Consider the following 115,343-nt stretch of genomic DNA (forward strand, 5'->3'; position numbering starts at 1 on the left):
AAACAAGTAAATAGCGCGGTTATGCTATATCCGGCAATGCGTTGCCATAATTAAGCTATCGATTTTTAGAGGCACAACAACAGGCTACAGGCGGCGCTGCGGGCAATTGATGAGTATTAAAAATTGGCGAGTTATTCTTAAGATCAAATAACGCTATTGAATATTAAAAACCGCATATAGTCATTTGTAGGGTCGCCATTAATGGCGACCTTACGAAAGCCAGAGCTTATTCTATACGGTCGCCATTAATGGCGACCGTACGATGACAATACGACCGAATATCCTTTTATTATATTTGTGCAGCAAACTGTGCAGCAGCGAAACTGCGGGTGAATTCGCTTTTCGCGCTATGCGGAATCTGCACACTATCAATCAACTTCGCCAGCTGATAGGTTTTCACCGTCTCATTTTGCGTTAGCTGCTGCGCATAATTTGCAGTCAAATCCCCTTTCTTATTCTGCGTCACCGAGGTCTGGCTGCGCGCTTCATCATCGATCAAATGATACTTATAGTTTTGCGACGACTTCTGTTCGGTCAGTTTCGCCGCTGAGGCAGAATCCAGCGCGGTATGGAAGCTGGCCTTCAGTTTAAACAGCGTTTGCTGGGTCAAATCCTGCGTATCGCCATGGTTCTGCGACGCGGTTTTTTGCGCCACGTTCAGTGAGAACGTGTCTTTCTCTTCCGGCTTGTACGGATTGCCCGAAACTGGCGTCTGCTGATACGTGGCCGAGAAGTCCGCCAGCCCGCTAATCGCGCCGTTCTTCGCCGCATTGGCATCAACCGACTTCACGCGCTGCGTATTAATACTTTCAGCCGCTTTGCCTTCGGTGGTATTGAGCGCGCGGAAGCTGTCTTTAAACAGCATCAGCATATCGCGATCGCCGTTACCGCGCGAAGCTGCCTGATCGAACTTACTGCTCCACTGATCCAGCGCCGCCGCCTGCTGCGCCGCGCTGCCCGCCTGCGTCAGTTTCGAAACATCCGTATCAAGTTTAATGCTGACATCGCCGTTGTGGAATCCAAGCCAGCGCTCCTGATCGTCGGCATGCAGATTAAGCGACTGCGTGACGTTATTGCCATTACGCAGATCGGTCTTCAAATCGATACTTTTTAACACTGAACTATCAAACTTCATCAGATCGCTGATATCGAGTTTGGTGGTGCTGCCATCGAGACCATCCAGCGCTTTCTGCAAGCCCGCTGACAGCTGGCCCATCGCCGCCGCCTCAACATTGCTCAGCTGGCCGCCGCTGGTTTTCAATTCCACCACCATGCCGCCCTGCTGCCGTGTCATTTGCAAACTCACCTGCACGCCGGATTGAGTAGTGATGGTCAGTGCCAGCGCACTTTGGCTGCTGCTCTGCGCGCCGTTTACCGCTTCGGTCGCCGGAACGCTTAAGGTCACGTCGCCGCGATGACTGGCCAGATTACTCAGCAACGTGCTGCCCAAGCCGTTCATATCGATACCGCGGGCATGCGCGGCACCGTTCAACTGCGCTTGCAGGCTGCTGGTCACCTCGACGGAACTTTTGACCTGAGCGGGCTCAATTTTATAGATAGCGGCGATGGCATCACTCGCCTCGCTGAAGGTCACTTTGGTGGATGCTTCCACCATCAGGGCGTTCTGCGCGGATGTGTTGTTCACCGACGGCGTTACCACCGCATTCGCCGCGATTAAATTTCTCAGTACGCTGCTGCCAATCCCATGTAGCATGAAAATAATCCTCGTTATGTACTATTCCTTAGCGTTATCGGCGTATTAATGAGCAGCTTTAGGAAGGTTTACATTATTCGGTCGCCATTCATGGCGTAATGCTTGTCAGTTAAGAGATAAAAACCCCAACTACCTGGCGCACACATTGTAGCGGCGCAATTTATTGCGCGATAAATCGCGCCGCTACGGAATGTACGCTAATGAATACGGGGCTTAACTGATCGGCATTACGCCATTCATGGCGACCTTCTCACAACTCCCCCCCAACATGTCATTTCAGACATAACATCTGTCCGCCTAAACACAGCCGCACTTCACGGAGTGACTTACGTTATTCATCAACACATCTCTCCCTCACGAGGTAAGGTCACGATGAATAACCTGCATTACAAAAGCTTGCTGGAAATTGGCCGCTTGATTCAGTCGGGCGAAATCTCTTCGGTGGAAGTCACGCAAACGCTGCTAACGCGTATCGATGCGCTTGATCGCGACTTACACAGTTACTTCTACGTGATGCACGACAGCGCATTGAAACAGGCGGCCGAAGCCGATTCTGAAATTGCTGCGGGTAAATTGCGCGGGCCGCTGCATGGCGTACCGATTGCGCTTAAAGACCTGATTTGGACCAAAGACGCGCCCACCAGCCACGGCATGATCATCCACAAAGATCGTTACCCAACCGAAGACTCCACCGTGGTGGAGCGCTTCCGCGCGGCGGGTGCGGTGATTCTCGGCAAACTGACGCAAACCGAAAGCGCCTTCGCCGATCACCATCCTGATATCACCCGTCCAAATAATCCGTGGGGCAGCGCGCTATGGACTGGCGTTTCCTCCAGCGGCTCCGGCGTCGCCACTGCCGCCGGTTTATGCTTCGGCTCAATTGGCACCGATACCGGCGGATCGATTCGTTTTCCCTCCAACGCCAACGGCCTGACCGGCATCAAACCCACGTGGGGCCGCGTCACACGTCACGGTGCCTGTGAACTGGCGGCATCACTCGATCATATCGGCCCGATGGCACGTAACGCCGCCGATGCCGCCGCCATGTTGCAGGCAATTGCCGGTCGCGATGACAAAGATCCCACCTCCAGCAGCGAGCCGGTGCCGGATTATCTGGCGCTGATGACGCGCGGCATCAGCAAGATGCGCATCGGCGTAGATAAGAGCTGGGCGCTGGAGAAAGTCGACGAGGAGACGCGTGCCGCGCTGCAATCGGCGATCGCCACCCTGAGTTCGCTCGGCGCAACGCTGGTGGACATTACCTTGCCCGATACCGAAAAAGCCGCCGCCGAGTGGAGCGCACTCTGCGCCGTGGAAACCGCGCTGGCGCATGAAGAAACTTATCCGGCGCAGAAAGATCACTATGGCCCCGGTCTGGCTGGCCTGTTGGATCTCGGTCACCGCGTCAGCGCGCTGGAGTATCAGCGTTTGCTGCTCAGCCGGGCGGCGCTGCGCGGCGATATCTCCGCCCTGTTCACGCAGGTTGATCTGATTCTGGCTCCGGCCACCGCCTATGCCGGATTGACCTGGGACACCATGACCCGTTTTGGTACCGATCAGGCACTGTTTAACGGCGTACTGCGCTATACCAGTGCATTCGACGCCAGCGGGCATCCCACCATCACCTTGCCATGCGGCATGACCGCGAACGGCGCGCCGATTGGCTTCCAGTTGGTGGCGGCCCACTTCGCGGAGGCCACCATGATTCAGGGCGCGTGGGCGTTCCAGCAGGTCACCGACTGGCATAAACAGCATCCCGCATTATAACGCCGTCATCTTTGCCACCTCAGCAGGCCTGAGGTGGCAATTCCCCGTTCATGGCCTGAAATTTGCTTTATCTCCTCGACTTCCGCCCTTTTTCGCCATGTTTAGGGGATGCTGATATGAAAGAGCTTTTCACTACCGATGATCTCGATAATCGTCATCGCTTCGATGCCTGGCGGGATGCGGTGTGCTCGCGTCTGATTAAAGCCGAAGCGCGCCAGATGCATACGGGCACTTTTTCCGGCAGTTTCGCGTATTCGATGCTAGGACACATGGATATTGCTCATCATGTATCGCACACCGCGCTGATGTGGCAACGCACGCCGGAGTGCATTCGCCGCCATCCCAATCACGACTTCTATCTGGGCTACGTTTGCGCCGGCAGCGGTACGCTGCGGCAGAATGGCCATCAATCGCGCGTGAGCGCCGGTGATGTGGTGATTTATGATGCTGCCACGCCGTTTGATTTTGCGATGGAAAATGTGGCGATCAATATCGTGCATCTGCCACGTCACATCATGGAGAAGGAAGCGCCCGCCACGACCACACTGGCGGGCAAAACGCTGGATGTTACGCGACCTGGCATGGCATCGCTCAAGCTGCTCCTACAGGAAGCGTTCGTCTTTAATTCCGATCGCGAGAACCCGTTTTTGGCCGAGCAGTTTGCCAACACCTTGCTGAATATGATTTCAGTGAGCGTCAATTTGCAGCATAACGAAGAGGCGCTGAAGCCGGATCTTTATTCGCGCGTGGTACGTTTTCTGCGCCATAACCTGCAGGAGCCGGAGTTATCGGTGACGCAGATTGCCAATGCGCATCATGTCTCGCCGCGCACCATCAGCCGGGTGTTTGCTGCACATGGGACCACACCGATGAACTTCCTCTGGCAGGAGCGTTTGCAGGCGTGTCACCGTTTATTGGCGGAAGGTAAAGCGCGCAATATTACGCAGGTGGCGCTGGATCATGGCTTTAGCGATATGTCGCACTTCAGCCTGGCGTTTCGTAAAGCCTTTGGCTATACGCCCAGCAGCCTGTTACGGCTGCCAGACGCCCAAACATCATGACTTTTCTAATGTGGTGATCACGCGTTCGGCGGTGTATTCCAGGCTGCTGCGCGTGTTCATCGCTTCACTCCGCATTAAGCGATAGGCACCCGATTCATCCAGCCCGAAGGTTTGCATCAGCACGCCTTTGGCCTGCGCCAACCTTTCTCCGCGCGCTTTTCGCGCCTGCTGCACCGCACGCACTCGCTGATGATGACGCACGGTGTGTAACGTGCCCATCATCTGCACAATCAAAGCAAAAGGGTTGAGCTCACGTTGGGCAATGGCACTCGGCTGGAGTTGCAGCAGCAGCGGAAACAGCCGCGCGTTGTGGCAATCCGCCAGCGCGATGACAGGAATATCCATTTCGCGCGCGCGATTAAACAGAGGGGATAAAAATTGCTGCTGATGCACATCGATTGCCACCAGCAGCAGTTGCGTATCGGCGGGTATTGACGCCGCCGGCGGCCAGTTGTGCTGCGCGTGACAGCCCAACTGTGCCAGCGAGGCGCAAAACGCACGCACGCTCTGTGAATCAGGATGGAAAATATGCAGCCGGACACCAGAAAGCGTTGCCAGTAATGATTGTTCAGTCATGGTTCACCCTATGCACATCCCGAATGAGGAGGCTTCACAGTAAGCGAGCGGGTGAATCAACGCTTTGCTGTCGCTGCCGGATGCTGTGTCAGGGCGGACAACGATCCTGTGCCGTGATGCGTAAGGTCACCATAAATGGTGTAATGCTTGTCAGTTAAGGGATGAAAACCCCAACGACCTGGCGCACACATTGTAGCGGCGCAATTTATTGCGCGATAAATCGCGCCGCTACGGAATGTACGGTAATTAATACGGGGCTTAACTGATCGGCTTACACCATAAATGGTGACCTTGCGTGTAGGGTCGTCATTTATGGCGACCGTTTTTATCACCTCACACATGAAACCCCAAAAACTGCTCCGCCACGCTGGCACTCGACTGGGTTTTCGGATCGAACTTCTGCACTATCTGCCCTTTTTCAATCACATGAATTTGGTCAGACAGGGCGTATAGAAATTCAATATCCTGCTCCACCAGAATGATCGAAATATCCATCTCATGCCGTAGCCGCCGCAACGTCTCGATGATCTCCTCGCAGATATTCGGTTGAATTCCTTCCGTGGGTTCATCCAGCAGCACCAGCTGCGGTTGACCGCACAGGCAACGCGCCAATGCCAGCAGCTGCTGCTCCCCGCCCGATAGCGCACCGCCTGGCTGAGCCAGCAGGCGTTTCAGGCGCGGAAAATACTCCAGCATTTGCTCGATAATCTGTCCGGCACGGGAGAAGTGCTTCACGCAGCCCATGCGCAGATTCTCCTCCACCGTCAGCTGCGGGAATATCTGCCGCCCTTGAGGTACAAAACCGATACCCGCCACCGCACGCTGGTGCGCCTGATAACGGGTAATATCGATGCCGTTCAGTGCGATGCTGCCTTGCCATGCCGGCAGTTCGCCCATAATGGTGCGCAGCAGCGTGGTTTTACCCATGCCGTTGCGGCCCAGTACGCCAGTGAACGACTTGGCGCCGACAAACAGTTCAGATAAATTCAGCACCGGAATCTTGTTGTAGCCCGAGACCATCTCTTTTATTTCAAGCATGTTTAATCTCCAGATTGCCGAGATACGCCTCTTTCACCAGCGGATTTTGCGTCACCGCGCGGAAGCTGCCTTCGGCCAACACCGCGCCCTGGTTAAACACCGTCACCTGCTGCGCAATCATGCTGATGAACTCCATGTCATGTTCCACCACCACCACCGTGCTCTGCTGATTAATCGCTCTGATCAACTGCGCCGTTTTACGCACTTCCTGATGCGTCATGCCCGCCGCCGGTTCATCCAGCAGCACCAGTTGCGGCTTAGAGATCAGGATCATCCCCAGTTCCACCCACTGCCGCTGGCCATGTGCCAGTTCGGAGAGCACCGCATGTTGCAGATCAACGAGGCCGATATCCTCCAGCACCTGTTCAATTGCCGCCGGCAGCGCCGCTTTCGCCAGCTTATTCGCCGCCGCTTGCCAAAGATTTTCTCGCACGCTTAAGCCTTCAAATACGCTCGGCACCTGCGTTTTAATGCCAATCCCCAAACGCGCAATCTCCCACGGCCGCTTGCCGGAGATCACCTGTTCACGATAGCGACACTCGCCGCGCGTGGGCGTCACCTGGCCACTTAGCATCTTGAAGAAGGTACTTTTGCCTGCGCCGTTGGGGCCAATCAGGCAGCGTAACTCACCTTCATGTAGCGTGAAGTCCACCTCTTTTACCGCGTGCACGCCGCCGAAACTGACGCCCATCTTGCGGGTTTCCAGTAACACGTTGGTCGTCATTGTTTCACCTCACTGACCTGCGCACGGCTGGCGGGCGCGGCGGCGGGACGCTTGCGCCGCCATAAACGCTGTAACGTCGGCAGAATGCCGCCGGGGATCAGCAACACAAACACGGCCAGTATTACGCCGAGCACTAAATTGACATCCACGGTTTGCTGCGCGCCCAGCCGTGTCACCATCCACTGTAACAGCACGCAGCTGATCACCGGCCCTAGCAGCGTGCCGCGTCCACCGACAATCACCCAGATAATGATCTGCGCTGACTGGCTAATGCTGAACACGCCGGGACTGACAAACGCGCCCCAGTTGACGTACAAACAGCCCGCCAGTCCGGCAATCGCCGCGCCGATGGCAAAGGTCGCCAGCTTATGCGCCGGCACGTTGTAGCCGAGCAATCCGGCGCGCTGCTCGTTCTCACGAATCGCCACCACGGTTTTGCCAAAGCGGCTCAGCAGCACGAATTTCAGCAAGGCGTAACAGAGCGCCAGACAACCGGCGGTGACCATAAAGATCGCCTCGGGCGATAAAATGGCCTCCGGCTGGAACGGCAGGTTGAGTGTCGGCACCGAGGGAATGCCGTTAAAGCCGCCGAGCAGCGCCTCGCCAATGTGATATTCGCTCCCGGAGGTGGAATTGACCCAGTTAAACAGCACCAGACTGACCGCCAGGGTGATTGCGCCAAGATAGACATCGCTGACGCCGCCATAAAAAATCACATAGCCGAGCAGCAGCGAGAACAGCGTTGGCAGCAGCACCGCCATCACCACCGCCCAGGTCGAATCACCCCAGTTGATGGCGCAAATCGCATAGGTATAGGCGCCTAAACCGAAAAACGCCGCCTGACCGAAGCACAGAATGCCGCCGTAGCCCCAGATAAACGCCAGGCTGAGCGACAACAAGCCCATCACCAGAAATACCGTCAGTGACAGCAAGGTGTAGAGCTCAATTGCACCTGAGAGCCACAGCGCCACCAGCACCATCGCCAGTGAGGTGACGACAATCTGCATCTTTTCCGATAGTAATTTCATTACAGCGATCTCCTGAAGAAGCGACCGGTGATGCCCTGCGGCAGCAAGCGCAGCAGCACAATGGCGCTCAGCAAGAGCGCGACTGCACCAAACACCGGCGTGGAGAAGTAAGTCACCAACTGCGAAAGGGTGCCGAACAGTGTGGAAGCAGAGAGCGTACCGGCAATAATCGCGCTGCCACCGCCAATCACCGTGATAAAGGCTTTAGCAATAAAGCTGACGCCAATCGTTGGGATCACGCCGGTTATCGGCGCCAACAGCGCGCCGCCTAAACCCGACAGCGCTGCGCCCAGGCCAAACGTCAGGCTGTAGATCTTGCCGGGATTGCTGCCGAGCGCTGCTGCCATGCGCGCATTCTGCATAGTGGCGCGCGCGCACAACCCTAAGGTGGTAAAGCGCAGCAGCAGCCACAGCGCGCCCAGCAGGCCCATCGCAAATACAATCATGAACAGCGAATAGCCGCTTGTGCTGTAGCTGCCGATATTGACGCTGGGCAGCGGCGAACTGATGCCTAAGGTGGTGTTGCCGAACAGCATGGTGGCGGCACCGATCAGCGCCAGACTCAGCCCCCATGTCGCCAGCATGGTGTCGATCATCCGCCCGTACAGGTGACGGATAATCACACGCTCAATCACCGCACCAAACACACCAACGGTAAGTGGCGCGATCACCAACATCGAGATCCACATCGGCACACCCCACTGATTGGTCGCCAGAATGGCGCTGTAGCCGCCCAGCATCATGAATTCGCCGTGCGCCATATTGACGATTTTCATCATGCCGAACACGACCGCGAGCCCGACACTCATGATCACCAGCACGGCGATGGCATTGAGCACTTCAATGGCGTAGATAATGAACAGATCCATAGCGGCTCCTGTTACAGCTCAATTTGATACTGTTTGGTATCGCGCGGATTTTTCTTCAGATCGCACACCATCGCGGTATCCACCGGCGCTTGATCGGTGAAAGTTTCCAGAATTTTCATCTGATGGTTTTCCACTTCGGCGATGTGCACATCCAGCGAACAGTGATGGGTAGCCGGATCAACGCTCAGCTTGCCGCTCGGCGAGGTCAGCGTAACGCCCGACTCCAGCGCTTCGATCACCTTCATGCGATCAATATCACCCGCTTTGCGTACCCCTTCTGCCCAGATCAACATACCCTGATACGCGCCCATCGCGAGGTCGCTGATGTAAGGCGTGTTGGCGCCGTAGCGCGCATGGAATCGCTCGACAAAGGCGGTGTTTTCCGGTGAAGGGATTTCCTGCATATAGTTAGCGGCCACCAAAATGCCGTTGCTCTCTTCCGGCGACAGAATGATATGTTCGTTGCCACCGCCAAAGACCGTGGAGGCAATCGGGATCTTGCCGCTCATACCGGCCGCATGCCACTGGCGATAGAAGGAGATGTGCGCGCCACCGACCAGCGCTGACCATACCATGTCGGGTTTAGCGCTCTGAATTTTAGAGATCGCCGCACCGAAATCAGTGACATCCAGCGGGAAGAACTCAACCGTCATCACTTCGCCGCCGTTATCGTGCACCGACTTTTTCACCCACGCTGAGACGATTTGCCCGTAGTTGTAATCCGCCGCCAGCACGTAGACTTTTTTGCCCCACTTCTTCACCGCATAAGGCACCAGCTTTTCCACGGTTTGTGCCGGCGTAGAACCGGAAGAGAAGTAATTGCGATCGCACACGCCGCCTTCATATTGCGCCGGATAAAAATAGAGCGAACGAAAACGATCCAATACCGGACGAATAACTTCACGCGAAGCGGACGTAATGCCGCCGTGTACCACCGCCACTTTATCTTTCAGCGCCGCCTGCTGCGCGTATTGCGCATAAAGCTGCATATTGGACTGCGCATCGTAATTAATCACCTGCAACGGGCGACCTAATAAACCCCCCGCCGCATTGATCTCTTCCGCCGCCAGATTAATCGCGTTCGACATCGGCTTACCGTAGATATCGAGCCCGCCGGATAAGTCGAGAATACTGGCGACTTTAATGGCGTCTTTTCTGTCTGCCGCAAAAGAAAATTTAGGTGCAACGCCCGCGGCCAAGCCTAATGCCGAAACGGCTGAACCCTGGATGAATGAACGACGACTAATAGCCATAGCAACCTCTTGAAAAGAGTAGAATAAAATAGGAGTGTTCCGGGAGGCCGGAGAGAATATAAGCGATCGGCAGACGGCGCTGTCTGCATTTACAAGAGGGTTGCCACATCGTTGGGGCGTTATTTTTATTAAGCAATAACTGGGCCAAATAAATTAAACACCGCACATTCACGTAGCGGCGCGATTAATCGCGCAATAAATTGCGCCGCTACGACAACGTGCGCACTGTTAAATAGCAATTGGCACCAATAAGGTGCGCGGTCGCCAAAAATGGCGACCCTACAAAACCGATAAGGTCGCCATTTATGGCGACCAAAATAAACCACTCAATTAAAAAACTTAATATCCGTCGGCGTCGCTATCCTGGCGACTTCACCCGCCGCTTTTAGCGCACCGCTCTGCGCATCGAAATGAAACAGGGTGATGTTGTTGGTGAAGACATTCGTCACATACAAATGTTTGCCGCTGGCATCAAAAGCCAAAGCGCGTGGTTCGATACCCTCCGCTTTGTAGCGCACCGGCGATCCCAACGCACCATCCTGTTCTATCCGGAACACCACTAAGCTGTTATCTGAACCACGATTGGCCGCAATTACAAACTTGCCGTTTGGGCTGAGGATAATGCCGCCACCGCTTTTATAGTCGGCGCTGCTGTTTTCGCTGTTGAGTTTGACCTTTGCCTGTTGCTCCAGCCGATCGTCCTTTACTGCAAACACCACCACTTCACCGGCCATTTCAGTGATGACATAAGCATGTTTACCGTCGGGTGAAAACACCATGTGACGCGGACCCGATCCCGCAGGGAAAGTGACATCACGCGCAGGATCTGCCTGCAGCGGTTGTGACTTGTTGGCGTGATAAGCAAAGGCATGCAGTTTGTCACCGCCGAGATCCGCCGCGTACAGGTATTTGCCATCGGGAGTGAAGGTGGTGGAGTGCGCGTGCCCGCTATCCTGGCGGTCTTTCACCGCACCGGTTCCGCTGACAAACGGGAAAGTCTGTACCTGCTCGCCGAGTGATCCATCGTGATGGATCGGGAACACCGCCACGCTGGCACCGCCTTTTGCCACCGAATAGTTGGCGACAAACAGGAATTTTCCATCCGGGCTGAGGGTGGCATGCGTCGGCTGCTGGCCGTGGCTATCCACCGCGTTAATCACGCGCACGTTGCCCTTGTGATCAATGGCCAGCGCAGTGACGGCACCGGCATTTTCTTCATTGGTGGTGTAGGCAAAACGACCATCGTGTGATTTCACAATCCACGAAGGACTTTTCATTTTGATGAAATCGAGCGGCGTCAGCGTGCCGTCGCTATTGACCTTCATACGGTACAACCCTTCGCTGGGATGACCCGGATTTTGCACTAACGGCGCGTCTGGGATGCTGGTCCATGTGCCCACTAAAGCCGTTTGGTTGTGATGTTCCGCTGCAGTTGCCATTGCACTTCCCGCTATGATGAAAAGAACAGCAGATAATGCCACGGTTATGTTGGATGCTAAACCCTGCCTTTTGAAATCATTAGATTTAATCAATTTATCACTCCACGCTAATGAGGAAACTGCCATGACTGCTAGGGGAATATAGCGTGCGAGGCGTAATAGAGCGGCCACCAAAGGTGACCGTATTCACATAACTGATTTAATATTCAATTTATGCGTTCATTATCGCCACGAAAAACAATCGGCATGGAACCGTTGAACAGTGATTGCCTGTTGTTTCATCGCAGAAGTAACGCCTTTCTTGAGTCCATCCGGACCGCAAAACCAAATGTCCAGCGCCGTGCTAGTGTGGTTTTTTTTCATTTCAGCAACGCGTTTCTGCAGATTCTTCGCGCTATTAACCGTGAAATATTTTAATTCCACATTTGCCTGCTGACACAAAGCCAATAAATTATCTGGATAAGTCATTCCCTGATCGGGCCGGGTGAAATACCATAATTCAACGCCAGCGAGCTGCTCACCTTTTCTGACAACCTGGCTAAGTTTTGCCATAAAGGGCGTGATGCCAATTCCACCAGCAATCCATAACTGTTGGTTGCCGGAATTAGCAAGATTGAAATTTCCATAAGGCCCTTCAATTTTCACTTTCTGTTCCGGCGAAATATGGTTTTCAAGTTGCTGGGTATAATCCCCTAATTTCTTAATCGAAAAGGTCAGTGATTGATCGGCAGGATTAATATCAGAAAGTGTAAATGGATGTCGTTCAGCTGAGTGTGCAAACTGCACAAAAGCAAACTGCCCCGGCAACATCGCGACATTAGCACTATTGCGTACCCTCACTTCTATGATGTTTTGTGGTGCCGCCTTAACCTGCAGAATAAAGCCTTCCGTAGTATTGTGGCTGCCGGTACGCTGCAACAGCACCCGCAATGCGCACCAGATGGCCGCCAGCGTCACCGCCGCCAGCAGGTATGCAGCAGGCGTTTGCCACCATTCTGTCTTAAACAATGAAGTCATAACATGGTAAGCACAGGCAATATAGACAACCGGGAAAGCCTTATGCAGGTAATAAAAAATATGATAAGGAATTTTTTTAGTAATAGATACCGCTGAAAGCCCCATCAAAATATAGAGTCCATACTCGGCCAATATTAGTCCAAAATTCAACAGGCTCTCCTGCCATACAGCCATCTGTATATGACCTAATTCTCCCGGATGTGAAATAATAGCGGCGTCCACTAACCAATGTGGTATTTTCTCTGCCAGCCAGTGAACTAAAGCCAGCACCACGGCTGAAATTGCACACCATTTATGGAGCTTGTACGATTTATCAAGACCACCACACCAGCGGGAAATAACACGATGGCGAATGCTAAGCATCATGGCAAATGACATAGCAAACCATGCCATAGTACCCGATAAGAAAACCAGGTTTTGACGTAAACCCCATAATATAGAGTGTGAAAATATATGCTTATATTCTGCTGATAAAAGGTAAGTCAGTATTGCAGCAAGAAAAATGACCACATAGAGACGCTTGATATTTTTCATTAACAAGCCCCCTCTTTAACCATCGAAACTCTGTTCAAGTAAAACTTATTCATCCTTAAAAGATTCCTATTTATCCCTCATCATGTTGGCGGATAAATTATCACGCTCAACATCAAGATTTATGAGCAAGCTAAAAGGAGATTAAACATTGTGATGAGAGCGTGAAGTTTCTTACGGCAGAATTAGCACAATTAGCATGAAATATGTGGGTGATAGCACGGGTTATGGCGCCTGGCCACCGTCATGCGACGAATCGTGCGACTTGTGGCAACACGTTGTGATTTAATAACACTCCATTTACATGCCAGGGATGCTGACGTTGCTATGCTGCAGTTTTCAAATGGTTTTCTGCTGAGTTTGTCGTTATGTCTTGATATCGGTCTCGCCAATATCGCCATGATTACGCTGGCGATGCAACGCGGCTATTTTCACGGGTTTTGCTTGGGGATTGGCACCTGCATTGGTGACTTAATCTATGCGCTGCTGGCGCTGGCGGGGATGGCGGTGGTGCTGCAATTTACTGCCGTGCGTTGGGTGCTGTGGATTGGGGGCGGCGTGCTGTTGCTGTGGTTTGCCGGGAAAATGCTGTATGCGGCGCTGCAAAAACAGGCAGAACTGCCGGAAACGGAACAGCAGCCGTATCGATCGCTGCTGCGCGAGTTCAGTCGTGGCGTAATGTTGGCGATGTCATCGCCCACGGCCATCTTGTGGTTTGCCAGCGTGGGCGGTGCCTTGATTTCACGGATGGGACACGGCAGCGCGACAGCAACCTCCTCTTTCCTTGGCGGCTTTTTTATCGCCGGCGTGGTGTGGACCTGTGTGTTGTGTTTGGTTGGCAGCATGGGCGGAAAATTACTGGGCGCGCGCTTACTCAAGTACTCCTATCTCGCTTCGGCGCTGATTTTTGTTTATTTCGCCATCTACGTGATTTGGTCGGGTTATCGGGAATTTATTCTGGTTTGATGGGCGGTCGCCATTACAGAAGACGCAGATCGTAGCGGCGCAATTTATTGCGCGATAAATCGCGCCGCTACGGGATGTACGAGGATTAAACGTAGTGCTTATCTGATTGGCACTACGCCATTAATGGCGACCACAATCATGATTACAAACCGGCAATCCGTTTCAAATCCGCTTCCGCGCCAGGCGCAACAGCCAGCACCTGCGCCCCCTTCAGCAAGCGTTCTCCTTCGGTGTTAAACGGGTGATACCAGCCGCCGGCTTCTTTCACCAGGCAATAACCGGCCAGACAATCCCACGCATGCATATAAGGTTCGTAATAGCCGACCACACGTCCAGCTGCGACCCACGCCAGCATCAAAGCGCCCGATCCAATGCGGATAAAGTTCCCGCCCGCCGCCAGCAGCGAAGCGAGGATTTTGCCCACCTCTTCCGGGCTGACGTGGCTGTTGGCGCCGAAACCGGTGACGTGGTTTTGCAGCGTGCGTGCGGCATCCACCTGCAAGCGCTTGCCGTTGAGCGTTGCGCCCTGGCCGATGGCCGCCACGTAGCACTCCTGATAATACGGCGCGAAAATCACGCCAATCACCGGCACACCATCGTGGAGCACCGCGACCGACACACACCAGTTCGGCATGCCGTTGAGGAACGGGCTGGTACCGTCAATAGGATCAACCACCCACGTATAACCGGATGTCCCCTGTTGCAAACCGTACTCTTCGCCCAGGAAACCGTCGTCGGTAAACTGCGCGCGAATCTGCTGGTCGATCATCTGTTCCACTTCGCGGTCAGCGCGTGACACCACATCCTGCAAATCGTATTTGGTCTCCACCACCAAGGTGTCGCGCTGATGAAAATACTCCAGCGCCTTCGCGCCGCCTGCTCGTGCCACTTTCTCCGCCAGAATCAGGCGTGATAACAGCGGGTCAATCTCTAATTCACTCATCATCCATCCTTAAATTAACCGGCAATCAGGGCCAAACCCTGAGGTTTAAAATCGATGGCGACGTTCGATGCCAGCGGCAATTGCTGCTCCATCTCCGCATCCACAATGAACAGCGAACCCAGTTCCGTTGCGACCTCATATTCAATATGGTCGCCGAGCCATGTACTGTGTGTCACTTCACCGCGCAGTGCGCCCGCACCTTCGCCGCGCAGCGTGATGAACTGCGGTCGCACCGAAAGCTGCGCCGCGCCGGTTTTTAGCCCATTACCGCGCACGCGATAGCGCTGGCTGCCAAGCCGCACCAGCGCTTCGCTGCCATCCAGCTGTTCCACTTCGCACGGCAGAATATTCGCTTCGCCCATAAAGTCGGCAATAAACACCGAATTTGGCGCGTGGTAGAGGCTCTCCGGCGCACCCTGCTGGGCAATATCCCCCTCTTTCATGACAATAATCTTATCGGACACCGCCAGCGCCTCTTCCTGATCGTGCGTGACGTAGACCGCAGTGAAGCCAAGCCGCTGCTGCAGATCGCGAATGTCGGTGCGCACGCGGCGACGCAAACGTTCATCAAGATTGGAAAGCGGCTCATCGAGCAAGAGAACCTGCGGCTCCAGCACCAGCGCACGCGCCACCGCGATACGCTGTTGCTGCCCGCCGGATAGCTCCGACGGCAAGCGCTGGCCCTGATGTTCCAGGCCAACCAGCTTCAGCCCTTCGCGCGCCCGATCTTGCGCTTCACGCTTATTCATACCCGACGATTGCAAGCCATACATGATGTTGTCGAGCGCACTCATGTGCGGAAACAGCGCGTAAGACTGAAACACCATTGCCACGTCGCGCTCGTTGGCGGGCAAGTTGGTGACATCTTTGCCACCGATCAAAATGCGTCCAGCGGTGGGATGCTCCAGACCGGCCAGCAGGCGCAGCGTGGTGGTTTTTCCGCAGCCGGACGGGCCGAGCAGCGTTACCAACGTGCCGGGCTCAACGGTCAGCGAGAGATCGGGAATGGCATCAAAACCGGCAAAGCGTTTCGAGACGTGTTCGAACACCACAGATCCAGCGGTTACGCGTGTCATACGGTTCTCTCCTGAGTGAATGAGGTTGTTGCAGGCGGTGCAACCATATCGACCGGGCGGGCCACGCGGCGCAGACGCCGTTCACCCACCAGCCACTGGAACATGCCGATGATCAGCAGCATTACTACAATCAAGACGGTTGAGTAAGCAATTGCCACACCGTATTCGCCGTTTTCCACCAGCCCAACGATGTAAGACGTTGCCATGTTGTACTGCGCGCTCACGAGGAAGATCACTGCACTGATCGAGGTAATGGCGCGCACGAAGGCGTAAACCAGTGCGGCGCTGATGGCCGGTTTCAGCAGCGGCAGCACCACTTTACGCAGCGTGCGGAAGCTGTTTGCGCCCAGCGTCATTGACGCTTCATCAAGACTTTTATCCAGCTGGCTCATCGCCGCGATACCGCCGCGCACGCCGACCGGCATGTTACGGAACACAAAGCAGGCCACGAGGATCATCGCGGTGCCGGTGATCTCCAGCGGTGGCAGGTTATACGCCATCACATAGCTCACACCGATAACCGTGCCGGGAATAGCGAAGCTCAGCATCAGCAGGAACTCGAAGGTCTGACGACCGGCAAACTTCTGTCGCACAATCAGCCATGCGGTGAGCAGGCCGACAATCGCCGTCAGCGGTGCGGCAATCAGCGCGATTTCTAGTGTGGTCCAGAACGAATTCCAGGCCACGCCACTCCACAGCAGATGCCCGTCGCTGAAGCTAACGCCGAAGGCGCGAACGTAATGCTCGATGGTCAGCGCATCATTCAATCCCCACGACTGCACAAAGCCACCGACCACAATCATGCCGTAGATCACCAGCGTGAACAGGCCCCACGGAATCACCATGCCGTACACGCCAAAGCGCAGCACGCGCGGTAACTGCACATGTTTGCCGCCGTCGCCTTTACCGGTGACGGTGGCGAAGTTCTTGCCGCCAAGCCACCAGCGCTGCAGCACAAAGGCGGTCAGCGTGAAGCACAGCAGAATCATCGCCAGCACCGCCGCGCGGCTCGGGTCGTTCTGCGCGCCGACCACCGAGAAGAAAATCTCAGTGGAGAGCACGCCGTGACTGCCGCCCAGCACCATCGGGTTACCGAAATCAGCCATGCTTTCGATAAAGCTAATCAGAAAAGCGTTGGCTAAACCCGGCGCCATCAGCGGCAGCGAGACGCGTGTAAAGGTGCGCCAGCGATTGGCGCGCAGCGTTTGTGACGCCTCTTCCAGCGACGGGCTGACGCCTTCCACCACGCCAATCAGCACCAGAAACGCAATCGGCGTAAACGACAGCACCTGGGCGATCCAGATACCGGTTAAACCGTATAGCCAGCGCCCCGGTTCGATGCCAAACAGCGCCGCCAGTTGTTCCGTCACCACACCGGAACGGCCAAACAGCAGAATCAGCGCCAGGCCAATGACAAACGGCGGCGTGATGATCGGCAGAATGGTCAGCATACGCAGCGCCTTTTTAAACGGCAGCGGCGTGCGTGTGGCGGCCAGCGCAAACGCCAGGCCCAGCAGCGTGGAGCCAGCGGCGGTCATCAGCGCCAACCACAGCGTGCGCCATGCGGTGCCGCAGGTGCCGCCCGACAAACATGACAAGCTCCAGATCGATGGATCCTGAATGTTGCTGATCAAACCATCCGGCTTGAAGCTGCCGTCAACGTCCTGTACCGACACCACAAACATGCTTAGCACCGGATAAAGTACGAATATGCTGACCAGCGCTGTGAGCAGCACCAACGAGGCCACCACAAAGGCGTCGCCTTTCATCACGCCGCGTTCGGCTAGCGCGAAGGAAAACAGCAGCAGGAAGGTGGTCAGCATTAGCAGCGCACCCGCGCCCATTGCCGGTTGGCCGGATTCCAGCGCACCGAAGCGGTTCTCCAGCCACAGCCAGCTCCAGCCGCTGTAGCCAATCGCGTGGCCTTCAATCACCAGGAATAGCACGCCAAGCGCGCTGAACAGCAGCAGCAAACGGCTGCGCGCTGCGCCGGGCAGCAGGCCGCAACCGGCGCACAGCACAAACAGCACGATGGCAACCGCAAGCCACGGATGTGCGCCCACTTGCCACAGCGCCGGCGCATTAGCACTATCACTCCACAGACTGGTTAACCAGCCGCTGCTAAAGAAACCGGCTTCCAGGCTGAACCACGGCAGCAGCAGTAACGCCACTGCGCCGATGAGCAGCGCGCCTGTCAGACGGCGATTATTTGCATTCATCACATACCTCGACTTCGGGTTTCGTGCGGTGCTTAACCAGGTCGCCATAAATGGCGACCCTACGGGTGCGGTTTTGTAGGGGCGTCATTTATGACGACCTTCCCACCGTCCGCGCGGATCATCACTGCGCGCTAGCACCAATCTCTTTATCCCAACGTCCCAGCAACGCTTTACGCTTGGCAGAATCGCCGTAGGTTTTGAAGTCGTAATCGATCAGCTTGATGTTCTCGAAGCGCGGCGCGTATTCAGAAATCTCGGCGTTACGGTTTGACGGCAGCTGGAAGGATTTGGCCTCTTTCATGTGCGACTGCGCTTCAGCGCTCAGCGCCCAGTCGTACCAGACTTTAGCGTTGGCGAGGTTGCGCGCACCTTTAACAATCGACATCGAACCAATCTCATAACCGGTGCCTTCGCACGGTGCAACGGTCTTGATCGGGAAACCATCCACCTCCATCGCCACCGCATCATGCATAAACACGATGCCGACGGTCGTTTCACCCCGCGCGGCCGACTTCACCGGCGCGGAACCGGATTTGGTGTATTGCGAAATATTGGCATTGAGCTTTTTCAGGTAATCAAAGGCTTGGTCTTCACCCATGATCTGCACCAGCGTCGCCAGCGTGTTATACGCGGTGCCCGACGAGTTTGGGTTGGCAATCTGAATTTCCCCTTTGAAGCTTGGGTCCAGCAGATCGGCCCAGCATTTCGGTTCTTTCAGCTTTTTAGATGCCAGCAATTTGGTGTTATAGCCCCAACCCAGCGCGCCAGCGTAAATGCCGACCGTGCGGAAATGGGAGTTTTCCGCCTGCTTCTGCGCCCAATCTTGCTGCTGATCGAGCAGCGGCGATTTATACGGCTGCGTCAGTCCCTCTTCCGCCGCCTGCATATGCGGATCACCGGTGCCCGCCCACCAGATATCGGTGCGCGGATTGCGTGCCTCACTGCGCAAACGTGCATAGGCTTCTCCCGCAGAGAGTCGCACCATACTCACTTTGATATCCGGGTGCGCCTTGCTGAAGATGTTGGTCATGTGCTCGCACACCACCACGTCGGCGGAGCAGACCATATTTAAATTCCCCGCAGCCGAGGCGGCGAACGGCAGTGCAGTGCAACAGAGGGATAGCGCGATGGCCATTGAGGTGACTCGCATAGTGTTCTCCTGGATTGTAGGGTTGGTGCTTCATTGGCACCTTTTCTTGCACGTGTGTGCAAAGTAGTAATGAACAAGAAATGTCCTGTCAAACACCACGCTGCGCAATTGTTAGGCGATGTCACAAAAATGCAACAAATGAGATCTAAAGCAGTTTGCACACCTTTGCAATCTGAGGCAGACTCAGTTCAGCCAGAATGTGAAGAGGTGTTGAGCATGCAGCATGAGAAAGCGGTGGTAAGCGCGCAGGATGTCGCTGAACGCGCGGGCGTTTCGCGCTCGGCGGTGTCACGCGCGTTCACGCCGGGCGCCAGCGTGTCACCGGCAACGCGTGAACGGGTGATGAAAGCGGCAGAAGAGTTGGGGTATCACGTTAATCATCTGGCGCGCGGGCTGGTACGCAACCGCAGCAGCATTGTGTGCCTCATCGTGTCGGAAATCGCCACGCCCTATCGCGCCAGTCTGGTGCGCTGGCTGACGCAATTTTTGCAGGAAGCGGGAAAAGTGGCGATGCTGATCAACACCGATCGCTCGGACAACAGCGTTTCAGCGGCCTTACAGCAGGCGATTAATTTCCGTGCCGATGCTTCAATCATTCTCTCCGGCATGCCCGATCGCACCATCACACGCCAGTGTTACAAGCACGGCCAGCGCATCATTTTGATCAACCGCGACGAAGCGCTGCCGGGATCGCTCAGCATCAATCTCGATGCCGAAAGTGCTGCGCAAACTGCGGTAATGGCGTTCCAGCGCGCCGGTTGTCAGCATCTGGCGTTTGCCAATTCGCTGGCGGGCACGCCGAGCCTAAAAAAGCGTGAAGATACTTTTGTTTTGGCAGCAGAACGCGCGGGATTAACGGTGACGATTGAACGCTTTGGTACCACATCGTATGAAAGCGGACAGATCCTGGCGCATCGCTTATTGACACGTCATCAGCGACCGGACGGCGTGTTTTGCGTCACCGATTTGGTCGCCTGCGGCTTTATGGATGAAGCGCGGCACCGTTTTGCGCTGCGCGTGCCGGACGATCTCTGCTTGATCGGCTACGACAACATCGCGCAAGCCGGATGGTCATCCTACAATCTCACCACCTTTTCTCAGCCGGTGGAACAGTTCGCCCAGGACGCGGTGAAGTGGCTGATGCAAACCGAGCAGGATGAAACCGGCTTCACGCCACAAGTTGAGCAGCAGCATGATAGCCTGCTGTATCAGGCCGACGTGGTGTGGCGTGGCTCAGTGCGCGGCGGCTAAGCGCATCCACTGGCACAAATTGCTGAGCATCTGCAAGCACTTTTCCAGTTGATCGATGGCGATAAACTCATCCGGTTTATGACCCTGTTCCATGCTGCCTGGCCCACAAACCAGCGTGGCGATGCCCGCTTCATCAAACAATCCCCCTTCCGTGCCAAACGCCACCGTGGAGAAACTCTCGCTGCCGCTCCACTGCGCCAGCCAGTGGGCAAACTGCGAATATGGGTCGGTGAGCAATCCCGGATAGGCGCTAAGGGTTTCGAAACGTATTGCGCTTTCCTCCGCCACTTTTTGCATGCTCGATAACAGCTGCCGGTTAGCGTAGGCCTTGGCATCGTCAACAACGCCTTGCACATCCGCATTCGGTAAGTAGCGGATCTCGAAATCAAACTGGCAATCCTGCGGCACGATATTCAGCGCGCTGCCGCCCTGAATCACGCCGGTTTGCAGCGTGCTGAAAGGTGGATCAAAACGCGCATCCCGCTGTGCGGCCAACTGCACGGCGGAGGCGCTGAGATGATTAATCAGCTTCGCTGCATACTCGATGGCGTTGACGCCATCAGGCGCATAAGCGGAGTGGCAAGCGCGCCCCTGTACATAGCAGCGCATGCCAATTTTTCCTTTATGACCATAAACCGGCTGCATCTGCGTCGGCTCGCCAATAATACACATGGCGGGTTTTTCGTGGGACGCTTTTAGCCAGTCGATCATGCTGCGCACGCCCAAACAACCCACCTCTTCATCATACGAAAAGGCCAGATGCAGCGGCATCCGCAGCGGCGCGGCGAGAAAAGCATCCAGCGATGCCAGCACGCAGGCGAGATAACCTTTCATGTCGGCGCTGCCGCGCCCGTAATATCGACCGTCACGTTCCGTCAGCGCGAACGGCGGCAGCGACCAGTTTTGTCCATCCACCGGTACCACATCGGTGTGGCCAGAGAGCATCACGCCGCCCTCACCGGATGGCCCGATGCGCGCATAAAGATTGGCTTTACTGCCATCGGCATTGACGATGCGCTGCGCCGTCATGCCGCGCGCCGCAAGAAAATCCTCAACCCAGCCAATCAGCGCCAGGTTGGATTCACGGCTGGTGGTATCAAAAGCCAGCAACGTCGAGAGGATCTCACGCACGGCACTATTCATCGCCCGGTACGCCATAGCTGGGTGCTTCGCGCGGATCGAGCGCGCGCGTCACGTAGGCCTGCATTTGCGGTTCGTACGCCAGCCACAAAGTATTGAGTGCCGCAACCGGGTCGGCTTCCGCCCAGTCAATACGCAGATCCACCAGCGGCCAGGTGTAATCATCCACCACTTTCACCGCCGCCGAATGCACCGGGCCGGCTTCGCCTCCGGCATCAATCCCCGCCTGCAACGCACCAATCAGGCGACTGGTCAATTCACCACTGGAAGCCTCGAAGGCAGTAACCATTGCGGCAATCACCGATTTATCCTTCAGCATGTTACCCGCCGCCACGCACTCGTTGCCCTGTACCACGGCATAAATGCCTAACGTGTGTTCCCCGCTGAAGGCGGCGCTGCTGCCGCTGGCATCAATCACCGTCACCTGGCGATACTCGCTGAAACGATCCTCCGCCAGCGCACTTTTCAGTGCCTGTTGCGGCGTGAGGCCCGCTTCCAGCTGTGCCAGAATCTGCTGCCCCAGCGCCGGTAACGTGATGTTCTGGCTGGAAACCGCACCAATCCCCGCCACCAGCCACGGACAACGTGCGCCGACAGCGATGCTGGAGGAGCTGATGGCAATGCCTAGCTGCCCGGATTCCGGGCAACGTGCTGCAATGGATACTGTCATGAAGCCGCCCTATTTTTTCCAGTCGTCGGGGATCACCGCGATGACGTCAATTTCCATCAGCCATTGCGGCTGGCCCAGCGCGGACACCACCAATCCGGTTGAAATCGGGAATACCCCTTTTAGCCATTTGCCCACTTCCTGATACACCGGTTCGCGATAGCGGGGATCAATAATATAAGTGGTGGTTTTCACAATATGGCTGAGATCGCTGCCCGCCTCTTCCAGCAGCTGCTTCAGGTTTTTCATCGCCTGCGCGGTCTGCGCTTGCGGATCCCCCAGCCCCACCAAATTGCCGGCAAAGTCCGTGCCGACCTGGCCGCGCACGTATACGGTGTTCCCCGCGCGAACCGCCTGACAGAGATCGTTATCCAGCGTTTGATTTGGATAGGTTTCTTTGGTGTTAAACATCCGAATGCGTTGATGCGTTGGCATAATCGTTCCTGTAGGTTAAATGTCGGCGCTGTAGTGCTGATATTGGCGCTGAATGGCGATCTGATCGGCGATAAATTTCGCGTCGTGCCACACGCCCCAGATAAAGGTGGAACCGCGACGCGACAGCCACGGCAAGCCGAGGAAATAGACGCCCGGTTCGCTGGAAACGCCGCGATGATGCTGTGGTTTGCCCTGTTGATTAAACGCACCCACCTTCAACCAGCTGTAATCCGCTACGTAGCCGGTGGCCCAGATAATGCTGGTGATACCTACTTCCTTGAGGTTCAGATCCAGTGTGGGAGCGCTGATGCATGATGGGTCGGGCAGGAATTCACGCGCCTGCGGTTCGGGCGGAAGGTCGAGGCCATTACGTTCGATATAGGCATCGGCGGCATCCAGCAATGAGAGATAGTTGGCATCGCCATTGGCAATGTTTTGCGCTAAATCAGGCTGGAACTGCACACGATCGTCGGCGAAACTACGGGTTAACCCGACAAGATTGATGCCCTGAGCCGCTAAACGACGGAAATCCACGGTGTGACCGCCGCGCGCGCCGCTCACAGCAATGGTGACGTGCTCTTTACCCGGCTGATTGGCGGCGGCATCCCATAATCCCAGCACCCCTAACCACCAGCAAAAATCTCGGCCACGATAGGCGCGCGGTGGACGATCGTGCGCGCCTACCGATAGCCACACCTCTTTGCCCGCACGCTGCAACTCATCCGCAATCTGCACGCCCGATGAGCCCGCGCCCACCACCAGCACGCCGCCCTGCGGCAACTGCTGCGGATTTTTGTACTCGGCTGAGTGGATTTGATACCGCCCGCTGTTCTGCGGAGCAATCGCCGGGATCAGCGGACGATGGAACGGCCCCGTTGCCGCCACGATGCGCTGCGCATTGATTGTGCCCTGAGTTGTCTGCACGGTGAAACCGGCGCGGCCCAGGTTACGTTCTGCGTTGAGGACTTCTACGCCGGTGCGAATCGGTGCCTGATACTGTTCGGCGTAGCTGACAAAGTAGTCCGCCACCTGTTCTTTGGCGACAAAACTGTCCGGCGAGCAGTTCGGGAAAGCCATGCCTGGGAAGCGGTCGTGCCAGGCCGGACCGTTGGCGACCAGCGAATCCCAGCGCCGAGTGCGCCAGGATTCGGCAATGCGATTCTTTTCTAATACCAGATGCGGAATACCGAGGCGAGTCAGATGTTCGCTCATCGCGATCCCCGCCTGACCCGCGCCAATAATTAGCGTATCTGTTTCAGTGATTGGTGATGTCATTTCAACGTCCTTCGTCCCGCCTTGCGCGAGGTATGGCAACTTAAGAAGTTTCCAAGACTATTTGAGCCAACGAAGACGGTAAAATATTATAAATCGAGCGTCTGAATAGAAAATAATTAGCCAATAAATGTTGGATCCCAATATCACAGAGCACACACATTGTAGCGGCGCAATTTATTGCGCGATAAATCGCGCCGCAACGTAAGGCGTACTAAGTTTAGCCAGCGATGCGCGGCGGGGTTAATTCCATACTGCGACAGTAATCCATAAATAATCGTGTAGGCCGGGTAGGTTCGTTATTTTGCAAATAGGCCATGATTAATGTCGATGCGGCCATATCATCAATAATATCCAGCTGCACTAACCGCTCACCGTCATAAGTAATATCGGAACACGGGCGCGTCACCAGCACCGAAAAACCTAATCCTTGCCCCACCATGCAGCGCACCATTTCAATTGACGGCGAACTGTAAGCCACTTCCGGGTGATAGCCATTCTCTTTAAAAATACTGATGAAATAATTTTTGCTTGGCACCACATCGAGCAAAATCATGGGCAAACGCGCCAACTCTTGCAGGGTGACGGCACTTTTTTTCGCCAGCGGATGCGCGGCGGGTAGCAGCGCATAAGGTTTATGCGGCGCATTCAGCGGCTCCTTTTTAATGACGTTATCCAGCTCTAAATCGTAGAGAAAGGCCACATCAAAACGCCCACGATGCAGACCATGCGTCAGTTCATGCTGCTCTCCGTCATAAAGCTGGATGTTGATTTCCGGGTAAAGTTTTTTGAATCCGGCAATCAATTTAGGCATATACAACGGTGCGGCAGATTCAAAGCAACCGACCGCCACCGTGCCGCACACCAGTTCATTGTCAGCCCGCGAGCTCTGCTCAAACTCATGCGAAAGCCGCAATAACTCGCTGGCTTTCTCATAAAAACGTCGGCCGCTGGAGGTCAGTGAAACGCCCTGCGCGTGATGGCGAATAAACAGTTGCTGCTCAAAGGCATCCTCAAGATTTTTGATTGCCACCGAGATCGAAGGCTGCGCGATATGCAGCTGGCGCGAAGCCTCAGCGATACTTTCCGTTTCCACGACGGTGACGAAATATTTGAGTTGCTTGAGGGTAAAATGAGTCATGATTGCGCCATTAACAGAATATTGTCTAAAGGATGGATTAGCGAGTTTTACGCTAAGCAATTTTAATAAAGCAAGCGACATGCCAGCTTTTAGTGAAGCAAGCTGCAATAAACACCTCAATTAATCCGTTATTCGCCCAAGCTAACGCACCAAAATAATCCACCCCGCGCCAATATGCAGCAGGCGCTGCACAGTAAAAGTGCGGGATATTTTCATTCAACAGACAATAACGCTGCGCAATTTATTACCCACCCGCAATAAATAAATCAGTCGTGTTGGCTGGATAGTTTTTTTTAATTTAAAGGCCACAAATTTAATAATTGCCTCACGCCTAATCCTGCCGCCATAGTGTCTGACATCTTGATAACAGGCGGTCACCCTCCTCTAACTTCGGAATAACACTCATGTCTGCAAACCCGTTCGAAAACGGAGAATTTCTCTCTCTGGCAAAAGCCATGTCGCCCGCCGAACTGAGCGATATTCTCAGCGGTCATGGCATGTGGAAAACAGAGTCAAATGAACGTTTAGGCATTCCCCGGATGGTGATGACCGATGGCACTTATGGCGTGCGCTACTCTATCCAGCAAATTGACGGCGATGAAAAAGGTGGGCAGGACTTCGCAGGCTTTTTAAATGTGGTTAATCAGCGAGCTAAAGATGTCGAAGTCGCATGGGGCACGATGAAACCGGCCACCTGCTTCCCCAATGGATCAAGCTTTGCCTGCAGCTGGGACAATGACCTGGCGCTAACGCTGGGCGATGCGCTGGGCAGAGAGTGCCAGCAAATGGGTGTGCATATGCTGCTCGGCCCGGGCATCAACATTCGCCGTACCCCGCTCGGTGGCCGCAGTTACGAATACTACTCTGAAGATCCGCTGATCTCCGGCGAAATCGCCAGCGGCGTGATCAATGGCTTACAGCAGCAGAACGTCGGCGCTTCGCTGAAGCATTTCGCTTGCAACAACTCCGAAATCGAACGCACCAGCATGAATTCGATTGTTGATGAGCGCGCACTACGTGAAATCTACCTGCGTGGCTTCGAGCGTGCGATTAAGCAATCTAATCCGTGGACGGTAATGAGCTCCTATAACCGTCTGAACGGCACGCAAACCGCTGAGCACAGCTGGCTGCTGACGGATGTTCTGCGCCACGACTGGGGATTCGACGGCGTGGTGATCGCCGACTGGCATGGCATCAAAGATCGTCCGCAGTCGCTGCTGGCCGGTAACGACCTAGACATGCCTGAAAGCGAAACGCGTAAAGCCGCGCTGGCGGCAGCGATTGAACACGGTGAGGTGTCGCGTGAACACGCCGAGATTTCCGCCGTTCGTGTGATGGAGATGGTGCACCGCGCCATTCACGGTGAGAAGCGCGCCACGGTGGTGGATCACGCTGAGCATCACGCATTAGCACGCCGCATGGTCGCCGAATCGATTGTGCTGCTCAAGAACGACAACCAAATGTTGCCGCTTGATGCGGCGCGCTGCCAGCGCGTGTTAGTGGTGGGTGAAGGCGCAAAAACGCCGGTGATTCAGGGTTCCGGCTGCGCCACTACGCTGCCGACTCAGGTGGATATTCCGTGGGATGAAATGGCAAAACTCGCCAACGGCATCACGCTGAACTGGTGCCGTGGCGATGCCAACGAAGCTGAAAGTGCGCAAACGCTGCGAGATGAAGCCTGCGCGGCGGCGCGTGAAGCCGATCGCGTGGTGGTGTTTGCCAACAGTGAAGACGGTTATGACGGCGAAGGTTCCGATCGTCGCACCCTGAATCTACAGGCGGGTCAGGATGCGCTGATTGCCGCGCTGGCGGCGGTCAATCCCAACGTTATTGTGGTGCTGGCTAACCCGGACGCGGTAGTGATGCCGTGGCTGGAAAACGTTGCGGCGGTGGTGGAAACCTTCTACGCCGGGCAAGCGATGGGCGGCGGACTGGCCGATGTGTTGTTTGGCGTGGTCAACCCAAGCGGCAAACTCACCGTCACCTTCCCGCAGCAGATTCAGGACATCCCCGGCTGGCACAGCTATCCGGGCGAAAATGGCCAGCATCGGTATAGCGAAGGCGTTTTCGTTGGTTATCGTTGGTATGACGTGCGCCAGCTCGCGCCCCTGTTCCCGTTCGGTTATGGCCTTAGCTACACCACGTTCGCCTACAGCGATATCACGGTAGATCGCCACACCCTCAAAACCGGCGAAACGCTGGCCGTCAGCTTCACGCTCACCAACACCGGTCACCGCGCCGGAAAAGAGGTGAGCCAGCTGTATAGCCGCTATTGCGATTCGCGCCAGAAGCGTCCATTGCAGGATCTGCGGGCTTTCAGCAAAACCGAATTGCAGCCGGGCGAACAGCGTCGTATCAGCCTGACGCTGCCGGTGGACGACCTGCGCTATTACGATACGGGCCGCCAGCAGTGGGTTCTGGAGGAAGGTGACATTGCGCTGTGCATTGGCGGTCATTCCCGCGATCTGCCATTGCAAATAAAGGTTAAGGCGCTCAATAAGGTGGCGCGGTATCGCCTGATCGCGCGCGACACGCAGCCGATTTTCATTTTGGAAAACCCGATTGCACGCAGCCACTTTAATGCCTTCCTGCAGCAGCAACTGGTCATCTCTGAACAGGATGCCGATCGCCTGCTGGAACACTGCACCAACTCCTTCGTCGGTTTCGTCACCACCTTTGATCGTCGTTTTCGCCAACGCTTCGATCAGCAGGCGATCGATACGCTAATCACTAATGTGAACGCCGCCATTCTTCAGGCAGAAAAAGAGTAAGGCACCAACACCAGGCATTCATCTAATAACAACAAGCTATGCAGAGGGTAATAATGGACAAAAAGAAAGGCTACTCCCGCCGTGACGCGTTGAAACTGGGCTTCAGTGCCGCTGCGGTGGCTTCGGTCGCGCCAATGATCATCTCACGCCCGGCGCGTGCCGCTGAGGTCACGACGCTGACCGTCGCCGATGTTGGCGGACCTTACGGCACCGGTTTCAGCAAAGCGTTTTACAAACCGTTTGAACAAGCCACCGGCATCAAGATTATTAACACCGTGCTCGGCCCCGATCCGGTGCCGCAATTCCAGATGATGGTGGATACCAAAAATTATCTGTTTGATGTGGCGTTGCTCAACCCCGAGCATCTGGTGCGCCTTAACAAGCTGAACAAGCCGTATCTGGAAGACATCAATGTGACGGTGGCGGACCCGGAAAACTACGTGAAGGGATCGATTACCAAACAGTTTGGCGGCGTCAGCATCTTCGCGCTGGCGCTCGGTTACCGTCTGGATGCCTTCTCGGGCGATAAGGCACCGAAAAACTGGGTCGACTTCTGGAACACCGAGAAATTCAAAGGCCGTCGCGGTCTGTGGCGCAGCCCCATTTGTACGCTGGAAGTGGCGCTGATGGCCGATGGCGTTGACCCGAAAAATCTCTATCCGCTGGATGTCGATCGTGCCTTCCGCAGCCTCGACAAAATCCGCAAGAGCATTGATGTGTGGTGGACCGGCGGCGCGCAGGCGACGCAGCTGCTGCAAAGCGGCGAGTTGGATATGCTGAGTATCTGGAGCACTCGCGCGCAAACCGCGATTGATGCCGGTACGCCTGCCGCCATCGCCTGGGATCAGGGCCTGTACAACATCGACGGCTGGACCATTCCGCACGGCAGCCCAAAACTCGACGCCGCACGCAAGTTCATCCAGTTCTGTATGGATGCCAAACGCCAGTCGCTGTTTACCGAAGATCTGGCCTGCGGCCCTACCAACATCAAAGCCTACGACTTCATTGATAAGAAGAAAGCCACGCTGCTGCCCACCGCGCCAGACCATATCGGGCAACTGGCGCTGCTCGGCGCAGATTACTGGGGTGAAAACCAGCTGGCTCTGACCGAACGCTTCGAAAAATGGGTAATGAGTTGATCCGCAAGAGGGCTGCGGCCCTCTTACGCTGGAGGATTTCTTCTTGACTGAATTTGCTACATCGCCTGCCAACAAACAGCGTGCGCGTAAAACCTGGCGTCTGCATCCGTTATGGTTGACGGCTCCGGGGCTGCTGTTCTTAGCGGTATTCCTAGCCTGGCCAACCCTTAAACTGATGCTGTTGAGTTTTCAGGACAGCGACGGCCACTTCTCGCTGGATGTCTGGAGCCAGATGTTCGGTGCCGGTATTTACGTCAAAGTGACGCTCAATACCTTTGTTATCGCGCTGCAAACCACGCTGGCTTGCTTACTGATCGCTTATCCCGTCGCCTACTGGCTGGCGCAGCTCAGCGAAAACACCCGCCGCCGCCTGATGTGGTTGATTTTGCTGCCGTTCTGGACCAGCGCCTTGTTGAAAAACTTCGCGTGGATGGTGTTGCTGTCACGACGCGGGATTTTGTCCGAGATGTTAATGGGGCTGGGAGCCGATCAACCGCTCAACGTGCTGTATACCCGTGGCGTGGTGGTGTTTGCCATGGTGCACAGCATGCTGCCGCTGGCGATCATCACCATGTTACCGACCATGACCAGCATCGACAGCCGCCTGATGCCCGCCAGTCACACGTTGGGCGCTTCGCGTGCGCAGGCGTTCTGGCGCATTTTTTTCCCGCTGTCGATGCCCGGTTTAATCGCCTCCTGTTTGCTGATTTTCATTGGCTCGCTTGGCTTCTTTATCACACCTGCGCTGCTCGGCAGCCCGCAGGATTCGGTGATCGGCCAGCTATTGATTACCCAGGTGCAGCAGCTGCTGAACTGGCGTCTGGCGGGTGCCATCGCCATGCTGCTGTTGGTGGTGACGCTGCTGGTGTGCATCGGCTATGACAAGCTATTTGGTATGTCTTCGATTGCCGGGGGCGAAGGCCACGCCAGCAGCCCACGCATCCGCGCCGTTGGCTATGCGCTGGTGGCGGTTATGGCGCGCATTAGCGACATACTGGCATCCCTGCTGAGTCTCTTTGGTAAACCGCGTCTTGGCTGGCTGCTCACGCTGTTTAGCGTACTGGTGATCGCCGTGCTGATTCTGCCGGTAGTGTCATTCCTTCCCATGGCGTTTAGCAGTTCCAGCTTCCTGCAATTCCCGCCGCCGGGCTTCTCGCTGCGCTGGATGGAAACCTATCTGGAATCACCGATCTGGACCGGCGCTACCGCGCGCTCCTTCGGCATTGCTCTGGTCACCGGCGTGCTGGCGGTAATTATCGCGACCACCGCGGCTTTTGGTCTGGCACGCCATCAGGGCAAGAGCGGCAGCGTAGTGGTGATGACCTTTCTGTTGCCAATGATTGTGCCCAACATCGTCACCGCCGTGGCGCTGTTCTATCTGTTTGCCACGCTGGGATTGGTGGGCTCGAACCTCGGCATCATTCTGGGCCACACCGTGATGGCGATTCCGGTGGTGTTCATCATTATCCTCACCACCTTTAAGAACTACGACTGGCGACTCGATCAAGCCGCCGGCACGCTTGGTGCCAGCCGGTTGCGGGTGATTTGGGACGTCACGCTGCCGCTGATCAAAGGCAGCATGGTGGCCGCCTTTATCTTCGGCTTCCTTAACTCGTTTGAAGAGCTGACGGTAGCGCTGTTTGTCGGCGGCGGGGTGAAACAGACGCTGCCAAAACAGATGTGGGACGATGTGTTGCTGTCCGTGACGCCCACGCTAGCGGCCGCTTCGGTGATTATCCTCACCATCGTGACGCTGTTATTTATTGTGGCTGAGCGTTCGCGCCGTAAAGCTGAAGCCTTGTAAGGAAAAAACCATGTCATCAACAATTAAATTGCAGGCTGAGCAGATTGGCAAAACCTATGGCCAAACCACGGTGCTGCAAAACCTGGATTTAGCGGTTAATAGCGGGGAACTGTTAACGCTGCTCGGGCCTTCCGGCTCAGGTAAAACCACCCTGCTCCAGATCATCAGCGGCCTTACCGATCCCACGGCTGGCCGCCTGCTGATCGATGGCCGCGACGAGACGCATACGCCGGTACATCAACGTGATATCGGCGTGGTGTTTCAGAACTATGCGTTGTTCCCGCACCTGACGCTGGAAGAGAACGTCGGTTTCCCGCTGCGCATGCGTCGCCTGCCCGCCGCCGAGATTGCACGGAAAGTTAAAGAGGCGCTGGAAATGGTGGAACTAGGGCACGCGGCAAAACGCTTTCCGCGCGCCTTGTCAGGTGGACAGCAGCAGCGCGTGGCGCTGGCGCGCTGTCTGGTGTATCAGCCGAGCGTGATTCTGATGGATGAACCGCTGGGTGCGCTGGATCGTAAGCTGCGCGAAAGCATGCAGATGGAGATCAAACGCATTCACCGCGAATCCGGCGCAACCATTATCTTCGTGACGCACGACCAGGAAGAGGCGCTGGCGCTCTCCGATCGTATCTGCCTGATGAACGAGGGCAAAATCGCGCAGATTGATACACCCGAAAACATTTACCAGCAGCCACAATCGACCTTTGTTGCCGAATTTATTGGCCTCTCTAATATTCTGCGCGGGGAAGTCCGCAACGGTACGCTGGTCAATCCGCAAGGCCTTTTTGCCCTGCCGGCAGCCAGCGCGTTAGCGGGGCTAGGTGCGTTAGTTATCCGTCCTGAGCACGTTCGTTTATGCGCAGCCGACGATGCGTTGGTGCACGGTAAAATCAGCGAACGCATTTATGCCGGTTCGGAAACGCGCCTGGTGGTGACGCTGGATAAGGGTGAACGTTTTATTGTGCGCAGCAGCCAGGCGTCGGTGGGGGCGATTGGCGATACGGTTTCGCTGAACTGGGATGTGGCGAATGCGCGTTTGTTAACGGCGTAAATTCTCGTATCGCACATTCCGTAGCGGCGCGATTTATCGCGCAATGAATTGCGCCGCTACGGTGCGCGCGATCTGTATTACCGATTTAAACCCCACCACACACATCACGCACCACGCCGCGCAGCCAAAGGTGCGCGGCGTCATTGTCCCATCTGGGATGCCACAGTTGTGACACTGTCATGTCTGGCGTGGCGAACGGCAGTTCAAACATCGCTAGCGTCTGGCTGTTTTTAATCAGCGGATGATGCAGATACACCGAACGCGGCACTAACGCGACGAAATCCGAATCCTGTGCCAGCGCTACGGCGGTTGAAAATGCTGGCACCACCGCGGCGATCTTGCGGGTCAATCCCGCCTGCACCAGCGCATCATGAATCGGCCCACCCAGTTCACCGCGACGTGACGCCACGATATGACCAAAGGCCGCGAATTGTGCGATATCCAGCTGGTGAGATAGCGGATGTCCGGCGCGCACCACGCCGACAAAGCCATCGCGAAACAGCGCCTGCAAGCGAATTTCCGGTCCCATATTGCCCAGCACACCAATCTCCAGATCGATATAGCCTTCGCGTAATTCGCGCGCGCTTTTCTCCGGCTTCGGCATAAAATTGAGCCAGGCATGCGGCGCTTGCTCAGCCACGGCGGCGATCAACGCGCTGCCAAAGGCTTCGACGAATCCCTCATTGGTGCGCAAGGTGAAGCAACGCTCTAACTGGTGCAGATCCAGCGATTGCGCAGTCGGGCTTAACACCGCACGCGCCTCGCGCACCGTATTATGGGTGCGCTCCCGAATCGCGTCGGCATAAGGTGTCAGCACCATCTGGCGTCCGGCACGCACTAATAGCGCATCACCGGTGGTGGCGCGTAAGCGTCCGAGCGTGCGACTCATCGCGGATTCACTCAGGCCCAGACGACGCGCAGCGCCAATCACGCTGCCTTCAATCAGCAGCGCATCCAGGGCAATTAACAGGTTCAGATCGGCATCATTCATGCGGTTTATCCTCGCTGATTCGACGTCATGAGACAAGGCGTTTGCTGCAGGTTATCAATGCAGATGCTGCGCGTTCCGCCTGCTGTCACCCGGCGCTACACTGTTTTCATCGTATTAACACCGAGGAGAGAACAATGATCAAATCAACGCGAGTATTACTGATTGGCGCGTCGCGCGGCCTGGGATTAGCACTGGCGGAAACCATGCTGCAGCGCGGTTATCAGGTGGTCGCCACCGGACGCGAGAACTCGACCGCTAACCTGCAACCGTTGGCGCGCCGCTTTCCCCAACAGCTGACAGTGGAGAGCGTGGATATCACTGAACCTGACCAGCTGAAGGCGCTGCATGGGCGGCTGGCGGATCGGCAATTCGATATGCTGTTCGTCAACGCCGGTGTGAAAAATGATGATCGCGAAACCATCGCCGATGTTTCTAACGAAGAGTTTACCCGCGTGATGGTGACTAACGCGCTGAGCCCGCTACGGGTGCTCGAGACGTTTAAAGATCGTGTCACCGCCAGCGGCACCCTTGCGGTGATGTCATCCGGCCAGGGCAGTTTAACCAACAATACTAATGGCCATTACGAAGTGTATCGCGGCAGCAAAGCGGCACTGAATATGTTTATGCGCAGCTTCGCCGCGCGTAGCGCCGACGATCGCACGCTGCTGCTGATGGCGCCAGGCTGGGTGCGCACCGATATGGGTGGACCGGAAGCGCGCCTGACGATTGAGGAGAGCATTCCCAATCTGCTGAATACCATGGAACGTTACACCGAGCGGCGCGGGCTTCATTATCTGGATTATTTAGGGCGCGTGGTGCCGTGGTGATTACGCATCACATCAATGCAGCTATTTGTAGCGGCGCGATTTATCGCGCTGTTTTAAAAGGCGCGCAATAAATTGCGCCGCTACGGTAGGTGCGTTGTTTTACGCTGCATCAACCTGCGCAGCGTGTCCCGCAGCCAGCGGTTGGCGGCATCTTCGCTGCGCGCGTTGTGCCACAGCAGCGAAACCTCATAATCCGGCATGCTGACCGGCACCGGCGCAGCGCTCAGGTCATACAGCTCACGCCAGGATTCCATCAAACCTTGCGGCACCGTGGCAAACAACGGCAGACGTTGCAACAGCAGCGGTAACGAGGAAAAATTTGGCGTGACATAGCGCACGTATCGCGTCAAACCCTGCTGCTGTAATTGACGATCCAGCGCGCTTTCGCTCACGCCGCGATACGACACCAGCGCATGCTCATAACGGATAAACTGCGCCAACGTCAGCGGCGCATCGAGCGCGATTTGCTGGCGATGCCACACCGTGCTGAAACCGGCGCGCAGGATTTTCTCCCGCGTGAGATCGCGACTGGTTTCATTGCCGACGGTGATCACCACGTCCGCCTGCTGCTGCTCCATCAACGGAATCGCCTGCCAGGGATCGGCCGCTACCACTTTCACATCAATCTTTGGCGCCACGCGGGCGAGTTCCGCCAATAAATCCGGCATCAACCAATGTTCCAGCCAGTCGCTCATGCCGAGGCGAAAACTGTAGCTATCCTGCGCAGCGTTAAAGGGTTGCTGGGTGAAGATCACGCGGTGCAGATCCTGCATCAGCGGCGCGAACTGTTGCACCAACTGTTCGGCACGCGGCGTAGGCGTCATGCCGTTTGAAGCGCGGACAAACAGCGGATCGTCGAACATCTCACGCAGCCGTTTTAACGCCGCGCTTACCGCCGGTTGGCCGAGGTAGAGACGATTCGCCGCCTGGGTGACGCTGCGCACTTCATACATCACCAGCAACACCACCAGCAGATTAAGGTCGATACGGGAGAAATCATTTTCATTGATGCTTTGCATGATTTTAATCGATTTAAACAATGATCATGGCGCCAGTATAGTAAGGCTTCTTCGCTGCAATTAAGCAATAAGGAGCATCCTATGACGATTCGTGTCGGCGATTGCCTGATAACCAAAGTGAGCGAGCAAACTGCCGCCTTCCCGATGGGCGTACTGTTTACGCCGCATCGCGCGGAAATGAGTGATGAAATGGCTCAGCAGCCCGCAGAGATGTCGATTCATAGCTGGGTGGTGCGCAGCGACGAACACACCATCATTATCGATACTGCCACCGGTAACGGCCGCAACCGCGATAATAAGCCGCTGTTTCATCAGCTGAATTCGCCCTATGCCGAAAATCTGGCGCGGGCAGGCGTTGATCCGGCCGAAGTGACGCTGGTACTGATGACGCACATTCATACCGATCACGTCGGCTGGAACACGCATCAGCGCGACGGTGAATGGCAGCCGATGTTTCCCCATGCGCGCTATATCTGCTCGGCGCGGGAACTGGTGCACTGCCAGAATAATCCGGCGGCGCAGGAGCTCTATCGTGACAGCATTCTGCCGCTGATTGAGCGTGGCCAGCTTGAGGCCATCAACGTGCAGGATTCTCCTCTGTTTGCTGGCGTACTGCGCTATCGCTCCTCGCCGGGCCACAGCCACGATCATGCTTCGATCGTGCTGGAAAGTGCCGGTGAATCGGCCATCTTTGCCGGTGACGTGATGCATAATCCGATTCAATTTCGCTATCCGCACTGGAACTCACTGTTTTGCGAAGATAAAGTCCTTGCCGTCGCGTCGCGTCAACGTGTGATGGACTGGTGCGTACAACATCAGGCAATCTGGTTCAGCACCCACTTTACTGGCAGCTCGTGTGGACGCGTCTCGCGCGACGGGCAATGGATTCCGCTGGAGGTTTAACCTAATGCAATATCATGATTATCTCACCGCTTCGATTACTGATTTACAGCAGGCGCTAACCCAGCAGGCGGTGAGCGCGCGCCAGTTAGCCGCCTTCGCGCTGCAGCGCATTGCCGAGGTCGATCAACCTCGCTATAACGCCATTACCTGGCTGTTTGCCGACGAAGCCCTGGCGGCGGCGGACGCCAGTGACCTGCGTCGCCAGCGCGGCGAAGTGGCGGGACGACTGGAAGGCATTCCGGTGCTAATAAAAGACAATATCGAAGTCAAAGGCTGGCCAACCAGCGCCGGTTCGGTGCTGCTGCGTGAAGTGATTGCCCAACAAGATGCACCACTGGTCACACAGCTGCGCAATGAAGGTGCGATTTTAATCGGTAAAACCGCGATGCATGAGCTGGCCGCAGGCATCACCGGCGCGTCATCGTTGAGCGGTTTTACCCACAATGCGTGGGTTGAGGGCCGATCGCCGGGCGGATCAAGTAGCGGCTCCGCCGTGGCGGTGGCGGCGGGTTATGTACCGCTGGCGATTGGCAGCGATACCGCCGGTTCAGTGCGTATTCCGGCGGCGTTTAATCGTCTGTTTGGCTTGCGCATGACGCGCGGGGCAATCAGTACCGATGGCGTTGTGCCGCTGTCGCCAACTCAGGATATTCCCGGCCCGCTGGTGCGGTCAGCGGCGGATTTACGGTTAGCCTCTGAAATTTTGAGTGGACAACAGTTTGCTGTGAGCGATGAGCCGCTGCTCATCGGCCTCTGGCAGGAAGGTTTTGCTACCGATGAAGACGAGATTAATCAGGCGGTGCGCGCAGCGCTGGCGGATTTCGCGCCGCGAGATGTTAGTTTTCCGCAGTTAGAAACGTGGGCAACTGACGCCAATATCATCGGTTATGAGTTTGCCGAAGCGCTGGCAACGTATCTGGCCGACAAACCCCAGGCCGAATGCCGCACGCTGGCGGAGGTGGTGGCTTCAAAGCGCTATCATCCACAACTGGAAACGGTGTTCACCTCGCGTGCGCAGCATGCGGGAACCAACAGCGATGCGTATCGTGTGGTGCAGCAGCGACAGCGCGATCTTTATCAGCAACTGGAAGCCTTCTTCAACCAGCAGCAGATCACTGTGCTGGCCTATCCGGTGGTACGTCACGCGCCGGTTAAGCATGGCGACATGCAGCAAGGCAGCAACGCGCTGGTTTCTGCGGTGACCGGCGCACCGGCGATCAGCATTCCGGCGGGATTTAGCGCCGAAGGTTTGCCGATTGGGCTGGAGCTACTGGCATTGCGTGGGCGGGAGGATTTATTGCTGAGCGCGGCGGATAAAATCAGGTGCGCATAAATGCGCACCCTACGAAAACTCAGCGCGATAAACGTAGGGGCGCCATTCATGGCGACCCTAACGTTAAACGTGCAACGCCAATCCCTTGATCGCCTTATCCACCGCTTTCTTCGGGCCGCGCAGCGCGATGCCGACCAGATTCAAATTATCGGCATCCTCCGCCATAAACACTTCGCGGTTCGCCGCGTCGTGACCGGTAGAAAACATCGCCTCAACGTATGGGATGATGGTTAACTCGCGTTCCAGTCCCTGACGATGCGCACGCTGCAAGCCGGCTAAGTCACCGGCAAACACCAGCATTGGCTGGCCCGCCATGTTGCCGTACTGACGCGCATTGGCATCGACATAGGGTTCGCCCATCATCTCGGGCGCGGCAGAAGCCACGCCGGTGGCGAGGAAGGCCACCACATTCAGGCGCTGCCAGGTGGCTAAATCATCACGTACGATCAGGGCGATTTTGGTATCAAACATCTGTAACAACTCTCCAATGACAACGAAAACCTCATCATCTAAGAGCAGGCGGGGAAGCGTATAGAACGTTTGTGCACTGACGTTGATAAGACGCGGGCGTCATGCGATAGGCGCGCTGAAACCAGCGGCCCAAATGGCTTTGATCGGCAAATCCTACCTGCGCCGCCACCTGCACCGGCTCAATACCTTGCGCCAGCAAAGTGCGCGCGCTGCGTAAGCGCAAACGTACCAGGTAAGCATGCGGCGATTGGCCGAATGCCTGTTTGAACTGCCGCGTCAGACGAAAACGATCGATGCCGGAAAGACGCGAAAGTTCATCTAATCCAATATCCTGCGCCATAAAATCGTGCAGATAATCGCGCAGCAGCTGCATCTGACGCATTGCTTCGCTGTGCTGCAGGCTGGGTTTAGTCTCCAGATGTCTCGACAACAGGGTGAGCAAATGATCGAGGCTCTGATCGCGTGCCAGTCGTCCTTCGCCCTGATGCATGGCAAACCAGGCTTGCTGAATGGCGCTGGCCAGCAGCGCATCGTCGGTGAGCGTATGACGAAAAGCCCCTTCAATATTCGACACATCACCCAAACCGCGATGCTGCATCATCTCCGCAACCCAACGCTGCGGCAGATACAGCATCACATAGGTGAAACCGTCAGCGTCCGGCGCATGTCCATCGTGAACCGCGCCAGGTTCAATCAGGATCGCCCGGCCCGGCGAGCTGGTGTGCAGCGAACGATGGCAGTTGAAACGTTGTAATCCTTGCTGGGTCACGCCCACCAAGAGTTCGTCGTGATCGTGCGGGTCGTAAGCGTGGCCGCGAAAATGCGCGTTGACGCTTTCTATTCCGGTCTCATCATCACGACGAAAATCAACCCAATCGTTATTAGCGGGCATACGCACTCTCAAACAAAGGTATCAGGCATAGCCTAGCAGTCGGAACCATAGATAATCCAGCGGCAACAGCAGCAGCACGCTGAACAGGAAGATCATTGCACAGAGCTGCAAACCGGCTCTCGCCGGGACATTGCCAAGCCCCATCGCCACCACCACCGGCGACGCCTGATACGGCAACAGCGGCGTGGCGTAAGCAAACACCTGCAACATAATGACGCTAAGCAGCGGAAAACCGGAAGCCTGCGCCAGCTCTTGCGCCATTGGCGTGACCAGCGCCGGCACGCCGTTGGCGGTGAGCACGAAGTTCATCAGCGAAACCAGCCCATTCAACACCGCAAAATTAGTGAATGAGGGATGATCGTGTAGCGGCAGCACACTGAGCAGCGCGTTGGCGATGGTGCGTCCCAGGCCAGAATCGACCACCAACGTGGCAACACCCAATATCCCAGCGATGTAGATGCAGGTGCGGAAATTTACCCCGCTGGCAAAATCCTCGCCGGAGATGAAACCGATGCGCGGTAGCAAACAGACGCAAGCCGCGGCCAGCCCAACCCACGCGGCGGGCAGGCCGTGCACGCTGTCGGTCATCCACAGCAGCAAGGTGATCGCCAACAGGCCAATTAAGCGCCATTCGCTGCGGCTGAGGGCTGGCAAGGTATCGCGCTGAAGAATCGGCGTCGGTTGGGCACGAAACAAACATAGCAGGCAAGCGATGAGCAGCACGCCTTTACCTATTCCCACCACCGGCATATGCAGTAACCACCACGGCAACCATTGCAGATGCAGCTGATAGGCGCTCTCCGCTGCACCGCTCAAAACCAGATTCGGCACGTTAGCGGGTAAAATGCTGGCGGAGAGCTGAAAGGTGCCAAAACCCACCGCCAGCGCCAGGCCAATGCTGCCGCGGCTGCCCGCGTTGATCCCCGCCCGTTCCCCCATCGCCAGCACCACCGGCATCAGCAGCGCGATGCGCCCCATATTGGAGGGCATGACAAACGCCAGCAAATAGGTGAGCAGCACGGTTCCCGCCACCATGCGCGGCCAGCTTTGGCTTAACGGCACCACCAAATAGTTGGCCCAACGCTGTGCCAGACCGACTTTGCGGATCGCCGCGCCCAGCACAAATCCACTCAGCACCAGCCAAAACGCAGACGAGGCAAAACCGCTGAACACGCTGCCGGCCGGTGCCAGTTGTAATAGCATGGCGGCCGCGAAGAACAGCAGCGCGGTAACGTATTCCGGCAAGCGCGCGCTGGCCCACAGCACAATGGTGATCCCCACCACCAGCGCGGTGAGCCAAAAATTGTGATCGGTGATCATTGATGAACTCCCTTTCCCTATGTTGGTCGCCATGAATGGCGTAATGCTCGTCAGTTAAGCGTGAATCGGTCACCATGAATGGCGACCCTACGTTGACAGCGCTGGGTTTTCGTAGGGTGCGCATTCATGCGCACCTGCATAACCAGGCAATTACTTGCTTAAGTGAGCGGCATTACGCCATGAATGGCGACCCTACGTTGACAGCGCTGGGTTTTCGTAGGGTGCGCATTTATGCGCACCAGGCAGACAGCGGCAAGCGCAACAGTTTACGGCAAAATCCTCCGCCGCAAGATGAAGTTGTTAACAATTTTTTAACTCGCCAACTGCGTAAGCCAGCGAATCAGCGCATCGCTACCGGGTTGGCTCAACGAGCGTTGCGGCCAGGCAAGGAAGTAAGGTTTACTGAGCGGCAGGCTGAGCGGATCGACAATCACCAACTCACCGCGCGCCAGTTCGTTGGCAATCAAACGACGCTGACCAAGCAGCACACCGGTGCCTGCCACGGCGGCATCAATCGCCAGCGAGGTAAGATTGAAACTGAACGACGGCTGTGGCCGTGGCTCGTCGATCCCTTTCGCCTGAAACCAGCTGCGCCAGTCAGGCAAGAAGCGCCCTTCGTTGCCCCAGTCGAGGTGGATTAGCGGTGCTTGCTGCAGCACATTCTGCCCGGCAGAGTGTTGTAGCAGTGCCGGGCTGGCCACCGGCAGCACCTCATCGAGGAACAGCAACTGCTTATCCAGCTGCGGATAGCGATCGTCACCAAAACAGATGACAAAATCAGCGGGCGTGGCGTTGAAATCCACCGGCGTATGGGTGCCGTGCAGCGATAAATCGATATCTGCGCACTGCTCACGCCACTGCGCAATATGGGGCAGCAGCCATTTTGAGGCCAGCGCCGGCAGTGAATAGAGCGTTAACTTCGGTGCTGACGCCGCATGGCGCAGGTTTTGCTGGCCGAGGTGCAGAATGTCGAACGCTTCGGTGACATAGCGCAGATACTCTTTGCCGATCTCCGTCAGCATCACGCCGCTTTGCGTGCGCACAAACAGCGTGCTGCCTAACTGCCCTTCCAGCTGACGAATTTGCTGACTCACCGCAGCGGGGGTTAACGCCAGCTGCGCAGCCGCTTTTGCCAGGCTGCCCAGTTCCGCCGCCACTTTAAACGAATGGATGACGCTGATTTTTGGCAAACGCGGTGATGGCGCAGGCATTAAGGTTTCCTTAGCAAGGTATTAAATTTTTATCGTTACGTAGTACCTTATCAGCGCGTTACAGTTATTACACACCTGCAACACATGAGAAGTGAAACTATGTCTGCCTTGATTCGTTTCGATCTGCATCCGCTGGCCGATGCCGACTGGCGCCGCACCTGCCGTGAACAACTTAATCAGCACGGCGCGTTGGTTTTACGTCAGTTCCTGCAGCCTGCTGCGCTGCAAGCCATCATTGCGGAAGGTACGGCGCAGCGCCATCTGGCGTATCACACCGCCAGCAAACACAACGTTTATCTAATGAAAAAAGATGAGGCTTTCAACGCCGATCATCCGCGCAATCGCGATGTCATCAGCACCAAAGGCTGCATCACCGATGATGTGATTGGCGCCGATTCACCGCTACGTCAGCTCTACAACGATGAACTGTTCAAAAGCTTCCTGTGCGATGTGCTGGGAGAAGCAGCGCTCTTTCCGTATGCCGATCCGCTCTCATCAATCAATCTGCACTACGCGCCCGCGGGGCAGGAACTCGGCTGGCACTTCGATAACTCGTCGTTCGCCATCACGCTGCTGGTGCAGAAGCCGCGCGCGGGGGCTGTGTTCCAGTATGTGAAAGATCTGCGCGATGCCGATGCCGGCGAGATGAATTTCGACGGCGTTGCCGCGGTACTGGATCAACGTCAATCAGTTGAGGCGCTGGCGATCGATGCCGGAGATTTGGTGCTGTTCCGTGGCCGTAATTCATTGCATCGCGTTACGCCAACCGAAGGTGATATCACCCGCATGCTGGCGGTACTGGCGTATAACACGGAGCCGGGCATTGCGCTGTCGGAAACTGCCCGTATGACATTTTACGGGCGGTTATAAATCGATCAGCGCTCGCCAGCCACGCACAAAGATTTGCTGGGTGCGAAAGGCCACCAGCGCGCGCCAGTCGGCGTCGGCAGGCCAGAATCCCTCCACCAGTTCCTGCTTAATGACTTGTCCTGATTCACTGGCTGGATCGCCATGCAGATGCAGCCAGTGATCGTCGCGCACGCGGCGATGCATCTCCTCGCCGGGATAAGTGCCGCACTCCACCACCAGCGGCAAAATCTGCGTATCTGCTAGCGAGGTCAACAGGAATTGCGACACATAGCCGGTGGCAGTGGCGGTCACGCCGGTTTCGCTGTCGCGTCCCGCGCCGGTAAACAGCAGCGTCAGCCACTCAGCGTAAATCTCCTGGCCCCAGTCATGCGCTGCAAAACGCTGCTCGGCAATTGACAGCAGCATCGGATGTCCCCATGCGCCTGCGCCAGTGTGCAGATCGAAGCTGATGACGGTTTTGGCCTGAGACAAATGATGGCTGATGATGTTTTTCAGCGTGCGATAGGACCAGCTTGGCTGCTGACCGCCGTAAAAGAAGCCCTCCGGCGCGTGATATTGCCCCGCTTCCACCACGCGCTTTACCGCCTGCCAACCGGTGCTGTTCAGCGTTTCGGCTAACAGCTTATCGGCACTGGCGCGATCGCCATGATAAATGCCATGCCACGCGGCATAAGCGGGATTGGCTGGCGCTGGCTGGGAGAAATCAATGAAATTGCGGTTGAGATCGATGTTGTCTTCATTGACGCGGCGTAAATGCGCTGCGCCCCACGGATTGAGCAGATGCAGCAGCACAATGGCGGTGTCAGCAGGCAGCGCCGTCAGGTTGAAGGTATCCAGCCAGGCAATCTGGCAATCGGAGCCGTAATAGCCTTCCACGCCGTGCGTGCCGGAGATCACCAGCATCACGCGTGACGCTGCCGGATCGCCGATCACCGCTACGTCGGTGGAGAGTTCTTCACCCTGCGGTCCGGGTAACGGATGGGCATAGGAGGTTAATGTGCCGTCTTGGCGGTTCACGGCGGCGATGAAACGCGCGCGCTGGCTGGTATAGTGCGGTAGTAAAATCATGATATTTCCTTCAATCGCACCCTTTGTAGCGGCGCGATTTATCGCGCATTGTTCCGGGCATGCGCGTGAGTCAGAGCAACGTCAAAACAGCGCGATGAATCGCGCCGCTACGGATTGTGCCTTCAATGGATAGATCACCGCAGACTTACGGATAGACCTTAAATTTAAAATACTTTTTCGCCAGTTGATCGTAGGTGCCGTTGCTGTGCAGTTCAGCTAGCGCGGTGTTGATCAGCTTTAGATTGGCTGCATCATCTTTACGCAGGGCAATCCCCACGCCGTCGCCAAAGATCTGTTTATCCACCAATGTGGCTTTAATCGTGAAACCTTTGCCTTCCGGTGATTGCAGGAAGCCCTGCTCAGCGGAAACCGCGTTCGTTACGCTGGCATCAAGACGCCCTGCCGCCAAATCTGGATAAACCTCCATCTGGTTCGCGTACGACACCACATTCACGCCGTGCGATGCCCATTTGGTTTTCGCGTAAGTTTCCTGAATGGTGCCCTGCGCCACACCAATGGTTTTGCCGTGCAGCGTCGCGAGGTCGGCCGTTAACGTGCTGTTTGTCGGGGTCAGCAACGCACTGGGCGTGTTGTAGAGCATGTCGCTGAACGCTACCTGCGCGCGCCGTTTCTCCGTCATCGACATCGCCGAGAGGATCGCATCAAATTTCTTCGCCTGCAGCGCCGGAATGCTGCCATCAAAGCCGATCTGCACCCATTGGCACTTCACTTTTGCCTGGACACAAATCGCATTGCCGAGATCGATATCAAAACCCTGCAGCGAACCGTCGCTGGCTTTGGATTCAAACGGCGGGAACGTCGGATCGACGCCGAAACGCAAAGTTTGCTCGGCAAGCGCCACATGGCTGAACGCGGTGAGTGAAAGCAGTATCGCGAAAGACAGATTCTTCTTCATTGTTAACTCCAGCAGGCAGGTAAATTCACAACGGCATGCAAAGTTAATAACATGGTGAACACATTGTCACCACTGAAATAGTGGATTTTGTGCAGAGGAAATTCTTATTAAACAGAAGGGGTTAAGCGATTTTATCGGCGGAAGTAAAAGATACTTAATCAGCACCCTTGTCACTCTTTTGTCATCACTCACTCATGCTGATGTCAGCGCCCATTTCATATCCTGTAGACCAACCCACTCATTCAGGCGTATTACGATGAAATTGAAAATGAAAAAACTCACCCTTGCCGCGGGTATGCTGCTGACACTGGCAGGCGGCGCAGCCCAGGCTCAGGCGCAGCCGGTCAAGAATATTGTGCTGGTACATGGCGCTTTTGTTGCCGGTGCGGGCTGGCGACCGGTATATGACCGTTTAACCCATGATGGCTACAAGGTGACGCTGGTACAAGAGCCGCTAACCGGTTTTCCGGAAGATGTGACGGCGACGCGCCGCATTATCGATCAGCAACAGGGTCCGGTGATTCTGGTTGGCCACAGCTACGGCGGCGCAATCATCAGTGAAGCCGGTAACGACAATAAAGTCGCCGGGTTGGTTTACATCGCGGCGCATGCGCTGGATAACGGCGAAACCGAAGCCAGCAACGGCAAAAAATTTCCCAATAGCGCGCATCCGTTTGCTAAGTCCAGCGACGGTTACCTGACCATCGCGCCAGAAAATTACCACAGCGATTTCGCAGCCGATTTACCCGCCGCGCAGGCCGATTTTGAAGCGCATGCACAGATGCCGACGAACTCGGCCGTCTTCACCGCCAACATTCCCGATCCGGCGTGGAAGACCAAGCCTAGCTGGTACATGGTGGCGAAAGCTGACAAAATCATCAGTCCCGATCTGGAACGCATGTACGCCAAACGCGCGCACAGCCACACGGTGGAAATTGCCGGTGCCAGCCATTCGGTGTATCAATCGCATCCTGACGATGTCGCGAAATTGATCGAACAAGCCGCGCTACACGCTCAGCCCTGACGCCCCCTCCCGCGGAGAAGCGCATGAAAATTTTGGTGATAGAAGATGAAGCCAAAGCGCGCGATTACATGCGCAAAGGATTGACCGAAGCGGGATTCATCGTTGATGTAGCGGAAAACGGTCAGGATGGCTTGTTCTATGCGCAAGAGCATCATTACGATTTGATTCTGCTCGACGTGATGATGCCCGGCATGGACGGCTGGCAAGTGATGGCGGCGCTGGATACACAGATCCACACGCCGGTGATGTTCCTCACCGCTAAAGGCACGCTGGAGGATCGCATTAAAGGGCTGGAACTGGGTGCCGATGATTATCTGGTCAAGCCCTTCTCGTTCGCCGAATTGCTGGCGCGCGTACGCACCCAGCTGCGACGCGGCGGCCAGCAGAAGTTGCCGGACCTGTTACAGCTTGCCGATTTACAGCTCGATATCCTGAAACGGCGCGTTGAGCGCGCGGGTCAGCGTATCGATCTCACCAACAAAGAGTTCAACCTGCTGCATCTCTTCCTGCTGCATCCCGGCGAAGTGCTGACGCGCACCGTGATTGCCTCACGCGTCTGGGACATGAATTTCGATAGCGACACTAATGTGGTGGATGTGGCGGTGAAACGCCTGCGGCAGAAAATTGATGGCCCATTTGCTCAGCCATTGATTCATACCGTACACGGCGTGGGTTATCGCTGCGAAGCCGAATCATGAAAATCCGTTCTCTCGCCGCGCGCCTGTCACTGCTGCTCAGCGCCACGGTGATCGTCATCTTCTCCCTCAGCGGCCTCGCACTCTTTCACTCGCTGGCGATGCAGATTGGCGTACGCGATGACGCGGCGCTGCTTACACGCATCGATCAGATCCGCACGCTGCTGCGCGATGAAGATGTGATTACGCTGATTCAGCAAAAACCGCGGTTGTTCGCCAACATGCTTGGAAATACCGAATCGCTGCTGGTGCTGCGTTTTCCCGGCCAGCCGCCGCTGATTGTGGTCAATCCCGGCCAGCGCCCGATCCCCGCGATTACGCCGGTTGCCGCCGATCAGCCGCTTGCATTGTCGTCGGTGCATCATCAAGCCACTGCAGACGGCACGCCGTTTATTGCGGCGGCAGCGCTGACGCCGACACGCGATGGCAACGGCCAAATTGAGATCATCACTGGCCGCCTGATGAGCGACCGGACGCAAACCCTCAACAGCTATCGCGATCAAATTATTCTCGCCACCGCGCTGGCCGCATTGCTGGTGGCGGCGATCAGCATCTGGCTGGTGCGGCGCGGTTTAACACCGTTACGTCATTTGGCCGCGCAGGCAGATGCCATAGATGTGCGTCATTTATCTGACCGCATGCCTGAACAAGCGGTAGCCGAATTGCAGCCGCTGGTGGCCGCCTTTAATCAGATGCTGAGTCGCCTTGAAATGGGCTATCAGCAATTGAGCCAGGTTTCTGCAGATATGGCGCACGATTTGCGCACGCCGATTAACACCCTGATCGGCCAAACCGAAGTAGCGCTGAGCCAAACGCGCCGCGTGGGCGAATATCAGGCGCTGCTCGGATCCAATTACGAAGAGCTGGAACGTCTGGCGAAGATGATCGATAACATGCTGTTTCTGGCGAAGGCTGAAGATGCCAGCCAGGTAATGGATATCCAGCGCATCGATCTGGCGCAGCTCGGTGAGAAACTCAAGGATTACTTCGACGGCATGGCGGAAGAGCAGTCGATGCGGCTGGAGATGGCGCTGCACGGCGAACTGCGTGCCGATCCTCTACTGCTGCAACGCGCGCTGGCTAATCTGATCGCCAACGCGCTGCGCTACGGCGAACCGCACTCCAGCGTGCGGATTTTCAATCACGGCAGCAGATTGGTGGTGGAGAACCACGGCCCGGCGCTGAGCGCTGCACAGCAAGCGCGCATCTTTGATCGCTTCTGGCGCGCCGATGCGTCCCGTCATCAGGGCAGCAGCGGGTTGGGATTGTCGATTGTGCGCAGCATTATGCGGCTGCATCAGGGATGTTGTGAGGTACAGAGCGAGCATGGCGTGAACCGCTTTACGCTGCGATTTCCGTAGGTTACGCGGTTGTCATGCACAGCCTAATGCCGATCACATAAACGCAGAGCATGTTTCATTGGCCTAATGCTGAGGCAGTTGCACAACGCAGCCAGCCCCACAGATGCCTTAAGGTGCATCGCAATGCGCTCCCTAAGGTATCCCGGTAAAATCGTTATTAGTACAAATGCATTTATTGATCGTATCTCCGGCAGAAAAAAATCTGAATACCCGAGAAAGACCTTAAGAAGATAACGGCCGTGAAACGTGTTCGGCGGCGGCTTGATTGGCTTTCTCCGCCGCGTCCGCCAAACTGAGGCCCGCCAACAGCGACTGGCTCAGCACACCCACGAAGCAATCACCCGCACCATGTGTACTCACCAGTTTGACCGGAATGGCGGGTATGCTGAATGCGCTCTGCCCTTGCTCACATAACGCCAGCCCATGTTCGCCCGCTGTCACAATCACCTGTGGGAAGCGCAGCGCCAGGGTTTGCGCCGCTTCACAAGCTGAGGCCAGGTCAGTGACCACACGCTGGCACATGTCACGCGCTTCGACGGCGTTGACGATCAGCAGTTGCACGCAGGCGACCAGTTCCGGTTCGATTTCACGCGCCGGTGCTGCATTAATGCATACCGCAATGCCGCGCTGTTTCGCCTGCTGTGCCAGTTGCAGATTCACGCTTGCGGGCACTTCATTTTGCAGCACCAGCAAGCCTGCATCACGCCATAATTCTGCGGATAAGGTTGCAGCTTCAATATGCAGATTAGCGTTCGACACCACTACCGCGCCGTAATCCCCTTGCGCATCGCTGATCGCTACGCTCATGCCGGATGGCACGCCTGGCAACACCGCCACAGCCTGTGTATCAACACCCGCTTCATGCAGTGCATCGATTAAAAACCGCCCCTGCGCATCATCACCCACCGCACCGACAAAACTCACTGGCACACCGGCCCGCGCTGCAGCGACGGCCTGATTACCCCCTTTACCGCCAAATTTATAATTGCAGCCACTACCGATAACCGTTTCGCCTTTTTCCGGGCGATGATGAGCCGCCAGCATCACGTCGTAATGCAAGCTGCCGGCAACAATAATTTTGTTCATGACTAAAAGTCTCGCAGGTCCTGAACCGCACGCTGGGTTTTCATCAGATTAGTTTCTGCCCGCTTAAGATCTTTTTTGGCAATCGCGACGAATAACGCATCGAGAATATTTAACTGCGCGATACGTGATGCGGCATTTTCGCCAAGCAGGTGCGATCCCTGAGAAGTTGATGTAAGAACCACATGCGCAATACGCGCAATAGGCGACTCGGCATAATTCGTAATCGCAATAATTTTTGCGCCGTTACGTGCCGCCAGCTTAATAGGATCATTTACCGCGCGCGTCGCACCGGAATGGCTGATGGCGATAACCACATCATCATCAGACAAAACCGCTGCCGACATCAGCATAATATGGGCATCATCGTAGGCCGTCGATTTAATACCGATCTTTAGCAACTTATGCGATAAATCGCGTGCTACCGTGGCAGAACCGCCCACCGCATAAAGATCGATATGACGCGCTTTAAATAAAATGTCTGCCGCGCGGTTAAACTGCGAAATATCCAGAATAGATAAAGTTTCTTCTATCGCCTGAATAGAGGTTCTGAATACTTTCGCTAGCAATTGCTCCGACGAATCGTCTGGCTCAATTTCCGCATGCAAACCCGCCACCTCAGACTGATTATAATAAATCAATCCGGTACGAAAATTACGAAAGCCAGTAAAGTTAAGCTTCTTGGTAATTTTCACAATCATCGCCTGTGAGACACCATTTTCCTCAGCGATCTCTTGCAGTGATGTTTGTTCATTAATGTCGGTTCTGGAAATAATCGCTTCTGCTACACGTCTTTCTAACGGCGTCAGTTGCGGTAATCGCATGCGAATTTGAGCGCCAATGGCTCGCGGATCTTGCTTCATTACCTGCCTCTTGTCGCCCGGTCAATCAACATCGCTATAATAATGATTAGGCCGGTAGCAAGCAATTGGTAAAAGGCCTGAATATTTAGCAGAGTCAAGCCATTACGCAGTGCGCCAAGAATAATCGCACCGATCAGGGTACCGATGATGCTGCCTTTCCCGCCCATCAACGATGCGCCGCCAATCGCCGCCGCGGCAATCGCGTCCAGCTCCCATAAATTGCCGATCGTGGGTTCAGCGGCACCTAAGCGACCAATCAGAATTAACGAAGCCAGTGACGCTAGCGTGCCAGAAATAATATACACGGTCACTTTGGTGCGTTTTACCGGCACACCGGCCACGCGCGCCGCTTCTTCGTTACCGCCCACCGCAAGGATATATTCACCCAGTGGGGTTTTATTCATGACCACCCATAATACCAGTGCGATAACCGCGACAATGACGATTGGTGTAGGTACGCCAAATACCGCACTGTTGATGATACTGCGGAATTCCATTGGAATACCAAATACTGGATTACCGCCGGTATAAATCAGTGCGATAGCACGGAAGAGTGATAATCCGCCGAGCGTGACAATAAAAGGCTGTAACCCCGCATACGCAATGAGAGATCCGCTAAATACGCCACACAGCGCGCCAATCCCTAACGTTGCCATAATGGCGACTGGCACCGGAACACCCGCCACCATCATGGTGGCACCTAATACCGCGGACAACGCTGCCGTCGGTCCAACAGAGAGGTCAATGCCGCCCGAAATAATCACCAGCGTCATACCCAACGCAATTAAGGCGTTGATTGAAGACTGCTGCAGAATATTCAGCAAGTTTGGCACGGTAAAAAACACCGGCGATAAAAATGAAAAGGTCACGACGATAATAATCAGACCGATTAACGTGCCCGCGTCGCGCAGATTAAATTTGAGCAGCGCCGACGGCACAGCTGTAGACTGAGTGGAACTTTGCGTCATCATAATTTAGCCTTGATAGAATAAGCGTTAAACGGCTTCTTTAATTTCTTTTATCGCAAAGCTAGCGATATTCTCTTCGGTAATCTCTGCGCCCTGCAGTTCGCGGGTGATTTTTCCTTCACGCATGACTAAAACGCGATCGGATACCCGCAATATCTCCGTCATTTCCGAAGAGACCACCACAATGGCTTTGCCTTGCTGTGCCAGTTTCTCAATCAGATTATAAATTTCTGATTTGGCACCGATATCAATTCCCCGGGTTGGTTCATCAAATAAAAATACTTCTGCATCCGCCGCCACCCAACGACCAATAATCACCTTTTGTTGATTACCGCCGCTCAGTGTACCGATCGGTTTTTCGATATTCAGCGGACGCAGTTTCAGGTCAGACATCACCTCTTGTGCGACGTGATTCAGCTTCGCTTTACGGATCACACCACCCAGCGTGAAGTTACGCATTGAGGGAAGCGCCATGTTCATTTTCACCGCGCGCGCCTTGATGATGCCCTCTTTCTTGCGATCTTCCGGCACCAAACCGATGCCAGCGCGAATAGCGGCACTGACATTATGATTGCGTACTGCTTTGCCGTTGACGCGGACTTCACCGGCGCTGCGTTTATCGATACCGGCAATCAACTTGAGCAATTCGGTACGACCGGCGCCGACTAATCCGGCAATGCCAAGCACTTCCCCGGCGCAGACGGTGAAACTGGCAGGTTTAATCTCGTTGCCGCGCGCCACATTTTCTACCTGCAGCACCTGACGATCGGTGGCCCACGAGTGATGTTCCAGCTTCTCGATTTTACGCCCGACCATTTTGGCGACGATACTCTCTTCGGTTTCGTCACAAATATTCACGACGCCAACCTGGCGGCCGTCGCGCATGATGGTGGCGCGATCGCATACCTGGAAAATCTCATTCATCTTGTGCGACACGTAGATCAGTGATACCCCGGTCGACTTCAAATCAGCGATCAACTCAGCCAGGCGCTCAAACTCACGTGGCGTCAGACTTGAGGTGGGTTCATCCATGGCGATGATCTTGGCTTCATCCAACAGCGCACGCGCTATTTCCACGATCTGCTGCTGCGATACCTTAAGATTCTTAATCGGCTCGGCCGGATTAATGCTGGGATCCAGCTGCTTAAGAATGTGCACCGCACGCGCCAGTTGCGCACGCTTGTCCACGAATAAGCCGTTCATGGTGGTAAGTGGACGGCCGAGAAACATATTCTGGGCTACGGAGAGCTCTGGAACATGCTGTAATTCCTGGTGAATCATCGCGATGCCGGCATGGCGTGCGCTCAACGGGTTCTTCATCTGCACCCGTTGTCCGTTGACGTGAATCTCGCCACTGTCGGCCGGGCGCACACCAGAAAGAATGTTGAGCAGCGTTGATTTGCCCGCCCCGTTCTCACCGATGAGCGCGTGTACTTCACCTGGCCGCACCATAAAATCCACCTCTTGCAGCGCCGCAGCGCTGCCGTAGGTTTTTGTGATGCCGCGCATCATTAAGCGATACTGTTCCATACGCTCTCCGCCTGTTTTACTGCTGTGCCAGCAACTGACGCAGTTTGTTATTGTCTTTGGTGGAGAAAGCCTCGGCGTTATCTTTGGTAATCAACGCCTGCGGCGTGGTCACCACGCGCGACAGTTTCTGTCCGCCGATTAAACGCAGAATCACTTCTGTCGCCACTTCGCCAGTCAGCACCGGGAAGCTATCCACCGTGCCGGTCAATTCACCGCGCTTGATTGATGCATACGCATCTGAAATGCCGTCAGTGCCAAATACCGCGGTCTGTTTGGCTTTATTCTGCGAACTCACGGCTTCCACCACGCCCAATGCCATGGTGTCATTGTTGGCGTAGAAACCGATCAAGTCAGGGTGTTGCTGGAGAATGGTGGAGGCAGCGTTGAATGCCTGCTCGCGACTCCAGTTCGCTGGCACACTCGCGACGATGTTGAATTTGCCGTTGGCCTGCAGCGTCTCTTTGAAACCAGCGGTACGCTGGCCCGCTGCGTACACGCCCGGCTGGCCTTCGATCACTGCCACTTTGCCGCCTTGTGGATGATGCTGGATGAACCATTTCGCCACGCGCACGCCATTATCTTTTTGCACATTCCCGACATAATGCTGTGCGCTCGGCACCACCGCATCGTTCACGTTTACCACCGGAATGCCTTTGCTATTGGCACTTTCCAGCGCAGGTTCGAGGTTGATGTCGGTTTGCGGCGATACCAGCAGGCCATTGAAGCCCTGCGCAATCAGCGTTTCAGCAATCGACAACTGACCAAGTTGATCGTCTTCATTCGCCGCAGCCTGGTACGCCACGGTGAAACCGTATTTCTTCGCGATGTTTTGATAGCCCTCGCCCAGTGAGCGCCAGTATTCATTGGTTAGCGTTTTTGACACGCCACCAATTTTCAGCTTGGCATCGACTTTTGGCATTGGGCCGTATTTGCTTTCCAATTGCGTCCAGTCGGTACGATCGGGCTCAGAATCGGATTTCAGCGGTGGCAAGGTTGCAGCGTAAACGCTGGAGCAGAGCAACGCGGAGGTAAGGGCAGAGAGTAAAAGCTTTTTCATGGTGTTAGCCTTTTTATAGTTGTAGCTGGACGTGGGTGTGGTTCGCTTGCTTAACGCGCAAGCATGATGTCATTCACAATTTGCTGCGAGGCGACGGCATCCTGACGGCTGATGGCTTCTTCCAGCGCTGGATTATTATTGAGTTTCTCGCACAATTTCAGCAGGCGGGTCACCGTCGCGATATTGATTTCCGCTTCACGGATAGGGTCGAGGCCGCTGGCGTCCGGGAAGGTATCGAAGTAATAAGCGCCTTTATAGCCATCACGCTGCATCTGCCAGAGGAATTCCAGCGTGGCACGTGGATTGACCGATCCCGCCATCAACCCGTCATCACGTTTGCCCCAGCCATCATTCAAATCCAGACCCAGCAGACGTGAGCGACGCGCGACCATCGCGGCGGCAAAAGCCGGAATTTCGTTGGCAAACAGCACATGCGCAAAGTCCAGCGTGATACCGAGATTTTTGCAGCCCGCCTCTTCGACCGCGAGCAGGCAGGTTGTCGCATTGGGGAAGATGCTGTAGGCACGCGGCTCGTTGGGTTTGTATTCGATGCTAACGTCGATCTCTGGCGCATATTCAGCCACTTCGCGCACTGCGCTGACCGCGTCTTCCCACATTTTTTTATAGTCAGCCTGGAAGCAGTAATCGAAACCGTCCTGCCCCATCCACAACGTCATCAGGCTTGAACCAAATTCACGACCGGCATCGATACCGCGTTTGGTCAGTTCAATGGCTTCACGACGAATTTTGGCATCCGGATTGGTAAAAGCCCCAATTTTGAACTGTGGCGCATCCCAACGCATCTGCATACCGTTGACCGCTAAACCGGCATCGGCAATCGCCTGGCGCATCGTTGTGATATCGGTGGTGATGTGCTGCGGATAGTTGAGGTCAAGATGCGTTAATCCTTGCACGTTTCCTGCACGCGCAATCATCTGTAAAACAGAGGGTTTTCCCTGCTGATCGGGCCAGTAAAGATGCGCCCCAGAGGCAAAAGAGTTCAAACGTGTAGCAAACTTTAATTCCGACATGAGGAAGGATCCTATGAGACAAGTTGTAATGTACTTTCCTTCTTCACGATTATTTGTGAAGTTATGGAATAAATTACATACAGCTGGAATTTTGGCAAGTAGTGACGCTCAGGAACTATTCGAATTGCGAGGATGTTCACGAAATTTTTAAGCTGTTGCAGCGGATAGACAGGCGTTTTCTGACACAGAGAGGGACATATCGAGGATGGCGAAACCGTTTTACGCGACGATTTCCCGGATAAACAGTGCGCGATAAATCGCGCCGCTACAAAGGCCTGTACCTATTCGTAGCGGCGCTATTTATTGCACAACGTGCTTAAATAAAAGTAAAAATTTCATCGCGCGGCAAACGTGATTTTGGCAGCGCGGCATTGAAATCTGCGTCACTGCGATAGCCGAGCGACACCAGCACCACGCTGGTAAAACCTTTCTCGCGCAGGCCCAGCGCCTGATCCAACGCGCGTTGATCAAAACCTTCCATCGGAGTGGCATCAATACCTAACATTGCCGCGCCCAGCAGCAATCCGCCCAGCGCCAGATAAACCTGTTTTTCCATCCACTGAGGCACATCACGTTGCTCGTAACGGTGCATATCAACGTAGCTGCGACGGCTGTTATCCTGGCCCGTTTTGCCTTCCGGCTTAGCGAAACGTCCGTCCGCTTCTTCCTGCGCCAACACGTTTTGCAGATGCGCTTCATCCAGATCGGTGCGCATGCACAGTGCGATGACGTGTGATGCATTCAGCACCTTCGGGCTGTTGTAGACAAATGCACCGTCGGTGGATTTAGCCATCTGCTCGCGGCCTGCGGCGGTTGACGCGACCACAAAGTGCCAGGGCTGCGAATTGACCGAGGACGGGCTGTTGCGCAGCACGTTTAATAACGTTTCGATCTCTTCCTGCGGCAAGCTTTTACCGCCCTCAAACGCTTTGACGGTGTGACGACGCGCGACTGCATCATTAAGAGTCATTGCTTATTCCTTATTGCATTAAGCGCGATAAATCGCGCCGCTACAGAAGCGTGCGGATATCCGTAGCGGCGCAATTTATTGCGCGTGTTTTGAGTTATTTATTGCACTTGTTTGCTTAAAACTCGCTCAACACGATCTTACCGCGTGCGCGACCACTCTCGATCAGCGCATGCGCCTTGCGCAAATTGGCAGCGTTAATGGTGCCGTGATGTTCGCCGGCGGTGGTTTGCAAGGTTTGGTCATCAATTAACTGGCTCACGCGCTGTAGAATCTCATGCTGGCGCTGCATATCGGCGGTTTGGAACAGCGAGCGGGTAAACATCAATTCCCAGTGCAGCGAAATCGCTTTGCGCTTCAGTGGCACCGCATCCAGCGTTTCCGGATCGTCAATCAACGCCAGCTTGCCCTGCGGCGCGAGCGCATCAATCAGCTGATCGTAATAGCTGTCGGTGTGCGTCAGCGAGGCGACATAGCGCACCTCTTTATGTCCAATCGCCGCCAGCTGTTCGCCCAGCGGTTGAGAATGATCAATCACATGGTGCGCGCCGAGTGAACGCACCCACTCCGCGGTTTCCGGACGGGAAGCGGTGCCGATCACCGTCAATTTGGTTAGCTTGCTGGCGAGTTGCGTCAACATGGAACCGACGCCGCCGCCTGCGCCAATAATCAGCAGCGCGGCGTTGTCATCGGCCTGCACCTCCAGACGATCAAACAGCAGTTCCCACGCCGTCAGCGAGGTGAGCGGCAACGCGGCGGCATCGGCGTCGTTCAGCGAACGCGGTTTATGGCCGGCGATGCGCTCATCCACCAGCCCATATTCGGCATAGCTGCCGGCGCGGGTGATATCTCCGGCGTAGAACACCTCATCGCCCGGCTGGAACAGCGTGACATCCGCGCCCACCGCTTCCACCACGCCCACCGCATCCCAACCGAGAATGCGCGGCTTATCGGTTGGCGCACCGGCGCGTACTTTGGTGTCCACTGGATTCACCGCAATGGCGTGAATTTTTACCAACAGATCGCGCGCGCCCGGCGTCGGCTTATCGACCTCGAGTTCATACAGCGCATTTTCATCGGAAATCGGTAAACCGTTTTGGCTATAGACTATAGCTTTCATCAGGCAGATCCTTATTCATCAGCAGGTTTGGTGAAGTGAATTCAGCATAGCGGGCTGCAGCGCAATGAAAAATGCCAGTTGCAGGTGAACACTTTCACTCTTAGAGTGAAAATCCCTGCTGACTACCACAATGAATAAGAAGATGATCCGACTGGAAGATGTCACCCTGTTTGTGCGTTCCGCCGCACTCGGCAGTTTTTCACGCGCGGCACGCGAAGTGAATTTGCTGCCCGGTCAGGTCAGCGCGGCCATTCAGCGGCTGGAGCGCGAACTGGATCGGCGCTTGTTCGCCCGCTCCACGCGCAGCCTGCGCTTAACCGCCGAAGGAGAAAAATATCTGCCCTATGCGCAAGAGATGCTGGCGCTGATGCATGCCGGTGCCGACAGCTTGCAGAGCGATGAAGATGCGCTGAGCGGTGAGCTGAAAATCGCGCTGCCCTCGGATATTGGCCGCAACATCCTGCTACCGCTGATCACCGATTTTTGCCGCGCGCACCCGGCGCTGGCGGTGCGACTCTCTTTTTCCGATCAGATCAGCGATGTGTTTCGCGATCCAGTGGATATCGCCATTCGTTACGGCAAGCTGGAAGACAGCAGCTACGTGGCGTTGCCGCTGGCGGAGGACAATCGCCGCGTGATGGTGGCGTCGCCGGATTATCTCAATCGTCATGGCCGCCCGCAAAAGCTTGAGGAGATCGCGCAGCACCATCATGGCCTGCTGTTTATGATGGGCGGCCACGTTTACGACAAATGGACTTTTCCACAAGATGGCATACGCCGCCAGATCACGGTGAAAAGCCGCATGCTGTGCGATGACGCCGAAGTCGCGCGGCGCTGGGCCATTGCCGGTATGGGCATCGCCTATAAATCGTGGATTGATGTGTGTGACGATGTGCTGGCCGGCAGGCTGGAACGCGTCATGCCGGAGATGCCGGGCGAAAGTACGCCGCTGCACCTTATCTGCCCGCATCGCAAACAGTTTTCCCCGGCGATCCGCGCACTGCATGAGACCTTACGCACGCCGCTGCGCGCGTTAACCGCGAAGCTTAATGCATAATGGCGCATTAGGCGGCGAACTGGCGCTGGGTATAAAAATGCCGGACGGCGAGCACATTGATTTGATTGTTTGATTTCATCCCTCACAATTTAGGGGCACCCCACGAATGCCCCAACATATTCTCACGGATACAAACCACGCTCCTTACGCGCCGTCAGAATCCGTTCGCACGCCACCGCGTAAGCGGCGGTTCTAAGCGTGGCGCCAATCTCCTGTGATTTTTGCCATACTGCCAGCAGTGCTTGTTCCATGATGCGATCCAACCGGGCGTTGATTTCATCTTCCGTCCAGAAGAAGCTGGAGAAATCCTGCACCCACTCGAAATAACTCACGGTGACGCCGCCCGCATTACAAATTACATCAGGTACTACGGTGATGTTTCGCTCCCGCAGAATGTCATCTGCCGCGGGCAAAGTGGGTCCATTCGCTCCTTCAAGCACCAAACGACTCACTAATTTTCTGGCACGCTCAGCGGTGATTTGTCCCTCCAGCGCGGCCGGTATCAAAATGTCGTAACCCTGCTCCCAAAACGCTTCATGGCTAATTGCAGTCGCGCCGCTGAAGCCGGCAATGCTGCCCTTCTGCTGCTGCCAGGCGATCAGTACAGGAATATTGATGCCGTTAGCGTTATAAAGCGTCGCACTGTGATCCTGTACGCTGACGACTTTCGATCCGGCGGCATGAAACAGTTCGGCAGCGACGCTGCCGACATTACCAAATCCCTGTACCGCTACGCGGCTGTTATCCAGTGCCAGCCCAATGCGCTGCGCCATCGCTCTGCCTGTGACGAAAACGCCGCGACCGGTGGCTTTCACACGCCCGAGCGATCCCCCCAAATGAATCGGTTTGCCGGTCACCACACCGGTGCTGGTTGCGCCGACATTCATTGACCAGGTATCCATCATCCACGCCATCACTTGTGGGTTAGTCCCGACGTCAGGCGCAGGAATATCTTGCTGCGGCCCAATGATACTGCCAATTTCACTGGTATAGCGCCGTGTCAGCCGTTCCAGCTCTTTTTGCGATAATTCACGCGGATCGACGCGAATACCGCCTTTCGCGCCACCAAACGGAAGATTAAGCGCGGCACATTTCACCGTCATCCACGCCGACAGCGCCATCACCTCTTCCAGCGTGACGTCCGGATGGTAGCGCACGCCGCCTTTGCCCGGTCCGCGTGAGAGGTTGTGCTGTACGCGATAACCTTCGAAATGACGCACGCTGCCGTCATCCATCTCCAGCGGAATATCCACAATTAGTGCGCGTTTGGGATGGCGCAAGGTGTCTGCCCAACGCGAGAGATCGCCGAGATGCGGTAACACACGCTCAACCTGCGCCAGATAAGTCGCCCACGGGGAGTTTTTATCTGCTGAAACATACGAAAGTACACTCATCATTTCACCTTTTGCCGGATGCGGGGCGCAGGAAGGCCTCACAATGTTTTGTGATTGTTAGATGTTGCAGAGAAATGGCCGCCCGAGGCGGCCTGTGTTATTTCGTGCGGCTGGCTTCGACGGTGAATTCGTTCGCGGTAGCGAAACCGCGCAAACCGCCAACCAGAACGGACATCAGCTGCGTGCCGACCTGTTTCTCCGTCAGTCCTACCGTGTCGAGCAAATCAAAAATTTCACGCGGATCGAAGAGGATATTCCACAGAAACACCGCCTTATCGCCAATATCCGGCAGTTCCATCTCCTCCATCGCTTCGCGTAAAGCCGGACGAAGTGCATCAGCCTGCACTAACAGGTATTCGGCACCTTCCCATAAACGTTCCAGATAGCCGCGGCGGTTACGCATCGGCACCATCGCCGCGCCACGCTCGCGCACCAGCTTGATCCAATAACGGCTCACTTTTTCCAGCTTCAGCAAGCCGCTGCAGGACTGCTCCACACTGTAATCCAACAGTAATTGCCCCACGTCCTGACGATAAGCATTCAGCACCTCTTCTACCGACGTAAACTGACGATAGGCGGTGGCAACGGAGACGCCAGCTTCCGCCGCAATTTCCGTCATGCTTATCGGGGTTTCGGAGCGCTCGAACAAGCGGGCGGCAGCCTGAATCAGGTTCTTGCGGTTTCTTTCGGTATCACTGCGCATCGGTTTTCCCGTCATTGTGGGTATGCTTCCTTAAACAGGCTGATGTTACTTTAAACTGGCCAGGCCGCGTTTCAAACGGCGCACACCTTCAGTGATGGCTTCACTGCTGGCAGCGTAAGAGAGGCGTAAATGCCCTTCGCCAGCCGCGCCAAATTCACTGCCGGGCCGCACCGCGATGCCTTGTTCACGCAGCAGAGACACCATATCAATCGCCGGAATCGGCAACGAATAGGCTGGGAAGCAGTAAAACGCGCCTTCGGGTTCATTCAGTTTCAGCTCTGGAATAGCGGATAATCCTTCCATCATCAGCACGCGACGCTGGCGGTAGACATCATACATACGTTTGACGTCATCTTTGCACTGTGTGAGCGCGACCAGCGCCGCACGCTGCACCGCACTGTTCACCGAACCGTTCAGCGTATTGTGCACGCGTGCCGCTGCGGCGATCATCTCCGCCGGTCCAGCCAGATAACCTACGCGCCAGCCGGTCATGGCGTAACTTTTAGAGAAAGTCTGACAGAATAGCGTGCGTCCAGCAAAAGCGGGAATGTGCAGCACCGAGGTAAAAGGACGATCGGTAAAGACCAGATCGCTATAGGCTTCATCGGCAATCACTCGCGTATTGTGCTTGTTCACCATTTGGCCGAGTGCTTCAATTTCTGCGCGGCTGTGCACAATGCCAGTCGGATTGCCGGGATTACAGAATACGAAGAGTTTGGCGCCCTCAAGCGCATTATCCAGACGCGCCAGATCCCAGTGCAAATCTGCCCGGCACGGCATCGGTACGCAGATGCCGCCGGCCATATTGACTAAATCTGCATACAGCGAATAAGTCGGATCGGGGATCACTACGCGATCGCCTGGATTCACGATGGAGAGAATCGCCGCCGCGAGACCGGCGGTGCCGCCGTGCGTGACCAGGATTTCACCGGCCTTCACCGCTTTGCCGCTCTGCGCTGACACATCGTCCGCCAGCGCACTGCACAAGGCTTTGTCACCAAGTAGCGGCGCGTAATGGGTGTAACCCGCTTGCAGCGCGTCCACGGCCGCCTGCACGATGCGCGGCGGGGTGTCGAAATCCGGTTCGCCCATCGCTAAAGAAACCATATCGCCGCTCGATGCGGGTTGCTGCACACGCAGCGAGGTGCGCTCTACACGTAATACCGCCTCGGCGGCTTTAAAAAGTTGGCTCGACATAAGGTGTCCTATGAGAGGTTTTCACGTTCGGCCTGGCACGCTGCCGGGGCATTTTTCCAGCGACTGATCTCCAGATCGCCGGAGAGATCGCGCAGAAATGTCGGCGCAACAATCAGTTCTTCCACCACCGTGCGCGCCGGTAAGCTGGCGCACAGCAGAATGGCTTCGGCCACATCTTCCGGTTGCACCATGCCATCACGAATCGCCTGATCCGGCGGACTGGCGCGGTTATCCATGATCGGCGTGTTCACTTCACCCGGTAAAATGCAGGTAGAGCGGATGCCGTCATTGCGAAAGGTGTTGTGCAGATAGGTCATAAAGTTGCGCACCGCCGCTTTCGCTGCGCCGTAGGCCGCGCCGCCCAGCAGGTTTGGTCGCAGCGCCGCCAATGAGGAGACGGTGATGATGGTGCCATTTTTACGTGCCAGCATGTCCGGCAACAGCGCCTGCGTTAGCAGAAACACCGCTTTCATGTTGACATCCTGCACCTGATCCCATTCCTCTTCGGCAATCCAGCGCGCATTGAGCGTCTTGCTGGCGCTGCCGGCGTTGTTGACCAAAATATCGACGTGCCCCCGCTCGGCAATCGCCCACGCCACCAGCGCCTCAACCTCGGTTTTTTGCGCGATATCCGCCGCATAAGCCGAGACCTTGCCGCCCTGCGCGATCAAGTTAGCCGCCACTTCCTCCAGCACCGCCTGACGACGTCCCACCAGAACAACATGCGCACCGCGTGCGGCGAAACCGGCCGCAGCCGCTTTACCAATCCCGCTGCCCGCACCGGTGATTAGCACCACTTTTCCCGTCAATCTATCCATGTTTTAGCCCCTTTTAACGTCGTGCAGGTTCACGCCATAATCACGTAACGCACCCGCTTCAGTGATGTAACCTTCCTGCACATCCCACAGGACGGCCTTGAGATCGCGCTCGGCCACCGGCATCTTGCCGCCGCCACCCGGCATTTGAATGGTGACTTCGTCGCCGGGCAACACATCATGGCGTCCAACCGGTTTCGCCAGTGATTCGCCGTTAATCGCCACAAAGTTCGGCGCCCCCGCCGCCGCACCCAATACGCCTTCTGCCGCATGTTTTTGCCGCGAATAAAACATGCTGTGCGAGAGCGGATATTTGCTGGTGTTGCGAATCACCATGCGCTGCGCCACGCCGCCACGGTAGCGCCCGGCACCGCCCGAATCGGGCACAATTGATTTCTGCAGAAAGAGCAGCGGCGTGGCGGATTCAATCAGCTCAACCGGCGTGGAGGACATATTGCCAGGGAAACCGGTAACAATGCCGTCTGCAGCGGGACGCGCGCCGGTGCCGCCGTTAACGCACAGGCTTTCGACAAAGCGGCGTCCGTCATCAAACTGGCCGGCGAATACGTCGCAAGTGACCGGTGCGCTGCCCGAGTGGCCCATCACGCGGTCCGGCATGATGCCGGCCAGCGCGGTGAAAATAGCGGCGTGAGCCATGTGACCGACGCGGTTTCGCATCTCTACCGCACAAGGCGGACGCGCATTGGCAATTGAGCCTTCCGGCGCGGTGACAGTGATAGATTTGAAGCAACCTTCGTTATTTGGCAGATGCGGCTCAAGCAGACATTTCAGTGGATAGACGCTGTAGGCATAGGTGAATGACATTGGGCAGTTGCTGCCAAACAGCGATTCCGCCGAGGAACCGGCATAGTCAATGGTGATGTTGCTGCCATCAACAATCACCGCTACGTTGAGATGGATATCTCCTTCGTAGTCGCCAATATCAACCGCCGCTTCATAGCGACCATCCGGCACCGCCTCAATCGCTTTGCGCATGGCGATTTCAGTCAGCGAATGAATTTTCTCTGCCAGCGGGGTGACGGATTCCAGTTGCAAATCATCCATTAGGCCAAGTAGCCCGTTGGCGCCAATCTGGTTTGCTGCCAGCATGGCGTGCAGATCACCTTCCACCTGATCCGGTGAACGCACGTTGGCCAGGAATAGATCCAGCAGTTGCTGATTCACCTCGCCCGCAATCATTAATTTACTTGGCGGGATAAGGAATCCCTCTTCGAACATGTCGCGCGATGAGCCCATATTCAACGAACCACCGATATCGGACATGTGTGCCGCCGCGCCGGTAAACGCCACCAGCTTGCCCGCGCGGAACACCGGCGTCACCACCGTCACGTCATTGAGGTGGCCGGTGCCGAGCCAGGGATCGTTGGTGATCAACGCATCGCCGGGTTTCAGCGTGTCCGCTGGGAATTTAGCCAGCAGATGCCGCACCGTGGCGGGCAACGTGCCGATAAACACCGGAACGCTGGTCTTAGGTTGTGCCAGCGAGCTACCGCTGGCATCCATCAGCAGGCATGAGTAATCACCGACTTCGCGGATAATGCTGGAGAACGCCATGTTAACCAGTGTGGCCGCTGCTTCTTCCGAAATGCTCACCAGGCGATCCCAGGTAATGCGCAGGCTGATCGGATCGTCGAGAAAACGCAGATGATCGGGGGTTGTCGCACTCATCAGTTCAGCTCCATCAAAATATTGCCTTGCGGGTCCAGCTGCGCGGATGCGCCGGGACCGACATAAATCGCGCACTCTTTTTCTTGCAGCAGTGCGGGACCGTGAATGGCTTCGCCAGTGATCAGCAAGCTGCGGGGGATGACGCGGCAAACGCTGAAGCCCTGTTCACGGCCCAGATATACCTGCAAACGCTTCTCGCGCGCGTCGGGTTCAGGATGGCTGATCTGATCGCTGGTATTCAGCGTAGGCGGCGTGGTCTGCACGCGACCGCGCCAGTTAACCACTTCCACGCCCTGTCCCGACAAGGTGCGACCAAAGCGCGCCAGGTGAGCGGCTTCAAAGGTATCGATCAGGGCCTGAATATCGCCTTGCGCAAGGAAGGCTTCCGGCAGCGTGACGGTGAGCTCCGAGCCCTGCCCGACATAGCGCACGCCCGCGAGTTTCTGCTGGATGGCGCTGTTGGGATCGGCATTGGCCGCCGCCAATGTGGTGATCGCTTCGTCAAAGCCTTCGGCAAATAACGCCGCGATGCGTTTGACATCGATGCCCTTCTGCAAGCGGCAACGATCGCTGCGTACGAAATCAGCGCTCGGTGGCGCGGTCAGCAAGCCGAAGGCGGAGTAAACGCCCGCCCCATTCGGGAAGTAGACGCGCTTTACACTCAACTGCTTCGCCAGCGACCACGCATGGCTCGGGCCCGCGCCACCAAACGCCAGCATGGTCATTTGCGATGGGCTGACGTTTTTCTCCACTGAATGGGTGCGCAGCGCCTCGGACATTTTGCTGTTGGCAACTTCGTGAATGCCCCATGCGGCATCTTCGATGCTCAGCCCCAACGGCTCGGCGATACGGCGAATGGCCTGACGCGCGGCTTCCACGTCGAGCGGCATGCGCCCACCGAGGAAGGCGTCGGGATCGAGCAAACCCAGCACCAGGTTGGCATCGGTGACGGTGGGCTGCTCGCCGCCGCGCGCATAACAGGCCGGACCTGGCCAGGCGCTGGCACTTTCCGGGCCGATTTCCAGCAGACCCAGTGAATCAACGCGCGCGATACTACCGCCGCCTGCACCAATCTCTATCATGTCCACTACCGGCAACTTAACCGGCAAACCGCTGCCCTTAAGCAGGCGGTCGGCGCGGCCCACTTCGTAATCAATGGTGATTGAGGGTTCACCATCGCGCACTACGCACGCCTTAGCGGTGGTACCGCCCATATCAAATGCCAGCACCTGACGCTCGGCGTTTTTACGCGCAAAAGCAGCGGTGGCGACGATGCCGCCTGCCGGGCCGGATTCAATGATGCGCGTAGGATAATCAGCCGCCACCTGCGGTGCCATCAGGCCACCGTTCGATCCCATCACCAACCAGTCGCAGGTGAAGCCGCCTTCGCGCAATTTGCTTTCCAGCCGCGCCACGTAACGGCGCGCTTTGGGTTGAACGAAAGCATTCATGGCGGTTAACACGCCGCGATCGTATTCGCGGATTTCGCGCGACACTTTGTGCGAAACCGAGATCGACACGCCGGGCAGCTCGCGGCTGAAAATCGCTTCGATCTTATTTTCATGTTCTGGCCAGGCATAGGCATGCATGCACAACACGGCAACAGCTTCATAGCCTTTATCACGCAGTTCAGCCGCCAGCCGAACCACTTCGGCTTCGTCGAGTGGCGTAATTACCTCGCCGCGCGCCGTCACGCGTTCGCCGATCTCATATGACTGCGAACGCGGCAGTAGCGGCTGGGCCGGTGCGCCATTCAGATCGTAGATGTCATAACGGTATTCGCGGCCCAGCACCAGCACGTCACGGAAGCCGCGCGTCACCACGAACGCGGTTTTCGCGCCCCGACGCTCCAGCAGCGCGTTAATCGCCAGCGTGGTGCCATGCGTAATGGTGTGAATGTCGCTGGCCTTGAGATCGGCCATCTCCACCAATTGAGTTAACCCGGTATACGCACCTTCCGAAGGATCCTCCGGCGTGGTCAGTGTTTTGTGCCGAATCGCCTCGCCAGAAATGTCATTCAGCAACACCAGATCGGTAAAGGTGCCACCAATATCAAACCCTATCCGCCAGGGTGACGCGTTTTTCATAATGACCTCGAAATCCAGAATGTGGGCTGATTGCAACGGCGGTCACTCGTCAGCGAGCGGCTTACCGGCGGTTTCTTTCAGATACAGCGTGCTGATGAGCGTCAGCGCGGCGGTGAAAATCACCATATAACTGGGAATACTGGCGATGCCGGTCAGGCCGATCAGCCACGTCATTAATAACGGTGCCGACCCGCCAAAGATCACCGTTGAGAGGTTGAACCCGATGCTGTAGGCGCTGTAACGCACGTTGGTGGGGAACATTTCGGCCAGCGTCGCCTGAATCACACCTGCATGTCCTGCAAAGGCAAAGGCCAGCAAAATTGCCGCCATACAGGCCAGTGGGAACATGCCGAGCGTCAGCAGCCAGAAACAAGGCCACGCCAGCACCGCCATGGCGATAGCAGAGGTGACCAGCAGCGGCTTGCGTCCTAAACGATCTGACAGCCACGCCATCATCGGAATCGCGCCGATAATGGTGACCAATCCACACGCGGTAACCATCAAGCTTTGGATCTGCTGAAAGTGCATCACTTTATTCAGGTAAGTTGGCATGTAGACAAACAGGATGTAATAACCCGGGCCGTTCACCGCCGGCAGCGTGATCGCCAGCCCAATCGCTTTCAGATGGCGCTTAGAGGAAAGCACTTCACGTAGTGGATTGCGCACCACGCGCTTATTGGCTTTTACCATCTGAAAATGAGGCGTGTCCTCGATGCGGGTACGAATGTAGACGCCAATCATGGCCATCGGAATAGCTAGCAGGAACGGCACGCGCCACACCCAGGCGGTCATCGCCTCGCTGCCGAACACGTTAATCAATCCACTGATCAGCAAGCTACCGAACAGCAAAGCGATAAATGAACCCATCACCAACGGCGACATCACGACCGCGCGGCGATGATCTTCTGCATATTCTGCTACAAACGACCCAGCGCCCGAGACTTCACCACCGGCTGAGAATCCCTGCACGATGCGCAGTAAAATCAGTAGCGCCGGTGCCGCCCAGCCGATGCTGGCGTAGCTGGGTAGCAAGCCAATTGCTGCTGTTGCCAGCGAGATCATCAGCAGTAAAATCGCCAGCAGCTTCTGGCGACCCATTTTGTCGCCGAGATAGCCGCAGATCACCCCGCCAAACGGTCGTACGAAGAAGCTCACCGTGAAGCCGAGGTAAGTCAGCATCAGGCCTGAGTCGGTAGTGCTCATGTCACTGGCGGAAAAAACGATGACCAGCGAACTGACTAACAGGCCGTAGATGCCGTAGTCGTACCACTCAACAAATGAACCGACGCCCCCCGCGAGAGAAGCGCGGCGCACGACGTTATTTTTGGTTGTTCCATCCTTCGGCAAAGCGTAATCCATTGTTACTGCATGTGATTTCGTCATTGGTTTGCCCTGAAAGTGTGTTTAAAACATCCCCGGAATTCGCTAAGCAAGCGGCTTATTGGTAATGACGCGTCACCTCTGCCGTCATTTCTGCTTCACGACGCGCCACTTCCTGCACCGCGGCTAGCACTGATTCGGCACGCCAGAATGGAATAATGATGATGCCGTCTTCATCGCCGACCACAATGTCACCGGCGCAGCACACCACGCCGCCAATCGCCACCGGTTCACCGATTACGCCAGGACCGTTTTTGAACGGGCCTGCAGGCGTGATACCGCGGCTGAACGTGGGTAAACCGGTAGACTCGATCACGCTGCGATCGCGTATTGCGCCGTCGATAACCTGCGCCACTGCGCCGGCATGCTGAAAACGCTGCGTCAGTTGCTCACCGACCAGCGCACGATCAATATGGCCCTGGCCGTTAATCATCATTACATCGCCAGGCTGGATATAATCCAGGGCGCGAATGACCGCAGCGTTATCACCAGCCGTGACCTGAACCGGAAAGGCAAAGCCAACAAACGCCGTGTTCGAGGAGACCGGAACAAGGCCGCCATCGCACATATTTAGCCTTTCCATTGCATCACCAATGTTGGCGACAGGAAATTCGGCAAAAGCCGCCAGCCATTTATTTTCCGGACGTTGCCATGATGTCGTAATACGCACTTCAGCCGTTTCAAGAGCCATTGTTGGTCACCTTTTAAAATGAAAAATCATTATCAAGTGAGAAACTTTTATCACTTTAAAAACTGGATGCGCAACGTATTTTTTACACGAATATGACAGATGAGAGGTTTTAAATTAACGAAGGGATGGAGGATTTGCTCGGCGGAATTACAAATAAACGCATGATTAATAACGATAGTTTTAGTAATGCATTGATTACCTGCCGCTGGCACATTTCGACATCAAGCGAATTACCCGCAGATATATTTTTTTCTTATGTCAATTTCATGAAGCGCAGCACAAATTCAGTGCATTATTTATTAATTAGAGAGATGAGCGTCACGTATTAGTGCAGGGATTAATAAATCGTCATAAGCAAATAAATAATTCCTGAAGTTTTCAGCGGTTAATTATCTGCGGGTATTGTTAAATTGCACTGTTGCGGTGCGCTGAGAGAGATAACGGGTCGCCATGAATGGCGACCCTACGAATGACTATGTCGGTTTTGCTGGATTATCTCACCTTCATCACATCAACTTACCCTGAAAAATCGGCACCGATTCGAACAGATAGCCGTCGAAGTCGGGCGCATCGGCATCGGATAACTCCAGCAGCGTGTTCTTGACGTTTTCCAGGTGCTGCCACATCGCCTGCCAGGAACCCATCACATCACGACGTCGCAGCGCCGCCAGAATGGTTTGATGATCGCCCAACCACTTCAGGCGATATGCGCGGGTTTCATATTGCGGTCGTAGTTGCTGCCACAGCGGGCTGGCTTCGTGATGACGCCAGACGCTGGTGACCGTGTCGAGCAGCATCTGATTTTGCGTCGCACCCGCCAGCAGCAAATGAAATAACTTATCGTTGTCCTGACTGCTGTCATTGAGGGCGATGGCGCGCTGCTCCTGCTCCAGCGTACGGCGCAGGTTTTCAATATCGGCTTTGGTGGCCATTTTAGCGGCGAAGGCCGCGATGTTGCTCTCCAGCAACTGACGTGCCTGTAACATCTCAAACGGGCCGACATCGCTGCGGAAAAATGCCTCTTCCGCGTCTTCGCTTGCTGAAGGAATCCGCATCACGTAAACGCCGGAGCTCTGGCGGATATCCACCGTGCCTTCCAGCTCCAGCATCAGCAACGCTTCACGCACGATGGTGCGGCTCACGCCCCAGGTTTCGGCCAACTGGCGCTCTGGCGGCAGTCGTGAGCCTACCGGATAATTGCCATCAAGGATTTGCTGACGCAGATGCTGACCAATTTCCTGATACTGCTTTTTCTCTTGTGGCGCTTCGGCTTTTTCCACGCTCTCACCCTTTTGTATCATGGTGCAACAGGTCCGACCGCGTCCTCTGCGAGCCGGAACCTTACTGCTATCTGGGCGCTAGTGTACCAAAGCCAGCGCCTGATCGAGTACCTTTGCACCATTCAACGTGCCGTAAGCCACGCTATCAATGACCGCAATCGGCAGCTGATAGCTGTCGGTCAGCTTTTTATTCTCCTCCAGCTTAAAGCGTACCTGCGGCCCCAGCAGAACCACCACCACGTCCTGACCGTAATTTTGTAACTCTTCACGTAAGTTTTGTTCGGGGATGGCGTAGATTTGATACTCAAGCCCGCGTGCTACCGCTTCTTTTTCGATGCGGGTCACTAACAGCGACGTCGACATGCCTGCCGCGCAGGCCAGAATAATGCGTTTCATAGGTCGTCCTTATTTGGCTTCATCGTCAATGTTGAGGGTCAATTGCTGAGTGTCACGCAACTGACGGAACCAGTGCGCCGATTTTTTCATCCGCCGCTGACGCTGGTTGTCGAGGTCAATCTCGATCAGTCCGTAGCGGTTTTTGAAAGCGTTCATTGGCGATACGTTGTCAGTGAATGCCCACAGCATATAGCCCTGACAGTTACTGCCCGCTTCACGCGCGCGCACAGCCTGGTAAAGATGTTCAGCAATAAAGTTGATGCGGTAGTCGTCCTGAATTTCTCCCTGCGCATCTTTGAATTGCGCTTCGTTCTCGATGCCCATACCGCTCTCTGCCACGAACCACGGTAAATTGCCGTACTCGTCTTTCATGCGCTGCGCCATGTCAAAGACGATGCGCGGCTGAATCTCCCAGCCGCGTGAACTGTTCATGCGGCGGCCCGGCAACTCAAAATGTTCGTAGTAAAAGGCGGGATGAAATGGCGTCTCCGGATGCCAGGCGCGTGACGGCGCTTTTACGCGATGCGGATAGTAAAGATTTAGCCCCACTTCATCGACGGTATTCGCCGCAATGATTGCCAGCTCATCCTCAGTGACGTCCCACTGCACGTCATGTTTAGCCAGCAGCTGCAGTAATTCAGCCGGATAGACACCTTTGATCGCCGGATCGAGAAATACCCGGTTGTAGAACAGATCGTAGCGTTGCGCGGCTTTAACATCGTGCGCGGCCGACGAGCGCGGATAAGTCACTTCCGGATTAAGAATGGTGCCAATCGTGCCGGCGTAACCTTGCTGGCGGAACAGTTTGACCACCTTCGCCGTGGCGAGATTTTTATGGTGATTCCACTGCATCCATTTATGGGTGTCCTGCTCATACGGCCAGCGTAGCGCATCAAGATAGACGCGCGTCTGCACCACAATCGGCTCGTTGAAGACAAACCAGCGCGTCACTTTTCCGGCGTAGCGGGCAAACACCTTTTCGACATAGCGGATAAACAATTCCACCACATGCTTTGACTGCCAGCCGCCATACTCCTCCAGCAGCTGCAATGGCAGTTCGTAATGTTCGAGGCACAACATCAGTTCAATGCCTTGCCGCTGCATCTCATCAATCAACTGGTCGTAATAGGCCGCGTACTCTTCATCAACCACCGCATTCTCATAATCGGTGAGAAAACGTGACCAGTTGATAGAGGTGCGATAATGCGTTAGCCCTGCTGCTTTCATTAATGCCACGTCTTCGTGGAAACGGTTGATAAAATCCGTCGCCACTGCGGGTCCGTAACCGTTATGCCAGACATGACGATCCTGCTGATACCAGGCATCCAGATAAGAATCCTGCCCGACTTTTTTGCCACTCCAGCCTTCGGTTTGCCAGGCCGACGCCGCCGCACCGAGAATGAAGCCCTCCGGTAAGGTAATGGTGTGCTTACTCATCTCTCCTCCTTATTGTTGTGCCAGTTCGGCCTGCAGATTTTTCGCTTCCGCCGCTTCGGCGCGACGCGCAGCCACTTTGACAAAAGGCAGATAAATCAATACAGAAACCACGATGCAGATAATTTGTGTCACCACCGCGCCCATCGAGCCCGCGGTTGACAGCCACGCATTAATGATCGGCGGCGTGGTCCAGGGAACCATCACGACCGCTTTACCGGCAAAACCCATCACCGTGGCGAAATAGCCAATCGAACCGGTTACCAGCGGCGTGATGATGAAAGGAATGGCGAGAATGGGGTTGAGCATGATCGGCATACCAAAAATCACCGGCTCATTAATGTTGAATATTCCGGGTCCGAACGACAGTTTGGCGATTTCCCGCATCTCTTTACGTTTGGTGGCAATCATCACCGCCGTTAACAAACCAATCGTCAGGCCGGAACCGCCAATGCTCATGTACACATCCCAGAACGGCATGGTGATGATGTTTGGTGCTTCCTTGCCCTGCTCGAAGGCGTTCATGTTAACCAGAATCGCCCCCAACAGCAGCGGCTCGCGAATCGGTTTCACCATCTGGTTGCCGTGAATACCAATCACCCAAAACAGTTGGGCAACAAACATCAGCAGCAGAATGCCCCACAGGCTTTGCACCACCGATTCCAGCGGTTGCTGCACCACTTTGTACACCGCGTCGTACAGGTACATGCCGGTAATTTGATGGAAGATAAAGCCAAAAGTGGCGACCAGCGTGACGGTGATGATTGAGGGAATCAGCGCCGAAAATGATGCGGCAACGTTTGGCGGCACGGTATCCGGCATTTTGATTTTCAGCCGTTCAACCTGCTCCAGTCGGCAGTAAATCTCCACCGACAGAATGGCGATAAACATGCCGAGAAAGAGACTTTTGGTATCCGAAAACTGTTTTGCCAAAACATCGGTGACCACATGCATCTGCCCGTCCACCAGCATTTGCAGCGTGGTGGGCGTCACAGAGATAAAACAGATGATCGCCAGTAGACCGGGGAACAGGGTTTTTATGCCATTGATGCGCCCGAGTTCGATACCAATCAGGAACACTGCGCCAATATTCAGAAAGCTCAGCGTGGCGTAGTTAATGCTACTGGTAATCGGTTTTAAATCGGCGAGAAACGACAGTGACGCGAAACTGGCGAGGCCATTTTTCGGATCCAGCACCATGTTAGAAATCAGCACCGAAAACGCGCCAACAATGATTACCGGCATCAAGGTAATAAATGAGGCTTTGATCGCCATGATATAGCGGTAGCTGTTGAATCGCGTGGCAAAGCTACCCAGTGAATCGATAAGACGTTCCTGTAGAGACATTGGTCAACCCTCAGCGGTTTTAGGTGTTATGCATCTGCTTGATGGTTCGTGGCATACCAAAATGACGATTATCGCCATTAATTTCTGTGATCATGCTCGCGGAACTCCCTTTTGGTATTCCGGTAGCATCGATAACGTCAATTTGGCATACCAATAAGTGAGGCGGATATGGATTTTGAACAAACGATGATGGAGTTGCTGATCAATGCCGGTGAGGCACGATCGCAAGCAATGATGGCGATCCAGCAAGCCCGCAAAGGTGACTGGCAAGGGGCGGATGACGCGTTAGGGGCGTCAGATGAGGCTGCAAAAGCGGCACATAAAATCCAGACCGCGTTGATTGGCGAAGATGAAGGCAGCGGCAAAGTGCCGGTTACGCTGATTTTGGTGCATGCGCAGGATCATTTGATGACCGCGATGCTGTGCCGCGATCTGGCTGGCGAGTTGGTGCTGTTACGCAAGGCGTTGCACGCTAAATGATGGCTTAGAAAATGGGATGCGCTGCTGACATGCTGCTTCGCTAACATGCGCTTGAAATGGAGGTTAAGCCGGAGTTGAAGCTGGAAGGTCGCCTTTTTATGGCGTAATGCCGATCAGTTAAGCGCCGTACTCATCACCGCACATTTCGTAGCGGCGCGATTTATCGCGCAATGCATTGCGCCGCTACACTGTGTGCACTCGGTAATGAGGGGGGTTTCATCTCATAAATGACGAGCATTACGCCATTTATGGCGACCGTATTAAACCCAATGCCGCATTCGCGCCCCAACTAAAATCAGGAATTGTTCGGTGGCGTGGCGTCGGTTTCGCTAAACGCTGGCTTCTGGCGTGTCACAGAGTAAACCACGTTTTTCGGGCTGTTCGGATCGGTGGTGACATCCACAGCTGCGATAGTCACTTTGCCAAAACCAAATAGCGTCTGTACATAACCACCAATCTGGTGTTTACCTGGCGCGACACGAATTTCTCGTTTCTCACCCTTCTTCAGCAGGCCCGCATCCTGACCATCCACCGTCACGTAGACGGAAGAACCGTCATCGGTACGCGTGACCAGATGTGAAACGTTGATCACCGTTGGGCCCGTCTCAAACGGAGAAGGTGAATCGTTGTTATCGATAGGCGCGCCAGTGGCAGGCTGAGCGGCTGAAGAATCTGCAGTTGCAGTGCTGTCAGGAGAGGTACCCGTAACGGCGGCAAGGCGTGCGCAGCCAGTAAGCATAATTGTTGCCATCAAAGTGGCCAAAGTAAAACGCGATAACATCGTGACGAAAACCCCTGCTAAATGAGAAGCGTTCATTTTAACGCGCCTTGCAGAGTGATGACAGTCACACAAATACAGTATTTTCCGAAAACCGGCGAAGATTTGTCTGGGTGCTAAGCGTGTCGCACGGAATGCGAATTGAAACGGCGGCCATAAAGGCCGCCGAGGGAGATTACCAACTGTAATTCACTGACGCGACGATGGTACGACCGCTGCCGTAGAAACAGGCGCTCTCGTTACTGCACGAAGCCACGTAGTGCTTATCCGCGATATTGTTGACGTTAAATTGCAGCGTGGTGCCGCGCAGTGAACTCACCGCGTTGCCCAGTTCATATTTCGCCATCGCGTCATACAGCGTGTAATGCGGCACTTTGTCGGTGCCGGTTTCGTCCGCCGGTGTGGTGCCGGTGTAACGCACGCCGCTGCCCAGCGTAAAGCCGCTCAGCATGCCATCGAGGAAGGTATAACTGCCCCACGCTGACGCCGCATGACGCGGAATGCTGGACGGTGAATGGCCGATGCGATCGGTGATGCTGCTCTCTTTGGTTACGGCATCCGTGTAGGTATACGCAGCCAACAGTTTGATTTCTGGGGTAATCTGCGCATGCGCTTCGGTTTCAATCCCTTTCGAACGCACTTTACCGATCTGCTCGTTGTAACCGGTTTGACTGTTGTAGGCGGTAATGTTTTTCTGCGTTATATCAAACGCCGATACGGTGAATACCGCATCCCAACCCAGCGGCTGATACTTAACACCCACTTCGGTCTGTTCACCGGTGGTCGGTTTGAACGGATCGGTGCCCGGCGCGCCGCTGCTCAGGTTAGGTTCAAAGGAGGTGCTGTAACTGACGTACGGCGAAATGCCGTTATCGAACGCATACAGCAGACCGGCGCGGCCGGTGAATTTATTGTCATTCTGCTGGGTTTCGCTGTCGTCGGTGCGATCCTGGGTGCGAATTTCGCTCCAGTCCTGACGACCCGACAGCAGCAGGTTCCATTGATTCCACTCCAGCTGATCCTGCAGATAAACGCCCACCTGATCGAGCTTTTTACGCGTGCTGGTGGTCAACGTCAGATCGCTCTCGTTGATGCTGATACGCGTCGGATTGGCCCAGTCGAGGATGTATTGATCGCCGCTGTCGCGCCACAGCTGGTTATCCACGTCGCTCCACTTGTAATCCAGGCCGCCGAGCACGGTATGCGCGATGTTGCCGGTGTCAAACGTGGCTTTTAGCTGGTTATCGAGGCCCAACTCTTTCGACTTGATTTTGTCGTGTTGCGGACGGCGGTTGATCGAGTGATCGTTATCCGCATCAAAGGTATACACCAGATATTTGTACGATTCGTCCATATTGCTGTAGCGCAGATTCTGCGTAAAGCTGACGTTGTCGCTTAAATTGTGCTCGAAGATATAGCCAATCGACGTCTGTTCGCGCTTGGCTTGGTTAAAGCTCGGATCGCTGACGTTGAAATCGTAAGGAATGAAGCCTTGGCTGCTCTCTTTCAGCGTACCGCTGGCCGGCAGGAAGTTACGGTATCCCGCTTTCGGCTCGTTTTGGTACAGGGTCAGCAGCGTAAAGCTGGTGTCGGCGTTCGGCAGCCAGGTAATCGCTGGCGCAATCGCCATGCGCTGCTGTTTGTTGTCCTTAACGAACTCATGTTTGGTGCTGGCAATCCCATTCAGACGGTAAAACAGCGTGTTGTCATCGTTCAGCTTGCCGCCGAAATCAAACGCCGCTTCACCCAAATGCTGGTTGCCCGTGCTGAGCTGCACTTTGTGAATGCTCTGCGCGGTAGGACGCTTACTGGTCATGGCAACAATGCCACCCGGATTGACCTGCCCGTACAGCACTGAAGCTGGGCCGTGGATCATCTCTACGCGTTCCAGCAACCAGGGATCGATCTGCCCCGCCGCACCCGCCTGACCAGATAAGCCATAGCTCAAACCATCCAGGAATTTCGGCGCATAGCGGAAACCGCGCGCAATGATTTCATCGTTACGATTGGAGTTACCGCGATAGTTGGTGAGCACGCCGCTGGTGTAGCTCAATGCATCCGCCACCGATGCCGCAGCTTGATCGTCCATCTGTTCGCGCGTAATCACCGAAATGGATTGCGGGGTTTTGCGCAGCGGCGTAGCGATTTTGGTGCCGGCCGCGCTCTCTTTCGCCACATAACCCTGCAGCGGCGAGGTCACGCTTTCACGCGTGTCGGCGTTGACGGTAAGGGTCTCTTCAGCGGCCACGCTGAAAGCGGCCGGCGCCATCAGCAATGTTGAGGCCAGAGAAAGAGTCAGAGGATTGAATCTGAAGTGACGTGCCACAGCAGGTATTGCTGAATTTCTTGCTTTAACGGACATAGTTGCCATCTCTATTTCAAACTGCCTTGTCGATGAAATAATCCGTGCATTCGCCCTTGCCAAACGTCAATGGCTGTAACGGATTGAAATATTACTTTCTTGCGTTATTAACGGTCCTAATCTCCCTGCGTGACATCCTTCACAAAATAATCCACTGAAAATCCGAAGGTTTATTAGGTGCGAAAAATCATATTGCAAATGTAAATCGTTATCAATAGCATTTGCATTAGCTTTGATTAAGTAAAGACAGTGAACAAAATGTGGAGATGGGTTGCAGAATGTTTCTAACAAGCGCAGACAAAACGACACAAACGTGGATGCCTGCTGGCACTGTGGCGCAGTGGTTGCAACAGGACGATGTGGGTAGCGAAGGCTGGTGGCAGCGGCTGTTTGCGGTCGGTACGCCGCTGATTGAGCGTGATGAAGCCGGTCAAACACGCATGCACTTCTTCTGGCGCGATCCCGAAGGGCATTCCGCACTTTCTTCCACCCAACGGGTTTATGTCGATATTAACGGCGTCACCGATCACCACAGCCAAGCGCCAGAAAGTCTGGTGCGCGTGGGCGACAGTAATGTCTGGCATTGGTCAACCGCCATTGAGTCTGACTGGCGCGGCAGTTACAGCCTAATCCCCGCCACCGCGCAGCAGTTACCGCCGCTCTTTTGTGGCGATGATGTCGCCTGTCGCGCCCTGCAGCGCAAGTGGTGGATCTCGCTGATGCCGCTGGCAATTCCCGACAAATTCAATCCCACGCCGCCGTTTCTCAGCAGCCGCCGTTTTGCCCTGAGCAACGCGCACATGCCGGATGCGCCGGATCAATCTGCCTGGCGCGCCCTGGATGCTGGCATGGCGGAAACCTGGCCGGATACGCTGCAAACCCTGCAATGGCACAGCGCGTTGCTCAACGTGACGCGCAACGTCTGGCTTTACAGCACCGGCAACACGGCTCGGCCTGAACAGCGTCCGCTGGCAATTCTGCTCGACGGGCAAAACTGGGTGTACGGCCAACCGATTTTCAGCGCGCTGGATCAGGTCACCGCCGATGGCGAATTGCCGCCCGCCTGTTGGCTGTTTATCGATGTTATCGACAGCCAGCATCGCGAAGCTGAATTGCCGTGCAATGAAACCTTCTGGCAAGCGGTGCAGCAGGAACTGTTACCGCTGGCACGTCAACACGCGGCATTCAGCAGCGATGCCGACCGCACGCTGGTAGCCGGGCAAAGCTACGGCGGGCTCGCCGCGCTTTATGCCGGTTTGCACTGGCCGCAGCGTTTTGGCCGCATCCTCACGCAATCGGGCTCCTTCTGGTGGCCCAATCTGCAATACATCCGCGACTACGCCAATCGTCAGCAGCACGCGCCCGGTTTGCTACTGGAGCGGCTGCAACAGGGCGACTTACCGCCGGGCAAGCTGAAGATTTTCCAGGAAGTGGGCAATCGCGAGGCGGACATGGTGTACGTCAACCAGCAGATCGTCCCGGCGCTGCAGGCCGCAGGCCATGAAGTCCATTTTCGCCGCTACGCCGGAGGGCACGATGCGTTGTGCTGGCGCGGCGGTCTGATCGACGGTTGCCGCTGGCTACTGGCCGATTTTCTCTCCCCTACATCAACCTCTGAAGGTAAACACCATGTCTGAACAACAAAATCCGTTTGATAACGACGATCTCGATTTTCTGGTGCTGCTTAATGCGCGTCAGCAGTACAGCTTGTGGCCCGCTTTTGCCCCGGTTCCGGCTGGTTGGCACAACGTGGCGGGACCGCTGACGCGTAGCGCCGCCATTACGTTTATCGAAGCAAACTGGCACGACATGCGGCCAGCGACGCAACAGACGTCGTCTACCGCAGCTTAATTTTCTTTTTCGTTTTCTTTCAATAATTTATTCCCAAAATCATTCACGCTGCAGCCAACGCGGCTGCAGCGTGCAGGATGACGGGAATTAGACAGGAATGGTCCTTTGGCATCGTCAAACAATCACTCTCCAGCCTATCCTTTAGTCGCGGCACAGCCCGGCATCTGGATCGCTGACAGCATTGCGCAGCAGCGCAATCAATTTACTGTGGCGCACTACAGCGTGCTGCACGGCAGCATCAATCGCGCGGCACTCGATAGCGCCATTCAACAGGCCATGGCTGAAGCCGATACCGTGCAGGCGCGCTTTGGCCTCGACGATCACGGCAATCCGGCGCAGTGGTTCGGTGCGCAAGCGCCGGTCGCGCCGGAATGGCACGATTTCAGCCAGCGCGCCGATGCCAGCAGCCAGGCACACAAACTGATGCAGGCGGATCTCATCGCAGAACTGCCTGCCGACGGCGACAAACCGCTCTATCGCCATGCGCTTATGCGTATCGGCGACGGCAGCTGGTTGTGGTATCAGCGCTATCACCATTTGCTGGTGGATGGCTTCAGTTTTGAAGCGCTTACACAACGCGTCGCGACGATTTACGCCGCCCTTTGCGCCGGTAAACCCCCAGCGCCCTCGCCGTTTACGCCTTTCACCACGGTCATTGAAGAGATTCAGCAGTGGCAGGATTCGCCTGCCTATACGCGCTCCGCCCGTCACTGGCAACGCTACGCGGCTACGCTGCCGGAAGCCGTGACGCTCGGCAGCGAAAACATAAGTCATCCCGGCGAGCGCCCGATCAGTTGTCAGGTGACGCTGCCGCAACTGGCTTCGCTGCGTCAGCAGCAACAGCTCGCCGACAGCAGCGAAGGCGACATCGTCAGCGCGCTGTTAGTGGCCTATCTTGCCCGCTTCAGTAACAGCCAACGATTGTCGATCGGCTTCCCATTTATGCGCCGCATGGGTTCAGCCGCGATTTCCACCCTCGGTCCGGTGGTCAACGTGTTACCGCTGATCTTCAGCGTCAGCGATGAGATGACGTTGCCTGCGCTGGTGCAGCAGGTGCAGAACGAAATTCGCCAGGCGCGTCGTCATCAGCGTTATGAAGCGGAACAGCTGCGCCGCGACCTCGGTCTGGTCGGTAGCAGCCAGTCGCTGTATGGTCCGGTAATTAACGTCAAGGTTTACCACGACGATTTGCAATTCGACGGCCATCCTGCGCCTACCCACACGCTGGCGATGGGCCCGGTGGACGATCTGGAGTTTGAAGTCGGCTTCCGCGATGGCGCATTGCAGCTAACGCTGGTGGCTAACCCGCGCCGCTACGATGCGCAAACGCTACAACGTCACGCTGAGCGTATCAGCCATCTGCTTAGCCAGTTCGCGACGGATGCGACTATCACAATGGGTGCGCTGTCGTTGCTGGCACCACAGGAACAGATTGACCTGCAACGCTGGTCAACCGGACCGACCCTCGTGCCGCCCGCCGAAACCCACACCATCGTCGATATTCTGCTGCAAGCCGCTGAGCAATACGGCGAGCAAACGGCGGTGGTGTGCGGCGATCGCAGCCTGAGTTATCGCCAGTTAGCCGATCGCGCCATGCAACTTGCACATCTGCTGCTGTCACGCGGCCTGCAGGCTGACGACGTGGTAGCGATTGGCATCCCGCGTTCGGTGGATTCACTGGTGGCGATGTTCGGCGTGCTGGCGAGCGGCGCGGCCTATATGCCGCTCGATCTCGACTACCCGCGTGAACGCTTAGCGCTGATGTGCGATGACGCCCAGCCTACGCTGCTGCTGACGCACTCCAGCACGCTGGCGCAAATGCCGGAGCTGCCGCATCTGCTGATTGACCAGATGACGTTGAAAACGCTTTCTACCGCACGACCTGACACCCTTCTGTGCGGCGACGATCTGGCCTACATGATTTACACCTCGGGATCGACCGGCCGTCCGAAAGGCGTAATGAGCACTCATCAAGGTTTGCTCAATCTGTTCCTTTCGCACCGCGAGCATCTGTTCGGCCCGGCCATTGCGCGCTTCAGCGCCAACAGCCCGCGGCGTATGCGTGCCGGTCACACCGCCTCCTTCTCGTTTGATTCCTCGTGGGAACCGCTGTTTTGCATGCTGATGGGCTGCGAGCTGAATATCTTCGACGAAGAGCTGCGCCGCGATGCGTGGGGCTTGATTCAACAGATGAATGCGGTGCCGGTCGATTTACTGGATATCACGCCGTCGTTCTTCTCGCAGATGATCGACAGCGGTCTGCTGGACGCCGATAACCATCGTCCATCATTTGTGATGATTGGCGGTGAAGCGGCCACGCCAACACTCTGGAAGCTGATGCAGCAACAGCAGCAGATGGCGATCCACAACTATTACGGCCCATCGGAATACACCATCGATACGCTCGGAGCCAGCGTCATGGCCTCACCGCAGCCGGTGATTGGTCGTCCGGTGGGTAACAGCGAAGTCTATCTGCTGGATAACCAACTGCGTCAGGTGCCGATCGGTTCTGTGGGCGAGCTGTATATCGCCGGAACTGGCATCGCGCGCGGTTATCTGCGTCGTCCCGATCTCACCAGCGCACGTTTTGTCGCCAACCCATTCCGCGACGGCGATGTGATGTACCGCAGCGGCGACCTGATGCGCTGGCGTCAGGATGGACAGCTGGCGTTTATTGGGCGTACCGATCACCAGATTAAAGTACGCGGCTTCCGTGTCGAACTGGGTGAAGTAGAAAACGCGCTGGTGGCGCTACCAGAAGTCAGCACCGCCGTGGTGATCGCCGAGGTGATAGGCGCCACGCATCGCCTGATTGGTTACTGCTCGGTGCAGGATGACGCGCTACGCGCTGATGCCGATCTCAACGCCCGTTTACTGACACAGCTTGCCACGCAACTGCCGGATTACATGGTGCCTGCGATTCTGATGGTGATGGATGAGTTGCCACTCAACGTAAACGGCAAGATTGATCGCCAGGCGCTGCCTACACCACAACAGGCGCAGCAGAGCCAGAGTCGCGCCGCCAGCACGCCGCAGGAGCAGCTGATTTGCCAGGCGATTGCCAGCCTGCTGGGGCTGGATAGCGTTGGCGCTGAAGATGATTTCTTCGCGCTTGGCGGCGACAGCATCTCAGCGATGGGACTCAGCACCGCCGCTCGTCGCGCCGGCTATCTGTTGCGTCCGCGCGACATCTTCGCCGAACGTACCGCCGCACGCATGGCGCGGGGTTTGCAACCGCTGGCGCAGCACAACACCGGCGCACGCGTGGTGCAACAGGGCGCGATTGGCGGATTGCCGATTCTGCACTGGTTCAACGCGCAGGCGGGCATCAATGCGCGCTTTGCTCACGGCGTGCTGCTGTCGGTGCCACCGCCGTTACAGCGCGCACAGTTAGAACAACTGATTGATCAGCTGGCGCAGGCACATCCGGCACTCAACGCCTTCACGCGCGGCGATCAGCTGATTGTTGGCGAAGCGCTGGCGTCGCGCCCTGCCCGCGTGCGTGTGCTTAACGTGCAGGATCGCGACAGTGCAGCGGAACAGGCGTTTACCGAAGATGCTGCGGCGCTCGATCCGGCTAACGGCGCGCTGCTTCGCGCCACGCTGCTGCAGCAGGAGGGCGCGAGCTGCGGGATGGTGTTGACGTTGCATCACCTGATTGTTGATGGCGTCTCCTGGCGTGTATTGCTGGATGAACTGCAACAGGCCGGTGATGCGTTGATCGAAAATACGCCGCGGGTGATCCCCGCTGAGGAAACCTCGCTGCACGACTGGTCAGCGGCGCTACTGGCGAACCTCTCGACGCGCGCCACCGAATTACCGTTCTGGCAGCAGATGCTGGCCGAACCGTTGCCACTTATCGGCCAACGTGCGATTCAGCACAACGATCGCCAACAGCATCAACGCACGCTGTTGGATGCATCGACCACGCACGCGCTGCTCAACACGCTGCCGCAGCACTATCGGTCCACCAGCGAAGAGCTGCTGCTGACGTTGCTGACTCTCGCTCTGCGCCACCTCAACGGCAGCGCGCGGCAACGCGTCACACTCGAGTCACACGGCCGTGCCGAACTGCATGAGCAGCAGGATCTGGCGCGCACCGTCGGCTGGCTGACGGCGGAATTCCCGGTGCTGCTGTCGTTGCCAGACAATCCACACGCGCCGCTCAATGACTGCGTACGCGCAGTGAAAGCGGCACTGCGTGCGGTGCCGGATCGCGGCATTGGCTACGGGCAACTGCGCTGGCTCGATGCGCATCGCGGCGTGACGTTAGCCAAACTGGCCGCACAACAGGCGCCGCAGGTGCTGTTTAACTATCTGGGACGCTTCTCACAACGCAGCGGTAACTGGTCGCCACAGCGTACCGCACAGCAGTTCCGCGACACCTTCGCAGTGGTACAGGATGAGGCGCTGCCGCTGCAGCACGCGCTGGAACTCAACGTCTTCGTTGAGGAGCAGCTGAACGCGGCGCAGCTGGCGCTGAACTGGAGCTGGGCGGAGGGCGTGCTGGACGCCGAGGCGATTGCGGCGTTACATCAGGCAATGGCCAGCGCCGCGCAAGCGCTGATAGCGCTGGCACAGCAACAGCCGCTGCAAGCTGCCAATACGCTGGTTGCCGCTGACGTGGCGCTGGAAGGCGTCGATGATGCCGTGCTGCAACAGCTGCATGCGCGTCACGGCATCTTTAGCCATGCGCTGCCACTGTTGCCGCTGCAGAAAGGTCTGCTGTTCCACGCGCAAACCACCGCGCAGCGTGGCAGTTATAACTCACTAACGCGGCTGACACTCAGCGGCGACATCAACGCCGCGGCGGTACAAACCGCACTAAACGCGGTGTTACAGCGTCATCCCCAGTTGGCGGCACGCTTCGACGCCGAAATCAGCCTGCAACCGCTGCAGCTGTTACCAGAGGGTGAATTACACTGGCCACTCGCGCTGCATCAACTGGGCGACGACGACGAAAATCTGGCGCTGCTGGCGCTGGAGCATCAGGCGCTGACGGAGGATCTGTTTAGCCAGCCGATCATGCTGCAAGCCACGTTAATCACTCATCGCGATGGGATGCGCTGGACGTTGCTGCTTAACGCGCATCATCTGGTGGTGGATGGCTGGTCAACGCCGGTGATCCTCAACGATCTGCTCAGGGCGCTGCGCCAGCAAACGTTGCCAGCGCACAGCAGCAGCTACGCCGACATTGTGCGTCAGCTCAGCCAGCGCGACAGCAATGAAGCGCGTCAGCAGTGGCAAGCCTATCTGAAAGGGGTTCGTCCGACCTTGCTCTATCCGCAAGCCGCTGACAGCCCGGTCCACGAAAAGCGTATTACGCTGGATGCCACGCTGGAACGTGAGCTCTTCGCGCTGTGCCGGGCGCGCGGCTTAACCCTTAACACTGTGATGCAAGGATTGTGGGGGTTGATGCTGTCCGTCGCCAGCGGCCAGCAAGACGTGGTGTTTGGTGCGCCGGTTTCGGGCCGATTCGGTCAGATTGACGGCATCGATCAGCACGTTGGCCTGTTCAGCAACACGCTGCCGGTTCGCGTGTGCTTCGATCATCAGCGTCCGTTACTGGTGCAACTCGCCGATCATCAGGCGCAGCACATCCAGCTGATTGAGCAGGATTGCCTCGGTCTCGCCGAGATTCAACAGGGGATTGGCGCCGGTACGCTGTTCGACACTTTGCTGGTGGTGGAGAACTATCCGGACAATCAAACGCTGCTGGAGGCCAACGCCCTCGTGCGCTGCGAAGCGATTCATAACCGCGGGTATACGCATTATCCCCTGACGTTACTGGTGCTGCCGGGCGAACAGCTGACGCTGCTGATGGAGTATCGCGATTGCGTTAGCGAGCCGCAACGTCTTGCCGAGCGACTGTTACTGCTGCTGCAACAGCTGGTCAGCACGCCGGATCTGCCGTTAACGCAGTGGAAGCTACAAACGCTGGCCGAGCAATCGCTGCTTGCCTGGGTCAACAACACCGGCGTGCAGCTGGAAAGCGAAACCCTGCAGCAGGCGATTGCCCAGCAGGCGGCGCGCACACCGGACGCGCTCGCGCTGATGGATAGCGAGCATCGTCTGAGTTACGGCGAAATGCAGCGTCAAGCCACGCTGCTGGCGGATCGTTTGATTGAAGCGGGCGTGATGCCGGGCGATATCGTTGCCGTGGCACTGCCGCGCTCGGTGCGTCTCAGCATCGCGCTCAGCGCCATCCTGCAGGCGGGCGCGGCGTATTTGCCGCTGGATATCGGTTATCCGGATGAGCGTCTGGCATATATGGTGGAAGACGCGCGGCCGTGGGTGCTCATCACCGAATCCTCACTGGAAACCCGCTTTGCCCCCTTCGGCACGCTGATGATGTTTGATGCCTTAGCAGGTGAACATATTCAGTCGCGCCACAGCTTGCCGAAAGCGGATGCAAACCGCCCAGCTTACGTGCTCTACACCTCGGGATCGACCGGCAAACCAAAAGGCGTGGTGGTGAATCAACACGCCATCGTCAACCGCCTGCGCTGGATGCAGGCCAGCTACCCGCTGCGCGCCGACGACGTGGTGTTGCAGAAGACGCCATGCAGCTTCGATGTCTCAGTATGGGAGTTCTTCTGGCCGCTGATGGCCGGTGCGCAGCTGATGATGGCCCCACCGGAGGCGCATCGCGATCCGCAGGCGCTGTGGCAGCTGATTGACGACTACCGCGTCACGACCCTGCACTTCGTGCCATCCATGCTGGCGGCTTTTGTCGGTCATCTATCCGCGCAAACCGAGCAGGCTTGCCCAACGTTGCGCCGCGTGTTCTGCAGCGGTGAAGCGCTGGCGTGCGACCTGGCGCGCAGCTATCAGGATGTGATCGCCGCGCCGCTGCACAACCTCTACGGCCCCACCGAAGCCGCCGTCGATGTCACCTGGCAACCGGCCAGCGGCAGCGCGCTGGAAGGCCTCAACGGGCTGGGCGTGCCGATTGGTCGTCCGGTGTGGAACACCCAGTTGCACATCCTCGATAGTCTGCTGCGTCCGGTGCCGGTTGGCGTGCCGGGCGATCTCTATCTCAGCGGCGTGCAGTTGGCCGATGGCTATTTGCATCGCGCTGACCTCACTGCGCAGCGCTTTGTCGCCGCGCCGTTTGCCGAAGGCGAGCGCATGTATCGCACCGGCGATATCGCCAGCTGGCGCGCTGACGGTGCGGTGGAGTATCTCGGCCGCAGCGACGACCAACTGAAGATGCGCGGGCAGCGTATTGAGCCCGGCGAGATCGAACAGGCTTTAGTGGCGCTACCGGGCGTTGCACAGGCGGTGGTGGCGGCTCGCACCTTGACGCAACAGTCAACGCCGGGCGTCGATAACCGTCAGCTGCTGGGCTGGCTGGTGGCCAAAGCAGGTGTCACGCTGGATATCGAAACGGTGAAGCAGCAGCTGAGCGAACGTCTGCCGGCACATATGCAGCCGGTTAGCTATCTGCTGCTCGATGATCTGCCGCTCAGCGCCAACGGGAAACTGGATCGCAAAGCGCTGCCGATGCCGCAGCTCAGTGCGCGCAGCGGCCGCCTGCCGGACAGCGCCAACGAACGTTTGCTGGCGGATCTGTTCCAGCAGTTGCTCGGTTGCGACAGCGTATTTGCCGATGACGATTTCTTCGCGCTCGGTGGTCATTCGCTGCTGGCGATGCGTCTGGCAGCGGAACTGCGTCGGCGTGAAGTGCCGCCGCTCAGCGTTGGCCAGATCATCGCCGCGCGCAGCGTGGAGAAACTGGCGGCGCTGCTTGACGGCGGTGCGAACAATGAAAGCGGTGGCAACGGCGAACTGCTGCCGCTGCGCGCCGGTCACGGCCCAACACTGTTCTGTATCCATCCGGCATCCGGTTTCGCCTGGCAGTACAGCGCCCTGCTGCACTATCTCGACGGCGATTTCCCGATTGTCGGCCTGCAATCGCCGCGTCCCAACGGCGTGATTGCCGCGTGTCATAGCGTAGAGGCGATGTGTGACCACCATCTGCAGGCGATTCGCCAGCAGCAGCCGAGCGGTCCTTATTTCCTGCTGGGCTATTCACTCGGCGGCACGCTGGCACACGGGATTGCGGCACGTTTGCAGGCACAGGGTGAAACGGTGGCATTTCTTGGCCTGCTGGATACCTATCCGGCAGAAGGTCAGGATTGGCGCACGCCAGATGCCGACGAGGCGGAACAGGAAGTGGCGCGCGAGCAGGCCGAATTTATGGCCGCCACTGAAGATGAGCGCGATCCGCTGCTGCGTGAAGAGAAGGCGGTGATGTTTAGCACCATCGTCGCCAACTACAAAGACGCCGTCGCGCGCCTCGCCGAAGCACGTACCCCGCGTTATGCCGGCAAAGCCACACTGTTCATGGCCGAGAGAACACTGCCGCAGGGTATGGATGTGCGCGCCAGTTGGGCACCGTTTGTTGATGAATTAACGATTTTCCCGCTGGATTGCGAACACGCCGATATTCTCTCGGCCGATTCGCTGAAGGTGCTGGGTCCGTTGATCAATCGTTTGTTTACCTAGATCAAATAAAGCACTCATCGTAGCGGCGCAATTCATTGCGCGCCGTTAAAACCGCGCGATAAATCGCGCCGCTACGGGTGATGCAAAGATGATTTACTGTTGGAGACTTATGGCTAAGCCCTCGATATTTTTAGATTTTAGTTTGCTGAAAAACAACGCGTCGTTCCGCGCGATATTCTGTGCGCGCATGCTATCGGTGTTCGCCCTTGGCATGTTGGCGGTTGGCGTGCCGGTGCAGATTCAGGCGATGACCGGATCCACGCTGCAAGTCGGCGTGGCGGTAATGCTCGACGGCATCGGCATGTTCATCGGACTGCTGCTCGGCGGTGTGCTGGCCGATCGCTACGATCGCCGCACGTTGATCCTGTTCGCGCGCGGCACCTGCGGCATCGGCTTTGTGTTGCTCAGCCTCAACGCCTTTAGCCCGGCGCCTTCGTTGCTGGCGCTCTACTTCCTCGCCTTCTGGGATGGCTTCTTTGGCGCACTCGGTATGACCGCGCTGATGGCAGTGATCCCGCTGATTGTCGGACGTGAGCATCTGGCAGAAGCCGGTGCGCTCAGCATGCTAACGGTGCGCCTCGGCGCGATTTTATCCCCCGCGCTCGGCGGTATGATCATCGTTGCTGCGGGTGTCGGTTGGGCATTTGCGGTCGCCGCTATCGGCACGCTGGCTACGCTGATTCCGCTGGTGCGCTTACCGGCGATGAAACCCGACCAGCAGGAACCCGAGCATCCGCTGCGCGCGCTGGCGAGCGGCATTCAGTTTGTCTGCCAGCATAAAGTGGTCGGCGCGGTGGTGCTGGTCGGTTTGCTACTCAGCATGGTCGGCGCGGTGCGTATTCTGTTCCCGGCGCTGGCGTTAACGTTTCACGCCGATGCATCCGCATTGGGATTGATGTACTCGGCGGTACCGCTGGGCGCAATGATCGGTGCCTTTACCAGCGGGTGGGTGCGGCAGTTAGCGCGTCCCGGATTGGTGCTGATTGGCTGTGCGCTGCTGGCGTTTACCTGCATCGCCTCACTTGGCCTTTACAACCATCTGCTGCCCGCGCTGCTGGCGCTGGTGTGTTACGGCTACAGCAACGCCATTGCCTCGCTGCTGCAGTTTATGCTGACGCAGCATCACACGCCGGATGCGCTGCTGGGACGCGTGAACAGTCTTGGCACCGCTCAGGATGTGACCGGCGATTCGGTTGGTGCATTGGGATTAGGGGCGCTGGCACGGGCGCTGGCACCGCTGAGCAGCGTGCTGTGGTTTGGTGGATTGGCAGCAGGATTATTGCTGCTGCTGTCGCTGGCGGCGCGCGGCCTGCGCACGGCGCGTCTCAGTGAACAACCTGACGCGCCGCAGCCCGCCACCGCAGAGGCTTAACGAGTAAACTGCCGCTCGATGCTGCTCAGCATATTGCTGGCGCTGTAGTAATCGAGGCGAAAGGTGTCATTACCTACGGCAAAGATGTGGTGCTGCTGCACCGCAGGCAGATGGGCGAGGAACGGATTCTTCGCCACTTGCGGCACGGTTTTTTCATCGGCGGCAAACAACAAGAGTGTGTTGCCGGTGATGCCATCGGCCATGTTTTCCCCATTCAGCTGAATAATGTCATTGCGTTTACCCATGCTGGTGCTGCCCTGAAAACTGGCGGGCGGCGCGGCCAGCGTGAAGCCCAAATCCTGCAACAACGCGCCCTGCGCTGATGCTGCCGTCCACAAATTCATTCCGCGTCCATCTTCGTAATAGACCAGCGCAGAGGTCGGCTGCGGCGGCAGCGTGATGGTATGACGCACCGCTGCCACCCGTTGGTCGAACGCTGCAATCACCTTTTGGGCATCGGCTTCATGGCCGGTAATCGCACCCAGTTGCAAGGCCAATGCCTGCCAGCGCTTATCGCCGTAGTCGATCACTAACACCGGTGCGATGGTTTGCAGTTGATCGTAAAGACGCAGCGCCGAATCCCCGCCGGTGGCGGCCATCACGATCAAATCTGGCGCTTCAGCGGCAATCGCTTCAGCGTTCGGCTGCGATATATAGAGCGATTTCACCTGACGCGCTTTGGCCACCGCGCTCCATTGGGTGAAAAAGCCCTGCGCATCCGACACGCTGCTGCTGCGACTGGTGGCGCCGGAAGCGACCAGCGGCGCGTTAATCGCCAGCAAGGTGCCACTCAAGGTGACGCTGGTGGAGACAATGCGCTGCGGCGGCTGTTGCAGCGTGAAAGGGCCTTTCGGTGTGGCGAGGGTGCGCGGCCAGCTAGCGTTGGCTTGTGTCGTAGTGCAGATGAAAAATAGGGTAAGCAGCAGAGTAAACGCGGGGAAACGCATCAGGTTATCCATGACTTGATAGTTGAGAATAAATATCATTATCAAAAATAAGTGTGGGTGCAAGGGATATTAGCAGGTCGCCATGAATGACGACCCTACGAATGTGTAGGGTGCGCATGAATGCGCACCGGGAGGAGATTACTGAAGGGAATAACGCCCCAGCGGCGCCACAGTTTTAATCACGCCATTGGCTTTCATATATTCGCCAAACGCCTGGTAGCGCGCCTTATCAAACTCCGCGCTGTGCGCGGCGAAGTACGGCAGCGTCGCCTGCCACGCCTGGTAATTGAGCGGCGTGTTCAGCTCGGGATAGTGCTTGATAAACGCCTGCCACACTTCCTGCGGATGCGCACGCAGCCACACCACACCGGCATCCAGTCCACGTAAAAACGCGGGAATACGCTTATCCTGTGCGGCGGTTTTTTGGTTCGCCAGAATGATCAGCTCGTCATAGGCGGGCACGCCGTAATCTTCCGGCTTGAATACCGTTGGCGTAGCACCTTTGTCTTTCAGATCCAGCAGCTCATAGTTGCGGAATATCGTCATCGCGCCATCAATCTTGTGCGTCAGCAACGCAGAGGTGCCATCCATATTCAGGTTGATGAACTTCACCGAGTCAGCATCGACGCCCTGCGATTTCAGCATATTGCGGATCGCCACATCTTCGGTGCCCGGCACCGCATAGCCGATGGTTTTGCCGGCGAAATCCTTGAGGGTGTGGATATCGCTCGACACGGTGGTCAGCGTATTCAGCGGCTGATTGATCAACGTCCCGACACGAATCACCGGCACCTCTTTTTCCACCAGCGTATAGAGCTGCGGCTGGTAGCTTATGGCGAGGTCGACTTTGCCCGCCGCCAGTAGCAGCGGAACGGAAGCTGAATCGGCGGGCGCGATCATCTCCACATCCAGCCCCTCTTTCTTAAACGCGCCGCTGTATTGAGCAGCGAAAATCGCCGCGTGGTTCGGGTTAATAAACCAGTCGAGCAGCAGGCGAACTTTCTCCGCAGCCTGGACGTTAGCGGTCGCCAGCAGCAGCAACGCGGTCAATGCGATTCGTAGGGTGTTCAAGGTGTGTCCTTATGTGGTTTGCCAGAGGATTTTATTGCGAATCAGCGCCACGCTGCCCGAAAGCAGCAGCGCCAGAATCAGTAACAGCAGCAGCGCCGCGAAGCTGGTGGCGGTTTCCAGCCGCGCGTTGGATTGCATCATCAGGTAGCCGAGCCCTTCGCTGGCGCCGACCCATTCGCCAATCACCACCCCAATGGGTGCCAGCACCACCGCCATCTGCAGGCCGGAGAAAAATTGCGGTAACGCGGCGGGCCAGCGCACGCGCCAGAAGATACGAAAGCGCGAGTGCGTGGTGGTTTGCGCCAGCTCCAGCCAGCCGCCCGGCGTGCGGCACAGTCCATCGAACAGCGATAAGCACAGCGGGAAAAAGAGAATTAATGCGGCTACCACCACTTTTGATGCGATACCAAAGCCGAGCCACAGCACCAGCAGTGGTGCCAGGGCAAACACCGGAATCGCCTGGCTGGCGGTGACCAGCGGAAACAGCACGCGGCGCAACAGCGGGCTGGCCGCCATCAGCACCGCCAGCGTGACGCCTGCGCCGACCCCCAGCAGCAGCGCCAGCACAATTTCCGCCAGCGTATAGAGCGTGTGATGCCACAGCAGTTGGCGATGCAGCCACAGCGCTTCGAGCACCGCCTGTGGCGCGGGCAGCAGGAAAGTGGGTACGCCGCTGTGACGTGCCAGCAACCAACCACCTAGCAGCACCACGATCAGGTAGATCGCGCTAAACAGTGTTTTCATGTGTATTCAATCGTGTGAAGAGTTGAGCCTGCGCCTGCAGCACCGCGGGATGGTCAAACGGACGCGGCACATCACCGGTGTGAACCGGCCAGCTTTCGATGTTCAGCGGCTGGCCTTGCAGCAGCAAAATATCATTGGCCATGCGGCACGCTTCCAGCGGATCGTGGGTGACCAGCAGCACGGTTTTGCCGCGCAGTAAATTGGCGGTCAGGGTTTGCAAACTGAGTTTGGTCATCACATCCAGCGTGGCGAAGGGTTCATCCATCAGCACCACTTCGCGCTGCGCATAGAGCGTGCGTGCCAGCGCTACGCGTTGCCGCATGCCGCCGGAGAGTTGATGCGGCGGCGCATGCGCCACGTCGCTGAGTTTCACCTGCTCCAGCAACGCCAGCGCACGCGCGCAATCCGGCTTTTCGCCGCTCAGCCTTGCCGACAGCATCACGTTGTCCAGCACCGTTAGCCACGGATAAAGCAGATCCTGCTGGCCCATCCACGCCACATTGCCGGTTAAGCCCTGCACCGCGCCCTGCTGCGGCTTGAGTAAACCGGCGACCAGCCGCAGTAGCGTACTTTTACCGATGCCGCTGCGTCCCAGCATGACGGTGGTCTTGCCGCCGCGCAGTTGCAGATTCAGCTGCTGGCACAGCGGCTTATCGCCCCAGCTAAAGCTGACATCGTTGAAAAGAATGTCCTGATTCATGGGCGATTGGCCGCCAGAATCGCAAGCTGGTGAAATCCGCGCTGCGCCAGCGCGGTCGCGGCCTGCGCGGCGCGAATGCCGCTGGCGCACACCAGCACGATGCGCTGCTGCGTGGGCGGCCGCCACGCCGCGATCTCCTGCGGCAAAATGCGCTCAACACGCTCTGCCACGCTGATCGGTGCTTCTTCACAGCTGCGCAGTTCTACAATGCAGTCGTCGGCGGCCAGCAGTGGCAGATCGATAAACGGCACCGCATGTTCCGGCTCTTCCGCGCCATCAAAGCGGAACTGGCGGAAGTGCCAGTTCACGAAGTCGCAATTCACCAGACAACCGAGCGGCGATGGCGGCAACTGCAGCAGCACGCTGAGCGCCATCTGCGCCTGCATCGCGCCGAGCGTCGCGACTGCCGGGCCCATCACCCCTGCGGTATTACAGTTCGCAGCCGATGATGGCAAGCGCGGGAACACCGCGCGATAGCTCGGCGATCCGCCACAGAATCCGCCGACGTAACCTTGCCGACCCAGCACCGAGGCGCTGATCAGCGGAATGCCTGCCAGCAGGCAAGCATCGGAAAGTTGGTAAGTCACGGCAAAATTATCTGCCGCGTCGATCACCAGATCGCATCCCACCAGTGCCTGCTGCACATTGCTGGCGCTTAGCGACTGCTGCAGCGCCTCGACCTGCACTTCAGGATTGCGCTGCTGCAAAGCCTGCTGCGCCCGCAGCACTTTGGGCTGGTCGATATCCTGCAGAGTAAAGAGTGTTTGCCGATGCAGGTTATGCAGCGCCACGACATCGTCGTCATACAGACGAATATGACCGACACCCGCGCCCACCAACTGCGGCAACAGTGTGGCGCTTAATCCACCCGCGCCCGCCACCAGCACGCGCGCGTTTAGCAGCCTCTGTTGCCCTGCCTCACCGATTTCCGGCAGCATCATCTGACGTTGATAACGTTGCATATTTAGCGGCCTCAACTTAAGTTGGCCAAGCCAAAGATCGGCGTGGACGCGCTCGCCATATCACGCTTCTCCATCAATCCGGCGCGGCGTGCGGCCTGTCCGGCTTCAATCGCCAGGCGGAAGGCGTTGGCCATGCCGATCGGGTCGCCCGCTTTGGCGACGGCGGTATTGAGCAGGATGCCATCGAAACCCATTTCCATCGCCTGCGCGGCCTGCGACGGCGCGCCAATTCCCGCATCAATAATCAGCGGAACATCGCTGAACCACGCACGCATCGCGCGCAGGCCGTCAATGTTACGCAAACCCTGGCCGGAACCGATCGGCGCGCCCCACGGCATCAACAATTCACATCCGGCCGCCAGCAGCTTTTCGCCAACGATCAGATCTTCGGTGGTATACGGGAACACCTGAAAGCCGTCTTCAGTGAGGATGCGCGCTGCTTCTACTAGCGCAAAAGGATCGGGCTGCAGCGTGTCGGCATGGCCAATGACTTCCAGTTTGATCCACGCCGTGTTGAACAGTTCCCGCGCCATATGGGCGGTGGTGACGGCTTCTTTCACCGTGTGACAACCGGCGGTATTCGGTAACACGCGGATGTTGAGGCCGGTCAATAATTCGCGGAAAGCCGCCCCCGCCGCGCCTTCGCGCCGCAAACTGACGGTAATGATGTCGGTGCCGGAGGCGGCAACCGCCTGCTGCAAAATGGCGGGCGAAGGATAGCCGGCGGTGCCGAGCAGGAAGCGAGATTGTGGATCAAAATCGTAGAACATCGCTTAACCTCCCTGCATCGGTGACAGCACTTCGAGCTGACAACCTTCGTCCAGCAGCTGTGTGTCGTACTGGCTTTTTGGCACAAAAGCCCCGTTGAAGGCAGTGGCAACGCAGGCTACATCAATTTGCTGCTCGATCAGCAATTCGCTCAGGCTCTTGGCCTGGGTGCTGATGGCGCGGCCGTTAAGCTGAATATTCATTTAAGTGCTCCCCGAAAAGGCGCTGCATTAGCTGCTCAGCCAGCATCGGTGCCAGCAGAAAACCGTGGCGATACAGGCCGTTGAGATAAAAGGTTTGGTTGTGATAATGAATTTCCGGCAGATTTGCCGGATAGGCCGGACGCAGTCCGCTGCCGCTCTCAATCACGCGCGCTTCGGCTAAGGCCGGATGGATCGCGTATGCGGCGCTGAGCAGCTCCATCATGGCGCGCGCACTGATGGCGCTGGCATCGTCGCTTTCGATCATGGTGGCGCCGAGCATGAAATGGCCGCCGCGACGCGGCACCAGATAGCAGGGAAAACGCGGATGCAGCAGACGAATCGGGCGGGAAAACTGCACTTCATCGCTGTGCAGGATCAGCATCTCGCCGCGCACCGCACGCAGGCGCGGCAGTTCAGGCGCGGCGTGGATGCCGCGACAATCGATAATCTGTCCACTCGGTGCAGTGCGGTTGAAGGGCACACCGCGCGCGATCAGCGTGTCACGCATCTCCTGCAGCGCCAGCCGCGGATCGAGGTGCGCTTCCTGGGCGAAAAACAGTCCGCGCGCAAAGCGTCCTTCCAGCGCCGGTTCGATGTCTGCAGGATCGATCCAGTGATGCTGCTCGGTCATGCAGGCGAAACGGTTGAGTTCCTGGCTATCGCGCGGTGGCGCAACCACTAACGTGCCCTGATGCTCAATGCTGCTGATGCGCGATTGCCACCATGCGGCGGCATGTTGTCCAAGGGTGATAACGTCGCGCGGCGCGCTTTCGGCTTCACACCAGGGCGCCAGCATGCCGCCAGCAAACCACGATGCCGGTTGGCGTGATTCATCGCCAATGACCTCGACGTCTTCGCCGCGTTCCGCCAGCAAGGTTGCCACGCACAAGCCCGCCACGCCGCAGCCGAGCACGCTCCAGCGGCTCACAGCGCCGGTTCCAGGATGTTCAAAAAGGGGGAATTCACATCGGCCTCTCAGTGTTAGCTGAGACCCGCAGATACAGGAGAAGGGAAATGGCGCAACCATCGAGCTTGCCTGAGCGCCAGACAGCCCGATGAAAAAGACTGTCAGTCTTCCTACGCCAGTATCAACTGGGTCAGGTTCAAAGGGTCGCTAAGCCGCGCAATGCGCAATTAGCCTCTCAGTCTCTTTGGCGAGACTCCCCCGACGCGTCTATTTGTATTGCAGGCGTTGGCCGCCGTCAAGTGCGCTATTCAGTCACCGCACATTCCGTAGCGGCGTAATTTATTGCGCGATAAATCGCGCCGCTACGGAATGTGCCAGCTGTGACAGCGGTTTTTACATCCTCACAGGCGAGCGTGAAGGCATTTATCGCTACCTGGACTTGGTGGATCACCAGCGTAACATATGGTATACAAACACATTATTTTATGCGCAAGAACAAATACAGGTGATGTCGGAATAACCATGAACAATATTAAAATTGCATTTATTAAAGCCGGCTGGCACAAAGAAATTGTCCATAACGCCCTGGTAGGTTTTGAAAAAGAATTAGCCGATCAATCCGTTGAAGCGGAATTAAAAGTGCTGGAAGTGCCTGGCGCATTTGAAATGCCATTGCTGGCTAAGCGTCTGGCCGAAACCGGCAAGTATGATGCGATTGTCTGCGCCGCGCTGGTGGTGGACGGCGGTATCTATCGCCATGATTTTGTTGCCGCTGCGGTGGTTGATGGCCTGATGAATGTGCAGCTGACCACCAACGTGCCGGTGTTTTCCGTTTCATTAACGCCACATAATTTCCAGCCGGTTGATGTTATCGAAAACTTCTATACCGAGCATTTCATTAAGAAAGGCAAAGAAGCGGCGCGCGCAGTGCTGGCTATTCACCATTTGTCGATTGACTGAATCATTAAAAAGGGAGCACCTCATCAGGCGCTCCCTTTTTATTTATGATGACTTTCTTTGGTTAATATTCAGAATAGTGCCAGCCTCGCCTCACTCAATGTTTCACACTCATCAAATGATTACGCTTCAATTGTCGGCGCGTTTCAGACGGATTGATATCGCACGCTTTAGGCAGTAACAGCGTAAAGATACCGGCAATCACCAGCGACCCCGCCAGCCAGCAAATCGCCACGTTTTGGCTGTACAGCAGCGTCATGATCCCGACTAAATACGGTCCGCAGAATCCGCCCAGATTACCCAAACCATTGATGACACCACGCGCGCTACCCGCGACTTCAGGCGCAGCAATTCGTCCGGGAATCGACCAGAACGGGCTGGTTGCCGCTTTGAGGAAGAAGCCGCACACCACCAGCGCAATATAGGCCGCCACCACATTGTCATGCAGTACCACCGAAGCCAGCAATGCCGCGGCAAAGCAGAACAGCGACACCATCACCCACAATCGGCGCTTACCGGTGCGATCGCTTAACCATGAAATGGCGTAGATGCCGAGCACGGTGGCGACAAAGGGGATCGCCGCCAGCAGACCGACGCCCGCCATATTGGTGCCGGTGAGATTTTTCAGGATACTTGGCAGCCACAGTGTGTAACCGTAATCACCGGTTTGATAAAAGAAGTTGAGCGCCACTAACTTCATCAGGCCCGAGTTGCGGAACACCGCTTTCAACGGCGCTTTGCTAACCGGTTCCTTTTGCAGGTGCAGTGCTTTTTCGCGCGCCAGTTCGCGCAACAAATATTCTTTTTCACGGGCCGGTAACCAGCGCGCCTCTTCTGGACGATCGGCGATCACCAGCCACCACACCAGCAGCACCACGGCAGAAAGCAGGCCTTCAATAATAAACAGCCAGCGCCAGTCCAGCACATTGATGATGTAACCGGAAATCGGTGCGGTGAACATGCCGCCTAACGGCGCGAACATCATGACAAAGGCGTTGGCGCGCCCCAGCTCTTTTTCCGGGAACCAGTTGCTGACCATGGTTAACACCACTGGCAGCATGCCGCCTTCGGAAATCCCCAGCACGAAACGCAGCGCCAGCAGCTGATAATGGTTAGTGACAAAACCGGTGGCGATGGAGACAACCATCCACGCGGCCAGCGACCAGGCGATAAAGCGTTTACCGCTGCCATTGACCGCGATACGTCCGCCCGGCACCTGTAAAAACAGATAGCCAATAAAGAAGATGCCGCTCACCACGCCAGCCATTTGGCTGGTGATTGCCAAATCCTGATCCATGCCGCCAGGCAGCGCAAAGCTGATATTGACGCGATCCATGAATGAGACAATGCAGGTGATAAGAATTGGGGCGATGACGCGATACCAGCGCGTTCCGGGAATTTTTTCTTGCATGCTGCCCTCTCCATGTTAAGCCGTGATGCTTAGGTTCATTGGCTAACTATTAAAGAGAGTATGGAAATAATTATTGCGATCGTAATCACTGCAATTAATGTTAAGAAAAAGTGTTACATACGCTGTGATCGCGCATAAAAAAAAGCAGCGCGATGGCTCGCACTGCTCTTTGTACTATTTTTAATCATTAACGCTGTGGATGATTCACTTCCAGTGGACGCAAATCAAACACCAGCACTTCCGCATCATTACCATTAGCGAACTGCAGCGCGCTTTCGTTGCGAACACGGGCGCCGTCACCTTCTTTGAACGCCACACCGTTGACTTCAATGCTGCCGCGTGCCACATGGATATAGGCGTAGCGATCGGCATCCAGCGTTAAGGTCTGCTGCTCCACACCGTCGAACAGTCCGGCATAAATACGAATATCCTGATGCACGCTCAGTGAACCGTTATCACCATTTGGCGAAATGATTAAACGCAGCTGGCCACGCTTGTCACTCTCTGGCACGGAAACCTGCTGATAACCCGGTTGCGTGTTACGTTCGCCGGGCACAATCCAGATCTGCAGGAAGTGGACCTTATCCGTTTTCGAGTGGTTAAACTCGCTGTGCGTGACGCCGCTACCGGCGCTCATCAACTGCACGTCGCCCGGCACAATCACCGAACCGGTGCCCATTGAATCTTTATGCTCCAGCGCGCCTTCCAGCACATAGGAGATGATTTCCATATTGTTGTGCGGGTGCGCACCAAATCCACGTCCCGCGGCAACGCGGTCATCATTGATCACCAGCAAATCAGAGAAACCGGTCTGCTTTGGGTCCCAGTAACTGGCGAAAGAGAAGGTATGATGCGAATTCAACCAACCGTGGTCACCCACTCCGCGTTGTTCTGACAGGCGTTGTTCAATCATGGTCTGCTCCTCAAATGTGCTGTGGGGGGCGATTGCCCTTCCCGTTGCAGATAAGTATACGTAAACTGATTTGCCTAACAATGCGTCATCATGACAATGACTGTCACCGATAAGTGGACAATATGCAGATTGAAGATCTCCGTATCTATGTAGCTGTAATCAAAGCGGGTAACTTCACCGCCGCCGCCGAACAGCTGCTGCTGTCGAAGCAATATGTCAGTCGCCGCATTGCCGCACTAGAGGAGTCACTCGGCGCGCGGCTGCTGAATCGCAACACGCGGAAGTTGTCGGTGACCGATAATGGCCAGCTGTTTGCGCAGCATGCTCAGCGTATTCTGGATGATGTGCAGGAAGCCGAGCTGGCAGTATCCGGTCGTCGTCAGGTGCTGCAAGGCAGCTTTCGTTTGAGCGTACCGATGTCGTTTGGCATCAGTCATTTGTCGCCGTTTGTTGCCGAGTTTCTCAGCCTGCATCCGGGCTTGCAGTTTCAGGTCGAACTGGCAGACCGTCACGTTGATATGGTGGGCGAAGGTTTTGATATGGCGATTCGCATTGGCACGCTGCCCGATTCCAGTTTGATTGCTAAGCGGTTGGGCGAGTTTCGCCGTGTCATCTGTGCCAGCCCGGCCTATTTGCAGGGTGCTGGCGCACCGCGCACGCCGGAAGAGTTAAGTGAACATTTGTGCCTGCGCTATGGACGGGAAAGCCAGACTGGTTGGGAATTGTTTAACGGCGAGCAACGCAAAGTGATCAGCGTGCAGGGACCGATGGTCAGTAATAACGGGGAAATGTTACGCGATGCGGCGATTGCCGGGCTGGGGTTGATTATGTTGCCGGAGTTTATTGTGGCGCCGGCGTTAGCCAGTGGCGAGCTGATTACCGTGCTTGAAGAGTGGCAACCCACGTCGCTCAATCTCAATGCGCTCTATCCGCAGCATCGCCAGCGCAGTGAAATTCATCGGGTATTTATGGCGTTTTTGCAGCAGAAATTGGCGTGATTTGACCAGGTGCGCATGAATGCGCACCCTACAAAACCTAAAACCACAGAATCGCCGTTTATGCGCTTTCACTATTCGTAGGGTCGCCATTAATGGCGACCACCACGGTTTAATGACTCTCGTGCGCAAAGGTAATCGATTTGCGGCGCGCATCGCGCATCGCTACGGCATGAATCAGCAGGCCAAATACCGCCAGAATCGCCCCCACCCATCCGGTGGATTGCCATCCAAGACCGGCCGATATGGTGACACCGCCCAGCCACGCGCCGAGCGCATTGGCCAGATTAAACGCTGAGTGGTTCATCGCCGCCGCCATGGTTTGCGCATCACCGGCCACATCCATCAACCGGATTTGCAACACGGCTGCCAGCGCCACCATGGTGCCCACCAGCATTATGTTGATGGCACCCGCCAGCGCATAGTGCGCGGCAAACACGAAAGCGCTGAGCACCAGGAACGACCACACCAGCAAAATGCGAATGGTCTTTTCAATGCCGCGATCGGCCAGACGTCCCCCCGCGATATTACCGATAATCATGCCCAAGCCAAACAGCGCCAGCACCGCCGGGATCCAGCTTACCGGCATATGCGCCAGTTCGGTCATGGTCGGTTTGACGTAGCTAAACACTGAGAACAATCCGCCGCTGCCCACCGCGCCAATCGCCAGCGTCAATAGCACCTGTTTACGCGTCAGGGCTGACAGCTCGCGCAGCGGACTGGCATGTTTGTCGCCCGCCACGTTCGGCACCCACAGCCAAACTAACAGCAAGGTCACCAGCGCCAGGCCGCCGACAATGGCAAAGGCATCGCGCCAGCCAAACCATTGGCCGATAGCGGTAACGGCAGGCACGCCGAGTAAGTTGGCGATGGTCAGGCCAAACAGCACCATCGACACCGCCTGCGCGCGTTTGCGGCGCTCAACCAAACCTGCCGCGACCAGCGCCGCCACACCAAAGAAGGTGCCGTGGGGGAAACCGGCAAGGAATCGCGCCAGCAGCATTGAGTAATAACCTGGCGCAATGGCGCTTAACAAATTACCGGCGGCAAACAGGCCCATCAGCGTCATCAGGAAGTTACGACGTGAGGCACGCGCGCCTAGCACCGCAAGCAGTGGCGCACCCAGTACCACACCGAGCGCGTAAATACTGATGAGATGCCCAGCGGAAGGGATTGATACGTTAAGGCCTTTGGCTGCGTCGGGCAGCAGGCCCATGATGACGAATTCGCCAGTACCGATGGCAAAGCCGCCGGTGCCGAGCGCGAACAGAGCTTTCAGCACGCTCTGACGCGGCAGCGATGCCTCATCCGGCAGCTGAGTGAGTTGGGGTTGTACTGATGACATGTGTTTTCCGAACCGCAAGTGAAGAACTCAGTCAGGATCGTGGACGCATTAAACAGCAACCATCGTCGCAACTGAGTTAAGTAAGCGGCATATGATAGCGCAATTATGTGTTAATGGCTGGGGTGACGCTGAGGCATCGGTCGCCATGAAGGGCGACCCTACGTCGTAGGGTGCGCATTTATGCGCACCGGGTAACATTATCCCTGACTTTGCCGGGCCAGCAGCGCGGCGCCCATCATGCCGCCGTGATGCGCGAACTCGCCAGGCACCACTAAACGATGTGAGGTGCGGCGTAGCACGTAGCCTTGCACCACCTCATCTAACGCATCAATCAGCGGAACAACCGAGGCCAGCCCGCCACCGACTGCCACGCGTGAAGCGCCAGTGATATTGATGCTGTACGCCAGCGGCTGACCGACAATTTGCAGCCATGCCTGAAGGGTTTGCTGCGCTTGCGCATCTTGCTGCTGCCAACGTTCGATTATTTCGAGGCTATTCGCCGGGCGGTGATGCAACGTCTGATGCAGGTTTTCCAGCCCGCGCGCACCTCCGTAGCTATCAAGACAGCCTTTTTGGCCGCACGGACACGCCTTGCGCGGCAGCCGCAGCGTGACGCCTTCGATCTCCACTTCCGTTAGCGTGATCGGCCCATGCCCCCATTCGCCGGTGAGACCGTTCTGTCCGGTGATGATACGGCCATCCGCCACCAAACCGCCGCCAACGCCCGAACCAAGAATCGCGCCAAACACCACTTTATGCCCTTTCCCCGCCCCCGCCAGCGCTTCGGCCAGCGTGAAGCAGTCTGCATCGTTATGTACAATCACCTTACGTTGCAGGATCGCACCCAGTTCTTTGGCCAGACTGCGCTGATGAAAAGCGGGAATATTGCTGGCAAACATTTCGCCGGAATCCGGGGCAACAATGCCTGCGGTGGAGATAGCCACCGGGCTGCAGGCGGCAAAATGTGACTGATGTTGGGCAATCATACTCTTCACCAGCGCGGTGAAATCGCTCCAGCTTTTCGCCGGAATTGTTTGCTGATCGAGTATCGTTAATTCGTCCTGCGCATTCATCACGCCTAACTTGATAAATGAGCCGCCCAGATCGAGGCAAATCACCGCGGATTGTTCACTCATAAACGTTTGTCCATCACATCACGTAAACCGTCGCCCAGCACATTGAAGCCCAGCACGGTAATCAAAATCGCCAATCCGGGAAAGAGTGACACATAGATATTCAGGCCGAGAAAGTTGCGCCCATCGCTCATCATGGTGCCCCACTCTGGCATCGGCGGTTGCACACCTAAACCGAGGAATGACAGACTGGCGGCAGACAGCACCACCGCGCCCGCCGTCAGCGTTGATTGCACAATCAGCGGACCAATCGAGTTGCGCAGAATGTAGTGCGTGATGATGCGCGGGTAGCGTACGCCCAGCATGTGCGCCGCTTCGATGTATTCCATATTCTTCAAGCCCAGCGTTAAGTTGCGGCTCAGGCGTGCATACACCGGAATGGAGAACAGCGAGATGGCGATCAGCATATTTATCAGCCCTTCGCCCAGTACGCTGACAATCAAAATCGCCAGTACAATGCCGGGAAAAGCGAAGATGATATCCATCACCCACATGATTAGCGCATCAATTTTACGGCCGGCTAACCCCGAAATGATGCCGAGCGGAATGCCAATCACCATCGAGATCGCTACGCTGAGACTCACTTCAAACAGCGAGATGCGCGCCCCGTAAATCACGCGCGAGAAAATGTCGCGCCCATAATCATCGGTGCCAAACCAGTGTGCGGATGACGGTGCTTGCAAGGTATTGAGTAAATCCTGCTCCACCGGATCCCAATGTGTAATCAGCGGGGCCAGCGCGGCGGCGAGCACCACCAGCATGACCAGCGCGCCGCCAATAGCAATCGACGGATTAGCGATCAGCATGCGCACGACGTGTCGGCTGCGCGAACGCGGCGGCAGCACGGAAGTTTCATTGCTGTTCATCAGTCGAACCTTATTTTTGGATTGAGCAAACCAATCAGGACTTCGCCCAGCAGATTCATCAACACCACGCCCGTAACGGCTACCAGCGTAACGCCCTGAATCACCGGATAGTCGCGGTAGCGCACAGAATCCACCAGTAAGCGCCCAATGCCCGGCCAGTTGAACACTGATTCAGTCACCACCGCGCCACCAATCAGACTGCCGAAGTTGAGCGCTACGATGGTGACAATCGGGATCAGCGCATTACGCAGCGCGTGCTTCCAGTTAATGCTGGCGGACGATAATCCCTTGGCTTTGGCGGTGCGAATATAATCCTGGCTCAATACATCCAACATGCTGGAACGCGTCATGCGCGCAATCATTGCCATCGGCAAGATCGCTAGCGTGACGGTCGGCATAATGTAATTTTTCCACGAATCCGCGCCCAGCAGCGGTAACCAGCCTAGCTCAACGGCGAAGTAATTCATTGCCAGCAGCGCCAGCCAGAAGTTGGCGATCGACGCACCGGCAATGGTCAGCACCATCACAATCTGATCCGGAATGCGCTGACGATAGATCGCCCCGGTCATGCCCGCCGGAACACCGATCGCAATCGCCAGCAGATACGCCAGCGCCGCCAGCGACAAGGTGTAGGGCAACCGCTCGCTGATCTCCGTCATCACCGGACGCTGCGACTGCAACGATAAGCCAAGATTGCCGTGCAAGGCTTCAGCCGCGAATTTGACATATTGCAGCGGCAAAGGCTGATCGAGCCCCAGCCGCACGCGCATACTGTCCACCGCTTCCTGCGGCGCTTCCGGTCCCGCCATCAAGCGCGCGGGATCGCCCGGCAGCGCGCGGATGGCGATAAACACGATGATCGACACGCCGAAAATGATTAACGGCAGCGAAAACACCTTTTTTGCGACGTACGCTTTCATATCACATCAGCCATGAGGTTATTGCTTCACCGCGTCGCGCACGACGATTTGTCCGCCCGGCTGCATAACTACGCCGCTAATATTCTTACGGGCGGCATAGAGATCGTCCTGATAGAACAGCAGCACTTGCGGCGCTAATCCGCTGATCTGCTTTTGCGCCTGGAAGTAAAGATCTTTGCGTTTAGCATCGTCGAGGGTGGATGCGGCGGTGTCGATCAGATCATCGGTTTGCTTGTCGCTAAAGAAGCCCAGATTCGCCCCGCCCGGCGCAAAGCTGCTGGTGTGATAGAGCGGGCGAAGCTGCAGATCCGAGCCATATAAACCAGAAGACCAGGAGGCCAGCACCGCATCGGTGCCCTGCGCGGCCTTCTCTTTGCCATCGGCAAACGCCGCTTTAGTCCACACGCCGCTCTCCATCTGCCGCACGTTGAGCTTCACGCCGATTTTGCTCCACATGCCCTGCAACACTTGCGCCGTACGCGCATCGGGTGCCTGTACCGCAATCGAAATCGGGAAACCGTCGGCGTAGCCCGCCGCTTTCAGCAGATCTTTGGCCTTTTGCAGATCATACGGATAGTCATGCAAACTTTTGTCGTAGTTGGGATCGACCGGTGCCAGTGCCGAATTGGCCGGTTGTGCATAACCAAACATGATGGCTTTCACCAACGCCTGCTGGTCGGTGGCGAGATTGAGCGCCTGACGCACGCGCACATCGCTCAGGGCTTTGCTTTGGGTGTTGAGATCTACCCAGAATACGGCGGCACCAGGCGATTGTTTGAGATTAACGTTGGCGTTGTTTTTTAACATACCCGCGAACTGCGGCGGCACCGGGTTAATAATATCGACCTGCCCCGATTGCAGCGCCATATTCATTACCGACGGTTCACTGCTCCACGTCCATTTAATTTCATCTGGACCGGACGATTTCCCCCAATAGTCGGGATTCTTATGTTCAAGCACATATTCGCCGGATTTGTATTGCACCAGTTTATAAGGTCCGGTGCCGTCGGCTTTATTGTTAATGCTGCCTGCCTTATCCGCTTGCGGGCTGACCATTAATCCCGGACCGGACGCTAAAACAGTTAAAAAGGCCGGATTAATTTTTTTCAGCTGAAACGTGACAGTAAGATCGTCTTTTTTCTTCACATCCTGAATAAAGGTGCGAATTTTTCCGCTGCCGGCTAAACCGCGTTGCGTATTTAAATGACGCTGGAAGTTTACCACTACTGCATCGGCATTAAAGGGCGTGCCGTCGTGGAATTTCACATTTGGCCGCAGGGTAAAAGTCCAGTTAAGTCCGCTCTCATCGGCTGTCCAGGATAATGCCAGTGCCGGAATGATTTTGCCGTCATCACCGAGGCGCGTCAGGCCTTCGTACATCGGGTCCAGCACCGTGCCAGTAAAGGTGGCGGTTTGGTTACCGGGATCCATGCTGCGCGGCGGTTCGTTCTGCATGATCACCAGCTGGCTGGCAAAAACGGAGGCGCTCGCCAGCGACGCCCATAAACAGCCAGCCAGCGTCAGTACCTTGAAATGCTTATGTTTGCTTTCCATGAAGGCCCTCAATGAATCATTGAAACGATCGGTGAATGAATGAACGTCCTTAACACCACGCAAAATCTGTAGCAGCGCAATTTATTGCGCCGCTACGAAATGTGCGGGCTACGAGACGATATCTAGCGCTTTGCTAATAAACATTGCGCTATATAAGCCACACTCACTGAACAAAAGCCAATAGGTTGGTTCATATAATTTACTTATAATTAGATCTGCATTCAGAAATTTAACTAAATATCGTTGTATTTGTTTTCCGTCCTTATTATTGTCAGCACATTAGTGCTAACGCCGTGAGAACCTAATGCTCAATGCCCATCAGCAACAAATTCTGCGTTTGCTTATTGCGTCGCATGGCATGAGCCGCACCGCCATTGCGGAAAAAATGAAATTAAGCAAAGCCGCCATTAGTACGCTGGTAAAAGAGATGCTGCAGGCCGGATTGCTGGAAGAGAGTATTCCTGAATCCAGCGGCCAGGGCCGTCCATCGGTGTTATTAAAAATGCGAGCTGACAGCGCCTATTTTCTCGGTGCCTCGCTGCTCGGCGAACGCGTGGTATTAGTGCTGATTGATATGCACGGCCATACGCTGGCTGCCACCCACATGCCGTTGAGCCTCGACCCGTCACAGCTGGCAAAAATGATAGCGGCGGCGATCCCGGACCTGATTGCACAGAAATCGATTTCGCAAGATCAGTTGATTGGCCTTGGCGTAACGCTTTCCGGGGTTGTCGATGAAAATCAAGCCATTTGCGTACAGTCCGCCCTGCTGGGCTGGAAAAACGTGCCGCTGGCAGAACTGCTGAAACAGCAAACCGGGCTGGAAGTGTCGTTAGAAAACGATGCCAAAGCGCTGGCGGTCAGCGAAAAAATTTTCGGCGTGGCCAAAAAAGCGCGCAACTTTACCCTGATTTCGCACGGTGACGGCATTGGCTCGGCGCACTTCTTTCAGGGCCAACTGCACCGTGGTGCACACGGCGCTGCCGGTGAAATCGCCCACTGCACCATCGAGTCTGGCGGACGTCCCTGTCGCTGCGGCAAGCGCGGCTGCCTCGATACGCTGGCATCGTTAACCGCTATCCGCGAAAGCATGCGCGATAAAGCGCTGAAGACTGAATCGATTGCCGAACTGGAAGCGCTGGCGGTGAAGGGTAACAGCGCAGCGATTGCCATTCTGCATCAGGCCGGTCATGCGCTGGGTTTATCGATCGCCAATATCATCCAGATGAATGACCCCGAATTAATTGTTATTGCGCATCAGCCCGATGCGTTTGATGGATTGCTGAAAACCGTGGTGATGCAGGCAATCGATAGCCATGTGCTGCCGTCGATCATCGGCAAAACGCCGATCTCCAGTATGGTCATCAACGAAGAGAGCTGGGCCAGAGCCGCAGCCAGTGTGGCGGCGTATCGTTTTATCATTCATTTACCCGACTAGCGGAGGCTGCTATGCGCATTGCTTTTGGTGGAATTCATACTGAGTGCAGTACTTACAATCCGGTGCTGAATTATGCCGACGACTTCCGCATCGTGCGCGGGGATGAACTGACCACCAATCCCTACTTTGCTTTCCTGCAGGATTATGATGCCGAGTTTCTGCCCACCTTCCACGCGCGCGCCATTGCCGGTGGTCCAGTGGCGCGCATCACTTACGACGATTTTAAGCAGGATTTCCTGACGCGCCTCGCGGCACAGTTGCCGGTGGATGGCGTTTATCTCGCCATGCACGGCGCGGTGTATGTCGAAGGCATGGAAGATGCCGAAGGCGACTGGATCAGCGCTACCCGCGCGTTAGTCGGCCCGGATTGCCCGATCAGCGTAAGCTACGATCTGCACGGCAATGTCACACAGCGCATCATTGATGCCATTGATATGTTCTCGACTTATCGCACCGCGCCGCACATTGATGTGGAAGAGACCATGCGCCGCTCGGTATCGATGCTGGTGAAAAGTCTGCAAACCGGCGTTAAACCTGGCGTGGTGTGGGCACCGATTCCGGTGGTGCTGCCCGGTGAGCGCACCAGCACCGAAGATGAACCCGCCAAAAGTTTGTATGCCCGTTTGCCCGGCATTAATGCGCTAGAACATATTTGGGATGCCTCACTGATGGTCGGTTACGTCTGGGCTGACGAACCGCGCGCCACCGCCGCCGCGATCATGACCGGCACCGATGCTGATGTACTGGCGGAACAGGCCGCAAAACTGGCACTGGCGTATTGGCAGGCGCGGGATGAATTTAGCTTTGGCTGCGTGACTGGCAGCATTGAAGAGTGCGTAGCGATGGCCATCGCCAGCGAAACCGCACCGGTGATTCTGGCCGATTCAGGAGATAACCCCACCGGTGGCGGCGTCGGCGATCGTGCAGATGTGTTGGCAGAACTGATTCGCCAGAACGCTCAGGAGGTTATCGTTGCTGGCATTACCGATAAACCGGCCACTGATGCGGCCTTTGCCGCCGGCGTTGGCGCAACCTTAACGCTAACCGTTGGCGCGTCGCTCGATCCGGCGGGCGGTAAAGTACAGGCCGAATTTGTCGTGAAGCATCTCAGCGACGATGCACGTTCCCTCGCAAAACAAGCGCTGCTGCAAACCGGCGGCATTACGCTGGTGGTCGCCGATCGTCGTCGTCCGTATCACAACCTGGCCGATTTCGCCCTGCTTGGCCTGCAACCTGCTGCGGCTAAAATTGTGGTGGTGAAGTCGGGGTATTTGTCGCCAGAACTGGCGCCGCTGGCCAATCCCAATTTGATGGCGCTGTCAGAAGGTGTGGTCGATCAATATGTGGAACGCTTAACGCGCAACCGCAAATTACAGCCTGCTTATCCATTTGATAAGGACTTCACTTTCCTGCCGGTTTGCAGCCTGTCGGCGCGCTTTGTGGTAGTGAAATGAACACGGTCGCCTCAGCAGTCGAACCGGTGCTGCGCATCGAAAATCTGACGGTGGCCTTTCGCGTTGACGATCAATGGCGCGATGTGGTGAAAAACGTCTCGTTAACCGTTAATACGGGTGAAACGCTAGCGATAGTTGGCGAATCCGGTTCGGGTAAAAGTGTCACGTCGATGGCGATCATGCGCTTACTCAACATGCGTCACGCACGCGTCAGCGGCAACGTGCTGCTGAACGGCGTCGATCTGCTAACGCTGAGCGAATCTGCCATGCGCGATATTCGCGGCAATGCGGTGGCGATGATTTTTCAGGAGCCAATGACCAGCCTGAATCCCTCCTTCACCATCGGTAATCAAATTGCTGAAGCGCTGATCAATCACCGCAAAATCAGCAAACGCGCCGCGCGTGAAGAGACCATTCGGCTGCTGGAAAAAGTGCGCATCCCCAATGCCGCTAAACGCTTCAATGATTATCCGCACCATTTTTCCGGCGGGATGCGACAGCGCGTGATGATAGCCATGGCGCTGGCGCTGCGGCCAAAACTGCTGATTGCGGATGAACCCACCACCGCGCTGGACGTCACCATTCAGGGGCAAATTCTTGATCTGATTAAGACGTTGCAGGAAGAGGAAGGCACCGCGGTGCTGTTTATCACTCACGATATGGGCGTGGTAGCCGAAGTATCGGATCGCACGCTGGTAATGTATCAAGGTGATGTGATGGAAACCGGCACCACCGCAGCGATTTTCTCCGCGCCCGCCGCCGATTATACCCGCACGCTCATTGCTACCGTGTCACAGCCAGGCGCAATGCGCGGCATTGCTGGACCGCGAAAGTTTTCTTTTAACGACGATAGCGCGGCGCCTGATTCCCCCCGCCTATTCGCACCGCGTCAGCCGCTGCTGTCGGTGAAAAATCTCAGCACCCGCTTCAGCATTCATGAAGGCCTGTTCAGCCGCAAAACGGGCGCGGTTCATGCGGTGGAAAACATCTCGTTTGATTTGATGCCGGGCGAAACCTTGTCGCTGGTTGGTGAATCCGGCTGCGGTAAATCCACCACCGGACGTTCGCTGACGCGCCTCGTCACGCCAGACGCTGGCGAAGTTGCCTTTGATGGTTACGATGTGCTGAATTTGTCTGCGCATGAGTTACGCACGTTGCGCCGCGCCATGCAGATGATTTTTCAGGACCCGTTCGCCAGCCTTAATCCGCGCATGTCGATACTGGAAGCGCTCACCGAACCCTTTCTGCAACATCGCTTAGGCAGTAAAGCCGAGGCGCGCGCGAAAGCTGCATCACTGATGGAGCGCGTCGGTTTATCTGCCAGCATGATGCAACGCTATCCGCACGAGTTTTCGGGCGGCCAGCGCCAGCGCATCTGCATCGCCCGTGCGCTGATGCTCGATCCTAAAATGATCATCGCCGATGAGTCGGTGTCAGCGCTGGACGTCACGGTAAAAGCGCAAATCATCAATCTGCTGCTCGACCTGCAACAAAGCCTTGGGCTGTCGTATCTGTTTATTTCGCACGACATGGCGGTAGTCGAACGCATCAGCCATCGCGTTGCGGTGATGCTGTTGGGAGAAATTGTCGAAATCGGCCCGCGCGCGGCAATCTTTGAAAATCCGCAGCATGATTACACGCGTAAATTACTGTCGTCGGTGCCTGTTCCCGATCCGGCGCGCCGTCATGTGAAACGCCAGCTGGACATCAGCGAGCTAAAAAGTCCGGTGCGCGCGCTGGGCTTTGTGCCCGAAACGCGACGTTATCGTGAGGTCAGTGATGGACATTGGGTGATGGAATGACTCATCTTCATAACGCGCACAATCTGTAGCGGCGCAATTTATTGCGCGATAAATCGCGCCGCTAAAGTATGTACGGTAATTAATACGGGGCTTGACTGATCGGCATTACGCGATTTATTGCCCGTCTTTGAGCAAAGCGCGCTAATCGCGCCGCCTTCGATTCAATCACCTGAAAGCAATCGGCGGGCGGTGAAATCCTGCTGAGTCATGCGCGTCGTCTGCTCAGCCTGAATGATGAAGCCTGGCGCGCGTCTTCAACCCAACGAAACGGAGATCAAGTGACACAATACAATCAGTATGGTCAGCCGGTTGGTTTTGACTTAGCTGACTGGCAGCCAGCCACTTTTCCACCTGCCGATATCCTCGCAGGGCGTTTTTGCCAGTTAGCCCCGTTGCAAGTTGCTCATAGCGAAGCGTTATTTGCCGCCTTTTCACTGGCACCCGACGCGCGTGACTGGACCTGGCTGGGCGCATCGCAGCCGCGATCGTTAGCCGCGATGACCGAGTGGATCATTAACAAACTAAGCGACAGTGGATTGGTCAGTTATGCGGTGATCAATCACGTTAACCAACAAGCAGTGGGTGCAGTCTGCTTCGCCAACATTGACGTGCAGAACGGTGCAATTGAGATTGGCCATGTCACCTGGTCGCCGCTGATGCAGCGCAACGTGTTGGGTAGCGAGGCGTTATATCTGTTGTTACAGCAGGCCTTCGCGCTAGGTTATCGCCGCGTTGCCTGGCGTTGCGATTCTCTTAATCTCGCTTCACGACGAGCGGCAGAGCGCATCGGCTTTACCTTCGAAGGCCGCTTCCGTCAGGCCATGACGCGCAAACAGCGCAATCGCGATACCGATTGGTTGTCGATCATTGATCGCGAATGGCCGCCTGTTCGCCAGGCATTCACGCATTGGCTGGCAGCGGAGAATATGGATGATCGCGGCTGCGAACAGCAAAAACTGCGTAGCTTTTTTCCAGCGGAATGACGTTGACTATACTGACAAGCTTTTAGCTTCTCTGTCCGCAATTTAAGAGGTACTTATGTCCAATGTATTTATCATTGGCGGCGCAGGCAATATTGGTCGTCGTCTGGCATCACTGCTGGTAAAAAATGGGCACACTGCGCGCCCGCTATTTCGTAAAGCAGAGCAAGAGCAGTTGTTGCGTCAACTGGGCGCTGCGCCCGTTAATGGCGATTTAACCGCGCTGGATGCAAAATCCCTTGCCGCTTTGATGGCGGGCAGCGATGTGGTGGTTTTTTCCGCTGGTGCCGGTGGTAAAGGCGGTGAAGAGATGACGAACGCCATTGATGGCGAAGGATTAAAAACCGCGGTTGCTGCGGCACAGCAGGCGGGCATCTCGCGTTTCCTGTTGGTCTCCGCATTCCCGGAAGCTGGCCGAGCGAAAAACCTCTCCACCACCTTCGAAAACTACATGCGCGTGAAAAAAGCCGCAGACGTCGCACTGGCGGAAAGCGATCTGGATTGGGTGATACTGCGCCCGGGCACCCTGACCGACGAAAAAGGCCAAGGCCAGGTACGTGCTGGTTTGGCGATCCCGTATGGCGATATCACTCGTGATGACGTGGCGGCGACGCTGGCTGAAATCATCGAACAATCCGGCGTCAGCCGCGTCATCATTGAACTGACGGGCGGAGACGTACCGGTGCAGGACGCGATAAAACAGATGGCACGTTGAAGACTGCCATCAAGCCGTTAAACGTGCCTACTCATCGAGAGATCGTAAATGATCTTTCCTGTTGAGCGTCATCAGCGCTGGAATACTTACCGCCGCGGTGACGATGATATACCAGGCCGGGATATCCAGATTTCCGGTCTGCTTAATCAGAGACGTAATGATAAGTCCTGCGCAACCGGAGAAAATGGCGTTGGATAAAGAATACGCCAGACCCAACCCGGTATAGCGTACGCGCGTGGGGAACATTTCCGATAACATTGCCGGGCCCGGCCCTGCCAGCAATCCCACAATTCCGCCGGCGACAAACACCACCAGCGCCTTAATTAATAGCGTTGAGGATTCTGCCTGAAGTACTTTCAGTAACGGTAATGCCAGCACCAGCAACAGGCATGCCGCGAAAACCATTACGCTGCGGCGGCCAATTTTGTCACTGAGAATGCCCGCCGGAATGATGGTTGCTGCAAAACCGAGGTTAGAGATCACCGCAATCAACAGCGCCTGATTAAAGCCAGTGTGCAGGGAAGATTGCAGATAGGTTGGCATGATCACCAGATAGGTATAGCCCGCAGCAGACCACACCATCACGCGGCTGATTGCCAGCAAAATAATCCTGAGCGTCGCAGCAAAACTGGCGCTGACCGCCGCAGGCTGTTGCTCTTTTTTAGCTTGCTGCTGACGCACAAAGCTGGGCGTTTCTTCCATGCTATAACGCAGCCACAGCGCCACAATCCCCATCGGCAACGCGAGGAAGAAAGGTATGCGCCAACCCCAACTGTGCATCTCCTCCACACTCAACACCGCCGATAGCAATGCAACAATCCCGGCACCAGCCAGCAGACCCAATGCGACGGTGAATGATTGCCAGGCACCATATCGTCCGCGCTGGCCTTTAGGCGCGAACTCCGTCATCAAAGACACCGCACCGCCGTATTCACCCCCGGCAAATAAGCCTTGCAGAATACGCAGCGCGGTAATGATCAGCGGTGCCGCCACGCCAATACTGGCATATGTAGGAATGACGCCGATGGCTGTCGTTACCAGCGTCATCATGATCAAGACAAAAATCAGCGTGGGCTTACGCCCAATACGATCCCCCATGCGACCGAAAAATATGGCGCCCAGCGGCCGGAAGAAAAAGGCGATGGCGAACGAGGCGTAAGTCAGAATAATGCCGGTCAGCTCGGCTTCACCCTGCAGGCGAAAGAAATTCTGCGCGATAACCGTGGCGAGAAAGCCATAAACCGCAAACTCGTACCATTCAATAAAATTGCCCACTGAGCCGGCGATTAATGCGCGCTTTTGTGCATCGTTTGTATTATGAGGCTTCGGCATTTCTTTTCCTCCTGTCGACTATTTGAAAAATGCAGTCAAAATAGCGATGAACGCCGAGCCGGTTACAAAAGCCTGTGCTGTTTTCACCTCTTCGCTGCGAATATCGGCAAATCGCGCGAGTGCGCGCTCCGCATCCACAGCATCAATCTCCTCATACTGCTTTTCAAATCCCTGCGTAATAAGCTGCAACGTGCCGCTTTTATCTGAAGATTCCAAAACAGCTATCTGCTTATCCTTCGCAAAAAAAAGGTAGTGCGGCATCAGACGCTCCTGATCAGTGATGATTAATAAAGGAATAAACTACCTTAGAAGAATGGTATCTGCACATAAATGGCGTAATGATTGTGAACTGTGGCAGCCTGAGGTGCCATCAATCCCCGCAGGCGGTAAAGAGGTTTGAGGTCGACAGGAGATGAAATGGGTGAGGTACCAGGCAGCCTAAATGGCTTACCTCCCTGATATTGAGGGTGGGTTGAGTCTTGGCAAGGAAGTCCTCACTGCTAAAAAAGTCAGTATCGGGCCTGCGCGCTTCAGTTAAAAAAACGTCTTCAGCTATTTTTTAGGCAAAAGAGTTTCCTCCACTATTCTTTCATGCATAACAGGCAAAATACCGCTCGGCTGTTGGGATGATGAGTGTGGAAATATTGCCATGCATGTTCGGGAGAATAAAACGATCCCATGAATACACGATTATCATAGGCGGGTGCCAGACGGCAGCTATCGCGATGCAAGTTGCAGCAACCTTCTGTATCCTCCTGACTAAAAACGTAAAAATCCGTTATGGTGAATTTCATCCGCTACTCCTCATGGGCCGATATAAATAACAATCAATAAAACTCTTTAAAGTCGCCCGTTGCGGATACTCTATATACATTTTTAGCAACCAGCTCAAAATGAGCCTTAAATTAATTATAGCCTGCATGGCGCTGAGCACATTAAATTAAAAGAAAACTTATTTAAGCCGAACGCAATAAGGAGATAATAAAATATTCTATTATTTAACACCCTCACACCGCTACGCTTAATAGGGCCAATAATTACTATTAATCCTTATTATAATCTATAAGCCCACCTCTAAGATTACTCTTAAAAACACACTTCCTATTTCCGATCAATTAAACTTAAGTAAACTTAAATTTTAAAACGTATCGGAGATAATATTATGCTCAGTTATACAATCCGCATTGAATTGAAAGAACCTAACGCTGGCACGCAAATTGAACTGCTGTATGCGATGCTTGAGAATGGCTTTGCGCGCAGCTTAGTGTGCGAAAAAGGGTATGCTTATGTTTTACCGACGAATGAGTATGTGTATGAAGGTAATGAAAATATAAGAAGTTTAACCGACAGAGTAGTTACATTGGTGAGTGAATTCAGCGAAGATCCTTCGGTGATGATTACCCAATCTAGCGCACGCTGCTGGTCAGGGTTGCGCGGCGTGAACCTCGCATGAACGACAGGATAAACGCCCTCTCGCGGCCGCGATGGCGTTTATGTAACAACTTAACATAACTTAATTTTTATTCGCTCATTAATCTCAAAGACGCACGCCAATAAAGCGAAGCCGAATGATGATATTTTTCGGGCATATTTATTTACAGATAAAGAACCCAGCGAAAAAGCTAAACCGGAAATGGCATCACTTCCGGTTTAGTGAGACAGAGTATCAGGCAAAATAAATCAGCCAGGATAAATACCGCGATCTTTACGCGCCAGCAAAATACGTTCGCAGGCAACGATATAGGCAGCTGTACGCAATGAGCAGCGTTTATCTGCCGCTTTGTCCCAAACGTGAACCATCGCCTCCGTCATGATGCGGTCCATACGCTTGTTAATCTCATCTTCGCTCCAGAAGAAACTCGCCATATCCTGCACCCATTCGAAGTAACTCACCGTTACCCCGCCGGCATTACAAATGACGTCCGGCACCACCTGCACGCCACGATTGGCCAGCACATCATCGGCATCCGGGTAGGTTGGGCCGTTAGCCCCTTCCAGCACCAGTTTGGCACTGATGATCTCTGCGCGCTCGCGGGTAATTTGTCCCTCAAGTGCTGCCGGGATCAGAATATCCATCTCGGTGGTCCAGAACTGTTCTCTGTCGATCTCACGCGCACCAGGGAAACCAGCAATCTGTTTATGCTCGATCTGCCATGCACTCAGCGCGGCTAAATCGATGCCGCCCTCGTTGAGTAAGGTAGCCGTGTGATCCTGAATCACCACCACGCGCGCCCCGGCTTCGGCGAAGAGACGTGCTGCCTCGCTCCCCACATTACCAAAGCCCTGCAGCGCTACGCGCGCGCCTTCAATGGTGATGTTAGAACGTTCTGCCACTTCACGACCGGTAATAAATACGCCACGGCCCGTCGCTTTCTCACGCCCTAACGAACCACCAAGATGAATCGGTTTACCGGTGACAACACCGGTAATGGTGGTGCCATGGTTCATGGAGTAGGTATCCATCATCCACGCCATGACTTTGCCGTTGGTGCCCACATCCGGCGCTGGGATATCTTTCTGTGGACCAATAATCAAACCGATTTCACTGGTGTAGCGGCGCGTTAATCGCTCCAGTTCACCTTCAGACAACGCATGTGGATCGACACGAATCCCGCCCTTCGCGCCACCGTAGGGCAGGTTGACCGCCGCACACTTAATGGTCATCCAGGCCGAGAGCGCCATCACTTCGTTCAGGTCGACTGCCGGATGGTAGCGCACGCCCCCTTTGCCCGGTCCGCGTGAGAGATTGTGCTGTACGCGGTAGCCTTCGAAGTGGCGAATCGAGCCGTCATCCATCTGCACCGGAATGTCGACAATCAGTGCTCTTTTAGGATGGCGCAGGGTTTCTATCCAGCGAGACAATTCACCAAGGTAAGGCGCAACGCGGTCAATTTGGCTCAGGTAGGTAGTCCAGGGAGATGTACTGCTTTCAGAAGCGTAAGATAACTTTTCCATGAGAAGCCTGTATGATCAGAGTTATTTATATTGAAAAGACGTGGAAAGGTAATGCATTGCACTAGACGGAAAGTAATTTAACACCTTTTCAGAAAACCGGATCACGCCAAATAAGGAGGATTTAACTTTTTCGACACAAAAATGCGTTAATGAATGAATAACTAAGCATTAAATTTACCCCACATACAGCGCATATTCATGCAAGTAATATTCACTAAATTGCATAAAATTTGATTTTATTCCTATTTTTCAGTTCTTTGATGGTCATCAAAAAGTGAATAAACTGTTATTTTTCCGCATTGACTTTGTTAACTCACGCAACCACGATAAGTAAAACTCAGCGGGAAACCTCCAACATGATGTAGGCGTTTATTAGTTTTACTTTTATTTCATCTATTTAAACGAGTCTCTTTAACGGTTAAAGAGAGACGTTGCGTTATTTCGTGCGCAGAAATAATTAAACCCTTATTTGCCATTGATGCTTGCGGGCAGGCATCACCCTGCGTCTTTTTGCCAGACTGAAGGAATCATTGTGTCTAACCAACCTACACAAGAGCAGATTCAGCCTGCTCGGGCTAACGACGCCCCGCAAAAACTGCAGCGAGGGCTCAGCGAACGCCATATTCAGATGATCGCCTTAGGCGGATCCATCGGCACCGGGCTATTCATGGGTGCCGGACGCAATATTGCGGTGGCCGGAACCTCGATTTTAATCATCTATATTCTGGTTGGCTTCTTTAGCTATATGGTGATGCGGGCGATGGGCGAAGTGCTGCTTAGCCGACTGGACTATCGCTCATTTGCCGATTTCGTCGGCGATTATCTCGGGCCTAAGGCCAGCTTTTTTCTCGGCTGGTCATATTGGCTGAGTTGGGTAGTGACCTGCATCGCGGATGTGGTGGTGTGCGGCGCCTATATGCAGTATTGGTTCCCGGAAATGTCGGCGTGGATACCCGCGTTGTTCACCCTGGGGATTTTGTGTTTGTTTAACATGTTGTCGGTGAAAGCCTTTGGCGAGGCGGAATTCTGGTTTGCACTGATCAAAGTGATTACCATTATTGCGCTGATTATTACCGGCGGATGGATGGTGTTTACCGGTTGGACCTCACCGGATGGCGTACAAGCTTCGGTGCATAACCTGACCGATCCGGCGGTGTTTATGCCGCACGGCATCACCGGTTTTCTTGCCGGTTTCCAAATCGCTATTTTCTCTTATACCGGAATTGAACTACTCGGCACGATGACCGCAGAAACCCGCGATCCCGAGAAAATTTTGCCACGCGCGATTAACGCTTTGCCGCTGCGGATTGTGATTTTCTATATGCTCTCGATGATGGTGATTATTGCGGTTACCTCATGGCAAGGTGTATCGCCAGATACCAGCCCGTTTGTCACCTTGTTTGCCAAGGCTGGACTGCCCGCGGCGGCGGCGATCATTAATTTCGTGGCGCTGACTTCCGCAATGTCGTCCGCCAATAGCGGCGTCTACTCCAGCACCCGCATGTTGTATGGCCTGTCAGTAGAGCAGCATGCCCACTGGCAGTTCCGCATTCTGTCACGCACCACACGCATTCCGCTGCGCAGTTTGCTGTTCTCCTGCTTCTGTATGCTGAGCGGTACCTTGCTGCTGTTCCTGGTGCCAAATGTATCAACGCTGTTCACCATCGTTTCCACGCTGGCCGCTATTCTGGTGATCTATTGCTGGGGAATGATTCTGGTGTCTTATCTGGTGTACCGCAGGCAACGTCCTGATTTGCATCAAAAATCAAAATTTAAGATGCCCGGCGGCAGGATGATGGCCTGGGCGACGCTGATGTTCTTCCTGTTCTCAGTCGTGATCATGATATTTGATCCCGATACGCTTGCGGCTTTAGCGGCCTCACCG

At 55.9% G+C, this 115,343-nt stretch carries 96 protein-coding genes and 1 riboswitch (1 of these 97 cut by a window edge); of the genes, 30 read left to right on the forward strand and 66 right to left on the reverse strand.

Features of this window, described 5'->3' with window-relative positions; translation table 11 throughout:
- Nucleotides 1-289: 289 nt before the first annotated feature.
- Nucleotides 290-1,714 carry a hypothetical protein gene (locus tag AC6I8K_RS21375; protein ID WP_497827544.1) on the reverse strand — a complete coding sequence of 475 codons (1,425 nt, stop codon included), beginning with the start codon at nucleotides 1,712-1,714 and terminating at the stop codon, nucleotides 290-292.
- 372 nt (nucleotides 1,715-2,086) lie between these two features.
- Here AC6I8K_RS21375 and AC6I8K_RS21380 point away from each other — a divergent pair, with 372 nt between their 5' ends.
- Complete coding sequence (locus AC6I8K_RS21380; protein ID WP_497827545.1) at nucleotides 2,087-3,481, forward strand: amidase; 1,395 nt, start codon at nucleotides 2,087-2,089, stop codon at nucleotides 3,479-3,481.
- A gap of 116 nt (nucleotides 3,482-3,597) precedes the next feature.
- Complete coding sequence (locus tag AC6I8K_RS21385) at nucleotides 3,598-4,542, forward strand: helix-turn-helix domain-containing protein (protein ID WP_483818320.1); 945 nt, start codon at nucleotides 3,598-3,600, stop codon at nucleotides 4,540-4,542.
- Here AC6I8K_RS21385 and AC6I8K_RS21390 read toward each other — a convergent pair.
- The 8 genes from AC6I8K_RS21390 to AC6I8K_RS21425 form a co-directional block, all read right to left on the reverse strand.
- Entirely contained in the window at nucleotides 4,537-5,118 is a 582-nt protein-coding gene (locus AC6I8K_RS21390) for an ANTAR domain-containing response regulator (protein WP_497827546.1), read from the reverse strand. The two genes, AC6I8K_RS21385 and AC6I8K_RS21390, sit on opposite strands and share 6 nt — an antisense overlap.
- A 333-nt stretch (nucleotides 5,119-5,451) precedes the next feature.
- The gene (locus AC6I8K_RS21395; protein WP_064739911.1) at nucleotides 5,452-6,156 is read right to left on the reverse strand and encodes an ABC transporter ATP-binding protein; all 705 of its coding nucleotides are present in this window, start codon (nucleotides 6,154-6,156) and stop codon (nucleotides 5,452-5,454) included.
- Nucleotides 6,149-6,880 (reverse strand): ATP-binding cassette domain-containing protein, encoded by a 732-nt coding sequence (locus tag AC6I8K_RS21400; protein ID WP_497827547.1) that lies wholly within the window; start codon nucleotides 6,878-6,880, stop codon nucleotides 6,149-6,151. The genes AC6I8K_RS21395 and AC6I8K_RS21400 overlap by 8 nt, the downstream gene beginning before the upstream one ends.
- Nucleotides 6,877-7,908, reverse strand: a complete 1,032-nt coding sequence (locus AC6I8K_RS21405; protein WP_483818317.1) for a branched-chain amino acid ABC transporter permease — start codon at nucleotides 7,906-7,908, stop codon at nucleotides 6,877-6,879. Before AC6I8K_RS21405 ends, AC6I8K_RS21400 begins: the two co-directional genes overlap by 4 nt.
- Entirely contained in the window at nucleotides 7,908-8,777 is an 870-nt protein-coding gene (locus tag AC6I8K_RS21410) for a branched-chain amino acid ABC transporter permease (protein ID WP_497827548.1), read from the reverse strand. The genes AC6I8K_RS21405 and AC6I8K_RS21410 overlap by 1 nt, the downstream gene beginning before the upstream one ends.
- An 11-nt stretch (nucleotides 8,778-8,788) precedes the next feature.
- On the reverse strand, nucleotides 8,789-10,030 hold the full coding sequence (locus AC6I8K_RS21415; protein WP_483818315.1) for an urea ABC transporter substrate-binding protein: 1,242 nt from the start codon (nucleotides 10,028-10,030) through the stop codon (nucleotides 8,789-8,791).
- A 326-nt stretch (nucleotides 10,031-10,356) separates the two neighbouring features.
- On the reverse strand, nucleotides 10,357-11,595 hold the full coding sequence (locus AC6I8K_RS21420) for a lactonase family protein (protein ID WP_497827549.1): 1,239 nt from the start codon (nucleotides 11,593-11,595) through the stop codon (nucleotides 10,357-10,359).
- A gap of 96 nt (nucleotides 11,596-11,691) precedes the next feature.
- Complete coding sequence (locus AC6I8K_RS21425) at nucleotides 11,692-13,020, reverse strand: ferredoxin reductase family protein (protein WP_497827550.1); 1,329 nt, start codon at nucleotides 13,018-13,020, stop codon at nucleotides 11,692-11,694.
- A gap of 324 nt (nucleotides 13,021-13,344) precedes the next feature.
- Here AC6I8K_RS21425 and AC6I8K_RS21430 point away from each other — a divergent pair, with 324 nt between their 5' ends.
- Nucleotides 13,345-13,983 (forward strand): LysE family translocator, encoded by a 639-nt coding sequence (locus tag AC6I8K_RS21430; RefSeq protein ID WP_483818313.1) that lies wholly within the window; start codon nucleotides 13,345-13,347, stop codon nucleotides 13,981-13,983.
- 142 nt (nucleotides 13,984-14,125) lie between these two features.
- Here AC6I8K_RS21430 and AC6I8K_RS21435 read toward each other — a convergent pair whose 3' ends face one another.
- The 4 genes from AC6I8K_RS21435 to AC6I8K_RS21450 all read right to left on the reverse strand — a co-directional run bounded on the left by AC6I8K_RS21435 (nucleotide 14,126) and on the right by AC6I8K_RS21450 (nucleotide 19,371).
- Entirely contained in the window at nucleotides 14,126-14,926 is an 801-nt protein-coding gene (locus tag AC6I8K_RS21435; protein WP_497827672.1) for an inositol monophosphatase family protein, read from the reverse strand.
- Between the two features lie 14 nt (nucleotides 14,927-14,940).
- Nucleotides 14,941-16,002: an ABC transporter ATP-binding protein gene (locus tag AC6I8K_RS21440; RefSeq protein WP_008109395.1), complete on the reverse strand. Its 1,062-nt coding sequence runs from the start codon at nucleotides 16,000-16,002 to the stop codon at nucleotides 14,941-14,943.
- Nucleotides 15,999-18,221 (reverse strand): ABC transporter permease, encoded by a 2,223-nt coding sequence (locus AC6I8K_RS21445; RefSeq protein WP_497827551.1) that lies wholly within the window; start codon nucleotides 18,219-18,221, stop codon nucleotides 15,999-16,001. Before AC6I8K_RS21445 ends, AC6I8K_RS21440 begins: the two co-directional genes overlap by 4 nt.
- 121 nt (nucleotides 18,222-18,342) lie before the next feature.
- The gene (locus tag AC6I8K_RS21450; RefSeq protein ID WP_064739903.1) at nucleotides 18,343-19,371 is read right to left on the reverse strand and encodes an ABC transporter substrate-binding protein; all 1,029 of its coding nucleotides are present in this window, start codon (nucleotides 19,369-19,371) and stop codon (nucleotides 18,343-18,345) included.
- Between the two features lie 216 nt (nucleotides 19,372-19,587).
- Between AC6I8K_RS21450 and AC6I8K_RS21455 the strand changes: the two genes are divergently transcribed.
- A complete protein-coding gene (locus tag AC6I8K_RS21455) occupies nucleotides 19,588-20,622 on the forward strand; it encodes a LacI family DNA-binding transcriptional regulator (RefSeq protein ID WP_483818311.1) in 1,035 nt (344 codons plus the stop codon).
- On the opposite strand, the gene argE is transcribed toward AC6I8K_RS21455, so the two are convergent.
- The 5 genes from argE to AC6I8K_RS21480 form a co-directional block, all read right to left on the reverse strand.
- Nucleotides 20,605-21,765 (reverse strand): acetylornithine deacetylase, encoded by a 1,161-nt coding sequence (gene argE / locus AC6I8K_RS21460; protein WP_483818310.1) that lies wholly within the window; start codon nucleotides 21,763-21,765, stop codon nucleotides 20,605-20,607. The two genes, AC6I8K_RS21455 and argE, sit on opposite strands and share 18 nt — an antisense overlap.
- A complete protein-coding gene (locus AC6I8K_RS21465) occupies nucleotides 21,758-22,432 on the reverse strand; it encodes a DUF1028 domain-containing protein (protein ID WP_064739900.1) in 675 nt (224 codons plus the stop codon). The genes argE and AC6I8K_RS21465 overlap by 8 nt, the downstream gene beginning before the upstream one ends.
- Before the next feature lie 9 nt (nucleotides 22,433-22,441).
- A complete protein-coding gene (locus tag AC6I8K_RS21470; protein ID WP_064739899.1) occupies nucleotides 22,442-22,864 on the reverse strand; it encodes a RidA family protein in 423 nt (140 codons plus the stop codon).
- A gap of 15 nt (nucleotides 22,865-22,879) precedes the next feature.
- Nucleotides 22,880-24,139 (reverse strand): flavin-containing monooxygenase, encoded by a 1,260-nt coding sequence (locus AC6I8K_RS21475; protein WP_497827552.1) that lies wholly within the window; start codon nucleotides 24,137-24,139, stop codon nucleotides 22,880-22,882.
- A gap of 217 nt (nucleotides 24,140-24,356) precedes the next feature.
- Nucleotides 24,357-25,277, reverse strand: a complete 921-nt coding sequence (locus tag AC6I8K_RS21480; RefSeq protein WP_064739897.1) for a LysR family transcriptional regulator — start codon at nucleotides 25,275-25,277, stop codon at nucleotides 24,357-24,359.
- A 404-nt stretch (nucleotides 25,278-25,681) separates the two neighbouring features.
- Here AC6I8K_RS21480 and AC6I8K_RS21485 point away from each other — a divergent pair, with 404 nt between their 5' ends.
- The 4 genes from AC6I8K_RS21485 to AC6I8K_RS21500 are packed head-to-tail and all read left to right on the forward strand — an operon-like array spanning nucleotide 25,682 to nucleotide 32,042.
- Nucleotides 25,682-28,048 carry a glycoside hydrolase family 3 C-terminal domain-containing protein gene (locus AC6I8K_RS21485; RefSeq protein WP_483818309.1) on the forward strand — a complete coding sequence of 789 codons (2,367 nt, stop codon included), beginning with the start codon at nucleotides 25,682-25,684 and terminating at the stop codon, nucleotides 28,046-28,048.
- Between the two features lie 53 nt (nucleotides 28,049-28,101).
- Nucleotides 28,102-29,187 carry an ABC transporter substrate-binding protein gene (locus AC6I8K_RS21490; RefSeq protein ID WP_064739895.1) on the forward strand — a complete coding sequence of 362 codons (1,086 nt, stop codon included), beginning with the start codon at nucleotides 28,102-28,104 and terminating at the stop codon, nucleotides 29,185-29,187.
- A 43-nt stretch (nucleotides 29,188-29,230) separates the two neighbouring features.
- Nucleotides 29,231-30,991 carry an ABC transporter permease subunit gene (locus tag AC6I8K_RS21495; protein ID WP_483818307.1) on the forward strand — a complete coding sequence of 587 codons (1,761 nt, stop codon included), beginning with the start codon at nucleotides 29,231-29,233 and terminating at the stop codon, nucleotides 30,989-30,991.
- A gap of 10 nt (nucleotides 30,992-31,001) precedes the next feature.
- Nucleotides 31,002-32,042, forward strand: coding sequence for an ABC transporter ATP-binding protein (locus AC6I8K_RS21500; RefSeq protein WP_064739893.1), 1,041 nt, complete (start codon nucleotides 31,002-31,004; stop codon nucleotides 32,040-32,042).
- A gap of 85 nt (nucleotides 32,043-32,127) precedes the next feature.
- Here AC6I8K_RS21500 and AC6I8K_RS21505 read toward each other — a convergent pair whose 3' ends face one another.
- Complete coding sequence (locus AC6I8K_RS21505) at nucleotides 32,128-33,033, reverse strand: LysR family transcriptional regulator (protein WP_483818306.1); 906 nt, start codon at nucleotides 33,031-33,033, stop codon at nucleotides 32,128-32,130.
- Between the two features lie 134 nt (nucleotides 33,034-33,167).
- On the opposite strand from AC6I8K_RS21505, the gene AC6I8K_RS21510 reads away from it, so the two are divergent.
- Nucleotides 33,168-33,860, forward strand: a complete 693-nt coding sequence (locus tag AC6I8K_RS21510) for an SDR family NAD(P)-dependent oxidoreductase (protein WP_497827553.1) — start codon at nucleotides 33,168-33,170, stop codon at nucleotides 33,858-33,860.
- Between the two features lie 80 nt (nucleotides 33,861-33,940).
- Here the strand turns inward: AC6I8K_RS21510 and AC6I8K_RS21515 are convergent, their stop codons facing one another.
- The gene (locus tag AC6I8K_RS21515) at nucleotides 33,941-34,879 is read right to left on the reverse strand and encodes a LysR family transcriptional regulator (protein WP_497827554.1); all 939 of its coding nucleotides are present in this window, start codon (nucleotides 34,877-34,879) and stop codon (nucleotides 33,941-33,943) included.
- An 81-nt stretch (nucleotides 34,880-34,960) separates the two neighbouring features.
- On the opposite strand from AC6I8K_RS21515, the gene AC6I8K_RS21520 reads away from it, so the two are divergent.
- Entirely contained in the window at nucleotides 34,961-35,782 is an 822-nt protein-coding gene (locus tag AC6I8K_RS21520) for an MBL fold metallo-hydrolase (protein WP_483818303.1), read from the forward strand.
- Nucleotides 35,783-35,786: 4 nt separating this feature from the next.
- A complete protein-coding gene (locus AC6I8K_RS21525) occupies nucleotides 35,787-37,115 on the forward strand; it encodes an amidase (protein WP_497827555.1) in 1,329 nt (442 codons plus the stop codon).
- 63 nt (nucleotides 37,116-37,178) lie between these two features.
- Here the strand turns inward: AC6I8K_RS21525 and AC6I8K_RS21530 are convergent, their stop codons facing one another.
- The 4 genes from AC6I8K_RS21530 to AC6I8K_RS21545 all read right to left on the reverse strand — a co-directional run bounded on the left by AC6I8K_RS21530 (nucleotide 37,179) and on the right by AC6I8K_RS21545 (nucleotide 41,009).
- Nucleotides 37,179-37,586, reverse strand: a complete 408-nt coding sequence (locus tag AC6I8K_RS21530; protein ID WP_497827556.1) for a DUF2000 family protein — start codon at nucleotides 37,584-37,586, stop codon at nucleotides 37,179-37,181.
- Nucleotides 37,587-37,620: 34 nt separating this feature from the next.
- A complete protein-coding gene (locus AC6I8K_RS21535; RefSeq protein ID WP_497827557.1) occupies nucleotides 37,621-38,478 on the reverse strand; it encodes a helix-turn-helix domain-containing protein in 858 nt (285 codons plus the stop codon).
- A gap of 21 nt (nucleotides 38,479-38,499) precedes the next feature.
- Complete coding sequence (locus AC6I8K_RS21540; RefSeq protein ID WP_497827558.1) at nucleotides 38,500-39,798, reverse strand: SLC13 family permease; 1,299 nt, start codon at nucleotides 39,796-39,798, stop codon at nucleotides 38,500-38,502.
- Nucleotides 39,799-40,109: 311 nt separating this feature from the next.
- Nucleotides 40,110-41,009 carry a LysR substrate-binding domain-containing protein gene (locus AC6I8K_RS21545; RefSeq protein WP_483818298.1) on the reverse strand — a complete coding sequence of 300 codons (900 nt, stop codon included), beginning with the start codon at nucleotides 41,007-41,009 and terminating at the stop codon, nucleotides 40,110-40,112.
- 99 nt (nucleotides 41,010-41,108) lie between these two features.
- On the opposite strand from AC6I8K_RS21545, the gene AC6I8K_RS21550 reads away from it, so the two are divergent.
- Nucleotides 41,109-41,879, forward strand: a complete 771-nt coding sequence (locus AC6I8K_RS21550; RefSeq protein WP_497827559.1) for a 2OG-Fe(II) oxygenase — start codon at nucleotides 41,109-41,111, stop codon at nucleotides 41,877-41,879.
- Here AC6I8K_RS21550 and AC6I8K_RS21555 read toward each other — a convergent pair.
- The gene (locus AC6I8K_RS21555) at nucleotides 41,874-42,944 is read right to left on the reverse strand and encodes a DUF2817 domain-containing protein (protein WP_497827673.1); all 1,071 of its coding nucleotides are present in this window, start codon (nucleotides 42,942-42,944) and stop codon (nucleotides 41,874-41,876) included. The two genes, AC6I8K_RS21550 and AC6I8K_RS21555, sit on opposite strands and share 6 nt — an antisense overlap.
- 148 nt (nucleotides 42,945-43,092) lie before the next feature.
- Nucleotides 43,093-43,863, reverse strand: coding sequence for an ABC transporter substrate-binding protein (locus AC6I8K_RS21560; protein WP_497827560.1), 771 nt, complete (start codon nucleotides 43,861-43,863; stop codon nucleotides 43,093-43,095).
- Nucleotides 43,864-44,119: 256 nt separating this feature from the next.
- Between AC6I8K_RS21560 and AC6I8K_RS21565 the strand changes: the two genes are divergently transcribed.
- The 3 genes from AC6I8K_RS21565 to AC6I8K_RS21575 are packed head-to-tail and all read left to right on the forward strand — an operon-like array spanning nucleotide 44,120 to nucleotide 46,943.
- On the forward strand, nucleotides 44,120-44,887 hold the full coding sequence (locus AC6I8K_RS21565) for an alpha/beta hydrolase (protein WP_497827561.1): 768 nt from the start codon (nucleotides 44,120-44,122) through the stop codon (nucleotides 44,885-44,887).
- A 23-nt stretch (nucleotides 44,888-44,910) separates the two neighbouring features.
- A complete protein-coding gene (locus AC6I8K_RS21570; RefSeq protein ID WP_497827562.1) occupies nucleotides 44,911-45,585 on the forward strand; it encodes a heavy metal response regulator transcription factor in 675 nt (224 codons plus the stop codon).
- Nucleotides 45,582-46,943 (forward strand): heavy metal sensor histidine kinase, encoded by a 1,362-nt coding sequence (locus AC6I8K_RS21575; protein ID WP_497827563.1) that lies wholly within the window; start codon nucleotides 45,582-45,584, stop codon nucleotides 46,941-46,943. The genes AC6I8K_RS21570 and AC6I8K_RS21575 overlap by 4 nt, the downstream gene beginning before the upstream one ends.
- A gap of 222 nt (nucleotides 46,944-47,165) precedes the next feature.
- On the opposite strand, the gene AC6I8K_RS21580 is transcribed toward AC6I8K_RS21575, so the two are convergent.
- The 8 genes from AC6I8K_RS21580 to AC6I8K_RS21615 all read right to left on the reverse strand — a co-directional run bounded on the left by AC6I8K_RS21580 (nucleotide 47,166) and on the right by AC6I8K_RS21615 (nucleotide 55,562).
- Nucleotides 47,166-48,029, reverse strand: coding sequence for a ribokinase (locus tag AC6I8K_RS21580; RefSeq protein ID WP_497827564.1), 864 nt, complete (start codon nucleotides 48,027-48,029; stop codon nucleotides 47,166-47,168).
- A 2-nt stretch (nucleotides 48,030-48,031) separates the two neighbouring features.
- The gene (locus AC6I8K_RS21585) at nucleotides 48,032-48,889 is read right to left on the reverse strand and encodes a MurR/RpiR family transcriptional regulator (protein WP_064739877.1); all 858 of its coding nucleotides are present in this window, start codon (nucleotides 48,887-48,889) and stop codon (nucleotides 48,032-48,034) included.
- Nucleotides 48,889-49,860, reverse strand: coding sequence for an ABC transporter permease (locus AC6I8K_RS21590; protein ID WP_064739876.1), 972 nt, complete (start codon nucleotides 49,858-49,860; stop codon nucleotides 48,889-48,891). Before AC6I8K_RS21590 ends, AC6I8K_RS21585 begins: the two co-directional genes overlap by 1 nt.
- 24 nt (nucleotides 49,861-49,884) lie before the next feature.
- A complete protein-coding gene (locus AC6I8K_RS21595; RefSeq protein ID WP_483818290.1) occupies nucleotides 49,885-51,387 on the reverse strand; it encodes a sugar ABC transporter ATP-binding protein in 1,503 nt (500 codons plus the stop codon).
- A 16-nt stretch (nucleotides 51,388-51,403) separates the two neighbouring features.
- Nucleotides 51,404-52,444, reverse strand: a complete 1,041-nt coding sequence (locus AC6I8K_RS21600) for a sugar ABC transporter substrate-binding protein (RefSeq protein WP_064739873.1) — start codon at nucleotides 52,442-52,444, stop codon at nucleotides 51,404-51,406.
- A gap of 50 nt (nucleotides 52,445-52,494) precedes the next feature.
- Entirely contained in the window at nucleotides 52,495-53,475 is a 981-nt protein-coding gene (locus tag AC6I8K_RS21605; protein ID WP_064739872.1) for a TIM barrel protein, read from the reverse strand.
- Between the two features lie 316 nt (nucleotides 53,476-53,791).
- The gene (gene nfsB, locus AC6I8K_RS21610; protein ID WP_064739871.1) at nucleotides 53,792-54,445 is read right to left on the reverse strand and encodes an oxygen-insensitive NAD(P)H nitroreductase; all 654 of its coding nucleotides are present in this window, start codon (nucleotides 54,443-54,445) and stop codon (nucleotides 53,792-53,794) included.
- 115 nt (nucleotides 54,446-54,560) lie between these two features.
- Nucleotides 54,561-55,562 carry a zinc-binding alcohol dehydrogenase family protein gene (locus tag AC6I8K_RS21615; RefSeq protein ID WP_483818288.1) on the reverse strand — a complete coding sequence of 334 codons (1,002 nt, stop codon included), beginning with the start codon at nucleotides 55,560-55,562 and terminating at the stop codon, nucleotides 54,561-54,563.
- Nucleotides 55,563-55,704: 142 nt separating this feature from the next.
- Between AC6I8K_RS21615 and AC6I8K_RS21620 the strand changes: the two genes are divergently transcribed.
- Nucleotides 55,705-56,619, forward strand: coding sequence for a LysR family transcriptional regulator (locus tag AC6I8K_RS21620; RefSeq protein ID WP_497827565.1), 915 nt, complete (start codon nucleotides 55,705-55,707; stop codon nucleotides 56,617-56,619).
- A gap of 122 nt (nucleotides 56,620-56,741) precedes the next feature.
- Here AC6I8K_RS21620 and AC6I8K_RS21625 read toward each other — a convergent pair whose 3' ends face one another.
- The 12 genes from AC6I8K_RS21625 to AC6I8K_RS21680 all read right to left on the reverse strand — a co-directional run bounded on the left by AC6I8K_RS21625 (nucleotide 56,742) and on the right by AC6I8K_RS21680 (nucleotide 71,032).
- Nucleotides 56,742-58,013, reverse strand: coding sequence for a Glu/Leu/Phe/Val family dehydrogenase (locus AC6I8K_RS21625; RefSeq protein WP_064739866.1), 1,272 nt, complete (start codon nucleotides 58,011-58,013; stop codon nucleotides 56,742-56,744).
- 97 nt (nucleotides 58,014-58,110) lie between these two features.
- A complete protein-coding gene (locus tag AC6I8K_RS21630; RefSeq protein ID WP_081112565.1) occupies nucleotides 58,111-58,731 on the reverse strand; it encodes a TetR/AcrR family transcriptional regulator in 621 nt (206 codons plus the stop codon).
- 30 nt (nucleotides 58,732-58,761) lie between these two features.
- Nucleotides 58,762-59,913: a pyridoxal phosphate-dependent aminotransferase gene (locus AC6I8K_RS21635; RefSeq protein WP_064739864.1), complete on the reverse strand. Its 1,152-nt coding sequence runs from the start codon at nucleotides 59,911-59,913 to the stop codon at nucleotides 58,762-58,764.
- Nucleotides 59,914-59,921: 8 nt separating this feature from the next.
- Nucleotides 59,922-60,731, reverse strand: a complete 810-nt coding sequence (locus AC6I8K_RS21640) for an SDR family oxidoreductase (protein ID WP_064739863.1) — start codon at nucleotides 60,729-60,731, stop codon at nucleotides 59,922-59,924.
- Between the two features lie 3 nt (nucleotides 60,732-60,734).
- Nucleotides 60,735-62,417, reverse strand: a complete 1,683-nt coding sequence (locus AC6I8K_RS21645) for a hydantoinase B/oxoprolinase family protein (protein WP_497827566.1) — start codon at nucleotides 62,415-62,417, stop codon at nucleotides 60,735-60,737.
- Nucleotides 62,417-64,504, reverse strand: coding sequence for a hydantoinase/oxoprolinase family protein (locus AC6I8K_RS21650; protein WP_497827567.1), 2,088 nt, complete (start codon nucleotides 64,502-64,504; stop codon nucleotides 62,417-62,419). The genes AC6I8K_RS21645 and AC6I8K_RS21650 overlap by 1 nt, the downstream gene beginning before the upstream one ends.
- A gap of 42 nt (nucleotides 64,505-64,546) precedes the next feature.
- Nucleotides 64,547-65,887, reverse strand: a complete 1,341-nt coding sequence (locus tag AC6I8K_RS21655; RefSeq protein WP_064739858.1) for an MFS transporter — start codon at nucleotides 65,885-65,887, stop codon at nucleotides 64,547-64,549.
- 55 nt (nucleotides 65,888-65,942) lie between these two features.
- Entirely contained in the window at nucleotides 65,943-66,575 is a 633-nt protein-coding gene (locus tag AC6I8K_RS21660; RefSeq protein WP_483818283.1) for an RraA family protein, read from the reverse strand.
- Nucleotides 66,576-67,081: 506 nt separating this feature from the next.
- On the reverse strand, nucleotides 67,082-67,855 hold the full coding sequence (locus tag AC6I8K_RS21665; protein ID WP_064739856.1) for an FCD domain-containing protein: 774 nt from the start codon (nucleotides 67,853-67,855) through the stop codon (nucleotides 67,082-67,084).
- A 78-nt stretch (nucleotides 67,856-67,933) separates the two neighbouring features.
- Entirely contained in the window at nucleotides 67,934-68,251 is a 318-nt protein-coding gene (locus tag AC6I8K_RS21670; RefSeq protein WP_064739855.1) for a PTS sugar transporter subunit IIB, read from the reverse strand.
- Nucleotides 68,252-68,260: 9 nt separating this feature from the next.
- Nucleotides 68,261-69,688: a glycoside hydrolase family 1 protein gene (locus AC6I8K_RS21675; RefSeq protein ID WP_497827568.1), complete on the reverse strand. Its 1,428-nt coding sequence runs from the start codon at nucleotides 69,686-69,688 to the stop codon at nucleotides 68,261-68,263.
- A 9-nt stretch (nucleotides 69,689-69,697) separates the two neighbouring features.
- The gene (locus AC6I8K_RS21680) at nucleotides 69,698-71,032 is read right to left on the reverse strand and encodes a PTS sugar transporter subunit IIC (RefSeq protein ID WP_064739853.1); all 1,335 of its coding nucleotides are present in this window, start codon (nucleotides 71,030-71,032) and stop codon (nucleotides 69,698-69,700) included.
- Nucleotides 71,033-71,200: 168 nt separating this feature from the next.
- Between AC6I8K_RS21680 and AC6I8K_RS21685 the strand changes: the two genes are divergently transcribed.
- Entirely contained in the window at nucleotides 71,201-71,512 is a 312-nt protein-coding gene (locus tag AC6I8K_RS21685) for a PTS lactose/cellobiose transporter subunit IIA (RefSeq protein WP_497827569.1), read from the forward strand.
- A 295-nt stretch (nucleotides 71,513-71,807) separates the two neighbouring features.
- On the opposite strand, the gene AC6I8K_RS21690 is transcribed toward AC6I8K_RS21685, so the two are convergent.
- The gene (locus tag AC6I8K_RS21690; protein WP_483818497.1) at nucleotides 71,808-72,293 is read right to left on the reverse strand and encodes a hypothetical protein; all 486 of its coding nucleotides are present in this window, start codon (nucleotides 72,291-72,293) and stop codon (nucleotides 71,808-71,810) included.
- Nucleotides 72,294-72,465: 172 nt separating this feature from the next.
- Nucleotides 72,466-74,652, reverse strand: coding sequence for a TonB-dependent siderophore receptor (locus AC6I8K_RS21695; RefSeq protein ID WP_497827570.1), 2,187 nt, complete (start codon nucleotides 74,650-74,652; stop codon nucleotides 72,466-72,468).
- Nucleotides 74,653-74,930: 278 nt separating this feature from the next.
- Here AC6I8K_RS21695 and fes point away from each other — a divergent pair, with 278 nt between their 5' ends.
- The 4 genes from fes (at nucleotide 74,931) to entS (ending at nucleotide 86,386) form a co-directional block, all read left to right on the forward strand.
- Complete coding sequence (gene fes / locus AC6I8K_RS21700) at nucleotides 74,931-76,289, forward strand: enterochelin esterase (RefSeq protein WP_497827571.1); 1,359 nt, start codon at nucleotides 74,931-74,933, stop codon at nucleotides 76,287-76,289.
- Nucleotides 76,282-76,503: an MbtH family protein gene (locus AC6I8K_RS21705; RefSeq protein WP_064739849.1), complete on the forward strand. Its 222-nt coding sequence runs from the start codon at nucleotides 76,282-76,284 to the stop codon at nucleotides 76,501-76,503. Before fes ends, AC6I8K_RS21705 begins: the two co-directional genes overlap by 8 nt.
- Nucleotides 76,504-76,608: 105 nt before the next feature.
- Nucleotides 76,609-85,014 carry an amino acid adenylation domain-containing protein gene (locus AC6I8K_RS21710; protein WP_497827572.1) on the forward strand — a complete coding sequence of 2,802 codons (8,406 nt, stop codon included), beginning with the start codon at nucleotides 76,609-76,611 and terminating at the stop codon, nucleotides 85,012-85,014.
- Between the two features lie 109 nt (nucleotides 85,015-85,123).
- Complete coding sequence (gene entS, locus AC6I8K_RS21715; RefSeq protein ID WP_064739847.1) at nucleotides 85,124-86,386, forward strand: enterobactin transporter EntS; 1,263 nt, start codon at nucleotides 85,124-85,126, stop codon at nucleotides 86,384-86,386.
- Here entS and fepB read toward each other — a convergent pair.
- The 8 genes from fepB to AC6I8K_RS21755 all read right to left on the reverse strand — a co-directional run bounded on the left by fepB (nucleotide 86,383) and on the right by AC6I8K_RS21755 (nucleotide 92,709).
- Entirely contained in the window at nucleotides 86,383-87,333 is a 951-nt protein-coding gene (fepB, locus tag AC6I8K_RS21720; RefSeq protein ID WP_497827573.1) for a Fe2+-enterobactin ABC transporter substrate-binding protein, read from the reverse strand. The genes entS and fepB overlap by 4 nt on opposite strands.
- A gap of 138 nt (nucleotides 87,334-87,471) precedes the next feature.
- Entirely contained in the window at nucleotides 87,472-88,404 is a 933-nt protein-coding gene (locus AC6I8K_RS21725) for an ABC transporter substrate-binding protein (protein WP_497827574.1), read from the reverse strand.
- A 9-nt stretch (nucleotides 88,405-88,413) separates the two neighbouring features.
- Nucleotides 88,414-89,148 carry an ABC transporter permease gene (locus tag AC6I8K_RS21730; protein WP_497827575.1) on the reverse strand — a complete coding sequence of 245 codons (735 nt, stop codon included), beginning with the start codon at nucleotides 89,146-89,148 and terminating at the stop codon, nucleotides 88,414-88,416.
- Nucleotides 89,132-89,848, reverse strand: coding sequence for an ABC transporter ATP-binding protein (locus tag AC6I8K_RS21735; RefSeq protein ID WP_497827576.1), 717 nt, complete (start codon nucleotides 89,846-89,848; stop codon nucleotides 89,132-89,134). The genes AC6I8K_RS21730 and AC6I8K_RS21735 overlap by 17 nt, the downstream gene beginning before the upstream one ends.
- Nucleotides 89,845-90,810 carry a HesA/MoeB/ThiF family protein gene (locus tag AC6I8K_RS21740; RefSeq protein ID WP_497827577.1) on the reverse strand — a complete coding sequence of 322 codons (966 nt, stop codon included), beginning with the start codon at nucleotides 90,808-90,810 and terminating at the stop codon, nucleotides 89,845-89,847. Before AC6I8K_RS21740 ends, AC6I8K_RS21735 begins: the two co-directional genes overlap by 4 nt.
- A gap of 11 nt (nucleotides 90,811-90,821) precedes the next feature.
- On the reverse strand, nucleotides 90,822-91,580 hold the full coding sequence (locus AC6I8K_RS21745) for a thiazole synthase (RefSeq protein ID WP_064739841.1): 759 nt from the start codon (nucleotides 91,578-91,580) through the stop codon (nucleotides 90,822-90,824).
- A 3-nt stretch (nucleotides 91,581-91,583) separates the two neighbouring features.
- Complete coding sequence (gene thiS, locus AC6I8K_RS21750) at nucleotides 91,584-91,781, reverse strand: sulfur carrier protein ThiS (protein ID WP_064739840.1); 198 nt, start codon at nucleotides 91,779-91,781, stop codon at nucleotides 91,584-91,586.
- Nucleotides 91,765-92,709, reverse strand: coding sequence for an FAD-dependent oxidoreductase (locus AC6I8K_RS21755; protein WP_497827578.1), 945 nt, complete (start codon nucleotides 92,707-92,709; stop codon nucleotides 91,765-91,767). Before AC6I8K_RS21755 ends, thiS begins: the two co-directional genes overlap by 17 nt.
- Before the next feature lie 129 nt (nucleotides 92,710-92,838).
- A riboswitch (TPP riboswitch) is annotated at nucleotides 92,839-92,958 on the reverse strand.
- 252 nt (nucleotides 92,959-93,210) lie between these two features.
- Between AC6I8K_RS21755 and AC6I8K_RS21760 the strand changes: the two genes are divergently transcribed.
- Entirely contained in the window at nucleotides 93,211-93,648 is a 438-nt protein-coding gene (locus AC6I8K_RS21760) for a 6,7-dimethyl-8-ribityllumazine synthase (RefSeq protein ID WP_064739838.1), read from the forward strand.
- Nucleotides 93,649-93,742: 94 nt separating this feature from the next.
- Here the strand turns inward: AC6I8K_RS21760 and AC6I8K_RS21765 are convergent, their stop codons facing one another.
- Both AC6I8K_RS21765 and AC6I8K_RS21770 read right to left on the reverse strand, forming a co-directional pair.
- Nucleotides 93,743-95,056, reverse strand: coding sequence for an MFS transporter (locus AC6I8K_RS21765; protein ID WP_483818271.1), 1,314 nt, complete (start codon nucleotides 95,054-95,056; stop codon nucleotides 93,743-93,745).
- Between the two features lie 187 nt (nucleotides 95,057-95,243).
- Nucleotides 95,244-95,969: a pirin family protein gene (locus AC6I8K_RS21770; RefSeq protein WP_483818270.1), complete on the reverse strand. Its 726-nt coding sequence runs from the start codon at nucleotides 95,967-95,969 to the stop codon at nucleotides 95,244-95,246.
- Nucleotides 95,970-96,091: 122 nt separating this feature from the next.
- Between AC6I8K_RS21770 and AC6I8K_RS21775 the strand changes: the two genes are divergently transcribed.
- On the forward strand, nucleotides 96,092-96,967 hold the full coding sequence (locus AC6I8K_RS21775) for a LysR family transcriptional regulator (RefSeq protein ID WP_497827579.1): 876 nt from the start codon (nucleotides 96,092-96,094) through the stop codon (nucleotides 96,965-96,967).
- 109 nt (nucleotides 96,968-97,076) lie between these two features.
- Here AC6I8K_RS21775 and AC6I8K_RS21780 read toward each other — a convergent pair whose 3' ends face one another.
- The 5 genes from AC6I8K_RS21780 to AC6I8K_RS21800 all read right to left on the reverse strand — a co-directional run bounded on the left by AC6I8K_RS21780 (nucleotide 97,077) and on the right by AC6I8K_RS21800 (nucleotide 102,782).
- Nucleotides 97,077-98,309 (reverse strand): MFS transporter, encoded by a 1,233-nt coding sequence (locus AC6I8K_RS21780; RefSeq protein WP_483818268.1) that lies wholly within the window; start codon nucleotides 98,307-98,309, stop codon nucleotides 97,077-97,079.
- Nucleotides 98,310-98,506: 197 nt separating this feature from the next.
- Nucleotides 98,507-99,445, reverse strand: coding sequence for an ROK family protein (locus AC6I8K_RS21785; RefSeq protein WP_497827580.1), 939 nt, complete (start codon nucleotides 99,443-99,445; stop codon nucleotides 98,507-98,509).
- Entirely contained in the window at nucleotides 99,442-100,308 is an 867-nt protein-coding gene (locus AC6I8K_RS21790) for an ABC transporter permease (protein WP_497827581.1), read from the reverse strand. Before AC6I8K_RS21790 ends, AC6I8K_RS21785 begins: the two co-directional genes overlap by 4 nt.
- Nucleotides 100,308-101,228 carry an ABC transporter permease gene (locus AC6I8K_RS21795; protein ID WP_483818265.1) on the reverse strand — a complete coding sequence of 307 codons (921 nt, stop codon included), beginning with the start codon at nucleotides 101,226-101,228 and terminating at the stop codon, nucleotides 100,308-100,310. Before AC6I8K_RS21795 ends, AC6I8K_RS21790 begins: the two co-directional genes overlap by 1 nt.
- Before the next feature lie 18 nt (nucleotides 101,229-101,246).
- Nucleotides 101,247-102,782, reverse strand: coding sequence for an ABC transporter substrate-binding protein (locus AC6I8K_RS21800; protein WP_497827582.1), 1,536 nt, complete (start codon nucleotides 102,780-102,782; stop codon nucleotides 101,247-101,249).
- 304 nt (nucleotides 102,783-103,086) lie between these two features.
- Here AC6I8K_RS21800 and AC6I8K_RS21805 point away from each other — a divergent pair, with 304 nt between their 5' ends.
- From AC6I8K_RS21805 to AC6I8K_RS21825, 5 genes are all read left to right on the forward strand, one after another.
- Complete coding sequence (locus tag AC6I8K_RS21805; protein WP_497827583.1) at nucleotides 103,087-104,220, forward strand: ROK family protein; 1,134 nt, start codon at nucleotides 103,087-103,089, stop codon at nucleotides 104,218-104,220.
- 11 nt (nucleotides 104,221-104,231) lie between these two features.
- On the forward strand, nucleotides 104,232-105,674 hold the full coding sequence (locus tag AC6I8K_RS21810; protein ID WP_483818262.1) for a M81 family metallopeptidase: 1,443 nt from the start codon (nucleotides 104,232-104,234) through the stop codon (nucleotides 105,672-105,674).
- Entirely contained in the window at nucleotides 105,671-107,476 is a 1,806-nt protein-coding gene (locus AC6I8K_RS21815; protein ID WP_497827584.1) for an ABC transporter ATP-binding protein, read from the forward strand. Before AC6I8K_RS21810 ends, AC6I8K_RS21815 begins: the two co-directional genes overlap by 4 nt.
- 278 nt (nucleotides 107,477-107,754) lie before the next feature.
- Nucleotides 107,755-108,459: a GNAT family N-acetyltransferase gene (locus AC6I8K_RS21820; protein ID WP_497827585.1), complete on the forward strand. Its 705-nt coding sequence runs from the start codon at nucleotides 107,755-107,757 to the stop codon at nucleotides 108,457-108,459.
- A gap of 55 nt (nucleotides 108,460-108,514) precedes the next feature.
- Nucleotides 108,515-109,171: an NAD(P)H-binding protein gene (locus tag AC6I8K_RS21825; protein WP_497827586.1), complete on the forward strand. Its 657-nt coding sequence runs from the start codon at nucleotides 108,515-108,517 to the stop codon at nucleotides 109,169-109,171.
- A 27-nt stretch (nucleotides 109,172-109,198) separates the two neighbouring features.
- Here AC6I8K_RS21825 and AC6I8K_RS21830 read toward each other — a convergent pair whose 3' ends face one another.
- Nucleotides 109,199-110,503: an MFS transporter gene (locus AC6I8K_RS21830; protein WP_497827587.1), complete on the reverse strand. Its 1,305-nt coding sequence runs from the start codon at nucleotides 110,501-110,503 to the stop codon at nucleotides 109,199-109,201.
- Between the two features lie 18 nt (nucleotides 110,504-110,521).
- On the reverse strand, nucleotides 110,522-110,764 hold the full coding sequence (locus AC6I8K_RS21835; RefSeq protein ID WP_497827588.1) for a hypothetical protein: 243 nt from the start codon (nucleotides 110,762-110,764) through the stop codon (nucleotides 110,522-110,524).
- 901 nt (nucleotides 110,765-111,665) lie between these two features.
- Here AC6I8K_RS21835 and AC6I8K_RS21840 point away from each other — a divergent pair.
- Nucleotides 111,666-111,956 (forward strand): hypothetical protein, encoded by a 291-nt coding sequence (locus AC6I8K_RS21840; protein WP_483818257.1) that lies wholly within the window; start codon nucleotides 111,666-111,668, stop codon nucleotides 111,954-111,956.
- Nucleotides 111,957-112,183: 227 nt separating this feature from the next.
- Here AC6I8K_RS21840 and AC6I8K_RS21845 read toward each other — a convergent pair whose 3' ends face one another.
- Nucleotides 112,184-113,458: a Glu/Leu/Phe/Val family dehydrogenase gene (locus AC6I8K_RS21845; RefSeq protein ID WP_483818256.1), complete on the reverse strand. Its 1,275-nt coding sequence runs from the start codon at nucleotides 113,456-113,458 to the stop codon at nucleotides 112,184-112,186.
- 532 nt (nucleotides 113,459-113,990) lie between these two features.
- On the opposite strand from AC6I8K_RS21845, the gene AC6I8K_RS21850 reads away from it, so the two are divergent.
- Nucleotides 113,991-115,343: the 5' portion of an amino acid permease gene (locus AC6I8K_RS21850; RefSeq protein ID WP_483818255.1), read on the forward strand. The gene runs 96 nt beyond the window's last position; only the first 1,353 of its 1,449 coding nucleotides appear in the window; the start codon lies at nucleotides 113,991-113,993; the stop codon falls past the right edge of the window.

The organism is Pantoea sp. X-Soil-ISGK-421 (genome assembly GCF_059730785.1).

Bases quoted from the DNA above. Each gene is read 5' to 3' on its own strand.
- AC6I8K_RS21375 (WP_497827544.1), bottom strand. From the start codon at position 1,714: ATGCTACATGGGATTGGCAGCAGCGTACTGAGAAATTTAATCGCGGCG.
- AC6I8K_RS21380 (WP_497827545.1), top strand. From the start codon at position 2,087: ATGAATAACCTGCATTACAAAAGCTTGCTGGAAATTGGCCGCTTGATT.
- AC6I8K_RS21385 (WP_483818320.1), top strand. From the start codon at position 3,598: ATGAAAGAGCTTTTCACTACCGATGATCTCGATAATCGTCATCGCTTC.
- AC6I8K_RS21390 (WP_497827546.1), bottom strand. From the start codon at position 5,118: ATGACTGAACAATCATTACTGGCAACGCTTTCTGGTGTCCGGCTGCAT.
- AC6I8K_RS21395 (WP_064739911.1), bottom strand. From the start codon at position 6,156: ATGCTTGAAATAAAAGAGATGGTCTCGGGCTACAACAAGATTCCGGTG.
- AC6I8K_RS21400 (WP_497827547.1), bottom strand. From the start codon at position 6,880: ATGACGACCAACGTGTTACTGGAAACCCGCAAGATGGGCGTCAGTTTC.
- AC6I8K_RS21405 (WP_483818317.1), bottom strand. From the start codon at position 7,908: ATGAAATTACTATCGGAAAAGATGCAGATTGTCGTCACCTCACTGGCG.
- AC6I8K_RS21410 (WP_497827548.1), bottom strand. From the start codon at position 8,777: ATGGATCTGTTCATTATCTACGCCATTGAAGTGCTCAATGCCATCGCC.
- AC6I8K_RS21415 (WP_483818315.1), bottom strand. From the start codon at position 10,030: ATGGCTATTAGTCGTCGTTCATTCATCCAGGGTTCAGCCGTTTCGGCA.
- AC6I8K_RS21420 (WP_497827549.1), bottom strand. From the start codon at position 11,595: ATGGCAGTTTCCTCATTAGCGTGGAGTGATAAATTGATTAAATCTAAT.
- AC6I8K_RS21425 (WP_497827550.1), bottom strand. From the start codon at position 13,020: ATGAAAAATATCAAGCGTCTCTATGTGGTCATTTTTCTTGCTGCAATA.
- AC6I8K_RS21430 (WP_483818313.1), top strand. From the start codon at position 13,345: ATGCTGCAGTTTTCAAATGGTTTTCTGCTGAGTTTGTCGTTATGTCTT.
- AC6I8K_RS21435 (WP_497827672.1), bottom strand. From the start codon at position 14,926: ATGAGTGAATTAGAGATTGACCCGCTGTTATCACGCCTGATTCTGGCG.
- AC6I8K_RS21440 (WP_008109395.1), bottom strand. From the start codon at position 16,002: ATGACACGCGTAACCGCTGGATCTGTGGTGTTCGAACACGTCTCGAAA.
- AC6I8K_RS21445 (WP_497827551.1), bottom strand. From the start codon at position 18,221: ATGAATGCAAATAATCGCCGTCTGACAGGCGCGCTGCTCATCGGCGCA.
- AC6I8K_RS21450 (WP_064739903.1), bottom strand. From the start codon at position 19,371: ATGCGAGTCACCTCAATGGCCATCGCGCTATCCCTCTGTTGCACTGCA.
- AC6I8K_RS21455 (WP_483818311.1), top strand. From the start codon at position 19,588: ATGCAGCATGAGAAAGCGGTGGTAAGCGCGCAGGATGTCGCTGAACGC.
- argE (WP_483818310.1), bottom strand. From the start codon at position 21,765: ATGAATAGTGCCGTGCGTGAGATCCTCTCGACGTTGCTGGCTTTTGAT.
- AC6I8K_RS21465 (WP_064739900.1), bottom strand. From the start codon at position 22,432: ATGACAGTATCCATTGCAGCACGTTGCCCGGAATCCGGGCAGCTAGGC.
- AC6I8K_RS21470 (WP_064739899.1), bottom strand. From the start codon at position 22,864: ATGCCAACGCATCAACGCATTCGGATGTTTAACACCAAAGAAACCTAT.
- AC6I8K_RS21475 (WP_497827552.1), bottom strand. From the start codon at position 24,139: ATGACATCACCAATCACTGAAACAGATACGCTAATTATTGGCGCGGGT.
- AC6I8K_RS21480 (WP_064739897.1), bottom strand. From the start codon at position 25,277: ATGACTCATTTTACCCTCAAGCAACTCAAATATTTCGTCACCGTCGTG.
- AC6I8K_RS21485 (WP_483818309.1), top strand. From the start codon at position 25,682: ATGTCTGCAAACCCGTTCGAAAACGGAGAATTTCTCTCTCTGGCAAAA.
- AC6I8K_RS21490 (WP_064739895.1), top strand. From the start codon at position 28,102: ATGGACAAAAAGAAAGGCTACTCCCGCCGTGACGCGTTGAAACTGGGC.
- AC6I8K_RS21500 (WP_064739893.1), top strand. From the start codon at position 31,002: ATGTCATCAACAATTAAATTGCAGGCTGAGCAGATTGGCAAAACCTAT.
- AC6I8K_RS21505 (WP_483818306.1), bottom strand. From the start codon at position 33,033: ATGAATGATGCCGATCTGAACCTGTTAATTGCCCTGGATGCGCTGCTG.
- AC6I8K_RS21510 (WP_497827553.1), top strand. From the start codon at position 33,168: ATGATCAAATCAACGCGAGTATTACTGATTGGCGCGTCGCGCGGCCTG.
- AC6I8K_RS21515 (WP_497827554.1), bottom strand. From the start codon at position 34,879: ATGCAAAGCATCAATGAAAATGATTTCTCCCGTATCGACCTTAATCTG.
- AC6I8K_RS21520 (WP_483818303.1), top strand. From the start codon at position 34,961: ATGACGATTCGTGTCGGCGATTGCCTGATAACCAAAGTGAGCGAGCAA.
- AC6I8K_RS21525 (WP_497827555.1), top strand. From the start codon at position 35,787: ATGCAATATCATGATTATCTCACCGCTTCGATTACTGATTTACAGCAG.
- AC6I8K_RS21530 (WP_497827556.1), bottom strand. From the start codon at position 37,586: ATGTTTGATACCAAAATCGCCCTGATCGTACGTGATGATTTAGCCACC.
- AC6I8K_RS21535 (WP_497827557.1), bottom strand. From the start codon at position 38,478: ATGCCCGCTAATAACGATTGGGTTGATTTTCGTCGTGATGATGAGACC.
- AC6I8K_RS21540 (WP_497827558.1), bottom strand. From the start codon at position 39,798: ATGATCACCGATCACAATTTTTGGCTCACCGCGCTGGTGGTGGGGATC.
- AC6I8K_RS21545 (WP_483818298.1), bottom strand. From the start codon at position 41,009: ATGCCTGCGCCATCACCGCGTTTGCCAAAAATCAGCGTCATCCATTCG.
- AC6I8K_RS21550 (WP_497827559.1), top strand. From the start codon at position 41,109: ATGTCTGCCTTGATTCGTTTCGATCTGCATCCGCTGGCCGATGCCGAC.
- AC6I8K_RS21560 (WP_497827560.1), bottom strand. From the start codon at position 43,863: ATGAAGAAGAATCTGTCTTTCGCGATACTGCTTTCACTCACCGCGTTC.
- AC6I8K_RS21565 (WP_497827561.1), top strand. From the start codon at position 44,120: ATGAAATTGAAAATGAAAAAACTCACCCTTGCCGCGGGTATGCTGCTG.
- AC6I8K_RS21570 (WP_497827562.1), top strand. From the start codon at position 44,911: ATGAAAATTTTGGTGATAGAAGATGAAGCCAAAGCGCGCGATTACATG.
- AC6I8K_RS21575 (WP_497827563.1), top strand. From the start codon at position 45,582: ATGAAAATCCGTTCTCTCGCCGCGCGCCTGTCACTGCTGCTCAGCGCC.
- AC6I8K_RS21580 (WP_497827564.1), bottom strand. From the start codon at position 48,029: ATGAACAAAATTATTGTTGCCGGCAGCTTGCATTACGACGTGATGCTG.
- AC6I8K_RS21585 (WP_064739877.1), bottom strand. From the start codon at position 48,889: ATGAAGCAAGATCCGCGAGCCATTGGCGCTCAAATTCGCATGCGATTA.
- AC6I8K_RS21590 (WP_064739876.1), bottom strand. From the start codon at position 49,860: ATGATGACGCAAAGTTCCACTCAGTCTACAGCTGTGCCGTCGGCGCTG.
- AC6I8K_RS21595 (WP_483818290.1), bottom strand. From the start codon at position 51,387: ATGGAACAGTATCGCTTAATGATGCGCGGCATCACAAAAACCTACGGC.
- AC6I8K_RS21600 (WP_064739873.1), bottom strand. From the start codon at position 52,444: ATGAAAAAGCTTTTACTCTCTGCCCTTACCTCCGCGTTGCTCTGCTCC.
- AC6I8K_RS21605 (WP_064739872.1), bottom strand. From the start codon at position 53,475: ATGTCGGAATTAAAGTTTGCTACACGTTTGAACTCTTTTGCCTCTGGG.
- nfsB (WP_064739871.1), bottom strand. From the start codon at position 54,445: ATGACTCTTAATGATGCAGTCGCGCGTCGTCACACCGTCAAAGCGTTT.
- AC6I8K_RS21615 (WP_483818288.1), bottom strand. From the start codon at position 55,562: ATGAAAGCTATAGTCTATAGCCAAAACGGTTTACCGATTTCCGATGAA.
- AC6I8K_RS21620 (WP_497827565.1), top strand. From the start codon at position 55,705: ATGATCCGACTGGAAGATGTCACCCTGTTTGTGCGTTCCGCCGCACTC.
- AC6I8K_RS21625 (WP_064739866.1), bottom strand. From the start codon at position 58,013: ATGAGTGTACTTTCGTATGTTTCAGCAGATAAAAACTCCCCGTGGGCG.
- AC6I8K_RS21630 (WP_081112565.1), bottom strand. From the start codon at position 58,731: ATGACGGGAAAACCGATGCGCAGTGATACCGAAAGAAACCGCAAGAAC.
- AC6I8K_RS21635 (WP_064739864.1), bottom strand. From the start codon at position 59,913: ATGTCGAGCCAACTTTTTAAAGCCGCCGAGGCGGTATTACGTGTAGAG.
- AC6I8K_RS21640 (WP_064739863.1), bottom strand. From the start codon at position 60,731: ATGGATAGATTGACGGGAAAAGTGGTGCTAATCACCGGTGCGGGCAGC.
- AC6I8K_RS21645 (WP_497827566.1), bottom strand. From the start codon at position 62,417: ATGAGTGCGACAACCCCCGATCATCTGCGTTTTCTCGACGATCCGATC.
- AC6I8K_RS21650 (WP_497827567.1), bottom strand. From the start codon at position 64,504: ATGAAAAACGCGTCACCCTGGCGGATAGGGTTTGATATTGGTGGCACC.
- AC6I8K_RS21655 (WP_064739858.1), bottom strand. From the start codon at position 65,887: ATGACGAAATCACATGCAGTAACAATGGATTACGCTTTGCCGAAGGAT.
- AC6I8K_RS21660 (WP_483818283.1), bottom strand. From the start codon at position 66,575: ATGGCTCTTGAAACGGCTGAAGTGCGTATTACGACATCATGGCAACGT.
- AC6I8K_RS21670 (WP_064739855.1), bottom strand. From the start codon at position 68,251: ATGAAACGCATTATTCTGGCCTGCGCGGCAGGCATGTCGACGTCGCTG.
- AC6I8K_RS21675 (WP_497827568.1), bottom strand. From the start codon at position 69,688: ATGAGTAAGCACACCATTACCTTACCGGAGGGCTTCATTCTCGGTGCG.
- AC6I8K_RS21680 (WP_064739853.1), bottom strand. From the start codon at position 71,032: ATGTCTCTACAGGAACGTCTTATCGATTCACTGGGTAGCTTTGCCACG.
- AC6I8K_RS21685 (WP_497827569.1), top strand. From the start codon at position 71,201: ATGGATTTTGAACAAACGATGATGGAGTTGCTGATCAATGCCGGTGAG.
- AC6I8K_RS21690 (WP_483818497.1), bottom strand. From the start codon at position 72,293: ATGTTATCGCGTTTTACTTTGGCCACTTTGATGGCAACAATTATGCTT.
- AC6I8K_RS21695 (WP_497827570.1), bottom strand. From the start codon at position 74,652: ATGTCCGTTAAAGCAAGAAATTCAGCAATACCTGCTGTGGCACGTCAC.
- fes (WP_497827571.1), top strand. From the start codon at position 74,931: ATGTTTCTAACAAGCGCAGACAAAACGACACAAACGTGGATGCCTGCT.
- AC6I8K_RS21705 (WP_064739849.1), top strand. From the start codon at position 76,282: ATGTCTGAACAACAAAATCCGTTTGATAACGACGATCTCGATTTTCTG.
- entS (WP_064739847.1), top strand. From the start codon at position 85,124: ATGGCTAAGCCCTCGATATTTTTAGATTTTAGTTTGCTGAAAAACAAC.
- fepB (WP_497827573.1), bottom strand. From the start codon at position 87,333: ATGCGTTTCCCCGCGTTTACTCTGCTGCTTACCCTATTTTTCATCTGC.
- AC6I8K_RS21730 (WP_497827575.1), bottom strand. From the start codon at position 89,148: ATGAAAACACTGTTTAGCGCGATCTACCTGATCGTGGTGCTGCTAGGT.
- AC6I8K_RS21735 (WP_497827576.1), bottom strand. From the start codon at position 89,848: ATGAATCAGGACATTCTTTTCAACGATGTCAGCTTTAGCTGGGGCGAT.
- AC6I8K_RS21740 (WP_497827577.1), bottom strand. From the start codon at position 90,810: ATGCAACGTTATCAACGTCAGATGATGCTGCCGGAAATCGGTGAGGCA.
- AC6I8K_RS21745 (WP_064739841.1), bottom strand. From the start codon at position 91,580: ATGTTCTACGATTTTGATCCACAATCTCGCTTCCTGCTCGGCACCGCC.
- thiS (WP_064739840.1), bottom strand. From the start codon at position 91,781: ATGAATATTCAGCTTAACGGCCGCGCCATCAGCACCCAGGCCAAGAGC.
- AC6I8K_RS21760 (WP_064739838.1), top strand. From the start codon at position 93,211: ATGAACAATATTAAAATTGCATTTATTAAAGCCGGCTGGCACAAAGAA.
- AC6I8K_RS21765 (WP_483818271.1), bottom strand. From the start codon at position 95,056: ATGCAAGAAAAAATTCCCGGAACGCGCTGGTATCGCGTCATCGCCCCA.
- AC6I8K_RS21770 (WP_483818270.1), bottom strand. From the start codon at position 95,969: ATGATTGAACAACGCCTGTCAGAACAACGCGGAGTGGGTGACCACGGT.
- AC6I8K_RS21775 (WP_497827579.1), top strand. From the start codon at position 96,092: ATGCAGATTGAAGATCTCCGTATCTATGTAGCTGTAATCAAAGCGGGT.
- AC6I8K_RS21780 (WP_483818268.1), bottom strand. From the start codon at position 98,309: ATGTCATCAGTACAACCCCAACTCACTCAGCTGCCGGATGAGGCATCG.
- AC6I8K_RS21785 (WP_497827580.1), bottom strand. From the start codon at position 99,445: ATGAGTGAACAATCCGCGGTGATTTGCCTCGATCTGGGCGGCTCATTT.
- AC6I8K_RS21790 (WP_497827581.1), bottom strand. From the start codon at position 100,308: ATGAACAGCAATGAAACTTCCGTGCTGCCGCCGCGTTCGCGCAGCCGA.
- AC6I8K_RS21795 (WP_483818265.1), bottom strand. From the start codon at position 101,228: ATGAAAGCGTACGTCGCAAAAAAGGTGTTTTCGCTGCCGTTAATCATT.
- AC6I8K_RS21800 (WP_497827582.1), bottom strand. From the start codon at position 102,782: ATGGAAAGCAAACATAAGCATTTCAAGGTACTGACGCTGGCTGGCTGT.
- AC6I8K_RS21805 (WP_497827583.1), top strand. From the start codon at position 103,087: ATGCTCAATGCCCATCAGCAACAAATTCTGCGTTTGCTTATTGCGTCG.
- AC6I8K_RS21810 (WP_483818262.1), top strand. From the start codon at position 104,232: ATGCGCATTGCTTTTGGTGGAATTCATACTGAGTGCAGTACTTACAAT.
- AC6I8K_RS21815 (WP_497827584.1), top strand. From the start codon at position 105,671: ATGAACACGGTCGCCTCAGCAGTCGAACCGGTGCTGCGCATCGAAAAT.
- AC6I8K_RS21825 (WP_497827586.1), top strand. From the start codon at position 108,515: ATGTCCAATGTATTTATCATTGGCGGCGCAGGCAATATTGGTCGTCGT.
- AC6I8K_RS21830 (WP_497827587.1), bottom strand. From the start codon at position 110,503: ATGCCGAAGCCTCATAATACAAACGATGCACAAAAGCGCGCATTAATC.
- AC6I8K_RS21835 (WP_497827588.1), bottom strand. From the start codon at position 110,764: ATGCCGCACTACCTTTTTTTTGCGAAGGATAAGCAGATAGCTGTTTTG.
- AC6I8K_RS21840 (WP_483818257.1), top strand. From the start codon at position 111,666: ATGCTCAGTTATACAATCCGCATTGAATTGAAAGAACCTAACGCTGGC.
- AC6I8K_RS21845 (WP_483818256.1), bottom strand. From the start codon at position 113,458: ATGGAAAAGTTATCTTACGCTTCTGAAAGCAGTACATCTCCCTGGACT.